Here is a 115,343-nt window from a genome sequence, read left to right on the forward strand (position 1 = left end):
CATTAAAACGTTGGCGCTTTGTTTTGTTCAGTTTTCAAAGAGCAATCTTTTTTACTCATCGCTCATAAGCGACTTTATAAGTCTATCATTTCATAATAAGAAAAGTCAACAACTTTTTAATTATGCTTGACTGACTTAGTTATTATAGCTGGAATAATATTTAAATACAAGGGAAAAGTAATAATTCCCTTATTTAACAGTAATGTAAGTATGGAATCCAGGACTTTGACGGATTTTTTTATCAAAAAAACACTAAGTTCATATAATAGCACTTAGTGTTCAGTATCAAATTATTTCTATGCTAATGAAAATTAAGCAATAATTTCATCAATATACAATTCTCGTTTTTTCTCTAAATGAAGAATTTCATTTGTTTCCATAACTTTTACCAATGGCCTTGTAGGTGAATTTGTTTCAATGAATAAAATTTCCGCTGTAAAACCATTGGAAAGCCTTACTCTACTTCCAATGGAAAAACTTGCGATGCCGGACATCAGTGCTTTAAGGGCCGCTATATCAAACTTTCCAAAATCATCATGCAGAATCATTTCCAATACCTTAAACGGTGAATGTTTCTTTCGATATATCCTTTCGGAAGTCAACGCGTGGTATACATCAGCTATGGCTACGATATTCGCAAATGGGTGAGGCTGCTGCCCTTTTCTTCCGGACGGGTAGCCACTTCCATCAAGCCGTTCATGATGCTGGAATACCGCAAATTTAACTCCCTCTTTCAAAAACGAACTATTTTGAAGCATTTTAAGGCCATGAATAGGGTGCTTTTTAATCTCTTCAAACTCGCTAAAAGTAAGAACCGTTTTCTTTTCAAGAATTTTTGGGGAAACTTTGGACATGCCGCAATCGCATAAACAGCCCCCCATAGCAACTTGCAATATATCTCCCGTCCCATAGTTAAGTTTTTTTGCAATAAAACCGCTCAATAACGCTACAGATACGGCATGGTGGAAGAAATACTCTTCCTTTGTTGAGTAATGATGTAACTGGAAAATATCGGCAGGATTTTCAAAAGCTTTGTTTAATAACGGGAGAACAATCTCTCGCACCTTGGTTGTGTCAACCGGACTGCCCGCTTGCCAGCTTTTAAATAGTTTTTTATAACTTTGTACAGCATTTAAATATTGGGTGTTGAAGGCAGTTTCTGTAGCTGCTGCTTCCGCTTCTTCATCTATGACTTCAGCAGGTATAAAGGTCCTGCCATCAATAAGTGTTTTTTCAACGCTGACTTCTATTACTAGAAATGCATGCAAAACCTCCAGTAAATCGTTATTTAATACAGTTTTCTTTGTCATTATTGGACGATTAGTTACACTGTACACGTCTTTCGCCAAGATACATCCTTCTTGTAAATATTGTGTTTTAACCCGCAAACAGTTCACCTCTGTAACAGTCAAATTAATACTACTTTGTTACTATATTACTTGATTATTTTTGTGAAGACTAGAAAAAAAACGGAGCTATATAGATAAAAAACGGCCCTGTACAAAGACAGGACCTCTAACAATAACCATGACAAACTTCTTATTCTTCCTCATTAATTTCTTCATCGGTTTCTTCCACAGCTTCTTCAGCTATTTCTTCAGTCAGCTTTTCTTCGGAACCCTCCGCAGAGTCTTCGGAAGGTAGTCCTTCCATCCCTCCAGTGAGTTCTTCTTCTTTTTCTTCTTCGCGTTCCAGAATTGCAACAGTTGAAACAAATTCATTTTCAGAAGCTTCTAGTCGGATCAGCTTAACACCCTGTGTATTCCGGCCGGTTCGGGAAATATATTCTGTCGCTGTCCGGATTACAACACCCCCGGCTGTCATCAGCATTAAATCTTCTTCCCCTGTTACCGTTTTAACAGCAACAACTGGACCATTCTTTTCAGTTACATTACAAGTAATCAAGCCAGTTCCACCGCGGCTTTGCATGCGGTATTCGGAAGCTGGGGTACGTTTTCCGTAACCATGTTTTGTAACGATTAGCACTTCAGCATCTTCTTCTAAAATTTCCATACCTACAACTTCATCTTCTTTGCGAAGTCGAATCCCTTTAACACCAGCTGCTGTCCTTCCCATTGTTCGGACATCAGTTTCCGGGAATCGAATCATCATACCATTCTTAGTACCGATGATAATATCTTTCTCACCATTTGTCAGGCGCACAGAAATCAGTTCATCTTCTTCATGCAAACTTAAAGCGATTAGACCGTTGTTGCGGATGTTGCCAAAGGATGAAAGTGGGGAACGCTTTGAAATTCCCTGCTTTGTCGTAAAGAATAGGAACCAGTCGTCTGCGAAATCCCGGACTGGAATAATGGCATTAACCCATTCCCCTTTTTCCACTTCCAGAAGGTTAATAAGCGGAAGTCCTTTGGCTGTACGGCCGTATTCCGGAATCTCGTAGCCTTTCGAACGATACACCTTCCCTTTGTTAGTGAAGAAAAGAAGGGTATCATGGGTTGAAGTTGTCAATAGATGCTCAACAAAGTCATCCTCATTTGTCCCCATTCCTTGTATCCCTCTGCCTCCGCGCTTCTGGCTGCGGTAAGTGGATACAGGAAGCCTCTTTATATAGCCGTTGTGCGTTAATGAAACAACAATGTTCTCAACCGGTATAAGATCTTCATCTTCTATATTTTCGAGACCGGTTACGACTATTTCGGTTCTCCGTGTATCATTAAAACGTTCTTTTATCTCAGCCAACTCTTCACGGATGATTTCCAAAACCTTTTCTTCATCCGCTAAAATGGCTCTTAGCTCAGCAATCAATGTCATTAAAGATTGGTACTCTTCTTCAATCTTTTCACGCTCCAACCCTGTCAAGCGCTGTAATCGCATATCAAGGATGGCCTGTGCCTGCTTCTCTGAAAGCGAGAATTGGGTCATTAAACCTTCCCTTGCGATATCGGTCGTTTGTGAGCTTCGAATTAATCGGATGACTTCATCAAGGTGATCAAGAGCAATTCGCAACCCTTCTAAAATATGGGCTCTCGCTTCAGCCTTGCGAAGCTCGAACTCAGTTCTGCGGCGTATAACTACCTGCTGATGAGCTAAATAATACTGCAGGCATTGTTTTAAGTTCAGAACCTTCGGCTGGCCGTCAACCAATGCCAGCAGATTGATTCCGAAGCTTGTTTGCATCGCAGTTTGTTTATAAAGGTTATTTAATAGTACATTCGCATTAGCATCCCGTCTTACTTCAATCACAATCCGCATCCCGTTGCGGTCTGACTCATCGCGAAGGTCGGTAATTCCATCAATCCTTTTGTCTCGGACTAGCTCGGCGATTTTTTCAATTAACCTTGCTTTATTTACCTGGTAAGGCAATTCATTAACAATAATAACCTGTTTGCCATTCGATTTCTCCTCAATCTCAACCTTGGCACGAATCGTGATGGAGCCTCTTCCTGTTTCATATGCTTTTCTGATCCCGCTTCTTCCAAGGATCAATCCGGCTGTAGGAAAATCAGGACCGGGAATAATCTCCATTAATTCCGCAATGGAAATGTCTTCATTCTTGCTTATTGCTAATACTCCATCGATTACTTCTCCTAATTGGTGAGGCGGAATGTTTGTTGCCATACCCACAGCAATCCCGGAGGACCCATTCACTAACAGGTTAGGAAAGCGGGCCGGCATTACGATTGGTTCTTTTTCGGAACCGTCATAATTTTCTTTATAGTCGATTGTGTCCTTATTAATGTCGCGAAGCAATTCCATCGCAATTTTGGACATCCTGGCTTCTGTATAACGCATCGCTGCGGCTGCATCACCATCAACAGAGCCAAAGTTTCCATGTCCATCAACAAGCATATAGCGATAGTTAAAGTCTTGGGCCATACGAACCATTGTTTCATATACAGCTGAATCGCCATGAGGATGGTATTTACCGATTACTTCTCCTACAATACGGGCAGATTTCTTATAAGCCTTGTCCGCTGTCATCCCTAAATCGTTCATTGCATAAAGAATCCTGCGGTGTACAGGCTTCAGTCCATCCCTAACATCCGGCAAAGCACGAGAAACAATTACACTCATCGCGTAATCCAGGAATGAGGTCCGCATCTCTTGGCTAATGTTAATTTCCTGCACATTTGATCTTTCTGTTTCTGACATGGAGCCAACCTCCTTCGAGAAGTTTTAAAACTTCCGATAATTTATAACATGAAAACGGGAAGCCCCGGCAAATGGACCATAGACTTCGTCTTTGGCACATCCCGTACGCCTCCTGCTCCTAAGAAAAACGCAAAAGCAAACTCCTGACAAAGTTCGCCTGCAAATGCAATAAGATTCTCAAACAACCTTTGTACTCGATCATCATCTGCACTGGGACGTCCACTAAACCTGCTAGTTTGCGGTGTGAGATGAGTCACTGCAGCAGCTTTCCTTTCTTATTTGTCATGGTAATTTTCCTGTGAAAATAGTTGCTGAGCGCTAGAGGTATCTATTTATAAAGTTAAAAAGATAAAATCTCTAATTTTAGATATCCAGGTTTTTTACATAAAGGGCATTGTCTTCAATGAAATTACGACGAGGTTCTACTTTGTCACCCATCAGAATTTCAAATGTTTCATCCGCTTCAATGGCGTCCTTCAGGCTGACCTGGAGCAGTGTCCGGGTTGATGGATCCATTGTGGTTTCCCAAAGCTGTCCAGGATTCATTTCCCCAAGCCCTTTATAACGCTGAATCCCCGGCTTTGGCTGAATCGGCAGCTCAGCCATAATAGTATCCAGTTGGCGGTCATTGTAGGCATATTCCACTCGTTTTCCCTGCTGAACCTTGTAAAGAGGCGGCTGAGCAATGTAGATATAACCGTGTTCAATAATTTTTCTCATATAACGATAGAAGAATGTCAGCATGAGTGTTCGAATATGAGCACCATCCACATCTGCATCCGTCATGATAATTATTTTATGGTATCTTGCCTTGGAAATGTCAAAATCTTCGCCGATACCTGTCCCAAGAGCTGTAATGATGGCCCGGATTTCATTATTGGATAAAATTTTATCTAAACGCGCCTTTTCGACGTTAATAATTTTACCGCGTAATGGCAAAATCGCCTGGAAATGTCGGTCACGGCCTTGTTTAGCAGAACCGCCCGCTGAATCTCCCTCAACAATATACAATTCGCTGATGGAAGGATCCTTGGATGAGCAGTCAGCCAATTTTCCTGGGAGACTGGAAACTTCCAATGCACTTTTCCTTCGAGTCAATTCACGGGCCTTCTTCGCTGCAAGTCGAGCCCTAGCGGCCATTAAACCCTTATCGACAATTTTTCTTGCGACCGACGGATTTTCGAGCATGAATTGATCTAACTTTTCCGCAAGAACAGAATCCGTTACTGTCCTGACTTCCGAATTGCCCAGCTTCGTTTTCGTCTGTCCCTCGAATTGTGGGTCAGGATGCTTAACTGAAATAATCGCTGTTAAACCTTCACGAACGTCCTCACCTGAAAGGTTGGCATCGGCTTCCTTGAATATCCCATTTTTTCTGGCATAATCATTGATAACCCTCGTAAGAGCCGTCTTAAAGCCTGACTCATGTGTTCCGCCTTCATATGTGTGAATATTATTGGCGAATGAGTATAAATTAGAGGTATAGCTCTCATTGTATTGCATAGCAATCTCAACCGTAATGCCATCCCTGTCGCCGCCCATATAAATCGGTTCTTCATGGAGGACTTCCTTGGACCTGTTCAAATGCTCCACATACGAACGGATACCGCCTTCATAGTAATATTCTTTTGTTTTGCCTTCAGGCCGCTTATCTTCAATCGCAATCTTGAGACCTTTGTTTAGGAAAGCAAGTTCCCGTAAGCGGGAAGCTAGTGTATCGAAATCATAAACCAATGTTTCAGTGAAAATTTCTCCGTCAGGAACGAAGTGAACAGTCGTCCCCGTCCGATCAGTGTCACCGACGACTTTTAAATCTTCCTTAGGGACACCGCGGTTAAATTGCTGATAATATATATTGCCATCACGGTGGACAAATACTTCCAGCACGGTCGAAAGGGCGTTAACGACAGATGCGCCTACCCCATGCAGACCGCCTGAAACTTTGTATCCGCCGCCGCCGAATTTTCCTCCTGCATGCAATACAGTCATAATAACCTCTACCGCAGGGCGTCCCATTTTTTCATGGATTCCGACAGGAATACCGCGCCCATTATCAACAACAGTAATGCTGTTATCCTCTTCGATCACTACTCGGATTTCATCACAAAAACCTGCCAAAGCTTCATCAATACTATTATCTACAATTTCCCATACTAAATGGTGCAGACCCTTAGCCGATGTTGAACCGATATACATTCCTGGACGTTTACGGACAGCCTCCAAACCTTCAAGGACCTGAATATTATTTTCATCATAAGATGGTGTTTGAACATCTTTTTGATCCATCGCCATTCCTAATCACCTACACTTTTCTCTGCTTATCGTTCTTTTATTTATTTTTAAGGTGCGGCTCACCTGTTTGTTTGCCTTATTTTCTTTCTATCTCTTATTAATCAAACAATATGGTCTTTTTTTGAGAGCGTTTCTTTAATGTGCCGGAAGACAGAGGCGAATAATAAATATGCTTGTCTGTAATGACAACAGATTTTATCGAACCTTTAGCAAGATTCAATGAAACTTGCTCTCTTTGCTTTAAAAAATCCTCCGTAATCGAAGATTGGTCAAAAAGCTGTTTATCTAAAATTGCGATTATGTCATCAGTCTTTATAAGGATGTCCTCACCAACATGAAGATACATGGAACCACTCCGTTATTTCAGCTTTTTCAAACTTCCCTGTTCCACCTCGAAAGTGGAAGCTTCTTTCAGTGTTTGATGGTCAATCCCTTCCACAGAGGTTGTTGTTACAAAGGTTTGTACTTTACCTTGAATGGTATTGAGCAAATGGGATTGGCGATAATCATCCAATTCTGATAAAACATCATCAAGCAGCAGGATAGGATATTCACCGATCTCTGAATGTATAAGTTCTATTTCAGCCAGTTTAAGTGATAGTGCGGTTGTACGCTGCTGTCCCTGTGAACCAAAGGTTTGAACATCTCTCCCATTAACAAAAAAAGTGAGATCATCCCGGTGAGGCCCAATTAAGGTGACACCTCTTTCGATCTCTCTATTTCTCACCTTTACGAACTTTTCTTGAAATATATCTTCCATTTTCGACATATCCATGCGTTCTGATACATCCAGGGAAGGCTTATATTCAATTTTCAGGGTTTCGAGACCCCTTGATATACCTGAATGAATAGGTTCAGCCCACTCTTGGAGAAGACTGAGGAACTGAAACCTTTTTTCAACAATTTTTACAGCGTAACCAACCATCTGTTCAGTTAAAACATCCAGCATTGTTGTGTCACTTTGTTTTCGTGTTTGAAGAAGCTTTAATAAGTGATTCCGTTGTTGAAGTATTTTATGATATTGGCTCATATCATGAAGATACACAGGAGAAACCTGGCCGATTTCCATATCTATGAACCTGCGCCTGACCTGTGGACTGCCCTTCACTAAGTGAAGATCTTCAGGGGCAAACATGACGACATTCATATTGCCGACATACTGACTTAGCTTGCGCTGCTCTATATGATTAAACTTCGCCTTTTTACCTTTTTTGGATATCGTAAGCTCCAAAGGGATAGACGTGTTTCTTTTTTTTACCCTTCCCTCTATTTTAGCATATTCCTGATCCCAGCGAATAAGATCTTTATCATTTGAGGTCCGGTGCGATTTTGCCAGGGCCAGCACATAGATTGATTCCATCACGTTAGTCTTGCCCTGGGCATTTTCTCCGAGAATTACATTCACTTTGTTCTCGAAAAAAACTTCGAGATCCTGATAGTTCCTGTAATTTTTCAGTTTTATCGTTTCAATATACATAATCGTTTGTTTTCCTTTGCTTAGCCCGTAATCAGGAAACTCCCTGTATTGGGAATTTCAACCCGGTCACCTGCTCTCAGTTTTCTGCCCCTGCGTGTATCAAGTTCTCCATTAATAAAAACTTCATGCTCACTTAAAAACCATTTAGCCATTCCGCCGCTTTGAATTACATCAGCAACCTTTAAAAATTGGCCAAGCGTTATATATTCGGTACTGATTTGAATTTCATTCATCCGTTCTTCACTACTTTCTTCAGGTAGTCTCTAATATATTATTTTACTAAATTTCAGTAAATTACACAAAGTATAGTCCGAATGTATAGGATATGGAAATAAAAGGAGAATTACACCTGACCAATAAATTAAAGAAATCTGAGTTGTCTGTTGAAAATGTTTTTTTTATAGCACAAAAGCTGCCAGGGAGAGAAACTGGCAGCTCATATAAGTATGGGTTTATACATGCAGCGGCTTAATAAGTCCGGACTGGAAGAATCAATTGAAGCATGCTATTGTCATGCAGCGAGCGAATTACGAAAGGTCGCATAGCACCAGTGAAATTAATTGTAATATCAGTACCTTCCAAAGCTTTTAAGGCTTCCATAACATATTTAGCACTGAACGAAATTTTTAGTTCTTCCCCATCAATTGACTGAGCCTGGATTTCCTCGACTACCTTACCAACTTCAGGAGTGTTAGAAGAAATTTCAATTACTTTTCCTTCAAGCGTCGATAGCTTGACAACATTATTGCGGCTTTCTCTCGCAAGCAAAGAAGCCCGGTCAATCGCTTGCAAAAATTCTTTTGTATGGACAGTCACATCAGTTTTGCTTTCTGCTGGAATCAGCCTTGATGTATCCGGATAGTTACCTTCAAGCAGCCTTGAAAAGAATAATAAATTCTTTGCCTTGAATAAAACTTGATTGTCAGTAATAACAATTGAAATTGGTTCATTATTATCATCAAGAATCTTGCTTAACTCATTTAAGCTCTTCCCTGGAATTACGACATTATATTCTCCCTTAACTTCCGTTTCAATTTTCGCCTTCCGCATTGCCAGACGATGGCTATCTGTTGCAATACAGGTTAATTCATCGCCTTCCACCTTCAAGTTTACACCTGTCAAGATAGGGCGTGTTTCTGAGGCGGACACTGCAAATACGGTTTGTCTGATTAGGGTTTTCAAAAGATCAGTAGGAAGTTTAAATGAATTTTCTTCCTCAACCTGGGGAAGATGCGGATATTCCTCGGCATCCAGTCCATTTAAATTAAACTCTGCCTTCCCTGATCGGATAATCGTTTGAAAATTTACCAGTACTTCTATTTCTACCGTATTTAGCGGCAGTTTTTTAACAATTTCACTGAAAAAGCGTGCATTTAGGACAATCTTACCTGTATCTTTAATTTCTACGATTTCATTGCCTTCTTCTTCAGCTGGTATGAAAGACTCAATTGAAATGTCTGAATCACTTCCAGTTAGTGTTACTCCATCTCTGGTAACATCTAATTTTATTCCGGTTAGAATTGGTATAGTCGTTCTGGAAGTAACTGCCTTTAAAACGTCCTGCACGCTTTGGACCAATCGGTCGCGCTGGATGGTGAATTTCATTTGATAATCCTCCAATGTGGTATATTTCAATTTTTAACTGCGTATATTAATTATTTTTTAAAAAATATAGTAATAGTAGTAATAGGGCCTGTTGATTTGTGGATAACTCATGAAAAAGCAAGGAAAAACAGTCTATCCACATGTGGACAGACTGTGAGTAAGTCAATGAGAGTTATTCACATAATTCACGTGATCAAACTATACGCGCAACCGGTCCTGGATTTCCTTAACCTGCCTTTGCAGTAAAGAATCTGTCTGCATCAGCTTTGAAATTTTTTCATGGGCATGGATTACGGTTGTATGGTCTCTTCCGCCAAATTCATCACCTATTTTGGGCAAAGAGGAATCTGTTAACTCCCGGGAAAGATACATAGCAATCTGCCTTGGGAATGCAACCGACTTTGTCCGTTTCTTCGCTTTGAAATCCTCCAGCTTTACGCTATAGTGCTCGCCTACTGTTTTCTGAATTTCAAGAATGGTAATAATTCTAGGCTTCGAGCTTGGAATTATATCCTTTAATGCCTCTGCTGCAAGATCCGCATTGATATCTTTATTAATCAATGAAGAATAGGCCACTACCCGAATTAATGCACCCTCCAGCTCACGGATATTGGAATCGATCTGATTTGCAATGTAAAGCATAACTTCATTTGGAATATCCAAACCTTCCGCTTTTGCCTTTTTACGCAAAATAGCAATTCTTGTTTCAAGATCGGGGGGAGTAATATCGGTTATTAAACCCCATTCAAAACGGGACCTGAGCCTGTCCTCAAGTGTCGGAATTTCCTTTGGAGGCCGATCACTGGAAATAACAATTTGCTTGCTTTCTTCATGAAGTGTATTAAAGGTATGGAAAAATTCTTCCTGCGTTTGTTCTTTTCCAGCCAGGAATTGAATATCATCTATCAGCAAAACATCAACACTTCGATACTTATTGCGAAAGTCAACCGCTTTATTGTCACGGATTGAATTGATAAACTCATTAGTAAACTTTTCCGAAGACAAATAAACAACCTTTGCCGAAGGATTATGCTCTATAACATAGTGGCCAATTGCATGCATTAAGTGAGTTTTTCCCAATCCAACTCCCCCATAGATAAACAGGGGATTATAAGCCTTTGCCGGTGCCTCAGCAACAGCAAGGGAAGCTGCATGGGCAAAGCGGTTACCCGAACCAATAACGAATGTATCGAATGTGTATTTTGGATTAAGCATATGTTGAGGCAGCTCGGTATGATCATCTTCCCGCCCTTTTGGCTTTTTAACTGGCGCCTGATAATCAAAATCTTCTTCTCCCTGGTTTGGAGGAATGATAAATTTTACTTCAAGCTCTTCACCTGTCAGCTCCAGGAGGATGTCTGCTATCAAGTGTGAATACCTTTCTTCCAGCCAATCGCGCGCAAACTCATTCGGTGCCGCTACCGTTAGCGTATCACCCTGCAACATATGGGCTTTAGTTGCCTTCATCCAAGTATCAAAGCTAGGCTTGCTAATTTTTTTCTCTATCTTTTTTAGCGTTTGGTTCCATAAAGCAGCAATATTTTCCATACTTGCCCTCCTTTCAGCGAGGAAATCCTATAAAAAAACAAAATAAAAAACACGAAAAACCCCGCGAAACGAACGGATAAGTTCTTCCTCATAGAGACATTCACTGTGATTTTATAGAAAAATAGTTTCAAAAAGGAAAATGTATAACTTTTGTACAACCAAAAAACAGGTAATACGGGTAAATGTAATTTTTATTCATTTGCATGAATGTGGAAAAATATATAATAAAGAAAGAAAACGGGTTTTCGACAATATCCACTATATGTGGACAAATCCATACACACGGTCTGAATATTCTATCCACAAGTTATTCACAATCTGTGGATAAAATGATTTTGGGGATAAAGTTATTCAGGGTGAAAACACAAATATAATATCAGATATTTAGAGAGGTTGCAATGGATTTTTGAGTTTATCCACAAGACTAAGTGGCTATGGGGAAAAACTTTTCCACAGCCCTGATTGTGTGAAAAACCTGTGAATTATGTCTGTGGATAGTAGAAAAATGTCGAAAAGATGTCCACAATGCTTTTAGGAAGATGAAAATGCTTCTAAAGGAAATTGAGATTGACCAGAAATGATCGATCCACTCTGGATTAGAGATTTCTTTATGAAGTTGACTGCTAAAATACCTTTCAAACTAAGTAACCAGGAAAATGGAATATGAATTTGACTTAAACCATGTTAGAATGGAGAAACCGTTTGTTTTGAATGAAGGAAAAATGAAAACAGGCGGAGAAAAATAGAATACGGTTAATATGAAAATAAAGAGCAGTTGACAATTTTGTACTGCCGTCTATATAATTAGTAAGACTGTCTTTAACTGTTATTCTCTTGGGAGGTGTCATATAATGAAAAGAACGTATCAACCAAATAAACGTAAGCACAGTAAAGTTCACGGTTTCCGCGCTCGTATGAGCACGAAGAACGGACGCAGAGTACTAGCAGCCCGTCGCCGTAAAGGAAGAAAAGTATTATCTGCCTAGGCCACTGAATTCTCTCAGTGGTCTTTTTTCTCATAGCAAGAAAGGCCAACGGCTAAAATCACCGCTTCCTCACAAAGCTGTCGCTTTGTTTCGCGGGATGAACCGCTCCGGAGCATTCCTTGTTCTGTGCGTCGGGGCTTTATTTTACGCAGTAAAAAAGTTGCTGGGCGCTGCAGCAGACATCTCTATATGAAAACATGAAATGCAGGTGTATCCAATGAAGAAAAAGTTAAGGATCAAAAAGAATGATGAATTTCAATTGGTTTTTCAAAAAGGGAAATCCTTCGCAAATAGGCAATTCGTTATTTATATCCTTGACAAGCCTGAACAAGATCACTTCCGAATTGGTCTTTCTGTCAGCAAGAAAATTGGAAATGCGGTTATGCGTAACCAAATCAAACGATACATAAGGCAAGCATTCCTCGAATTAATGGATGATGTGAAAATTGGAAGGGATTTAATTATCATCGCCAGAAAGCCTGTGGCGGAAATGGATTTTTTTCAGGTGAAAAACAGTCTGATCCACGTTTTAAAATTAGCGAAAGCATTGCGTTATAACGCAAAATTCCAAAATCCCCGACAAAAATAGTTTTTCTTCGTTTATGGTCCAAAAGAATCTGCATTGTAAGAAAAAAGATGGTACAATACAAAATGGGTATAAATAGCTTTTTTTATTTCTATATTGTAGTAATAGTGAGTTGCTGTTAGAAAGTACTTAAACTTTTGTAAAAAAGGGACAAGTCTACATATTTAAGATAACGTTTGCTATTGGGAGGAAATTACGCTTGAAGAAAAGAATATTTCTTATAGTTGCGATTGTTTCGATGATGGTTCTTTTGGCGGGCTGTACAGAGGTTAATAAACCAATCACCTCAGAAAGCACAGGTTTCTGGAATGAATACATTGTCTATCCATTATCGCTATTGATCGTAAAAGTTTCAGAGCTTCTAGGCGGAAGCTTTGGGCTTGGGATTATTGCCGTAACGATCCTTATTCGTTTAGCGATACTTCCGCTTATGATTAAACAAACGAAAAGCTCAAAGGCGATGCAGGCATTACAGCCTGAAATGGTAAAGCTCAGGGAAAAATACAGCTCAAAGGACGCAGCAACACAGCAGAAGCTTCAGCAGGAAACAATGAAATTGTTCCAGACGCACGGAGTCAATCCACTAGCCGGCTGTTTTCCATTACTGGTACAAATGCCGATTTTAATTGGATTTTACCATGCAATTAGCCGTACAGGGGAAATTGCAAATCATAATTTCCTTTGGTTTGACCTTGGCGCACCTGATCCGATTTATGCTTTGCCGATTATCGCTGGTATTACCACTTTCATTCAGCAGAAAATGATGATGACAGGCACTGATATGAATCCGCAGATGGCTGCCCAAATGAAAATGATGCTTTATGTCATGCCAGTTATGATTGTGGTTTTTGCAATTAATTTCCCTGCAGCACTTTCTTTATATTGGGTAGTCGGAAATATCTTTATGATTGTTCAAACTTACTTTATTAAAGGGCCGGACCTGAAGAAAGCAGCTGCCGGCAATGCGGGAGGAGCCAAAAAGTGAAACAGATAACTGCTACCGGACATTCTGTCGAAGAAGCAGTAGGATCAGCTTTAGCTCAGTTAAATACAACAAGAGACCGCGTAGAAATAGAAATACTTGATGAAGGAAAAAAAGGATTTTTAGGATTGTTTGGTGCAAGACAGGCTGCTGTCAAGGTGGTTATGCCTCTTGATCCTGTTGAAGAAGCTCGTAATTTTCTGAAGAATGTCAGCGAAAAGATGGGTGTGGCAGCAGAGATTGTTATAACAAGAGAAGGAAAGAATGTCACATTTCAGCTGTCAGGTAACAAGATTGCTCTTTTAATTGGAAAACGTGGACAAACTCTGAATTCTCTTCAATATTTGACGCAGCTTGTAGCAAACCGCTACTCAAAACAGTACCTAAATGTTGTGGTTGATGCGGAAGATTACCGGAAACGCCGGAATGAGACGCTCATCCAGCTGGCTGAAAGAATGGCTCATAAAGCACTTCGAACTGGAAGAGAAGTAGCACTTGATCCAATGCCTTCATATGAGCGGAAAGTAATTCATACTGCACTTATGAATTTTACAAAAATCAAAACTTCTTCAAATGGCTCAGAGCCATATCGCCACTTGGTAATCATACCGGAAAAACAATATAAGTAGTTGTTAAAGCCTTGCCTTGCAATTAATTGCCGGCAGGGCTTTTTGTTTTTTAATTTTGGCTATGATAAAGCTCATTGTTAATATGGGCACTTTGTTGATGTCTAGCTGCAGCGCCCAGCAGCTTTTTTTACAGCTTAAAATAAAGCCTCGACGCACAGGACGTTTCTTGTGCAAGGGCGCTTTCGCTTTTCTATATTGGAGGGGAATGTGCGAGACTCCTCGAAAATGCATCCGCATTTTCTCGTGCGGTTGTATATTCGGGGAAGCCAATTTAGCGTTTTGCGGGAAAAGCGAGTACCTGGAGCGGAAATCAAGAGGCAAGTTTAACAGGGCCAAAACTTTAAGAAATTCGTTCATTCTAAAAGAAATCACCAATAAGAACTGCATCTGGATAGCTTATGTGCTCTGCTTTTGAATATAGGATGAAACAGGCTTGGTTAGTTGTTATTCACATGTGGATAAGTTAAAATGAAAGGTACTGAAGAAAAAGATTTGTGGATAACTCTTAATCTGCGGAGATTATCTCTTTAATAGGGAAAAATACTATGGTATTGTAATGGTTTAGGTGGAAAATGCCAATTAGGGAATGAAGATATAAATAGATCCAATTATTGAAAGAGGTGAAAAAATTGGAATTAGATACAATCGCAGCAATTTCCACTCCAATGGGAGAAGGAGCGATTGCAATCGTGCGTCTAAGCGGAGATAAGGCAATAGACATCGCCGATAAAATTTATAAAGGCTCCAAAAGTTTAAAGCAGGTAGATTCGCATACGATTCATTATGGTCATTTGACTAACCCGACGACTGGTGAAACGGTTGAGGAAGTGATGGTTTCTGTAATGAAAGGGCCCAAAACCTTTACACGTGAAGACGTCGTTGAGATTAACTGTCATGGCGGTTTGGTTTCAGTTAACCGGGTCCTTCAGCTTGTATTGAGTAATGGGGCAAAACTTGCCGAGCCAGGGGAATTCACTAAGCGGGCGTTCCTGAATGGCAGGATCGATCTTTCACAGGCGGAGGCGGTTATGGATTTAATCCGTGCTAAAACAGATCGGGCAATGAATGTTGCTCTGGGCCAGATGGAAGGGCGCCTGTCACGCCTAATTCGAAAGCTGCGCCAGGAAATATTAGAAACTCTGGCACATGTGGAAGTTAATATAGATTATCCCGAATACGATGATGTAGAAGAAATGACTCATAAGATGTTTATAGAAAAAGCAGCTTCTGTTAAAAAGGAGCTGGAACATTTACTGCAAACCTCTCAGCAAGGGAAAATATTGCGGGAAGGATTGTCCACTGTAATTATTGGGCGTCCGAACGTAGGAAAATCCTCGCTGTTAAATAGCCTTGTCCATGAAAATAAAGCCATTGTTACAGACATTCCAGGTACGACGCGAGATGTAATTGAAGAATACGTAAACGTTCGGGGAGTTCCATTGAGACTGCTTGATACAGCCGGAATCCGTGAAACTGAAGACATCGTTGAGCGGATTGGGGTTGAACGTTCCCGAGCTGTATTAAGAGAAGCGGACTTAATATTGCTTGTATTGAATTATTCCGATGAGCTGACAGATGAAGATCTGAATTTGTTTAAGGCAGTTGAAGGAATGGATGTAATCGTAATCGTTAATAAGACCGATTTGCCAAGGAAAATTGACCTTGAACGTGTTCGGGAAGCAGCGAAGCAGCATAAAGTAGTTACGACTTCCCTTCTTGAAGATCAGGGTGTGGACGATCTTGAAGAGGCCATTTCTTCTTTATTCTTTGCCGGATCACTGGAAGCGGGAGACATGACTTATGTATCTAATTCTAGGCATATTGCGCTGCTTGGTCAGGCTAAGCAGGCTATCGAGGATGCCATTGATGCGATTGAGATGGGGACACCAATTGATTTAGTTCAAATTGATTTTACTAGGGCATGGGAGCTGCTTGGTGAAATCATTGGAGATAGTGTGCATGAAAGTCTGATTGATCAGTTATTCTCCCAATTCTGTTTAGGTAAATAAAACTGTTTTAATATAATTTTCAAAGGAGGAAACTACAATGCAATATGATGCCGGAAGCTATGATGTTATTGTTGTCGGGGCCGGCCATGCGGGCGTTGAGGCCGGTCTTGCGGCAGCACGTTTAGGCGCAAAGACACTGATGTTAACTATCAATCTGGATATGGTCGCATTTATGCCCTGCAACCCTTCTGTAGGCGGACCTGCTAAGGGGATTGTGGTCAGGGAAATTGATGCTTTGGGCGGGGAAATGGGTAAAAATATTGATAAAACCCATATTCAAATGAGAATGCTGAACACCGGGAAAGGGCCGGCTGTACGTGCTCTCCGTGCCCAGGCTGATAAATTTTTGTACCAGCAGGAAATGAAAAAGACAATTGAGGATGAAGAAAACCTGACTCTAATGCAGGGTCTTGTTGAACGGCTGATTGTGGAAGATGGTGTTTGTAAGGGGGTTATAACTAAGACAGGAGCGGCCTATACTGCAAAAACTGTTGTTATTACAACCGGAACGTTTTTACGCGGGGAAATTATACTTGGCGAACTTAAATATTCTAGCGGTCCAAATAACCAACAGCCATCCATTAAACTTTCAGAGCACTTGGAAGAGTTAGGTTTTGACCTGGTACGGTTTAAAACAGGTACACCTCCCCGAGTGCACAGCCAAACTATTGATTACAGTAAAACGGAGATTCAGCCTGGTGATGATGTACCACGTGCTTTCTCATATGAAACGACTAAATTCATAACTGACCAGCTGCCGTGCTGGTTAACTTATACAAGTCTTGAAACACATCAAATCATTGATGAAAACCTTCATCGCTCACCGATGTATTCAGGAATGATTAAAGGAACTGGCCCGCGTTATTGTCCATCAATTGAAGACAAGGTCGTTAGATTTAATGATAAGCCTCGCCATCAAATCTTCCTTGAGCCTGAGGGGCGAAACACTCATGAGGTATATGTGCAGGGTCTTTCAACAAGCCTTCCGGAGGATGTTCAACGCCGTATTCTTGCATCTATTCCCGGTCTGGAAAATGTACAAATGATGCGTGCAGGATACGCGATTGAATATGATGCAGTGGTGCCGACCCAGTTATGGCCAACCCTGGAAACGAAAAGAGTGAAAAACCTATACACTGCGGGTCAGATTAACGGAACATCCGGCTATGAAGAAGCTGCAGGGCAAGGGCTTATGGCTGGAATAAATGCCGGTTTGAATGCTCTCGAAAAAGAAGAGCTGATTTTGAGCCGTTCGGATGCTTACATTGGGGTTCTGATTGATGACCTGGTTACAAAGGGAACAAATGAACCTTACCGTTTATTGACTTCACGTGCAGAATACCGCTTGCTGCTTCGCCACGATAATGCCGATCTCCGCCTGACTGAGTTTGGGTATAATATCGGTTTGATTAAAGAGGGCCGCTTCAATGCGTTCGTTGCTAAAAAAGAAGCTGTTGAAAGAGAAAAAGCAAGGCTTCAATCAATTTTCATAAAGCCAACACCGCAGGTTCAGGAAATTGTGACACAAAATGGCGGTTCCGAACTCAAGGACGGAATTAGGGCATCCGATTTGTTAAAGCGTCCTGAAATGAGCTATGAACATATCGAACTGTTGGTTCCGAGCGATGAAAAACTTGATTCGGAAGTTACGGAACAGGTGGAAATACAGATTAAATATGAAGGTTATATTGAAAAATCACTTCAGCAGGTCGAACGGCTGAAAAAAATGGAGAACAAAAGGATACCAGAAAATATTGACTACGATGCGATTACAGGGCTAGCCTCTGAAGCGCGTCAAAAACTAAAGGAAGTGCGCCCGTTATCAATGGCTCAGGCTTCCAGAATTTCTGGAGTCAATCCGGCTGATGTTTCCATCCTGCTTGTCTATTTAGAGCAAGGAAAGATCGCAAGAGTATCCAATAGCTAAAGTTTGGCACTAATTTTGGGGTTCCGAAGCTGATTCGGAATTTCTTCGGAACCCTTATACATAGTTTCAAAAGACAAGACAATAATGTAGTGAGTATTCACCGTAAAGGGCTGATACCTAATGGAAATAGAACAATTTACAAAATCGCTTCAGGAGAGGGGAATAACCCTATCTTCCGAACAACTGCGGCAATTTGAACTATATTATCAAATATTGGTCGAATGGAATGGAAAAATGAATTTAACGGCTATCACTGATAAAGAGGAAGTATATTTAAAACATTTTTACGACTCGATCAGTGCTGCCTTTTATTTTGATTTTAGTAAAAGTTATAGTATTTGTGACGTGGGGGCAGGGGCTGGGTTCCCAAGCATTCCGTTAAAAATTTGCCATCCTCACCTAAAGATATCGATAGTAGATTCTTTAAATAAGCGGATTTCATTTTTGCAGCATCTCGCTGATTCACTTTGCCTTAAGAACGTAACCTTTTATCATGACCGGGCAGAAACGTTTGGACAGAAACCGGAACATCGTGAAGCCTATGATATCGTAATGGCAAGAGCAGTTGCCCGTATGTCAGTGTTAAGTGAATTATGTCTTCCATTGGTTAAGCAGGGGGGGACCTTCATAGCTATGAAGGCAGCAAGCGCGGAAGACGAGATGAGAGCGGGAAACAAGGCTGTTGCTACCCTGGGCGGACAAATAGAAGATGTATATTCCTTTACTCTTCCTATTGAAGAAAGCGAAAGGAATATTATTACTGTTCAAAAAGTGAAACCAACCCCGAAAAAATATCCAAGAAAACCTGGTACACCAAATAAAATGCCTTTAGAATAAGAAAAGAGAGATTATGAAAGATATCGAAGGTTTTTGACGAATGCAGATGGGATTAGATTGTTAATTTTGTCTGCTTCTAGGAGGAACCTGTCGCTTCTATAGAGAATATGTATTATGGGGAGTTTCTTAAAGGTGGTGTAGGAAGAATGAAGCATCCTTTTTCGCGTTTTTTCGGGTTAGGCGAAAAAGAAGAACAACAGCCAATCGAATTGGAAAAGCCAAGCAATAATGAAGAAATAAAGCATATTCCGATTGCAGATATTGTACCAAACCGGTATCAGCCAAGAACTGTTTTTAATGAAGATAAAATAGCAGAATTAGCTCAGACAATCCATACGCATGGAATCATCCAGCCAATTGTCGTAAGAGAATTCCAACAGGGGAAATTTGAGATTATTGCCGGTGAACGCAGGTTTAGAGCCATGCAAAAGCTTGGCTGGGATAATGCGCCTGTTCTCGTAAAGGACTTTAATGATACGGAAACCGCTTCTGTGGCGCTTATAGAAAACCTTCAGCGTGAGGAGCTGTCACCAATTGAAGAAGCACTGGCGTACGGTAAGCTCTTGGAGCTTCATAGCCTTACCCAGGAAGCGCTGGCCCAAAGGCTTGGTATTGGCCAATCAACCGTGGCCAATAAGCTCCGGCTGCTTAAGCTTCCTCAACAGGTACAGGATGCCTTGCTCTCAAAACAAATTTCCGAGAGGCATGCACGCTCATTAATTCCGTTAAAGCACCCTGAAATGCAGGTAAAGCTGCTGGAGGAAGTCATTGAAAAAAATCTGAATGTCAAACAAACCGAAGAACGTGTTGTTAAGATGCTCACTAAATCGGATCAAATGCCCAAGCCAAAGAGGAAGGCCTTCAGCAAAGATATGAGAATCGCAGTAAATACAATACGCCAATCTTTGACAATGGTATCTGATAACGGAATAAATCTGGATTCAGAAGAACAGGAATTTGAGGAGTACTACCAATTCACTATTAAAATTCCAAAGAAGAAATCTTAAACTTCTTCATTATCCGGCAGCCTGGCAATCATTTTCAGATGCCAGGCCTTTTTGTCTGGCTATGTTACAGCTCATTGTTGATTTGACACTTTGTTGATGTCTAGATGGAGCGCCGAGCCCCTCGAATGGTGTGACCAAGAGCCGTCACAACCCTTTGTTGCGATCAAGTGCCATCGCAACCTTGGTCATAAGTCAATCACTTCGGAAGGCAAAAAGCGCCTTCTGTCAGCACTTGTCTTATGTTTGTCAGGGATGATCAGGGAGCTTGACGCATTTCCATCCATTTTCTCGTGCAGTGTTTATCCGGGGAATCCAACTCACCATCCTGCGGGAAAAACGGGTCAAGGGAGATCCCACAGGCGCAAGCGCCGAGGAGGCTCCCGAACCGCCCGCGGAAAGCGAGTACCTGTAGCGGAAATCAAGATGCAAGTTTAATAGAGCCTTTTGTTTAAAAAATTACTCTCATCTGCATACATGGATTTCCATGCTATTCCAATCAGCCATTAACCCCCATTTAGCATCCATTCCTCCTAAAAAATCTACTAAGTATCTTGCTGAAAAAGCTGGCCTTTTTCAATTTTGTGACCTCTTTGTACTATCGCCTCCTTAATAATGGTGCCATAGAAGAAAAAGATGTGGATATAAAGGTTTGTTTTTTTATTTGTTTGTTCAAAAACAATATGAATGGTTCTTTTTCATGATAAAATAGATAGGATAATTACTAGTTTATAGTAAACTTATAGAAGCGCTTTTTTATATGGCAAACAACAGCAGTGTCCTTCCTATCCGTCGTCCGCTCTTAAAAGGATGAGCTTAAAGAAGGGTGTGCCTGCAGGATTTTTATTGTTTTGAAGGTAGGTGGCTTCGTGGGAAAAATAATCGCCATTGCAAATCAAAAGGGCGGGGTTGGCAAAACCACAACCTCTGTAAATTTAGGTGCTTGCTTGGCATACATAGGCAAAAAAGTATTAATGGTAGATATAGATCCCCAGGGGAATGCGACAAGCGGAGCTGGCATTGAAAAAGCCGATGTTGAACAATGCATTTACGATGTACTGGTAGATGACGTCGCGGCACGGGAAGTAATTAAGCCTACAAAGGTAGAAAACCTGTATGCTATTCCCGCGACGATTCAGCTCGCAGGGGCGGAAATAGAATTGGTTCCGACAATTTCTAGGGAAGTTCGCTTGAAAAGGGCTTTGGATGAAGTAAAAAACGAATATGACTACATCCTTATCGATTGTCCTCCTTCTTTGGGGCTGCTTACTATTAATTCATTGACAGCAGCAGATGCCGTTTTAATTCCAGTGCAATGTGAATATTACGCGTTAGAGGGATTAAGCCAGCTGTTAAATACAGTACGCATTGTCCAAAAGCATTTAAATAATGACCTGAAAATTGAAGGGGTTCTATTAACAATGCTTGATGCCCGTACCAATTTGGGAATACAGGTTATTGAAGAAGTAAAAAAATATTTTCAGGATAAAGTTTATAAGACAATTATTCCAAGAAACGTCCGTTTAAGCGAAGCACCAAGCCATGGGGAACCGATAATCATTTATGATCCTAAATCAAGAGGAGCGGAAGTTTATCTAGATTTAGCAAAGGAAGTGGTGTCAAATGGCTAAAGGCCTTGGAAAAGGAATTAATGCATTGTTTAACAATCTGGAAGCTGGAAAAGAGGATTCAGTTCAGGAAATCAATATTAAGCAACTTCGGCCAAATCCTTATCAGCCAAGGAAAATTTTTCAAGATGATGCTATTGAAGAGCTTAAGCAATCGATTCAGGAACATGGCATCCTGCAGCCAATAATTGCAAGAAAAAGTATTAAAGGCTATGAAATAGTAGTGGGAGAACGCCGTTTCAGGGCTGCTAAGGCAGCTGGATTAAAGGATGTTCCTGTAGTCGTTAGGGAGCTTAATGAGCAGCAGATGATGGAACTTGCTGTGCTGGAAAATCTTCAGCGAGAGGATTTAAATCCTATTGAAGAAGCAGCTGCTTATCAGACTCTGTTGGAGAAGCTAAAAGTTACCCAGGAACAGCTTGCCAAACGCCTTGGGAAAAGCAGGCCTCATATTGCTAACCATATCCGTTTGCTTTCACTTTCAGACGATATTCAAAATTACATTTCAGAAGGCAAAATTTCTATGGGACACGGGCGTGCTCTGCTTGGTTTAAAAAAGAAGGATCAAATTCCAGCGGTAGTAGAAAAAATTCTGAAGGATGGACTGAATGTAAGACAGCTTGAGCAATACATTCAACAGCTGAATCAAAATGTTCCACGTGGAACTCCGGAAAAAAAGCCAAAAAAGGATATTTTTATTCAGGAACGTGAAAATAGTCTTCGGGAGCGATTTGGCACGACTGTTGTTATTAAGCAAAGCAAGAAAAAGGGAAAGATTGAAATTGAATATTATTCAAAAGAAGATTTAGAGCGGATTTTAGAAATGCTTGAAAACGATCAAACTTCTTAAACCATGTCTATTATGGATCATGGTTTATTTTTTAAGGATAAAAATATTTACCTATATTAAACAGGGAATACGAGTTCCTTCTGAAAAAGAATGTTGCTTTAAAATAGAAATCACTTCAAGAAGGTGCAAATGGAATGGTTTTGTTAGGTACTTTAGTGAACGGGGCCTGTATTATTGCAGGAACTTTGCTCGGCAAGGTTTTTCATCGAATTCCCCAGAAAACAAAGGATACGGTAATGTACGGAATTGGGCTGTCGGTTATAGTGCTTGGCCTGCAAATGGGCTTTAAAAGCCAGCAGTTTTTAATTGTCATTTTAAGCCTTGTGTTTGGGGCAGTACTAGGTGAGTGGATTGATCTGGATTCGAAACTCAACTCGCTTGGGAATTGGCTTGAGCGAAAGCTGGGGGCAAATGAAGCTAATCCTGTTTCCCAGGGATTTGTTACGGCAACGTTAATTTTTGTGATAGGGGCAATGGCTATTATTGGGGCACTTGACAGCGGCATTCGAAATGACCATGACGTGTTATATACAAAGGCAATTATCGATGGATTCACCTCCATCATTCTAGCGACAACTTTAGGGATTGGAGTCCTTTTTTCCGCTGTTCCTGTCATGCTTTATCAGGGGGCGATCGCTATCTTTGCAACAAAAATCGATAAATGGGTACCCCAGGAATTAATGGATTTTTTCATAACTGAGATGACTTCCACAGGCGGGGTCATGATTTTTGCTATTGGGCTAAATTTGATCGGCCTGACAAAGATCAGGGTTGCTAATTTACTTCCTGGCATTTTGGTCACAGGGGTGCTTGTATCGATTTTCTATTATTTTAATATCGAGCTGTAAAGCTGGTTTGTCTCACAGAAGCACGAAAAAACCTTGTAAACTGAACAAGGTTTTACGGTGTTTTTTCCTGGTCGTAAGCCCAGTTCAAATGTGAAAAAGTACGTTTTCGATGGTAGTGGGTGCTGGCAAAATAAATTCCATTTGCAATGGTTTTTGCCATTTTCAAGACCAGATTTAGCCGGGTATTTTGAAGAACCATGAATTCCATGAAACCGCTCACGTTCACGATGCCGGTAATATGGGCTTCTCCTACTTCAGGAAGCTCCTTATTTACTCCAGCCCCTGGCTTGACAGGTCCTTCTCCCACCTGGACAACTCCTACACTTTTCAGTCTGCCTAGACAGGCATCAACCCCAATGATAAAAGGGTTATCGTGCTTTTCGTTTATTTCATTCAGCTTTTCCTGGAGGTTTACTGCATGAATAGGATCTTCCAGTGTTCCATACACATGGAAGTGGGAAGAGATTTTTTCGTGCAATAAAGTTCCAACCAATGGGCCAAGAGAGTCCCCGGTCGAACGGTCTGTTCCGATGCATACAATTACAACAGGCTGAAGATGGCCAGCAGGAAGCAATGAAATCAAACCCTGGGATATTTTTCTTGATGCATCGACATCTTCATACAGAATCCGGTTTACTTTTTCTTTGTCCTCAAAAAAGCGGGGTCTCAGGTTCATTGTTTCCACTCCTCTGTAATAGTACTATAAGTATACGGATAAATAGGGGAATGTATACATACAGCGTGGTAATAGATTTGAAGCTGCTCATTTTCTATTTAAATAATGGGGGAGACGAAGATCGTTGGACTTGTCAACCAGCACATAATCTTTTATAGTACTTAGCAAATAAGATTACAGTTATGAACTAAGGATAAGTAATCGGTTTTCCGGGAATTCTTCTCTTCGGCTGATTTAGAGTTACTCAGTAAGCAAGCCTGGAATAGAGAGTCTTATTTAAAAACCACTACCGATGGAAGTTTTATATATAGTGGAATAAATCCATTTTCATAATGGTTATACCTATATACCCAAAGTATTTCGTGTGAAAAACCACATCTCATAAAAATGCAGTGAAAGAAGGTAACGTTTTTGGGGTATTCAGAAAGGTTCTTTCAGGGATTCACAGAAAAAATAACAAATGAAGAAACATGGCTTACTTTTGGAGAAGCTGTCTTTAAGATTATTATTATTTTGATTCTTTCAGGTATCGTTATAAGGTTGGGGAAATCAGCAATCCGGAAATTCTTCCTGGTAAGGTCGCGAAGCCCGCTAAGAATTTCCGAGCGCAGAGAGGCGACTCTTTCAAAGCTCCTGCAAAATGTACTGACATATGTTGTTTTTTTTATATCTTTAATGATGATTCTTCAGGCAATGACTATTGATGTAAAGGCACTTCTTGCAGGTGCGGGGATCGTTGGCCTTGCTGTTGGTTTCGGTGCACAGAGCCTAGTGAAGGATGTTATTACTGGATTTTTCATCATATTGGAGGATCAGTTCTCAGTCGGGGATTATATCCGTATTGGCCAATTTGAAGGAGATGTAATGGAAATTGGGCTGCGGACAACAAAGATTAAAAGCTTCACAGGAGAACTTCATGTGATTCCAAATGGAAATATTATGGAAGTTACTAATTTTTCTATTCATAATAGTGTAGCGGTTGTGGATATCAGCATTGCCTATGATGGCAATATTGAATTGGCCGAAACCGTTATCAGGGACCTTCTTCAAAAACTTCCCGCTGACTATGAAGATCTGGTGAAGCCTCCTGAATTGCTGGGAGTACAGAATATTGGCCCGGCAGAAGTGGTTATGCGTGTTGTTGCAGAAACAAAACCGATGCGTCACTTTTTTATTGGGAGGGTCCTGAGAAGAGAAATTAAAGAATGTCTCGATGAACATGGCATTGAAATTCCAGTACCGCGCATGGTCATGTATAACCGCTCAGAAGCGAATGGAAAACAAAACAAACTAAATCAGCCTGAGTAAAGGAGGACAAGAGCTTGGAAGGAAAGGAATTTGGGATAAATGACGTTGTAGAAATGAAAAAGCAGCATCCATGCGGAATTAATCGATGGAAAATTATTCGCCTAGGCATGGACATCCGCATTAAATGTGAAGGGTGCGGACATAGCGTGATGCTGCCTAGACGGGAATTTACAAGAAAAATGAAAAAGGTGATTGAGAAGCATGAGGAATAGCATGCTTCTTTTTATATACAGAATGTTTTTCAAAAAACGTATATAATAGAATGATAGTTTTTTTATAAAGAGATGGGAGATGTACCATAAATGGCGCAGATAGCAAAATCCTCCTGTCCGTTGAATTGCTGGGACTGCTGCGGCTTTTCTGTCTCTATTGAGGATGGAAAGATTACAAGTATCGATGGTGATAAAGACCATCCCATTACCCAGGGAAAAATTTGCGGACGAGGCAGAACATTAGTGGATAAAACAAATTCGTCTAAACGCCTCCTTTACCCATTAAAACGTGTGGACGGAAAATTTCTAAGGGTTTCGTGGCAACAGGCATTAGATGAAATTGCAGCTAAAATGGCTGAATTAAAATATAAGTACGGCTCATCATCAATCTTGCATAGCCATGATTATGCAAACAGCGGTTTACTAAAGAATCTTGACCAGCGGTTTTTTAATTGCTTTGGCGGTGTAACCGAAGTAACTGGAAGCATTTGCTGGGGGTCAGGCATTGAGGCTCAAAAATGGGATTTTGGCAATTCACATAGCCATGCCCCGGAAGATTTGTTAAATAGCCGCCATATAGTAATCTGGGGACGGAATGTAGCGAGAACCAATCTTCACTTATTTCAGCGTCTTCAACAAGCAAAGAAAAAAGGGATACCGATTACGGTTATAGACCCAATTTATAATGCTACTGCAAAAATTGCTAATCAACATTTCTCTATAAAACCTGGAATGGATGGGCTGCTAGCAGCGGGTGTAATCAAAGAAATCGTGGAGCAAGGATTGCAGGATAGCCAGTTTATTCAAAACCATTCAGCTGGATTTGAAGATTTACAGTCCCTAATAGAATCCATTTCATTTGAAGAAATTTGTGAAAAAGCTGAAGTTTCAAGGGAAATCATTACTTATTTGGCACAGGTATATGCGGGCGGGCCTGTTTCCACTTTTATAGGACTTGGCATGCAGCGCTACAGCAACGGCGGAAATACCATCCGTTTAATTGATGCACTAGTGGCGATTAGCGGCAATATCGGGATTCCGGGCGGAGGAGCTAATTTCGGAAAGCTTCAGGTTGGCCAATCCTTTGACATCGGAGCATTAGCGTTGCCAGAAAGGAAAAAGGAAAGCCGTCAATTTACAATGATGAAACAAGCGGAAGGGATTTTGAATGCTAAAAATCCAGGGATCAAAATGGTCTTTGTAACCTGCGGCAATCCAGCCTTGCAGGTGCCTGATTCCAATCACGTAGAAAAGGCGTTCCGATCGGCTGAAACGGTCGTTGTTATTGATCATTTTTTAACCGACACAGCTCTTCTGGCTGATTATGTGCTTCCATCTACCACAGTTTTTGAAGAAGAAGATATCTATTATTCATCAATGGATCATCATTATGTAAATTATGGACCGAAGCTAGTGGACGCGCCAGGAGAAACAAAATCGGATCTATGGGTTTGGACGGAGCTCGCTGAAAGGTTAGGGTTCGGGGAAGCTTTCCATTTTACCCGCCAGGAATTCATTGCTATGGGGCTAAAGCCTTTAGCGTCATTAGGGATTACCTATGAATCACTAAAGGAAGCTAACCATAAAGAACTTCCTGTGAAAAAGGTGCCATGGCAAAACAAACAATTTCAAACGCCAAGCGGCAAATATGAATTTACATCCCAGCTTGGCCAAATAAAGGGATATGAAAGTAAGCTTGCTTTAACATTGCCAGCTGAATCAAAATGGACAAATCCATATCAGGCTAAAAAGTATCCTTATTCCTTGCTAACTATCCATCCGCTTAGGTCAAATCATTCTCAGCATTACGACTTAATTCAAGGGCTTGGCAGGCTCAAGGTTGAAATCAGCCCGGATCTTTCTGAGAATCTGCAAATTTCGGAGGGAGATCTTGTCCGGGTTTGGAATGAGCGGGGGGAAGTCAATGGGTTCGCCGCTGTAATGAAAGCAGCTCACCCAGGGACAATTAATATTGATGAGGGAATCTGGAAAAAGTTTGGCGGAAGCATTAACGTCCTGACATCTGATCGGGAATCTGATAACGGAATGGGCAGCACGGTTTATGATTGCTTGGTCAATATCGAAAAGATTACGCAGTTGTGATAATTACCATATCGCCCCAGATGCTTGTATTTTTTACATTCAATCTCTATAATTGTGAAAGGTTCATAGAAACTCGAAATGGTACCGTCCTATAGTATAAAAGTAGGGCTTTTAAACAATAGATTGCCGAATTTCAAGAGGAGTGAAAGTAAAAATGGCTTTAACAGCAGGTATTGTCGGTTTGCCGAATGTCGGGAAGTCGACTTTGTTTAATGCAATTACCCAGGCTGGCGCTGAGTCCGCCAACTATCCATTCTGTACGATCGACCCGAATGTAGGAATTGTTGAAGTTCCCGACCATCGTTTGCAAAAGCTGACAGAACTAGTTCAGCCAAAAAAAACGGTTCCAACTGCCTTTGAGTTTACCGATATTGCCGGTATCGTTAAAGGAGCTAGCCAGGGAGAAGGTCTTGGAAACAAGTTCTTATCTCATATTCGCCAAGTTGATGCAATTTGCCAGGTTGTTCGCTGTTTTGCTGATGAAAATATCACTCATGTCTCCGGAAAAGTAGATCCAATCGATGATATTGAAGTCATAAATCTCGAACTGATTCTTGCTGACCTGGAATCTGTTAATAAGCGTATTGAACGCGTTGGAAAAATGGCCAAGCAAAAAGACAAGGATGCCATGTTCGAACATGAAGTGCTTGTAGCTATAAAGGAAGCGCTGGAAAGTGAGAAGCCAGCACGCACCGTAGAAGTTTCCGATGAGCAGCAACGGATTGTTAAAGGTTTGCATTTGCTGACAGCGAAGCCGATGTTATATGTAGCAAATGTTAGTGAAGATGAGGTCGCTAATGCAGACGATAATGAATATGTTCAAAAAGTCCGTGAGTACGCGGCTAACGAAAACGCTGAAGTAATTGTTATTTGTGCAAAAATCGAAGAAGAAATTGCTGAGCTTGAAGGAGAAGAAAAAGAAATGTTCTTATCCGAGCTCGGCATTGAAGAGTCCGGATTGGATCAATTAATCCGAGCTTCTTATAGCTTACTTGGCCTGGCAACGTATTTTACAGCAGGAGTTCAGGAAGTTCGTGCCTGGACATTCAGACGCGGTATTAAAGCACCACAATGTGCAGGAATTATTCACTCTGACTTTGAGCGCGGCTTTATCCGAGCAGAAACTGTTGCTTATGATGATCTGTTGGCTGCCGGAAGCCATACTGCTGCAAAAGAAGCAGGAAAAGTCCGTTTAGAAGGTAAAGACTATGTTGTTCAAGACGGAGATGTTATCCATTTCCGCTTTAATGTATAAGAAAAGCGGAAGCGCCCTGGTCAGTCCCGACAAGCATAAGACAAGCACTGACAGAAGGCGCTTTTTGCCTTCCGAAGTGATTGGCTTATGACCTCGAGGGGCTGGGCGCTGAAGCTGGACATAAAGAAAAGCGGAAGCGCCCTGGCAGAGGAAGAACGGCTAAAGGTCGCCACTAGCACATCCTGTGCGTCGGGGCTTTATTTTTCTGCGAAAAAAAGTTATTTTAATCTTGTAAAGAAAAACGCTCTGCAGAAATTTTTCTGCAGAGATTTTTATTGATATATTTTCTTTTTATAGAATCACACTTTTAGTCTGGATTTCGCAGCTGCCCTATGTTGCAGATCTTTTGCTTTAAAAGAAATGCCTGAATCTCATTGCAATGTCCAGAAAGCTATGATATAATTTCGTATTGTGAGTAATTAAGATAATTGCTCCTTGCCCCAATGGGGCCGCTTAGACCAAAAGGAGGTGACAGTGATGAGAAAATACGAAGTTATGTATATCATCCGTCCAAACATTGAGGAAGACGCAAAGAAAGCTCTAGTTGAGCGTTTCAACACAATTCTTTCTGATAATGGCGCGGAAGTTAACGAATCAAAAGAATGGGGTAAACGCCGTCTTGCTTACGAAATCAATGATTTCCGTGACGGTTACTACATGCTTTTAAAAGTTAACGCTGAGGCTGCTGCGGTTCAAGAATTCGACCGTCTTGCAAAAATTAACGAAGACATTATCCGTCATATCGTAGTTAAAGAAGAAGAATAATTCCATATAAATAAAAAATTCCGAAATTGTTTCACATGAAACAACCTTTGGAAGGGAGTTGATTCTGATGATGAATCGCGTTATTTTGGTAGGGCGCTTAACAAAGGATCCTGAATTGCGATACACACCAAATGGAGTGCCTGTTGCCACGTTTACTTTAGCTGTAAACCGTGCGTTTACGAATCAGCAGGGAGAGCGGGAAGCAGACTTTATCAATTGTGTTGTTTGGCGTAAACCGGCAGAGAATGTTGCCAACTACTTGAAAAAAGGAAGTTTGGCCGGCGTGGATGGACGAGTCCAGACACGCAACTATGAAGGACAAGACGGCAAACGTGTGTATGTGACAGAGATTCTGGCTGAAAGCGTTCAGTTCCTTGAGCCGAGAAGCAGTTCTGCAGGTGAAAGAAATGAAGGCGGTCCTTATGGAAATCAGCCGCAGCGTAATAATGATTTTTCATATGGACAACAGAATCAGAATCAACGAAACAACAACAACTATACTCGTGTAGATGATGATCCATTTGCTAATGACGGTAAAACTATCGACATTTCAGATGACGATTTGCCATTCTAACGACGAAATAAGGCCTTGAATATATGATAATTAAAGAAGGAGGGAAATTGACATGGCAGGAGGACGTAAAGGCGGACGTGCTAAACGTCGTAAGGTGTGTTACTTCACATCTAACGGAATCACTAAGATTGATTACAAGGATGTTGATCTTCTTAAGAAGTTCATCTCTGAGCGTGGTAAAATTTTGCCGCGCCGTGTAACTGGAACAAGTGCAAAATACCAACGCAAATTGACGATTGCAATTAAACGCTCTCGTACAATGGCATTACTACCATACGTATCTGGTGAGTAATAAATAACAAAGAAGCGGGAACTCATTCCTGCTTCTTTTTTTATTGCTATTAGAAATTATAAAATTTTCGAGTTGTAAATAACAAAAGCAGTGGGTCTATCTCGTGTTCCAGCACCCAGCTACTTTTTTTACGGTGTAAAATAAAGCACCGACGCACAGGACGTGCTACTGCAGCACCACCACAGAGCAAGATAGGCTTCGAGCCATATATCGCATGAAACAAGATAAAAGCTTTGTGAGGAAGAGGAGAACTTAGCCTTAGTTCCTCTAACCAGGGCGATTCCGCCTTTGTTCTATCCAGGTTCTTCTTCTAAATAGAAAACACAGACTTCGTGAGTCACCTGATAAACGCTCTGATGAAATATTCCGCGAAAAAAAGCACAAACCGAATGGCTCGTGCTTTTTTTCGTCCCACATAGAGCGGGATTCAGGGGGAATTTACTAAATCGCAGTGAAAGAATCTAGCGCTGAGTATATCGGTTCAGTGCCGTCGTTCCTATCACCCGATCAGCAAACCTTCCATTCAAGGCATCCAATACGGACCTTGAAGTCGCTGTTAAACAATTCATTGCTTACCAGTCCCTTCTGTACTGTATTGTTAACCCTTGGACCATCTATTTACCCCCCATATTAAGTAATAAAACCTTTTACTCATATTTTTACGGGGATTAAAGTTATCTTATTTTGTTCTCCTGTGATAAGATAGTAACCAAAAAAAGCGGGTCACAAATGCATTGAAAGAGAGCGGTAAGTTTGAAAGATAAGGGTAATAATAGGTAGAATGTATATAGGTCCTTTCTGTTACCTTAAAATTTTGAGGGTTTTAACCTAGCCGTATTAATGGGCTTTCATTTTATAGATAATAGCTTGTTTTTCGGGCAGGGATATGAAGAATCAGAAAAAAATTAGCATCCTTGGGCGAGTGCCTGGTGCGGAGGACAGGGAACGATTTTTTAGTGATGAACTCGTTGCTTCACAGCCTTTGGTTATCCTTTTTTTATTGATGTCCCTCCTGATATTATCCGCAGCTCGTCCGAGAGTAAAAAGATTCACAGATGAAAGGCTTCCGCGGTTTTTTGTAAAAGAACTTAGATTCCCTGGCAGCTTTTTATGGTATTATTTAATTGTAATGATTATTTCTTTTTATTCTAGGACTGCTGAAGCTGGCAGCCTTTATACTGTGCTGTCATTTTTCTTGTTTGTACTGCAATTTTTTGTTGCTTCAGGGATTTTCTTTCACGGACAATAATGGGTGGCTAAATGCAGCGCCAATGCTGGCGGTTGCTTTATCGTTCGTCCTTCCAGGGTACTATCGATAATCAGGATTTTTGGGAATTATAAACCGTGGATTCCCAAGCAGGAGCAAATGCAGAGAAGATAGCTGGCTTATAGCCGGACATTACTTTTAACAGGCGCTTTAGGAGCTGAAAATATGCCATCTTACTTAAAGAATCAGTCGATTAGGTATCCGTTATTCGGATTGCTTGGTATTGTGATGCTCTTGCTGATCGTACTGGCTTATCATCAATGGCTGATAGCACTTTTAGGCCTTATAGTCATATCGATATTGTTTTATTTCACTTTTTCGATTGATATAAAAAAGCGCCGTGAAACGGAAGAATATATTTCGACACTCTCCTACCGGCTCAAAAAGGTTGGCGAGGAAGCCCTCCTTGAAATGCCAATTGGTATCATGTTAATCAATGACGATTTGTATATTGAGTGGACTAATCCGTTTATGGCATCTTGTTTTGATGAAGATTCGCTTGTTGGCAGATCCCTCTATGATGTAGCCGACTCAATTGTTCCTTTTATCAAACAAGAAATGGAAAACGAAACGGTAACACTGCAGGAAAGAAAATTTCGTGTCATCCATAAGAAGGAAGAAAGACTTTTATATTTCTTTGATGTAACCGAGCAGGCAGAAATAGAAAAAATGTATGAAGCGGAACGGACAGTTATCTCAACCATTTTTCTTGATAATTATGATGACCTTACACAAGGTATGGATGATCAAAGGAAGAGCAGTATCAATAGCCTTGTCACGTCCTTGCTTGATAAGTGGGCAAAGGAAAATGGTGTCTTCTTAAAAAGAACTTCATCTGAACGGTTTATTGCTATTTATAATGAACAAATTTTGACTCAGCTTGAAAGGTCCAAGTTTTCCATTTTAGATGAGATACGTGACGCAACGGCTAAACAAAATGTTCCGCTGACATTGAGCATTGGGGTAGGATCAGGTGTTTACTCTTTGCCTGAGCTGGGCCAGCTTGCACAATCAAGCCTTGATCTTGCACTTGGCCGCGGCGGTGACCAGGTAGCGATTAAGTTAACCAACGGGAAAGTGAAATTCTATGGCGGAAAGACAAACCCGATTGAGAAGCGTACAAGGGTTCGTGCCCGGGTCATTTCCCATGCAATAAAGGATATTGTCCTTGATAGCGACAAAGTTATTGTTATGGGCCATAAGTTTCCTGATATGGATGCAATTGGTTCCGCTATTGGTATTGCAAAGGTTGCTCAGCTGAATAATCGGGAAGCGTTTATAGTTGTTAATTTTGCGGAAATTGACATGAGTGTTCAGAGGCTTATGGCAGAAATCCGCAACAAACCTGAATTATATGCACGCTTCATCACTCCGGAAGAAGCCTACGACATGATAACGGATGAAACTCTTCTTGTTGTTGTAGACACCCATAGACCGTCAATGGTTATTGATGAAAGATTGTTAAATAGAATTGACAAGGTGGTAGTCATCGACCATCATCGGCGTGGAGAAGAATTTATTGATCAGCCGCTGCTTGTTTATATGGAGCCTTATGCATCCTCGACAGCTGAGCTGGTCACGGAGCTGCTGGAATACCAGCCAAAACGCAGCAAGGTGGATATGCTGGAAGCAACCGCACTGCTCGCTGGGATCATTGTCGATACAAAGAGCTTTACACTTCGGACCGGTTCCCGTACGTTTGATGCGGCTTCCTATTTGCGGGCCCAGGGAGCCGACACTGTTCTGGTTCAGAAATTCCTGAAGGAGGATGTTGATACGTATATCAGGCGCTCCAAGCTGATTGAAACGGTATCCTTTTATCGGAAGGGCATTGCTATTGCAAAAGGCGGACCTGACCAAATCAATAATCAGGTGCTGATTGCCCAGGCTGCCGATACGCTTTTGACCATGGACGGGGTAGCAGCTTCCTTTGCAATTTCCAAGCGTGACGAGAATATGATTGGAATCAGCGCAAGGTCCCTTGGCGACGTTAATGTCCAGATTATTATGGAAAGCCTCGGCGGAGGCGGCCATCTCACTAATGCGGCCACACAGCTTACAGACATTTCTGTTGATGAAGCAGAACTGCGTTTAATCGAAGCTATAGATGAATATTTAGAAGGGGGAAAAACAGAATGAAGGTAATCTTTCTGAAAGATGTTAAAGGAAAAGGAAAAAAAGGGGAAGTTAAAAATGTGGCTGACGGCTATGCTCATAATTTCCTTATTAAGCAAGGCCTTGCTGTTGAGGCATCCAATTCAAGCATGAAAACACTGGAAGCACAGCAAAACAAAGAACAGAAAATAGCAGAGCAGGAGCTTCAACAAGCAAAGGAGCTTAAGGAAAACCTTGATAAGCTAACTGTTGAATTGAGCGCAAAAGCAGGTGAAGGCGGCCGCCTGTTCGGTTCGATTACTACAAAACAAGTGGCTGAAGAGCTGCAAAAAACATATGGTATTAAAATCGATAAGCGTAAAATGGAGCTGCCAGAAGGCATCCGTTCTCTTGGCCACACAAAAATTCCTGTAAAGCTTCATCAGGAAGTAACAGCAACACTAACTGTTCATGTAAAAGAAATTAACTAATTTTTGATATTTTTATCTGGCCGTAAAGTTGGTAGAATAGATAGTAAGCCAAAAAAATGTGATAGAACCTGATTGGTTCCATCACATTTTTTCTGTTAGCGTTATTTTTGATTATGAGTATTAGAGATAACTAGACTGTAAAGAAATTCCTCGCAAAGGAGGTTACTATATGAATGAATTGTTTCAAGATCGTTTGCCTCCACAGAATATTGAGGCTGAGCAAGCGGTTTTAGGTGCTATTTTTCTCGAGCCTTCTTCTTTGATTCAAGCCTCCGAGGCATTGATTCCAGAGGACTTTTATAGATCCGCCCACCAAAAGATTTTTAACGTGATGCTAAAGCTCAGCGATAACGGGAAGGCCGTCGATTTGATTACGGTCACCGAAGAGCTGGCTGCATCCAAAACTCTTGAGGAAGTTGGCGGGATTTCGTATTTGACTGAGCTTGCCGGATCTGTGCCGACCGCTGCCAATATCGAATATTATGTGAAAATTGTAGAAGAAAAATCGCTGCTGCGTAGATTGATCCGCACTGCCACTACGATTGCGCAGGATGGATATAGCAGGGAAGATGAAGTAGATGGCCTGCTGAGCGAGGCTGAAAAAAATATTATGGAAGTCGCCAACCGGAAAAATGCAGGTGCCTTTCAAAATATTAAGGATGTCTTAGTCAGGACATATGACAATATTGAAGTTCTCACAAACCGCAAGGGAGACGTTACAGGTATCCCGACAGGGTTTGCTGAGCTTGACCGGATGACGGCTGGTTTCCAGAGGAACGACCTAATTATTGTTGCTGCCCGTCCTTCTGTAGGTAAAACAGCCTTTGCCCTAAATATTGCTCAGAATGTTGCCACAAAAACGGAAGAGAATGTAGCGATATTCAGTTTGGAGATGGGGGCAGAACAGCTTGTCATGCGTATGCTTTGCGCTGAAGGCAATATCAACGCCCAAAACCTTCGGACAGGCTCATTGACTGATGAGGATTGGCGCAAGCTAACAATGGCAATGGGAAGCCTCTCAAACGCGGGTATCTATATTGATGATACCCCGGGAGTGCGAATTGGCGATATCCGCTCAAAATGCCGCCGGCTGAAGCAGGAGCAAGGCCTTGGCATGATTCTGATAGATTATTTGCAGCTGATACAAGGGAATGGACGCTCCGGAGAAAACCGCCAGCAGGAGGTTTCGGAGATTTCCCGTTCACTTAAAGCACTGGCAAGGGAGCTGCAGGTTCCCGTAATAGCCCTTTCCCAGCTTTCCCGTGGAGTGGAACAGCGGCAGGATAAGCGGCCAATGATGTCAGATATCCGTGAATCAGGAAGTATTGAGCAGGATGCTGATATTGTTGCCTTCCTTTATCGTGATGATTACTATGATAAGGAATCGGAAAACAAAAATATCATTGAAATCATTATTGCAAAACAGCGTAACGGCCCGGTAGGCACCGTTTCACTTGCCTTTGTAAAAGAGTATAATAAATTCGTAAATCTGGAGCGGCGGTTTGATGATGCCGGAGTACCGCCTGGGGCTTAAAACAAAACAATGACTACATCCTGTCAGTTTTTTACTGACGGGATATTTTTTTGTCCGGCAGAAAGGCAGCATCCGTTTCTGGGAAAGCGTTAATGCTATGATTATTTTATATAAAGTAAGGGATTACTATTGAGTGTACTTTCTTTATTTTTTATACGAACGAAATATTAATATTAAATAAAAATGTTCGGATATTTATTGACATACCCCTAGTTTTCTTGTTAAGCTTAATCTGTTTGTATGAGAACCGGTGATAATCCGGTAAAACGTGAACCTTTGGAGGTGCTTTGGAATGTCTTCAGTCGTAGTTGTTGGAACACAATGGGGAGATGAAGGGAAAGGCAAGATCACCGATTTTTTATCAGAAAACGCAGAAGCGATCGCACGTTATCAAGGCGGAAACAACGCAGGGCATACCATTAAGTTTGACGGAGTTACTTATAAGCTTCACTTGATTCCATCTGGAATTTTCTATAGCGACAAAATTTGTGTAATCGGAAATGGGATGGTAGTAGATCCGAAAGCGCTTATAAAAGAGCTTGAGTATTTACATAACCACGGGGTATCAACCGATAATCTAAGAATAAGCAACCGTGCGCATGTTATCCTTCCTTACCACTTAAAGCTGGATGAGGTAGAAGAAGAGCGCAAGGGTGCTAACAAGATTGGAACAACAAAAAAGGGAATCGGCCCGGCATATATGGATAAAGCAGCACGTATGGGTATCCGGATGGCGGATTTGCTCGACCGTGAAATTTTTGAAGAAAAACTTTCAAGAAATCTTGAAGAAAAGAACCGATTATTGGAGCGCTTTTATGAAACGGAAGGCTTTACAATCGAGGAAATCCTTGACGAGTATTATCAATATGGCCAGCAGGTCAAAAAATACGTCTGTGATACTTCTGTTGTTCTCAACGATGCTCTTGATGAAGGCCGCCGTGTCCTGTTTGAAGGTGCACAGGGTGTAATGCTTGATATCGACCAGGGAACATATCCGTTCGTTACATCTTCCAACCCAGTGGCCGGTGGAGTGACAATCGGTTCTGGAGTAGGTCCTACAAAGATTAACCACGTAGTTGGAGTATGTAAGGCCTATACAACACGTGTTGGTGATGGACCATTCCCTACTGAGCTGGATAATGAAATTGGCCATCAAATCCGTGAAGTCGGACGTGAATATGGTACAACGACTGGCCGCCCGCGCCGTGTCGGCTGGTTTGATTCTGTTGTAGTCCGCCATGCACGCCGCGTCAGTGGAATTACGGACCTTTCTTTAAACTCCATTGATGTATTGACAGGAATTGAAACATTAAAAATCTGTGTGGCTTACCGCTATAAAGGGGAAGTTATCGAAGAGTTTCCTGCCAGCTTGAAGGTTCTTGCGGAATGTGAACCTGTATTTGAAGAGCTGCCGGGCTGGAGTGAGGATATTACTGGCTGTAAATCTCTTGATGAACTGCCTGCGAATGCCCGCCACTATCTGGAGCGAGTTTCACAGCTTACTGGCGTGCCTCTTTCCATTTTCTCAGTGGGTCCTGACCGCGCCCAGACGAACGTTGTCAGAAGCCCTTGGCGCCAAGTATAACAATAAATAGATTAAATCACCCTGCCATGGTACATATGGCAGGGCATTTTTAGTTTTTAAAAAGGTACATCGGGTTAAAACTATAAGGATTTGAGAAAATGAAACCTTATGTCAGATATTTCGTATAATAAGAGACAAAATAAGAAATCGAGGTAGTTATATGAACAGGCCTGTTTTGGAGTATCGCCTTTTAAAGGCTACAGAGGATTACACAGCACTATACCATTACGAGCATATTGAACTGGAGCAAATAGCGGCACGGCGAGAGTGTGAGTTTTTTGTAAAAGAAGGTGTAACTTACAAACAGGTATCATCAGCCAAAGAACAGAAATTGTATATCATATATGTAAAAATTCACGAGGAAAGTCCTCGGGAACCTGTTGATCCGGCTGGAATCGGAACAATGAAGCTAGAAGTAAGGGAGTTGGATGCGATAAGAAATCATCCGGTGATTGATTCCTTTTACCTCGATAATCATATGCAGGTTCTAGGGGTTATTGGCTGCACCTTTCATTATTTCCAAGGGAAGGAATGGGAAAGAGATTCAGCCGAAATTGACGAGGACCGCAGGGTATATGTGCTATATGTTTCACCGACCGGCTTAACTATTTAAGGCAGGAGGTAAGAAAAATTGAAAAAAACGAAAAAAATGATGAGCGGTGTGGCCGCTACGCTTTTGGCTGTGTCGATGACTGGCTGCGGCAATGATGATGAAGCCCGTCCAGCGGAACCAACAGGCGAGGATTGCAACGACTGGGATTGGGATAAGGAATCGGAAAGCTATTATTGTGATGACAGGAGTTCCAGCCACTTTGGCATGTTCTGGTTTGCTGGCGGATGGTTTGCTTCACGGTCGGCCTTAATGAATTCAAGCAGCTATAAATCTTACAAAGGAACGGATAACTCAGGAAATAGCTATAAATCAGGAATTGGCAGCGGCTCAAGAGGCGGTTTTGGAGGCTAGATGGATACACATGTGAAAAAAAGGCAAGAGGTTTATAGGCATATTCCTGCATTCTGGCCTGATTTATACGGGATGGAATATGCCTTGCTTGATATTAAAACAGAATCAAAGCAGCGGATTTTGTCACTGAGAGAAGCTGCGCAAAAAGCAGGGGCTATTTTTAATAAGACGGCAGGATTGCTGCGCCAGCTTGAAGATGAGACACTATTGGAGCTTGGATACCCAAACGAAAGCTTACCTTTCCTTAAGCTTAAGAGTCTGCCGACAGAGAGTGTCATTGCCCGCCTGGATTTAGTCTGGACCGAATATGGGTGGAAAGTGCTCGAACTGAATGCTGATACGCCTACCTTCATAAAGGAAACGTTTTTTGTAAATGAGTTTATATGCCGTTATTTTCAAAAAATAAATCCGAACAAAGGGCTGCAGCATGAAATGGCGGAAGCGATCCAGAAAGCTATTTTTACTGCTTTGAATTCAAAGGGAGCTTCCGGTAATCCGGTCATTGTGTTTACCTCACATGAAGATCACGAGGAGGATCGCCTTACAGCTTTATTTCTGCTGGAATTGAGCGGGCTTAAAGCGAATTACATTCCGCTTAGTCTGCTGCGGGTTGTGGGTGAGGATGTAATAGTTAATGGAGAAATTACGGTGCCTAAGGGTTTATATACCCCGGAAGGCCACAAAATTGATCTGCTTTACCGTCAGACATACCCAATAGAGCATCTGGTTGAGGATGAAGATCCGGAAACGAAGGACAAAGTGGGACTGTTGCTGCTCCAGCTGGTGAAGGATGGCTGCTTGGCTATGATAAATCCCCTTTCTGCTTTTCTGCTGCAATCTAAGGCTATCATGGCGCTTATATGGGGGCTCCATGAAGAACGGAACACCTTTTTTACTGAAGAAGAGCATCATGAAATTGACTCTTTTTTTCTTCCTACTTATTTAGATAAGGATTATTTTTTGGAACAAGGTATTAAATTTGTCAAAAAGCCATCATTTGGACGAGAAGGCGATACAGTAGAAATCTATGATGAAAATGGCTGCATAAAACAGGAGGACGCCCATAAAACGTATTCAGGCTCACTTCCGGTATTTCAGCAGTTTGTTCCTCTTCCAATTCACAAAATAACCACAGTGGATGGACAAAAGAGTGCCCATATTATGTACGGCTGTTTTTTGATAAATGGAAAGGCAAGTGCGGTCGGTATTCGCGCAGGAGGCCAGATTACGGACAATGCGTCCTATTTCTTGCCTGTTGCCATTGATGACAATGAGGAGGATTTATAGTATGAAGGACATTTTTTCCATGGATGCATTTCTTAGCTTTTTAGCGCATACAGGAACTGGCTTTGCACTTATTATTTTAGGGCTGATAGCCTTTGCTCTCACCACACGGTTTTCAGAAAGAAAACTGATCACTGAAGGGAATCTTGCGGTCGCCCTTAAGCTTTGGGGAAAAGCAATCGGGCTTGCCATTATCATCTACACAGTGTGGTCAGGCAGCACAAGCTTGATGGACGCCTTTATTTGGGGGCTTATCGGAATCGTCGTGCAAGTAGTAGCCTACCTCATCATTGAATTTATACTGACGCCAAAGGTAAACTTAGCAAATGAAGTGGAAAAAGGAAACGTTGCGATAGGATTCAGCCTGTTTTCAGCAGCTATCGTAGTGGGCATTGTCGTAGCTGCCAGCTTGACATATTAAGAAGTAAACAGAAAGAGGGTGTAAGGCATGAAACGTTTCAGGGAAAAGCGAAAGAAGAAGAAACAATCGGGTACTTACACTTTTTGGGAAGGTGTACTGGATTCTTTTCTATTCATACCGGAGATGATTTTTTGGATGTTTCGAGGGGTCTGGCTGCTCATTCGGAGCATCATAAGAGTAATATTTGACTCAACACCTTAAAAGAGGAAGGCAAGCCGGGATTCTAGCTTGCCTTCCTCTTTTGGGAAAGTATCTATGAATATTGGCTAGCTATAGCGGTTTTACATTTTACTTACAATGAGGAGGAGCATAAAAGGAGTTAAGAGAAAATATTGAGATTTAAGTGAAAAACAAGCTTAAATATGCGAAACACTGGGTACAGGATGGTAGATTAGCTTAAAAAAGAAAAGAATAAAAAACTTTTAATAATTCTATTGCTTTTACTATTCTTTATATGGTAATATAAAAAACGTCGTCAAGAAACAATAAATTTTCTTACATAGATAGACATCAGCTCAGTAGGCAGAGATGAGCAAAGCTTTCATGAAAAAACTGCGAATTGCCGGAGTTTACATCAAAAAAAGAGGTAAACGGAGCGGCTAATAGCACACCGGAATAAATTACTATAAAGAGCCATTAGCTCAGTCGGTAGAGCATCTGACTTTTAATCAGAGGGTCGAAGGTTCGAGTCCTTCATGGCTCACCATTACTCTTTATTTATGGCCCCTTGGTCAAGCGGTTAAGACACCGCCCTTTCACGGCGGTAACACGGGTTCGAATCCCGTAGGGGTCATTAGAAAAGCAGAAGTGCCTCGTTCAGCCCTGGCAAGCATAAGACGAGCAGCTGTTAGGGGAACGGTTTTCTCCCCGTCAGCTGATTAGCTTATGACCTCGAAGGGCTAGGCACTGTAGCTGGACATAAACAATATTGAAACGGTCCCGTGGTGTAGCGGTTAACATGCCTGCCTGTCACGCAGGAGATCGCGGGTTCGATTCCCGTCGGGACCGCCATAAATTTATACATATACCATTATTTTATCGAAGATAAAAGGTTTGGGATAAGCGGGAGATTCGAGGAATTGAGTCTAAGGACCGAAGGCTAAGGTCGCAACATCCTGTTGCAACGCATTCATGACCTACATTGTGTAGGCCTCCGGAGCGTATTTTACATACGTGAGGATGTAAGTGAGGGAAGCTGACAAAGAAGGTCGAAGCTTAGCGTAATCCGAAAAATACATATGGCTCGGTAAGCTCAGTCGGTAGAGCAATGAGCAAAACATCTTGAATTATCTGCTTGTTGTACCCAACGAGCAGCTACTTGATTTACCTCCCCGAGTTGGGGACAAAGGACTAAGCCAATAAAGGTTAAGCCAAATTAAATTAAATATGGCTCGGTAGCTCAGTCGGTAGAGCAAAGGACTGAAAATCCTTGTGTCGGCGGTTCGATTCCGTCCCGAGCCATCCTTACAAAAAACATCTGTTTTCAGGTGTTTTTTTGTTTGCTTTTTATTCTCACTTTTGGCAGTTCAAAGTACTCATTTTCAAATATCTGCTATTTTAATAGTCGTGTAAAAAGGTGAATTAGTGTATATAAAATGTTAAAGTATAGTAGGGGCCTTGGTAATTCACTATATTACTTATTTAACTATTTTACCAATTATAGATGTCTAGCTTCAGCGCCCAGACCGACGCATAGGACGAGCCAGCCCTTAGCCGATGTTCCTCTGCCAGGGCGCTTGCGCTTTTAGAAGGTGTCTTAGCTTTTATTTCTATACATAAATAGAAATTTGCTGAAAAGTTGATATAAACAAAGGAGAACGGGTATGGAAAAGAAAATCCTTGTTGTTGATGATGAAAAACCGATTGCAGATATATTACAATTTAATTTAAAAAAAGAAGGCTTTGATGTGTATTGTGCCTATGATGGCAATGAGGCGGTTAAAATGGTAGATGAGGTTCAGCCTGATTTAATCCTGCTTGATATCATGCTGCCGATGCGCGATGGTATGGAAGTATGCCGGGAAGTCCGGAAGAAATATGAAATTCCAATTATCATGCTAACGGCAAAGGATTCAGAAATCGATAAGGTGCTGGGTCTTGAGCTGGGAGCGGATGATTATGTAACAAAGCCGTTCAGTACCAGGGAATTGATCGCCCGGGTTAAGTCGAATTTACGCCGCCAGCAGGCAATTGCAAGTCAGACTGTTGATGAAGATGAATCGAAAGAAATTGAAATCGGGTCTCTGGTCATCCATCCGGATGCTTATGTAGTATCAAAGCGCGGTGTAACAATTGAATTAACTCACCGGGAATTTGAACTGCTTCATTACTTAGCTAAGCATATTGGACAAGTAATGACCAGGGAACATTTATTGCAAACTGTCTGGGGATATGATTATTTTGGAGATGTCCGAACCGTTGACGTTACGGTTAGACGGCTTCGTGAAAAAATAGAAGACAATCCTAGTCATCCTGGCTGGATTGTAACAAGAAGAGGGGTAGGTTATTACCTTCGCAACCCTGAACAGGAGTAAGATGCATGAAAAAAGTAAGCTTTTTTCGTTCCATTCATTTAAAATTTGTCCTGATTTATGTTTTGCTGATACTAGTGGCCATGCAGATTATCGGTGTGTATTTTGTTCAGCAGCTAGAAGAACGCCTGCTTGAAAATTTCCGAAATTCTATAAAAGGGCAAATTAACTTGATTGTTTACAGCCTGGAAGAGGAAATGTCCAAGTCCAGGGATGTAGAGGGTGCGCCTACTGTTGAAGAGGATATTAAGCCTATTTTGTCGGATTTTTATGCTCCGGATGTTTCGGAAATCCGAGTCATTGATTCCACTAGCCGGATCATCGGCACATCGAACTCAGACCAGGGAATTGTCGGAAAGAGAACAACTGAAATTCTAATTAAACGGACGCTTGTCGTCGGTGAAGAAGATAGCCGGATGCTGGTGGATCCGCATAATGGCCGACGAATCTGGGTGCTTTCCACACCTATCGTTTCAAAAGGCGATGTAATCGGTGCTGTCTATATGATCGCTGAAATCGAAAACGTTTTTAAGGAAATGCGGGAGATCAATGGTATTTTCGCTACAGGAACGGGGATAGCCATGAGCATTACCGCTGTGCTAGGTATATTGCTTGCCCAGACGATTACAAGGCCTATGTCCGATATGAGGAAGCAAGCCCTGGCAATGTCCAAGGGGAATTTTTCGAGAAAAGTTAAGGTTTATGGAAATGATGAGATTGGTCAGCTTGCCGTAACGTTTAATAATTTAACCAGGAAGCTCCAGGAAGCCCACGCCACTACTGAAGGTGAACGGAGAAAGCTATCTTCCGTATTGAGCTACATGACGGATGGAGTAATTGCCACAGACCGGAGGGGACGCGTAATCCTTATAAATGAACCGGCTGCAAAATTACTGGATGTTTCACGTGAAACGGTTCTTAGTCAGCCAATCGTTTCCGTACTTGAACTGGATAATGACTATACTTTTGATGATTTACTTCAGCAGCAGGAATCACTGATTCTGGACTATAGTTCAGAAAAAGGGCCTTATATTTTGCGGGCGAATTTTTCGGTAATCCAGAAGGAAACTGGATTTGTAAACGGCTTGATTACCGTTCTGCATGATATTACCGAGCAGGAAAAGATCGACGAGGAGCGGCGGGAGTTTGTTGCGAACGTTTCCCATGAGCTTAGGACTCCGCTTACAACTATGCGAAGTTATCTTGAAGCGCTTGCCGATGGAGCCTGGAAAGATGAAAGCTTGGCTCCAAATTTCCTGAACGTTACTCAGAATGAAACAGAGCGGATGATCCGCCTTGTCAATGATTTGCTGCGACTTTCAAAGCTCGATAGCAAGGATTACCGATTAAGTAAGAATTGGATTAATTTAACCGAGTTTTTCAATCATATTATTGATCGATTTGAAATGACAAAGGCAGAGCACATCACGTTTGACCGTAATATTCCTAAGAGCCCCATTTATGTTGATATTGATGAAGATAAGATTACCCAAGTACTCTACAATATTATTTCTAATGCGATAAAATATTCTCCTGAAGGCGGACAAATAGCGTTCCGTGTTAAGGAAAATAATGAAATTGTTGAAATAAGCATTAGCGACCAAGGAGTAGGAATTCCAAAAAACAACCTGGATAAAATTTTTGAGCGTTTCTATCGCGTTGATAAGGCAAGGTCTAGGAATTTGGGCGGAACAGGCTTGGGTTTGGCAATTGCCAAGGAAATGGTGGAGGCCCATAACGGGAAAATTTGGGCTGAAAGTGAAGAAGGAAAGGGAACAACCATTTTTTTTACACTGCCATCGGAACAAGAACAAGAGGATGATTGGTCATGAGAATTGAAGGGGTAAAAAATATAATTCTGACCGTCTTAGTCGCAACAAGTATCCTGTTAACCTGGAATATCTGGACCTACCAGCCTGATTTAAAACAAGCTGAACAGAATGAATATATTCAAGAAATAAATATTAGAGCCAAACAGGATATAAAAAATATTATTCAGCCTTCTCAAATCCTTTATCATAAAGAAATGAAGCACTTTGTGTCGCTGGATGATAAAGAAATCAATCGTGTCATGGATGGGCTGTTTAAGTGGAAGCTTGTTGATTTCCAGGACATCTCCCATAAAATTGATCATAAAAACTTTACTGCTTTTGTCCATAAGAACGGAAATGCAGAAATAAAATTTCCTGACCCAGTGCCATTGCGGCTTTATAAAAATTTGCTGGACCTGGAGGAAAAAGAAGTACCTAATGGCAATTTTGACCGAATTGTTTTTAATGCGGCAAATATTAAGGGCGAACAGTCCAGTCTTTATTTTATTTCTTATCATTCCCGGAGGATCTATGAAAGTAAGGTGAATTCATCAAACCTTTCAAACTTCCAAAAGTATTTTTTTAATAATGCCAAGCGGTTTCCAGAATACGAAGGATATGAAATAACTCCGCTCAGGACAGTTTTTCTCCCGAAGGAAAATGCAAATCTGAGTACTTATCAATACATTCCTGAAATGCTTGACACAAATAAGTTTAAAGATGCTCTGTTTAGTGATCCTAGCCGGGTAAAAAGAGAAGTTGTTTCGCGTGGACAGCAGTTTACTGACGGTTCAAGCTTAATGAATGTGTATGATGAATATGTAATGATTGATTATGTCAATCTGGAAAGAAGGAATCCTGTCTCGATAAATTCAGATGAATTGCTTCAGCGCAGCATCAATTTTATTAATGACCATGCAGGCTGGGATGACAATTTTAAATTTGCGGGATTAAGTGAAGCAGAGCAAAGGGTTAGCTACCGGTTATTTATGCAGGGTTATCCTGTTTTTAACGAAATGGGCATGGCTGAAATTGTCCAGGTATGGGGCAGTAATCGGATTTATCGGTATACAAGGCCATTTTTCTCCATAGATAGCCCGCTGCCATCCGGTACATCTGAAGTAACAGACCTGCCGTCTGCAAAAATCGCAATCAGAAAATTAGATGAAATGAATTTGGAAATGGATGCCTTTGAGGATATTACAATCGGCTATAAGCTTTCAAGAGACTCAAGGGAATCGAGACTTATACTGCTTGAGCCAGCCTGGTACTACCGCTATGGCGGTAACTGGGGGCCGATACCTTTTAATTCACCCTCCGGGAAAAAACGGTTGGGAGGGCAAGAGTAAATGGAATGGAGTAAAACTAAATCAATCTTTATAATTGTATTTCTTGTCCTTAATATTTTTCTATTGTTTCAGTACATGGAAAAAAGAAACTCCAATAAATACGAATATATTCCTGAAACATCTCTTGAAGAAGACCTCACGGAAAATGACATTACTTATGGAAAGCTGCCTGACAATGTAAAAGAGGAAAAGTATGTAACAGCAAAAAGTAAAACCTTTACAAAAGATGATGTGCAAAAATTAAAGGGTCAGGGAGCAGCCATTACGGGAGAGACTTTATTAGTTTCAATCCTGGAAAAACCTTTTAAAATTGATGAGGACTTTAAAAGTGAACAGCTCGATAAATACATTAAGGATACGGTTTTATTTGGTGAAGATTATCGGTTCTGGGCATTCGATGAGGAACAAAACACAATTATTTATTATCAAGAGTATCAAAAGAAAATGTTTTATAACAACGCCAACGCGGAGCTAAGGCTCCATGTAAATTCAAACAGGGAAATAGAGTCATATGAACAGACCTATCTTGAGAATATAGAAACCTTTAATGATCCAGTGGAAATCCTTCCACCCCTTCAGGCCATTGAAATATTGTTTACAAATGATGATTTAAAAGCAAAAAGCGATATCACCAAGGTAGAGCTTGGTTATTACACATATGTCCAAACAGCCTCACATGTTCTCGCACCTACATGGCGCATTGTGGTGGATAATAAAAAAAATCTGTTTGTTAATGCCTTTGAAGGCCAAATCATTGAAATGAGTCCGGAAGAAAAAAAATTGGAGTGATAAACATGCATTTTAGTGTTCTCGCTAGCGGGAGTACGGGAAATGCCTTTTATGTTGAAACGGAAGACCAGGCAATTCTAATTGATGCTGGTCTAAGCGGAAAGCAAATGGAAGCCTTATTCAAAGGCATCAACCGTGATATTTCCAAGCTATCAGGCATCCTTGTCACACATGAACACAGCGACCATATTAAAGGATTGGGCGTTCTTGCACGAAAATATAAACTGCCTATTTACGCGAATGAAAAAACATGGAAAGCAATGGAGCATCTTATTGGCGAGGTGCCTCTAGAGCAGAAGTTCGTGTTTGGCATGGAAACGGTCCAATCTTTTGGCAATTTGGATATAGAATCTTTTGGAGTATCCCACGATGCTGCAGAACCGATGTTTTATGTGTTCCACCATAATGGTAAAAAACTTGTCCAGATCACGGATACAGGCTATGTCAGCGATCGGATGAAAGCCATCATTAAGAACGCGGATGCCTATATTTTTGAGAGTAACCATGATGTTTCCATGCTAAGAATGGGTCGCTATCCATGGAATGTGAAGCGTCGCATCCTCAGTGATGTGGGACATGTTTCCAATGAAGATGCGGCGATCGCCATGAGTGAAGTGGCAGGCGATAACACGAAACGGATTTATCTTGCTCATTTAAGCGCCGACAATAACATGAAGGATCTTGCCAAAATGTCTGTTACCCAAACGCTGCAGACGAAAGGTATTATCGTGGGAGAGCAATTCTCCCTGTATGATACGGATCCAAAAACACCAACCCAGCTGGTTTCAATTTAAAAATGAACGGGAATGAAGTCATAGAGACTCTCATTCCTTTTTTTTATGCAATCCTTTATGGACAATTTTAAAAACCCTCATTTACTGGCTAATACAGCTATAAAATGGTTATCCTGATAGGATAAAATACCTTCCAGGCATGCCAATTTTGAGTACATATTTTTCGAAATTTGGAAAGTCCTGAGTATAATTAGAGTAGAGAACAAACAATAATTTGTGCAATTATTTTAGAGAGAGAGGATTGAATAGGCTTGGGCTATTACGATCAGGATTATCCTTCACAAAACAGGCGTCAAAAAGGAAATAGAGGCGGATATTTTCTTGCAGCTCTCACAGGAGTTATTATTGGAGCATTACTTGTAATGGTTGCCTTCCCAAGGTTGGGCTTTGGGAATAATGGCTTAAAAGGCGGTGTTACGGAAGAGCAGAATGAAGGAAATACAGAACGTGTTCAACAGAATGTAGAGCTGGATGTGACAAGTGCTGTAACTGAGGCCGCGGACAAAGCCGGTGATGCGGTTGTAGGCATAACGAATATCCAGCAGGGAAACTTCTGGCAGCAGGGTGGAGAAGCAGGAACTGGTTCAGGTGTATTATATGAAAAGGTAAATGGAAAAGCTTATATTGCAACAAATCACCACGTCGTTGAAGGAGCCAATGAGCTGGAGGTTACGCTGCCTGATGGCAAAAAACTTCCTGCGACTTTAAAAGGCAGTGATGTTTGGACAGATCTGGCTGTAATTGAAGTGGATGCTAAAGAAATCGGTACTGTTGCCGAATTCGGAAAATCAGCAGCATTAAAGCCAGGTGAGCCCGTGATTGCTATTGGTAATCCACTGGGACTTCAATTTTCTGGTTCCGTTACTCAGGGAATTATCTCTGGGGTGGAGAGGACAATTGAAATTGATATTGATCAGGATGGCATAGTGGACTGGAACGCAGAGGTTATTCAAACAGATGCCGCCATCAATCCAGGAAACAGCGGTGGTGCTCTAGTAAACCTTAGAGGTCAAGTAATCGGTATCAATTCAATGAAAATTGCACAGAGTGCGGTTGAGGGAATTGGGCTGTCCATTCCGATTGACACAGCCATTCCGATAATAGAAGATTTGGAAAAGTACGGGGAAGTAAAACGACCATATATGGGAGTGGAACTTGCAGGTGTAGAAGAAATCTCGCAATACCATCAGAGGAATACCCTTAAACTTCCAGCAAAAATTACTTCAGGAGTAGCCATCACATCAGTTAGACCAAATTCCCCAGCGGCTAGAGCTGGATTAAAGGAATTTGATGTTATAGTTGAAATGGATGGCGAGGAAATAACAGATATCGTAGGATTGCGAAGGCATTTATATAACAGGAAGGATATCGGCGATGAGCTGAAGATTAAATATTATCGAGGCGGTAAGGTCGATGAGGTTACAATGACATTGACCGGGGAAACCTTCTAAGTAAATTTGAAAACAGCAGGAACGTGATGAAGATATCACTTTCCTGCTGTTTTATTTTTGCAGAAAGGGTAAAATGTAAAATGGCCGAATATAAGACCAGCATGCGTTTCTTTTCTTGTGGATAAGAGTAAAAAAACCTAAAAATACAGAAACTGTGGATAAGATGAAGTTATGGAAGAAAACGTTGTATTTTGTCGAAAGTAAGGAGGAATAGAGAAATGATTTACTGCTGCAAGGAACATGTCGAATTAGCCTTGGATGTAGTCGTGGACGAGCATGAGATGGCTCCGGTTTTGACAGAAATACCAGAGGAAAAACAGTTATCAACACCCTGTGAATATTGTCGAAACACGGCGATATATATGGTAGGGAACTAATATTCGCATACTATATGTGGATAGAAAATGTGGATATGTGGATAAGTGTTGTTGATAACTTGTTTGTAAATTGTTTGTAAAGTGAGGATAAGTTGTGAATATCACAATTGTAACGGTTGGCAAGCTTAAAGAAAAATATCTGAAACAAGGAATAGATGAGTACCTAAAACGTCTTTCAGGTTATGCTAGAGTGGAAATCATTGAAGTAGCCGATGAAAAAGCACCTGACACTTTAGGTGAAGTAGAAATGCTCCAGATTAAAGATAAAGAAGGAGAGCGGATCCTAAGCAAAATAAGCCCCGATGCGCATGTTATCGCATTAGCGATAGAAGGCAAGCTAAAAACTTCAGAGGAACTTGCCGAAGGATTAGATCGCCTTGCAACTTATGGAAAAAGCAAAGTGGCCTTTGTAATTGGGGGATCACTGGGATTGAGCAAGGAAGTCATGATACGGGCGAACGAGACATTGTCCTTTTCAAAAATGACTTTTCCACACCAGTTGATGAGGCTAATTTTGGTTGAGCAAGTGTATCGGGCGTTTAGGATCAATAGGGGAGAACCGTATCATAAGTAAATGCGATTTTTCGATGAAATAATGAAGCACCAGTCCTGTTTAGGCTTGGTGCTACTTTTGATTAAGGTTTCTTTGCGGTATTGCGTAACATCTATCTGTCATAAGACATTCCCTGGCTTTTGAATCTGAATTTATCCCGGAATCAGTTTCAGTTGCTGTACCTCGTGTTGCCTTAGCTGGTGATTTCCAATTTGAGTTTGTATTTCGTTATGATTATGTTCGTCTGCATGAGGCAATTGAACCAGGTGAGCGTCATTGATGACAGTAATGGGCCTCGTCTATCTTCATGTTCCAGGAAGTGGCAGTGCCAGATATAATTACCCTTAAAGTCTTTCCAGTGCATGATGACTGAAGTTACATAACCGACATCTGAAGTAGCTGAAATTTATAACGAAAAAGTAGGTATGATCAATACCTCATTTTAGGATATCACGGTGAATCCGTACAATAAATAGATGCATTTTTTTCACTATTTTTCTTAAATCAAAATAAGTACATAAAGTATTTTAGGTAATAGATTTAAGTTGAAATCCAATAAGGTGGGAGTACGTGACTTCCCACCTTCCATTCTTTTGTCTGCCAATACTCAAAGTAATTCTAATTTTTGTTAGATCGCAAACCTTGCGCAAAATTGGAAAAATGCGGATTATATAGTGAGCCTTTAATCAGTAAAATGGTATTTTGATCCAGTAATTCTTCAAGCATTTCACGAACTCCTTCAAATGAGTCGTCATACATGTAAACCTTACCACCAAAATTTAATCTTATTGCCTCTTTTCCAATCTCTCGAGCTTTTTCGCCAATAGTTATTAAAACATCAAGTTTTGTTTCTATTATCAATTCAGCTACTTGGCGATGAACCTCATCAGCAAATTCTCCAAGGGCCATCATATCTCCAAGTAGGGCAACATTCTTTTTCCCTTTACCAATGGAATGAAGAACCTGAAGGGCTGAGTTTAACGAAGTAGGGTTTGTATTCCAAGTATCGTCCAAAATTGTACAATCGTTCAGACCACTCATTAATTCCAAATGTCTTGTGAAATTCTTAAATGTGGACAACCGTTTGATGCTTGTCTCAACCCCTACTCCCAGTTCATAACAAGCACTAATCGCTCCCAGTGCATTATAGACTTGGTGATCCCCATAACCAGGGACAAATGCATGATACTGCCGGCCCTGGTGATTTAAAACAAAGGTCATTCCCATTTCTGCATAATGAATCTCAGTCGCCTGAAAAGGAGATGAGGAAGAGACACTATAGTAGACTACACGTCCTTTAAATTCATCTAATGCGATCTTTTTAATATTTTCATCATCACCATTTAGTATAAGTGTTCCATTTTTTCGCAGTCCTTTAACAAGTTCAGCTTTTGCCTGAATATATCCCTCGAGAGACCCACATGTATCAAGATGGTCAATGCCAATATTGGTGAAGACCCCTATAGTCGGTTCCAAGTATCTGCAATGGCGCGTAAGGTGGCCGGGGTGTGTTATGGCCGTTTCAAATACCGCAGCTTGTGTACTTTCATCAATGTTTTGAAGATATCCAAATGACCAGACAGGAAGATTCCAATTTCCATCGGTTGCTTGTACGATTCGATCAACCCTTAAAATATGTTTAATCATTTCTTTTATTGTAGTTTTCCCACATGTACCCGTAACAGCTATTACTGGAATATCAAACAGACTGCGATAATATTGGACAAATTTCCAGTAGCTTTCCATAACATGGTTTACCTTAATAAATGTAATCCCCTCAATGGGTACTATTTGATCAGCGGGCAAATCAGTAACGACAGCACAGGGCTGAAAATTCTTCAGATTATGCCAATTTATGTTTCTTTCTGAAAAAATAAGCGTATGGGACCACTTTAACCTATGAAGTCCGTATAAGATAGCATGGCTAACCTGCCAATTAACTGGGCCTTCAATAAATTCCCCATGAACTATTTGATTGATCTCATTGATTGTGAGTGGTTTCAATGTAAAGATCCCCCTATATTTACGAATTACAATACTTTATGCTCATTGGGAAATCCGGTTTGGACATTAACAATATGAAATCGCCTTTAGGGCCTTAAGAAACAAAGTTTTCCTCAATTAAAGAAAATCACTTTTGGTAACCAAAGGCATAGGATATCTAGGAGAAAGTTACCAACTTCTAATTTTTAAGGTGATAAAATGAATCCATTAGAATTAGTTTTAGATAAAGAACTTACTCTTCAGATATTAGAATTGAATAATATTCCGGCAATTCGTGTGATTGAAATTAACAGCATTGCTTTAAGATTTCCTATTGTTGGGCGCTTCCATGGCCATCATGGGGGAACCGACCTGCAAGTCATACAAAATCTTGATCAGGCAAAAGAAGGAGGCTTTGATTATTTCACCCACTTATACAGCATTGAAAGGGAGTACAGGGTGGAAGTGAATGAACTAGAAATAACTAAAGTGGAAGAAGGGATCCCAAACGAGCTTGCCTTGCAAGAAATTCCGGTTCGAACAGAACAATTTGGCTGGAAGTGGCGGCACTCTTCCCTCCCAAGTGAATGGGAGGAACTGGTTGTCCGTGCACTGTATGTGACAGGAAGATCAACCGGCAGTGTAAAAATTGGAAAAACAATGAAGGGATCCCCACTAATAATTGATATCAATATATCAGGTACCACTCCTGTACAACAGGTATTTCAGGGTATTGGTGAAGATTTTAAGATTGGCCTGGATGTAGAATTCATGCTGTGCCATGAAGGGAATCTTGTGCCAGCTTCAGACTTTTTCCAAGTTGATGGTGATGTAGGCTGTGATAGCCGCCAATTGGAGGGGGACAGTAATGAATATCCTCTAGCTGAATTACGGGTAGCACCATCAGAAAATCCATTGGAAGTTTTTGAGAATTTAAAAGAATGTCTTGCTCAGGCATCAAATCGGGTCCCTTATCTGAATATCCAATTTCGGTCTGGAAGTATGCCATTTTCAGGGTATCAATGTGGGGGGCATATTCATTTCAGTATACCCTTGTCGGTTCCTCTTTTAAGAGCTTTGGACCATTATCTAGCCATCCCTATATTTCTGATTGATGATACACGTACTTTTAAAAGAAGAGCTAGAACAAAGCACGGAGGTCTTGGAAGATATCGGTTAAAACCCTATGGATTTGAATTTTTGGCGTTAGGTTCTTGGATTGTTGAACCTGCAATCACCAATGCTGTTCTTTATCTAGCTAAAGTAGTGGGCAGTCATTATCCCGAATTATCCAGTCATCAATTGTTTGATCCATACTTTCAAAGAGCCTACTATCGTGGAAATAAATACTATTTGCGATATTTATGGGGCCAATTACTGACTCCTCTTATGCGGACTGCTGGATTTCAGCGCTATCAAGGTGAGATCCAGCCACTGCTTGACTACATTGATCAAGAAATACAATGGGCAGTACATGATGATATTCGTAAAAATTGGGGAATTCCAGTGGCAGCAACTCAATATAGACAAGGATCTGTTCTAAAAATAACAAAAGAACTGCGAAAAAAGCATCAACTTAACGAGGGTGATGAAGTGATGCTCCAAGCTGGAAAATTAATCGTTCCTGCTTCCGTTCGGGCCCATCCTTTTGCATTTCGCAAGCAGGACCCAATCCTTCTTTCAGAGGAACTTAGAAGGCAGCTTAGATTGCCGATGGACTTTACTCCACATCTGATGAAACAATCAAATACTCTTTCACTTGGACCAGTGATTGGCATATTGGCAAAGCGGCCCTTCGGCAGACATGAGGAAGCCTATTTTCATTTATTGATAAGAAGAGGAAGGGAAAAAAATTATCTTGTTTATATCTTTGAACCTGATGATATCGACTGGAAACAGCAACTAATTCGCGGCACTTACTTTATTGGGGGCGAATCCAAAACAGAATATTTACCTTTTCCTCATGTGGTTTATGATCGCTATTTTTCCTCTTCTGACGAAGCGCATCGTATTAACCAGGTTTATGAAGAATTAATGTCTAACTCCATTAAATTTGTAAACCCGCCAGCCTTATTTAACTTGACAGTTGATAATTGGAAATACCACCAATTCCTTTCTGAACACTTGTTGGAATATCTTCCTGAAAGCAAATTCGTGGACGACATAGCCGTTGTAAAGGAAATGATCGACAAGTTTGGAGATATCATAGTTAAATCTGTGACTGGAGTAACTGATAAGGATTTCATCCGTTTGATTCAAACACCTAAAGGTATTCGCTGGATAGATGAATATAAACGAGAGGAAAAGATAGTCTCTCTACCGGAACTTCAGAATGATATACATGGGTTAATGATAAAAAAGGACCATATCATTCAAGAAACGATTCAACAAAAGCAATACGAGGGGTCACATTTTAAAATTAGAGTAACTTTTCAAAAAAACAGTAAACAGGTTTGGTTTTATACAGGAATGGTAGCAATGTTATCCAAAGGAATTATTACTGGAAGTAGTGAAGTAATTCGCTCTAGTATAGTTCTTAATAATCTGTATCTTGATGAGGAAAAGCGTTACCAGATTAAACAAACCATTATAATGATTGGAAAACAAATTGCGTTGTGTTTGGAGGATAAGGTTGGGAAAATTGGGGAATTTGCATTTGATATTATGATTGATAGGTTTGACCAAATCAAGATTATTGATATCAATTCAAAAGCTGATAACCTGTTCTCTTTAACTAGGGCCTATCGATTACGAAATATGGCAGCATATCGTTTATTAAACTATGCAACTGTACTTGCTGGATTTGATCCCCAAATCAATTCTTCACAAAAATAAAGTCGAACTTGAATACTGTTTTGATTGTTTTTTTATTTAATTCCTTTTTACCAATGCCATGTTTATGGTGTGTTGTTTAATCCTTATCTAGTAGTTTGCATTTTGTATATAGTTTACTAAACATAATTGGGGATGATGACTATGCAAATTCTGGGGGTAATTATTAAAGGTTTTTACTCCGGTTCAAGCAAACCCCGCTTGCATCGGAATTATCAATTGCTAGCAGAAATCGGAGAAGAAAGAGTAGTCTTCTTTCATCTTGAAGAAGTCGACTATGAGGAAAAGACAGTTCCTGGTTATATATATTCCCGTAAATATGGTTGGCATGTGCAAAAGTGCCCTTTGCCAAGAGTTGCAATAAGTGGTGTATTGAACAGAGATGAAGAATACTATAAAAATTTACGCAAACTCAGGAAAATAGTGACAGTAGTCAATCCAGTTATTTTAAATAAATGGGGAATCTGGAAATTATTCCTCAGATGGAAACCCCTTCTGCCCTATCTTATTGATACTACACCACTTACCGATTTATCACTTATTCCTGAATGGTTAAAAAACTGTCAGACTGTATTTTTGAAGCCCGTGAGAGGATCGCAAGGAAAGGGTATGTATCGAGTAAGGTCAACATCTAATAGTCTTTTTATTGTAGATGGTGATATACAAGAAACCTCTATGGACCAGACAGAGTTATTTTTATTTTTAACGGAGAATATGAAGAAAGATGACTACATCCTGCAAAAGGGAATCTCGCTTTTTGAAGTCAATGGAAGAAAGTTGGATATCCGAGTTTATCTCCAACGTGATGGAAACAAGAATTGGCAGGCGATTTCAACAGTTCCCAAATTTGGTAAAAATGGGGGAGTTTTCACTCATATTGCACGGGGCGCTGAGGTTATGACAATGAATTGGCTAAATCATTTTGGAAAAAACCTTGAAATTCAAATTCCTCCAACATCACTTATTGAGGAGGTGGCTATCCACTCTGCAGAGGCGATAACTCCGAGTTTTCCGGACCTTGCTTTCTTGGGAATCGATATAGCCCTTGACTCGGAAGGGAAATTATGGGTATTAGATTTAAATCCTATTCCAACCCGAAAAACGTTAAATAAGGAACAGAAACGTATTAAGTACAAACTTCTGTTGGACTTTGCTAAAACCTATTATATAGATTAGGTGTTAGAAGAAATTAGATTATTGTTTCAATGAAAGCCCCAGCTTTATATATGATTATAAAAATATAAACTAAACAAGTAAACATTAAAACTGCCGGTTCAAATAGTGCGGTGAACCCGTACCATAAATAAGTGCGATTTTTCGAAGAAGTTATGAAGCACCAGATCTGTATAGGGTTGGTGCTACTTTTGGTTAGTTATAAGCTCGCCATTTATTTGAAGTATTTTCGAAGTAAAAGGCGAAAAAAAGCGTATTTTACTCGTACAGACTCTTTTAGAGCGAACACGGCATAATCTGTAGGGACGGGAAGACCTTAGAGCTCCACAAGGGGGAAGAGAACACCAGACGCAGCATACTTAATCAATGCAAGTAAATAAGCAGGCAGCATCTATTTGGGAGTTGAATGTCAAAATAGTCATCATGAAAAGGAGTATATTATGTATAATTATTATTCTAGGACTATTATGAATCAACCCAGTATTGTTTCGTTTGCACGAGGTGATGTAACTGGGGATAAAGTAATTGATAATGTTTATTTAACCGGCATAATGACTCCAGCTAGTCCATTTATACAAAATATTACCCTGCTCGTTCAAGATGGAAGAACTGGCGAGATTAAAAGTGTTCCACTTCGTGAAAATGCAGGCTATAATCCTGCTTTATTCTTGGGGGATTTTACCGGGAATGGAGTAGCTGATATTTTAATAAGTATTGCTACTGGTGGTAGTGGTGGAATCATGTACCATTATATTTATTCCTTTTTGGAAAATACAGCACAGTTGATATTTGATTTTAATCCATATAATGACAAGTACCAATATAAGGTTACTTACCATGACAATTTCAAAGTTGAAGTTGTCAGCAAAATCAATAATAAAAAGTACATCATAGACATATCAACAAAAGATGCTCAGTATTTAAATGAAATATATGATGAAAACGGCAAATTGAAAAGTCCTATTACTGGTTTTGTTAATCCTTTAAGCGGCCTATATCCTGTAGACTTTGATTTAAATAAGGTTTATGAGCTATTGGCATATCAAAAAATTGCAGGAAGATATAATGCAGATTCTTTAGGGTATATTTTGAATACTTTAGGATGGTTGGATAATCGATTTGTTTTGCAAAATCAGAATGTAGCTATTTTCGGATATGAGGATAACGAGGCATAAATTCGGAGAGATAGAGTTATTATATAGTAATTATACAAATTAAAATAAAAACCTCACTTATATATAACACGGTGAACCGTATCATAAGTAATAAATTTTAGCTTAGAAGTCACGTGCTGAGAAAATTTTTTATGTAGAGCCTGATAGCATGTTCGGTAATGCGCTTTTTCATCTAAAACAGCAAAGAAAATGCAGAAAAAGAATTTAACTTGAGTGCATGGAAAAAGACGATTGGGATTTAAAATCGTCTTTTTATTATGTTTAAGTGCAATTTTGGACTTACAAGATGCACCCTTTCACGTTTTTACCTAACCTCAATTATCTTTAATATGGTGAACACAGTGAATGACACTTCTGTTTTTCGGCATACTACCAATGTAGAAATTCAATACATGGAGGGTGAATAAGAATGGATAATCAAAAATTAGCTGCCCATGAATCTTTAGACTTGCATGAAGTCATTAATTTTAAAACACTTTGTGTAGCGAAGTCTAAATTAATGCAAGGGTTAGTTTTTGATAACGATCTTAGAGCATTAATGCAAAAAGATGTTGATCAATCGATAAAAGCGCTTGGAGAGTTACAAAAAATTTATGAACGAGCACCTTTTGAAGCTCCTGTTCCTGAAAGTCGCCCAACACCAATAGTAAATTGAAAGGAAGGAAAAGACATTGAACAATGACCATTTAGATCCAATAAACTCGTTAAATGTACCGGAGCTAGCAGATACCACCTTTGCCATGGATTTTCTCCTTCGTGCAAAAGAGGGGGTTCGAAATATTGCTGTGGCATTAACGGAGTCCGCATCGCCTGATGTGAGGGCCCTTTTGCGGAACCAGCTGCTGCAGGGGATTGCCATGCATCAAGAAATTACAGAACTTATGGTTAGTAAAAAATGGTTCCATCCATATGAACTAAGTGAACAGTATCAACTAGATCAGCTCTCTGCGAAGAATACGATCATGATTGGCAACATGAATTTATTCCCCGCTGACATGAACCGAAAAGGGATCTTTGATCGGACACCTGATGAACATAAATAAAGGAGGCTTCATTGCATGAAGGCGGTAACGTATCAAGGTATTAAAAATGTTGAGGTTAAGGAAGTTGAAGATCCAAAGATTCAAAAGCCTGATGATATGATTATTAGAGTAACCAGTACCGCTATCTGTGGATCCGATTTACATTTGATACATGGTATGATTCCTAATTTGCAGGAAAACTATGTTATTGGTCATGAACCAATGGGCATTGTAGAAGAGGTTGGACCAGATGTTACTAAGGTAAAAAAGGGAGATCGGGTCATTATTCCATTTAATATTGCATGCGGTGAATGCTTTTTCTGTAAAAACCATTTGGAGAGCCAATGTGATAATTCTAATGATAATGGCGATATGGGAGCTTATTTCGGATATTCAGGTACGACTGGTGGTTACCCAGGCGGGCAAGCAGAATATTTGAGAGTGCCTTTTGCCAATTTCACTCATTTCAAAATTCCAGAGACCTGTGAAGAACCGGATGAAAAGCTAACTGTTATTGCTGATGCAATGACTACCGCATTTTGGACTGTTGACAATGCGGGGGTAAAGGATGGAGATACAGTTATTGTCCTTGGCTGCGGTCCAGTCGGGCTTTTCGCGCAAAAATTCTGCTGGTTAAAAGGGGCAAAGCGTGTTATTGCGGTAGATTATATTGACTATCGTTTGCAGCACGCCAAACGCACGAATAACGTAGAAATTGTTAATTTTGAAAAATTTGAACATCCAGGAGAGCATCTGAAAGAAATGACAAAGGGCGGTGCTGATGTTGTCATTGACGCGGTTGGCATGGATGGTAAAATGACGGATTTAGAGTTCCTTGCGAGCGGATTAAAACTTCACAGCGGAGCATTTGGTCCATTTATCATGGCTACACAGGCCGTTCGAAAAGGTGGAACCATCCAAGTTACAGGCGTTTATGGCGGAAAATATAATGGGTTCCCAATGGGTGACATTATGAATCGTAATGTTACCATCCGCACTGGACAAGCCCCTGTTATTCACTATATGCCTTATATGTTTGAATTAGTTTCAACAGGTAAAATTGATCCAGGGGATGTGGTAAGTCATGTACTTCCACTTAGTGAAGCCAAGCGTGGCTATGAAATCTTTGATACAAGAACGGATAATTGTATCAAAGTCGTATTGAAACCATAAGAAAAGGAGGTTTTAACATATGAATTACGCCTTACATGAAGTTCTTGAGGTCCATGAAATGGCTGCATTTAAAACCACTTGTTTGACTAAGTCCAAAACTATGAAAGCTCTAGTTTCGGATCAGAAGTTAAAAGATATTATGCAGCAGGACATTGATGTATCTACTAGACAGTTACAGGAATTTACTTCTATATTATCCAATGCAAGGCATTAATTAGGAGATGAATAACATGAATCCGATAATTCAAAACATAACTGGCATGAATGCACTATCTGATCAAGTAGTTGCCATGGATTTGTTGATTTCAGCTAAAAGTGGAGTCAGAAATTATGCAATGGCAGTTACAGAATCAGGAACGCCTGAAGTTAAAGAGATTCTAACACGTCACTTGGTAGAAGCTCTTGATATGCATGAACAAATTTCTAGTTATATGGTAGAAAAGGGATGGTACCATGCTTGGGACACGAATGAACAGATCAATTTAGATTTAAATAATATTAATACAGCATTGAACTTACCTTCTCTATAAAAAAATGTTAGGACTTTACTACTTAAATAAAAATGGACACATATATGGTAAAAAGCTGGATGAGTTAAAGACGATACTTTAAGGATCATGTCATTGTGATCATAGATAGCAGTCTACCCCACAACTTTGAATGATGTCATCCAGCAGGGAAAAAGGGGCGGGAAACGCCCCTTTTTTCAATCCTTGTCCAGCAAAGGGCGATTTTGCAAGCTATAAAGCCAAGTCTAAAAAGTGTTTCAATTCAAATATAAAGAAACATAAATAATTATTCATTATTTAAGGACTTGATGGTCACGGCCTCTTTACGCGGTAAGGGTCGCAGAAGTTTTGTTGCCTGTTGACCCACCGTTGCTTAAGCAGTTATCGCTGCAAACTGGTATGTTTTTATTGAATAGAGGGATTAATTAAGGATTAAACCCAGAAGTAATACATTTAAATGTTCTGACCAAGTAAATAAATTTTGATCTAAAGTAAGCTAACTTAAATGATCTGATTCTTTTAACTAGGGCTGCGCCTGAATAGAATTAGCATCAAACCTCCAGATCCTCCCTTTCGTCTCAACTTCAAATATCTAATCCTGACTCTCCAATAGGTTTATTTAAAAAGAACATAATTACTGAATTCTTCTATTTAGAGGATTTTTCTTCATTACTAGAGTGCAGTTCTCATCCTAATCGAACGTAAGTCGTTGGACATCCTTTGCCGGCTGCTAAAGTTATTGTCCATTTTTTTCAATGTTTTTATCTTGGTTTATTCGAAAATCAGCTCTTCTTACTTTATATTTAATCAGTCAGATCCCTTGCTGAGCTCAATATGTTTGTTCTTGTGAGTAACGTTTCTAAATTCTTATATTTAACATGTTTCTTTCTTTATTGCAAAAATACATATTGTTCGATTTGTGACCCTGTAAATTTCCGAGCCACCTGCAATATTTTTTGGTATTCATTCAAATTATTTTTTTTGTAAAACTTATTTACTTTATACTTACAAAATTGCCACAAATGCTTAAAGTTTTCCAGTTAAACTGTTTCTAGAAAAGAGAAATGAGGAGGAATAATAAATTTATGGAAAATCTAGAAGCAAAAAGTGGCATGAACCGACGGGACTTTTTAAAAGCGGGGGGAATGGGCACGCTTGCACTTACACTTGGATCAACTGGAGTATTGACACTCGGTTCAAAAGCATTCGCGGATACTGCCAATAATCCAACAAGCGGTTTTGGAGGGTATGGTCCTTTGGTTCCGGATCCGAATGAAATTCTCGATCTTCCTAAAGGTTTCCATTACAAAATTATCTCTGAAGAGGGCGGTCAGCTGACAAGCGGCGGAAAAATTCCTGGAGCCTTTGATGGAATGGCAGCTTTCGAAGGACCTAAAAATACGACCATTCTTGTTCGCAATCATGAATTGGGTACAAGTGCAGCAAATCCGGTGGTTGGGACCAAGCCTTATGATGTAACTTCTCTTGGTGGTACAACTGCTCTAATTGTAGGTCCAAATCGAAATGTCATCAAAGAATATGTAACTTCTTCAGGCACAATTCGAAATTGTGCAGGAGGAGCGACACCTTGGGGTACTTGGCTGACTTGCGAAGAAACCCGGTCCGAGACACACGGTTATGTGTTTGAAGTGGATCCGCGGCAGCCGGAGAACGAAATGTCTAGAACCCCAATAAAAGAAATGGGGCGCTTTTCTCACGAAGCCTGTGCAATCGACCCAGCGACAGGATATGTATATTTAACGGAGGATGCAAGTCCAAGCTACCTTTACCGGTTCATTCCAAATGACGTCAGCCAAAAGCCGGGTGCGTTACATAAAGGCGGCAAGCTTTATGCAGCTGCAATTGGAGAGATAGATGATGTAGCAGCCAGTACATTTAAAACAGGACAGAAATTCGGGATTGTATGGAAGGAGTTGGACCCTCATTTTTGCCGTGAGGATGCTGCTAAACATGGCTGCATTCAGTTTAAAAAACTGGAGGGAGCGTTCTTTCAGGCCGGTGTCTTCTGGTTTGATGACAGCTCTGCCGGCGAAAAAAATCTTGGGCGCATTTATCGCTATGTTCCCTCCACCAACACATTGGAGCTTTTCTATGAGGCAACAGATGCAAAAGACATGGAATCCCCGGATAATATCTGCATGACTCCGTGGGGTGACCTTTGGTTCGTTGAAGATGGAGCAGGTAAGGACAGACTGATGGGGATTACCCCAGAAGGCAAAATTTATCCTTTTGCCTCCAATCATCTCAGTGATTCTGAAATGGCAGGGCCTACCTTCTCGCCTGACGGAAAAACGCTATTTGTTAATATTCAAAGCCCGGGTAAAACCTTTGCCATCTGGGGTCCTTTCCAGCGCAGAAACTCTGCACGCGCACGAGAAATGTCCTTTGCAGCCCCTTCAAAACACTTTGCACCACAAGTTTCAGACAAGCTCGTTGAGTTTGCTGAGCGTCAGGGCATGTCTATTCTCGAAGCTGCAGCATTTGTGCGCCACGGACTGGAGATTTAACATTATATAAAAACCCATGAAAAGATGTAAACCGCCCCAGTTTGGTTTACATCTATTCTTTTTTAGAAGGTAAAATATATTCGACTGTATTGGTAAAAAAATAAATTGGATGTTTTATCCAATTTAGCTAGCTAGATTGACAGACTAGTAATAAAGTTGTAGACTGTTAAAGTAAAATTTAATAAGACCTCACTTTTAAATAGTGAGGTAGAGGCGCGATATTTAACAGTCTTTAGTGGAGCTTGAGAAGCGGGGATACTAAGGAGAAGGAAATGTCGCCGAAGCAGGGAATATTCTCAGTATTGCTTGCTGGGTCTGCAGTTAAGAACTGCAGGACTGTCTCAATAAGCTTCCCGGTTTATTGAGTTGTGCTATCTCATTTGGGAAAGAGAGGACTTAAGGGCAACTATGCATAATACGACCTGAGTTTTTCTCAGGTCGTTTTTTGTCTGCATAAATATTTAAGAAAAAACAGGAGGAGAAAACGCATGAGAAAAAAGGCAACACTATTTTTCGTATTGCTGCTTTCAGCTATTGTTCTTTTAGCTGGATGCGGAACTAATAATAAGTCAGATTCTGGATCATCAGATAAGGATACATTTAAGGTAGGTCTTGAAGCTGGGTATGCGCCATTCAACTGGACTCAAAAGGATGATTCCAATGGTGGTGTGAAAATAGAAGGTACTGCAGAATATGCGGGTGGTTATGATGTAGAAATTGCTAAGAAAATTGCCGATGGTTTAGGTAAAGAATTAGTGATTGTCAAAACTGAATGGGATGGCCTTGTCCCAGCCCTGACTTCAGGTAAAATTGATGCAATTGTTGCAGGGATGTCACCAACAGCAGAGCGGAAAGAAACAATTGATTTTTCGGAAAACTACTATAAGTCAAATCTCGTTATGGTGGTTAAAAAAGGCGGAAAATATGACGGGGCAACTTCCATCCAAGACTTCAAAGGAGCCAAAATCACGGCTCAATTAAACACCTTCCACTATTCTGTGATTGATCAAATTAAAGGTGTATCCAAAAAGACAGCAATGGATAATTTCCCATCGATGAGGGTTGCTCTTGAATCAGGAACCATTGATGGATACGTTTCAGAACGTCCTGAAGGTGTTAGTGCTTCAGCTGCAAACGAAAATTTTGCAATGGTCGAATTTAAAGATGGATTTAAAACATCAGAAGAAGATACGGCAATCGCTGTTGGGCTTGAAAAAGGCAGTAAATCAACAGAAAAAATTAATAAAATATTAAAAGGCATCTCAGAGGAAGAACGTACTAAAATTATGGATGCCGCTATTAAAAATCAACCAGCAGCAAAATAAAGAATAATTAAAACCGGCTGTATTTGTATGCAGTCGGTTTTATGATGATTTAAAGGGGGAGAAAAATGAGCTTAGAGTGGATTGTGAAGATCATTTCAGAAAACTGGCCTATGTTCCTTCGCGGGGCAGGTATGACGCTTTATATTGCTCTAATTGGAACTGTCCTGGGTGCAGTAATTGGTTTGATGGCAGGGGTTATACGTACGATTCCTATGCCAGAACGCGGATTAAAAAAGGCTATTCTTAAAGTGACTAATGTCATTCTTTCTATTTATATCGAGTTTTTCCGCGGAACACCAATGATTGTTCAGGCTATGGTCATTTATTATGGTTCGGCCTTGGCATTTAATATAGACATGAATGTTTTATTAGCGGCAGTCATTGTCGTTTCTATTAATACAGGAGCTTACATGGCGGAAATAGTCCGCGGCGGGATTGTTTCAATTGATAAAGGGCAATTTGAAGCTGCACAAGCAATAGGAATGAATCATTTTCAAACGATGGTGAATGTAGTCCTGCCACAAGTTATTCGAAACATTTTACCAGCAACCGGCAACCAATTCGTTATCAATATCAAGGATACATCCGTCCTTAATGTCATTTCAGTATCGGAATTATATTTCTTAACAAAATCAGTTGCAGGAAACAACTTTAGATATTTCGAGTCATTCTTTGTCGCATGTATGCTTTATTTTGTCATGACTTTTATCGTAACAAGAATTCTGCTTTATTTTGAGAGAAGATTAGAAGGTCCAGATAATTACACGATGCTTAGTGATGTAAAACAAGCAGACGTGCCAGCGAAATAAATGAAAGTAAGGAGGAGAGAACATGGAACAAGTCATTGATATTCAACATTTAAATAAATCCTTTGGTACACATGAAGTGTTAAAGGATATTAATTTTTCAGTGAACAAAGGAGAAGTAGTCAGTATCATTGGTTCCTCGGGATCTGGTAAATCAACTCTTCTTCGTTGTATCAATCTTTTAGAAAAACCAAGCGGCGGCCAAATTATTTATAATGGTGAAAATATTCTGGATGACTTGCATGATATTCCTGCCTATCGCAGAAAGTTAGGGATGGTTTTTCAACAATTCAACTTATTTAATAATCACAATGTGCTTAACAATTGTGTGGTAGGACAAATCAAAGTATTAAATCGTTCCAAGGACGAAGCTGAAAAAATAGCGATGAAATATTTAAAAATTGTAGGAATGGATAAATACATTAACGCTAAGCCAAAACAATTATCAGGTGGTCAGAAACAGCGTGTGGCCATTGCGAGAGCACTTTCGATGGAACCGGATGTCATGTTATTTGATGAACCAACATCTGCCCTTGACCCGGAAATGGTCGGAGAAGTACTGAAAGTAATGAAAGAACTTGCTGAATCAGGTCTTACGATGTTAATCGTAACGCATGAAATGGAGTTCGCAAAGGAAGTATCTGATCGTGTCGTATTTATGGATAAGGGAGTCATTGCAGAGGAAGGAAGTCCGGAGCAAATCTTCAACAATCCAAAACAAGATCGTACAAGGGAATTTTTAAAACGCACTTTAAAGCAATCCTAATCCATAAAGGAAAAAAAGAAATGGATTGATAAGGATGAATAACCTCAACCATGTTAAGGATATATTTGGTAACATAATTTATCATTGACAATTAGTAAATCTACTGTAATAATAGTGTTAATTAAATACTGGTACCTTTAATTCAGTCCCGTGAGGCTGACAAGGACAGCGGAAATTTATTGGATAAGTGGGGGCATCTTTGCCCGTATTTATCCAATCTTAAAGAGGCTTCCTGTCAGTAATGGCAGGAAGCCTCTTTTAATTTCTCTGTAAGGTATGCCTATTCGGTACCAGTTTTAGATTTATCTAAAACAGGAGGAATTATGATGGAACAGAAAAAGGTAGATTTAGATTTTTCTTTGCAGGCAGTGCCGAAAGCGCATCGAAACGGGTTTTGGAGAATGCTTGTGGTTATGCTTGGATTTACTTTCTTTTCAGCAAGCATGCTGTCAGGCGGAACCTTGGGCTTGGGGTTATCCATGCATCAATTTATCTTAGTAGTAGTAGCAGGCAATTTAATTCTTGGTGTTTATACAGGCTCTCTTGCCTATATCGCTGCAAAAACCGGTCTTTCCACACATTTATTGACTCGTTATGCATTTGGAGAAAAGGGTTCTTATTTATCCTCTTTCCTGCTAAGTGCGACTCAAGTAGGATGGTTTGGTGTTGGCGTGGCCATGTTTGCGGTTCCGGTTCAAAAGGTGACAGGCATTGATACGTATGCACTGGTTGCTGTTTCAGGATTATTAATGACAGGAACAGCATTTTTTGGAATGAAAGCTTTGGCAATCCTAAGTTTTGTTGCAATCCCATTAATTATCGCACTAGGAGGATATTCAGCTCTTGAGGCAGTTAATACTCTTGGAGGATTCCAGGCTCTTATGCAGCATCAGCCAACAGAAACTATTAGTCTGGCTGCTGCCCTAACAATCTGTGTCGGATCTTTTATTAGCGGGGGAACATTAACACCAGACTTTACACGATTCGCAAATACAAAAAGGAACGGTGTCATTACAACAGTCATTGCATTTTTCATTGGAAACTCCTTAATGTTTTTCTTTGGAGCGATCGGTGCCATCTCAACAGGACAGTCTGATATTTCAGAAGTAATGTTTTTACAAGGATTAATCATCCCGGCAATTATTGTTCTTGGACTAAATATCTGGACTACAAATGATAATGCCATTTATGCTTCTGGCTTAGGAATCTCAAACATAACAAAAATTAAAAAGAGCAAGGTTGTTATCTTTAATGGAATTATTGGAACAATATTGGCAATGTGGCTGTACAACAACTTTGTAGGTTTCCTTACATTACTGGGAGCAGCACTTCCTCCAATCGGCGCGATTATTATGGCAGATTTCTTCATCCTTAACCGAGGGAAATATAAAGATTTTGAGAATATGAAATTTAAAGCAGTAAACTGGAATGCCTTGATTGCATGGGCGGCCGGAGCAGCATCAGCCCAATTTTTACCTGGAATCCCGCCGTTAAATGGACTTCTTGGTGCGGCACTGGTTTATGTTGTACTTTCCCTTGCAGTGAAAAAAGCAGTAGAATCAAAATCAGCGATTAAAGTAGAAAAGGTGACTGAAGCATGATTATTAAAAATGCCAAGCTTAGGAATAAGGATGGACTTTGGCAAATCCTTATCGAAGCAGGAAAAATAGAAAAAATTGCACAAACGGTAGAAAATAGCAGCGATCAACAAGTTATTGATGTTCAAGGAAGTTTAGTTCTTCCGCCATTTGTTGAACCGCATATTCATTTAGATTCTACCTTAACAGCTGGTGAACCAAACTGGAATGAAAGCGGAACATTATTTGAAGGGATTCAAAGATGGGCGGAAAGAAAAGAATTCCTGACGATCGAGGATGTTAAGACAAGAGCTAAAACGGCGTTAAAATGGCAAATTGCCCAGGGAATCCAACATGTTCGGACTCACGTTGATGTAACGGACCCAACATTAACTGCTTTAAAAGCAATGTTAGAAGTAAAAGAAGAGATGTCACGTTTTGTGAATTTACAAATTGTTGGATTCCCTCAGGACGGTATTCTCTCTTATCCTAATGGGCCAGAATTGTTAGAAGAATCACTCAGAATGGGAGTGGACGTTGTCGGCGGAATCCCCCATTATGAATTTACAAGAGAATATGGAGTGGATTCACTAAAAACAGTGTTTCAACTTGCAGAAAAATATGACAGATTGGTTGATATTCACTGTGATGAAATCGATGATGAGCAATCCCGTTTTGTTGAGGTGGTTGCAGCGGAAGCATATCGTCTAGGCATGGGAGAACGTGTGACGGCAAGCCATACAACTGCGATGGCTTCTTATAATGATGCCTATACTTCCAAGCTGTTTAGATTATTAAAATTATCTAACATTAACTTCGTGGCTAATCCATTAGTTAATATTCATCTTCAGGGCCGTTTTGACACATACCCAAAACGGAGAGGAATTACCCGTGTCAAGGAATTACAGGAAGCTGGTATGAATGTATGCTTTGGCCATGATGACATTTTTGATCCATGGTATCCGCTGGGAACAGGAAATATGCTGCAAGTATTGCATATGGGGATTCATGTAACGCAATTAATGGGCTATGAGCAAATCATCAATTCGATCGATTTTATTACAAAAAATAGTGCAAAAACGCTGCACATTGAAGATATCTACGGAATTGAGGAAGGGAAACAGGCCAACCTAATCGTTCTAGAAGCTGAAAATGAATATGAGGCCATTCGGAAACAAGCTTCCGTCCTTTACTCGATCCGAAATGGAGAAATCATCGCGGAAACCAAGCCAAAAGAAACAACAATAACGCTTGGCGGGTCACCTGAGAAAGTCACTTTTAATAAATAATATGCTATGCAAAAACCTGAAGCGCCAGCGAGATGCTTCAGGTTTTTCCGCTTTAGTCTGATCTAATTTTTGTATATAGAGTGATTGAGTTAGCTAATGATCTCCTGAAAATAACAGGATATGATAACCGAAGAATCGTTGTATGCGGAATCATCCTGATGCAAGTGAAATGGATAGATTAGTCCGCTTAGTATTTACTTATATAAAAACACCTTTAAATTATCTTTCGCATTAAGGGTAGCGAGCAAAACATTTTTAACCTCTATTTGATATAAACGTTCTAATCGGGTGGTAACCCAAGCTTCGTCTCGTTTAGTTTGTTGTAACTCCTCATAATTAATTTTCCCTTCTTTAATAATCGTTCTTGGCAAATCGAAAGGCTCTGTTTCCATCTGGAGGATAGCTGGTGTAATTGGTTCATATTTTGGATCTAGAAAGAAAGAAATTCTACCGTCTGCTTCCCAAACTGCCAAGGCTACTGTCTTCACATCTTTTACTGCTTTTTCTCTTAATTCCTCCAATAGCACATCGAGGGATATTCTTGCTTTTTTTAATCCTTTATAAAGGATTTCTCCATTTTGAACAATCGTTATTGGCGGATGTGTAACTTGCCTTCGAAACCATGGCCATTTTAGGATCATAAAAATTCCCGCAAGATATAAGCAAACTAATACAGTGGTCGTAATAACAGAACCTTTTAGCCCAAGTTGTTCGTCAGATAACGGATGGGCAATAATGTTTCCAATAACCAAAGCTATAACGAAATCAAGCAGTCTTAATTGGGAAATGGCCCGCTGGCCTAAGACTTTAGCCACGATCACTAAAAAGATAAAAGCAACTACAGCTCGCAGAATCCACTCAAAGGCAGAAAGTGATTCCTGGCTTTGAAAAAAATCCACTAAGACACCACATCCTTCACTCCAAAGCTCTTACAGTTGTTCCCCATAAATACGGTTAAATCCAAAAACCACCCTTTTTACCAGAAGCTGTTTCTCTTCTTAGATATTTTTCCATTAAAACGTAAGGTCATTCTTTTTTTGGCTATTAAAACTACTCCATTATTTGTAAAAAACATCGGTCTCTATGTTCTTTTTTATTTTTTAAAATAAGTGAAATGAAAGTAATAAATGTAAAAAACCTATTGAAAACAAAGGGAGAATCCATTTTAAATGTTACGAATTAGTAAAGTCCTGTCATATTGCATAAAAACTGGTGTTTATGGTTATCAAGTCCTCGTTTAGTTAAATCGATTAAAGGTAAATACAAACTAAACCCGCATAATTAAGTTGTCACAGTAACCTCCTGAAAAATAAAAGTTTGAGAGGAGACAAGGACATGAGTGTTCAAAAAAGTACAGATAGTTCAAGCCTGGCAGAAGTGATTGACAGGATCCTCGACAAGGGAATTGTAATTGATGCATTCGTTAGGGTTTCGCTTGTGGGTATAGAAATACTTACCATTGAAGCTCGAGTGGTAATTGCAAGTGTCGATACATGGCTGCGATACGCCGAGGCGGTTGGATTATTAAGTGATGAAAGTCTTTCCAATAAGGAGCAAACTCACAGTCCGCAACTAAGTTACTAAAATTAACAGGTATAAAGTAAATCAATAATGAGGTGAGGGTATAAAATGCAAAGTCAAGAAGCAACTGAAAATAAGGCAGTAAACGAAAATGAGAAAGGAACTGAAAATAACGCAGTAGGCGAAAATAACGAAGGAACTAAGAATAAGGAAGAACGCAATCAAACTGAAAAAGGTATGCAATCACAAGAAAACAAGCAAGCTGACACCAAAAAACAAAACCAGGAAAAGAATTCAACTGAAAGCAGTTCAAATCAAGGAAACAATTCAACTGAACACAGCAGCCAAACGCAAGCGAAAAAGGAAGGTGGTTCTAATTATTCCATCAACCTGGCGATAGTCGGCGGCGTTGTGGGAGCTGGTATTGGATTGTTTGCCAATCGCGAAACCAGCAAAAAAGTTATTAGAAGTTTAAGTGAATCGGAATTTGTAAAAATTGCGGGCCAGGAATTTCGAAAAACGGCGCACGAAATTCTGGCTGGCCAAGCACAAAGCAGCGTTAAGCAATTAGCTTCTGGTTATCTCAGTAAAATTGAACAAAGCTTGCTCTCGCCGAAAAACAGCGGGTCAAACAACTCGGCTGGACAAGACCAGCCTTATGAAGAGATCAAGGAAGAGAATAAAAATTTAAATGAGCGGCTTCAAAAAATAGAAAAAATGCTGGGGGACTTGGTGGAATCCAAGTAATCCAATTTTTTAGGAAAAGCAAATGTAGCATTTTTAACTATTCGTACGTTTACGTTTTTCTTAACTATGAACCCAAAGGGGGATTAGATGGACAATCAAATAAAGAAAGCCTTTGGAAAAGTGGCGAAAGGTGCAATCGATCATGCTCCGGAGCCTATTAAAGAAAAAGTAAAAGAAGTTGTGGTCGACAAAGCGAAAGAGAAAATTGTCGAGCATGTTCAGGATAATGCACATGAATTCACTGAAAAACTAGAGCATGGAAGAGATAAATTCGCTGATAAAGTCCATGAAAAAGCTGGAGAAGCGAAGGAAAAAACCCAGAGTGTTTTACTCTCAGCCCGTGAAAAGCTGGGAAAAGTTGTAGAAGCAGGGGAAGAACTTCAAAAAAAGGTCTCTTCTAGAAATAAACATGACGATGACCAGAAAGTGAAGGGCGTTAAACATATTAAAGGCATTAGCAATATAAAAACGTCCAAGGATATTAGGGGTGCTACGAAAATCAAAAGCTATTGAAAATATCAAATCCTCATAATGACAGGAAGACTTTAAATTTTAAATGGAAAATGAAAGGAGAATGCAAAATGGCAGCAGTTCAGAAAAGCACAGATAGTTCAAGCTTGGCAGAGGTTATTGACCGAATTTTAGATAAAGGGATTGTAATCGATGCATTTGTTAGAGTCTCGGTAGTCGGAATTGAAATTTTAACAGTTGAAGCAAGGGTGGTTATTGCCAGTGTGGATACTTGGCTTCGTTACGCAGAGGCTGTTGGATTGCTCCGGGATGAAGTTGAGGAAAACGGGCTTCCGGAACAGTCAAATGAGAGAAGCAATGCCCGTTTTAGTATTTAGCAGGAAAAGAAGGCACAGCCAGGGTGCGGATAACCCTGGCCTGCCATGATGTAGCAGGAGGCCGCAATGGAGATTAAGAAGATTATAGGAAATGTTACTGATTTCTTCAATGAATTTGTAGCCCCAGTCCATAAAATAACATCGGTAGAAGAGAGCGATAACAATGGCTGGAAGCTGACTGTGGAGGTTATTGAGGAAAAGGATTATATGAAGAGGTATGCAAAAGATGAAATGCTTGGTGTTTATGATGTTTATCTAAATCAGGAAAAGGAAGTAACTTCTTATAAACGGCGGGATATCCGTTACAGAAGTTCTATTAAAAATGAAGGGTAGACGTGGGAGCAGGAGGTAATAAAGTGACAGTCTTAAAGAAACAGATAAACAAAAACTCAAGAGAAATTGTGCAAGATGAAAAAACAGAAGACTTACTTTCCCGCGCATTAAAATATTTGAAAGCTGGCTACCCTATTCATTTGACAGGTCCCTCGGGTACCGGAAAAACCTCTCTGGCCCTCGCTCTGGCAAAAAGAAGAAAAAGACCCGTCATGCTCATACACGGGAATCATGAATTAAACAATAAAGATTTAATTGGTGACTTTACCGGATATACGAGCAAAAAAGTTGTCGATAACTATGTTCGTTCTGTTTACAAAAGGGATGAAAGCGTTACTGAGACTTGGAGGGATGGGCGATTGCTAGAGGCAGTAAAGAATGGATACACACTTGTCTATGATGAGTTTACCCGTTCACAGCCAGCCGCAAATAATATCTTTTTATCCATCTTAGAAGAAGGAATCCTCCCCTTATACGGCACAAAATTGACTGAACCTTTTGTCCGTGTTCATCCTGAATTTTGCGTGATATTCACCAGCAATCCTGATGAATATGCAGGTGTCTATCAAACACAGGATGCCTTGCTGGATAGACTAATTACCATTTTTATTGATCATAAAGAACGTGAACATGAGGCTGCCATTGTATCAGCAAAAGCGGATCTTGAAATGAAATCTGCCATAGCCATTACAACCCTTGTCTCGGAGCTGCGCAAGGAATGCAAAGCTGACAGCGGACCGAGTCTGCGGGCATCCTTAATGATTGCGAGACTAGCTTCAGAAGAAAATATTCCAATAGACGGAACCAATTCAGCCTTCCAGCGTCTCTGTACTGATATTTTAGGCCATCAAGTGAGCCGCTGTATAGAATCGGATGAACCAACCAAAACAGCAGAAAAAATGATTTTACAAGCATGCATTAACATGAAGGTTACCTAAGGATAAAGGAGAGTTTTACTATGAGCAATGAAGAAACGATAGGCGTATACATTTTTTGCGGAATCCAGACAGAAACAGATGAAGATTTTGGCGAAATCGAAATCGAAGGTGAAAAGAAAGAACTGTTTACAATTCGGTATAAGGACGCCGCTATAGTAGCAGCTGAGGCTCCTATGAAGATCTATCACCCGAATAAAGACAACTTATTGATGCACCAAAATGCGGTTTCTCTTGTGATGAAAAAGAATCCGACTGTTATTCCTGTTAGTTTCGGAAATATTTTTCACTCAAAAGAAGATGTAGGTGTGCTGCTGGAAAACCTATATCCGCAATTTGAAAAACTTTTCCCTGCCATAAAAGGAAAGGTTGAACTTGGATTAAAGGTAATTGGTAAAAAAGAATGGCTTGAGTCTCAGGTGAGTGAGAATTCGAAGATTGAGAAAATGGCTAAAGCGGTCAAAGGGAAATCGGAAGCAGCCAGCTATTATGAAAGAATTCAATTAGGCGGCGTTGCTCAAAAACTCGTTACCTCTTTGAAGCAGGATGTAGAACAGGAATTATTTAATCCTTTAAAGGAGTTAGCGGAAGCTTCCAAATCCAATGATCCAATAGGCGAAAAAATGCTTTTAAATGCAGCTTTCCTTGTAGACCAGGATAATGAAACCGAGTTCGATCAGAAAGTAAATGAATTATATGAAAAATGGAAGGATAAGGTGGAGTTCAGCTATAGCGGACCCTGGGCGGCATATAACTTTGTGAACATCAGGTTAAAAGTTGAGGAAGCCTGATGATTCATAAACTTGTCTCTGCACCTATCAATCTGGTGATAAAAATCGGAGAAAAGATAAAAGAAGAGGCAGATAAAGAGCTGTACGACCTTCCTACCATTCAACAAAAGCTGATTCAGCTGCAAATGATGTTTGAGCTTGGCGATATTTCCGAAGAGGGTTATAAAGCGAAGGAAGAGGAATTAATAATTCGATATGAAGTAGCAAAACGAATGGAAATGGAGCAATGGGAACAGATGACAAAGAAGAAGTGAGGGCAGGTAAAGCATGGATGATCTAGTTTATTTATATGGTTTAATTCCAATGAAAGAAGCGGCTGAAACATCGATTCCAGCGGTAAAGGGCTTTGATGGCAAACGAGATTTATACACGATTCCTATCGGAAATATAACAGCTATTGTTTGTAATCTGGATTCTCAAGAATACTCGGAAGAGAGTATTAAAGAGCGCATTAATAATGATATGGAATGGCTTCAGGAAAAAGCCTTTCACCATCACGAAACGGTTATGAAGCTATCGAAAATTTTCACTATTATTCCATTAAAGTTTTGCACGTTATATAACAATCAAGGCAGTTTGGAAACGGCTGTGCAAACAAATGAAACAAAAATGCTTGCAGCTTTTGACTTAATAACCGGGAATGAAGAATGGAATTTAAAAATCTACAGTGATGATTCGTTATTAAAAAAACAAGTGAGCCAGAACAATCCCACAATAGAAGCAAAGAGAGCCGAAATTAGCCAACTGCCAAAAGGCAAACAATTCTTTGAAAAGAAAAAGCTAGATAAATTGGTTGATTCAGAGCTGGAAGAAGAGAAAAACAAAGTTAGTGAAAAAATTCATAAGCATTTAAAAGAGTTTGCCCTTAAAGGAAACGTAAAAAAAACGTGGAGTAATGATGTAACAGGAAGAAAGGATAATATGACCTGGAATAGTGTCTATCTAATATCCGAAACAAAAGTAGAGGAGTTTTTGGAACAAATCCAGCAATTTGAAAAGGATATGAAGGAAAAAGGTTGGCAGTTTGAGGCAACAGGACCATGGCCAGCCTACCACTTTTCCAGCCTTTCATAAGTGAGGGCGAGAATATGTCACTAAGGGAAACGATAGAAAACAAGGATATCGCATTAATAGATATTTTGGATGTCATCCTTGATAAGGGTGTTGCTATAAAAGCAGATTTAGTCATTTCCATTGCGGGCGTCGATTTAGTTTATTTAGATTTAAGACTACTAATTGCTTCTGTAGAATCTCTTGTTCAGGCTCAGCAGGGCAATCGTAAAGCTGTATCTTCAGAACAATTTGATAGACAGAGGGAGGAGCTAATTGATGCAACCGGCCAGCCAAACAAATGGAAAAATTAACTTGGATCCTGACAATGCAGAGCACGGATTAGCGCAGTTAGTTTTAACTGTCATTGAACTGCTGAGGCAAATTGTTGAACGGCACGCGATTAGACGTGTAGAAGGCGGGACTCTGACAGACGAGCAGATTGAAAATTTAGGTGAGGCGCTAGCGAATCTGGAAGAAAAAATGGAAGAACTGAAAGAAATTTTTGGCCTGGATGCTGAAGATTTGAATATTGATCTTGGTCCTTTAGGGAGCTTACTTTAATCCAAACAAAAGCAAGGAGGACTTTAGTTGGAACATTCCATGCAGTCCAGTACGATTGTAGACGTCCTGGAAAAAATCTTAGATAAAGGTGTAGTTATCGCAGGTGATATAACGGTAGGAATTGCGGATGTTGAACTGTTAACTATTAAAATACGACTGATTGTAGCTTCTATTGATAAAGCAAAGGAAATTGGAATGGACTGGTGGGAAACAGATCCATATTTAACTTCTAAAGCAAATGATAGCACTGTAAAGGCCCTGGAAGAAGAAAATAAGCGGCTGCAGGAAAGGCTTGAATCTCTTGAAAAGAGCATGTCCACAAACCGTTTAAATACAACCGACATTCACTATTAATTAGGAGGTTTATAACTTTGGAAAAAACAAAAGAAAGTGAAAATCAGACTGAGGAAACAAAAAACAATATTGGAGCAAATAGCAGCTCAATTAGGCGTTCAATTGCAGGGGGCTTATTTGGAGCTGCAGTTGGATATATCGCTACTCCCGAGAATGGAAAGAAAATTATGGAGAATATCAGTCCGGATAAACTGAAAAGTGCAGGATCAGGATTAGGCCAATCGGTTAAAGATAAGTCAGTGCAAGCAGTCGAATCTATTAAAAACTCTGCTGGAAAGATTTTTAATAAAAAAAATGATGTGGCAATAGAGGGTTATTCGAATGATAAAGAAAAATCGTCCGAAAATGAAACAAGCTTAGCAATGGGCACCGAAAATAAGGCGAAAAACAATGATCAGAAATCTCATCAAAAAAGCGGCAGCGTTAATGATCGATTAGATAGATTAGAAGAAATGCTCACGAGACTAATTGAAGAAAAAAATGGCGGGAGCGACAAGGAAGGTCTGACTAATGAGGATTCCACACAGGTGGCATCATCTAATTTGCAAAAAACTAAGAACAGTGAAGCAGACAAACATGGGGGCGAGAAAAGGGAACAATCTGAATCTAATGGCCAGTCTCACTCATATTTACAAAGCCCTGTAAATAATGAAAATCAACAATCACAAACTGATGGACAAAGCCAGAATGAAGGATCACAAGCTCAAACCAGCGGCCATGGAAATAGCGAGGTAACAGAAGCAAAAAAAGATCCCCAAGAGAACAATGAAGATGGATATTCAGAAACAAAAGGCAAAGGAGATAGTCAGGAATCGAGAGGCCAAACAGTCAATCAAGAGAACAGTCAAGCGGCACAATCTAAAACAGATATGGCTAGGAAAAACCCTGAATCTGATCGGAACAACAATGAGCAATCTACCAACAAGGATTACGAATCATTAAAAAAAGAAAATGAAAAACTCCAGGACCGTTTAGGCAATATCGAACAGCTTTTAACACAAATGCTTCAAGAAAAAGTTACAAGCCAAGTATCAGAATCTAATCAAAAAGATAAAAATTCAAATGACAAGAATTTCTCAGAGACTCACAAACAATTAGACACTGAGAAGGAAGATGATTCTCAAGAAGCTCAAAATAAAAGTCATACAGATAAAGAAAAACAAAACTCAGAAAAAGACGAAGAAAGAAACGAAGGATCTGGCGATGGGAAAGAGAATCAAGAGCAAAGAGAAGAAGTAAAAAATCAGTCTCAAACTCAAAATAACAGCCATGAGAAAGAGAAAGAAAAGAATCCTCTTAAAGATGATGAAGAAGCAAAAGGGTTTAGTGAAGAAAAAAGTAATGATAAAGAAAACAAAGATAATGAAGCTCCAGAAAATAGTGATGTAAAAAAACACCAAGAGAAAGAAAGTTCGAATAGTGGATCCGATAAAGCTAAACAAGATTCAGGTCAGAAAACATCAAAGTCTAAAATATCAGTTAAGGAAAAGGAGAATGTTATAAATGTTCTCTCTGATGAGGAGGTTGAGGAAACTTATCTAAAATTAAATGGATTAAGAAAGGAGACTTAAAGATGAGTATGGGTTCTGGCACGATGAAAGACAGCATTCTAGAGTTTTTTGTCCAGTCAGCGAATAAACATGATTTCTCATTAGATATTACTTTAAACGTAAAAGGTGCCGTCATTACCGGCACGATGATATCTGCTAAGGAATATTTCAATGCGCTAAGTGAAACATTTGAAGATGGGAATGACCTTTCTCAAATGTTAAGTGAACAGCTGGGACAGGCAGGAGAAGAAGCTCAAACCTATAAGTCTGAAGCCTATTTTATCCATATGAAAGATACTAAGGTATATTGCGGAGACAGTAAGCCTACACCATCAAAAGGGAAAATTCTCTGGAGGGGGAAACTAAGTGAAATAGATGGTTTCTTTTTAGGGAGGATTTTTGATAGCAGTGATAAAGAAACATAGATATTATTATTTGCTAACAAAAGTTGCCCATTTAGTGAACAGAAAGAGCAGCCAATCTTAAACAGGAATTGGCTGCTCAAATTTATTCATCACCTTTGATTTCTCGCAATGTTCTTATATTAATCTGTAAATTACTCAATAAACCTTATATTCCATGGTCCTTGAAGTTTATTTACTCCTCATACAAGGAATATAGGTAATACTAAATGAATCTTTTAGCAAACCGTACTATTAATCCAACCCCATAATAGCAGATAACAGGTCATAAAAGCTTAGGTATATCACGATTATTCAATGTGAGAAAAAATTTCTCCAACAAGATTTTCTTCAATAAATTGCTGTTAAGAAATCGTGTAACATTAGAATATTGCTAATGACCTATATTGTTTCACGTGAAACTTTGATTCATAAAAGTTTTCTGGTATTCACTAAATATAAAGTCTGGAGAATGCGCTGTACATCAAAATGGCTGAATTATGTCGTACTCTTGTTAAATACCAAACCTAAAAAAGTGCTTTAAAAGGAAGATCTAATTTGGATTTATTAATGACAGTATTATTATTGTTGGTCTGTTTATTAATCTCAAATATCATAAGCCATTACATCCCATTCATTCCTACAGCGTTAATTCAAATAACTTTTGGGATTTTTACTGCCCTTATAGTCAGGGATCTATCTTTTAAAATAGAAACAGAGTGGTTTTTGCTGCTATTTGTGGCACCCCTTTTATACAATGATGGAAGGCATTTTCCTCGTGAAGAATTGTGGAAAATGAAATCACCGATATTTGGCAATGCCATTGTTCTGGTGCTTTTAACAACCGTTGGTGGCGGATATTTTATTCATTGGATGATACCTGATATACCTCTGGCAGCAGCATTTGCTTTAGCGGCGATTTTATCCCCAACTGACCCCGTAGCTGTAAATGGGATTGCTACCCGGATACATATTCCTGACAAAGTATTAAATCTTGTTAAAGGTGAATCGCTAATAAATGATGCGTCTGGATTAGTTGCTTTTAATTATGCTGTAATAGCTGTTGTCACAGGGTATTTCTCACTGCAGGAAGCTATTTTTGACTTTACTTATAAGTTTTTAGCCGGCGTTGCACTGGGACTTATGCTAGGGTTGCTTATCATATGGGTACGTTCCATTTTGCGTAAACAAGGTATTTTTGATGTGACATTTCACTCTTTACTGCAAATTATGACACCGTTTATCATTTTCATCATTACTGAAGAGCTTTTACATGCATCTGGAGTTATTGCTGTGGTCGTGGCCGGTATTGCCCATTCATTGGTGAATAAAAGAACAGAGGTCTTGAGAGCAGAAGAGCAGGTTCTTACGGAAAATATATGGTCAATTGTTTTGTTTGTTTTAAACGGGATCGTATTCCTGTTATTAGGTTTAAATATTCCTTCTTCAATGAGAGAGTCTGTAGAAAACCCCAATATTGAAGATTGGCTCATGATTGGATATGTGATAGCCATCGGACTCATCATATTGGGCATTCGCTTTATCTGGACGTACTTCTTTTCTTATTATGAATATCGAAGAAAACAGGCTGCCGCACCAAACTTTAAAACAAGCTTAATAACCAGTTTAACAGGAGTCCGCGGTGCGGTTACAATGGCAGGTGTTCTTTCCATGCCGTACACAGTAATCGGCGGAAAGGACTTTCCGGAACGCTCATTAATCCTTTTTATTGCAGCGGGAGTCATCATGTTTACATTAATAATGGCCACAGTGTTTTTGCCGCTTTTAAGTAAAAGGAGATCTGTCGAGGGGAAAAAGCTAGATCAAATGGATGTTATAGAAGCAAAGAGGAGAATATTGCTGACAGCCATTAATAAAATAAAGGGAAAAGTAAATGTAGAAAATGAAGCAGCAGCCTATGAATTAATGGGTGAATATAAGGTTATGTTTCATCAAATTCAACCTGAACCAGCTTCGGCTGAACAGAGCGCAAGTGTGTATCAAAATAAGATAACCAAAATCCGGTTATTGGCATTAAAAGCAGAAAGAAGCTACCTTCTTAGTGTAATGGATAAAAACGTTATAGATGAAAAGATTTTTGCCGCTTTTGAAAAGTCCCTTGATCACCGAGAAGAGGCCCTTTCCAGCAGTTTGAGATCTAAAACCATAAATCTTTATGGAAAAGTACTAAGAGGATGGCACCGATTTAGGGTGTATCGAAAAGCTGATGAAACCAAATTAGCCAAATTAAATTTAGGCAAAGCTATTCAATTAAGAGCTATGAAGGCTGCCCTTGAATTTTTACAAAATTATGCTGAAACCTATGAAAGAGCAGATATTGTTAATGCAGTGATTTTAGACTATAAGCAAAGTATTGCCCGGTTAAAAACCCCTTCTGCACGTTATGAAAAAGGTGAAAAGCAAAAAGAAGAGCTGCGGCTTATGGTAATGGATAGTGTACGGACAGAAATTCATAAAATGTATGAATCCGGAGATATCAGCAGAGAACAAGTAAAGGAACTAAGAAGATTTATAAACCACATAGAAAGTATTACACTACACGAACATGCCTAGTAATCTGATCGAATTTTAAATTATTAGTACCGAACTTTTATCCTCCCACAGCCTTATATAGTGGCAAGGTTTCTCAACAGAGGCATTATGTCAAATTTTTTTGCAGCCGATGCCTGCATTTTTGAAATTTACCATTAAGATTTAATGAAAATCAGTCAATAACGGTTTTTAACAAAGAGACTTTTCAATTTGCAGAAAAGTCTCTTTTTCATGGAGAATTTTACCGAGACACTATATCTTATACAAAGTTGCAAACTAAAATAGAAACTTTTACACTAAAGAAGAATGAGAATAAAACAGTCAGGTGACTTACAATGGTAAAAACAATAGTAGAAAAGCTAAACTTAAAAAAATATAAAAAAACAGCGGTATTGAATTTACCGAAAGGTGCCAGTTATTTAGAAGAACTTACAGAGTATGATACAGAGCTATCCGATAGCACCTATGATTTAATATTTGCTTTTGTATTGGATATGAAATCTTTAACAGAGGTAGTTAACAAAGTTATTGAAAAAAAATATCTGCATAAGAATGGATATATATTTTTAGCTTATCCGAAAAAGGGGAATAAAGTGTATCCAACGTTTATTCATCGAGATGACTTATTAGCTGGGTTAGGAGCAGATGAAAATGGATATATTGGGACAAGCAATATAAAATTCGCGCGTATGGTTGGATTGGATGAAGTCTTCACGGTTGTCGGCCTAAAAGAAGAAGCTCCAAAGAAAAAACAGACCTCTTCTAAAGCAAGCCAATGTGTTGATGATTATATCGAGTTGATTCCCGAAGTGGAAAAAGACCTGCAGGATACTCCTGAACTGCTTTCTTTTTATAAATCACTTACCCCAGGCTATCGCAAAGATTGGGCTCGTTATGTTTATAGTGCAAAACAAGAGGAGACAAAAGCAAAACGCCGTAAGGAAATGAAAATGATCCTGGGAGCGGGGTACAAAAGTCGGGATCTGTACCGGAGAGATAATAGTTAAGTCTCGTTTTTGGAATAAAACGGAAACCCTTATTGATTTACAATGTAAATTAATGTAGTATAGGGATACTAATATGCGAAAAGGGTGACCAAAGGGCGATGATCTTTTAATCTGATTTAGAAAAACATTCGTTTAAGAATTAAGATACGAGTATTTTTTTCTGGATTGGATTAGTTTGCCTTTTGAGAACCAAAAAGAGTCATGAAGATGCCCATTGGGTGTGTTTTGTCTTCTTTTGTTATCAAAACCAAGCCTCCTGTCCAGGAAAAAGGAATAGGAGGCTTTTTGATGTCTGAAATAGCCAACAATCAAAAATTAGGAATGGGAGCATTGTTTCAAAATCAGGTAATAAGGACAATACTGCTGTCAGTCTTATTTCTTCAGATTGGGATATGGGTCAGAAACTATTCAATCCTGTTATATGTGATTGAAAAAACCAATGAAAACCCGGTTGCAGTATCCTTGATCTCCGTTGCTGAATTTGCTCCAATCTTTCTGTTTTCATTTATAGGGGGTACTTTTGCCGACAGGTGGCGCCCGAAAAGAACCATGGTATGGTGTGATATTCTAAGCGCGGTTTCTGTGTTAGTGGTACTTCTTACTTTATTTTTTGGCAGCTGGAAAATGATTTTCTTTGCAACACTTGTTTCTTCCATACTCTCACAGTTTTCGCAGCCAGCCGGAATGAAGCTATTTAAGCTTCATGTTCCTTCGGAGCTTATCCAGATGGGCATGTCGATGTACCAAACTGTATTCGCGCTTTTCATGATTTTAGGCCCTGTTCTTGGGACGTTTGTATATCAGCAATTTGGCATCTTGGCAGCTGTAGCCGTTATGGGGATTGCGTTTTTATGCTCTGCAGCTGTCCTGCTAATGCTGCCGGCAGACCCTGCACCAATTGTTGAAAAACCTAAAACAACATTGATGCAGGAAATGAAAGAAGGCTTTCGCTATGTTTGGAATAGCAGGCCGTTAACATTGCTGGGCTGGTGTTTCGCTGCAGCAGGGCTTGCCATCGGACTGACTCAGCCGCTCGGTGTATTTTTAATCACAGAAAGGCTGGGGCTTCCTAAAGAAGATTTACAATGGCTAATGGCAGCTTTCGGGATTGGCATGATTCTTGGTGGAGGAGTTACGGTGGCCATGTCGAAAAAAATGCTCCCGCAAATGCTATTGGCGATTGGATTTGCGGCAAGTGCCATCGGCTTCATTGGCATGGGCTTGTCAACCGTATTCTGGCTGACACTGACCGCTCAGTTTTTCTCCGGCTTGTTTATGCCTTGTATCCATATCGGAATTAATACGATGATTTTGCAAAATACCGAAGAAGCCTTCATAGGCAGAGTAAATGGAATACTGAGTCCGCTCTTTATGGGGGCAATGGTGATAACCATGTCAGCTGCGGGATGGCTGAAAATCCATCTTCCTATAGAATATATCTACGCAGCTTCAGCACTCCTCCTTATGGTTGGAATCTTGGCTCTGTGGCCGTTAATGAAAAAACAAGAAGGCCAACAGGGATCAAAGCAGGAAACATAAAAAAAAAAGGCGTACAGAAATCTGTCTGTACGTCTTTTTTTTATGGAAGGTTAGACACTATATACAATGAGCCAATGATTTACAAAATAAGAATAACCCTTTCCGACAGTTAAGGTTAATTCGTCAGCTGTTTTTTTCTCTATTGCTACTAATCTATCAAACCGAACCCGACGCATTCATACTCGCTGTTTCAGCCTTTTCTTTCTTTCCGTGCAGGAAATAGTAGAGTACCGTAGTTCCCACTGCCATTATCCCCATAATGATATACAACGTACTATAACCTGTTAATGGAATGATCAATCCAAGCAGATAAGGGCCGAAACCAAGTCCAGCGTCGAGAAAGATAAAAAATGTCGATGTAGCCAGCCCCATGCGGTGAGGAGGCGTCAGCTTCACAGCGATGGCCTGGGTAATTGACTGGATATTTCCAAAGCCTAGTCCAATAAGGGCACCGGCTATTAGAAATGTTACACCATGGCTTGCAGAGCTGAGAAGTACCATTCCGGCTCCAAGGATGATAAACGCCGGATACATAACGAAGTTCGCACCTCTTGTATCCATTATAGGCCCTGTAAATGGCCGTGAAACTAAAACAGCTGCAGCATATACGATAAAAAAGAAGCTTGCCGCATTAACCAGACCGATTTCTATAGCGTAAAAGTTAATAAATGATAGAACACTTGAGTAACAGAAAGCTCCAATCAGGGTAATAAAGGCGATAGGCAGTGCCTTTGGTTCCACAAAGCTGGAAAGCTTGAATCCTGTTTGGGCAGAAGATTCTGTGGGGACTTTCAACGGCGGCACATATAGGAAGAGTGCGGTTATCAAGCTTAAAATTCCAGTTGCAACACAGAAACTAAAAATTATTTGGAAGCTTGTATGTTGGCTCAAAAATAGCCCAATGAATGGCCCAACAGCTGTAGCAAGTGTAGAGCTCATGCTGTAGTAGCCGATTCCTTCTCCCCTTCTTGCAGGCGGAATAATTTGGGCAACAATCGTTCCGGTTGCTGTACTTGCAATCCCCAATGCAATACCATGTATTAATCGGGTAAAGAGCAAGAAGGGAAGGCCTAATTCTGCGAAGTACAAACAGGTCGTCAGAGTAAAGAAGCCTAATCCAATGTACAGCATCCTCTTCCGGCCGATCGTGTCAATAAGGCGGCCGATAAACAGCCTTCCAATCAGTGCTCCAATAATAAAAATCCCTGTGACAAGGCCTGCTTGGCTTGCAGAAGCATGGTATACCTCAACTGCATAGACAGCTATCATCACTACTAACAAATAAAAGACAAACGTTAAGAAAAAATTGACGGAGAAAACAATGATAAAATCCTTCGTCCATAGTTTAGGTCTGGTTAGATTCAATTTTTCTCTGCTCCCTATTTTAAAATATTCTTTCTAATGTCGTTCATGATCCGGATTACCTCTTGCTGTTCCTCTACAGAAATTCCTTTTAAAATCTCCTCTTCATACTGGTCAACCGTTACACGTACCTCTAAATATTTCGCTTTCCCAAGTTCGGTAAGCTGCATTCTTTTTTCGCGCCTGTCTTTTCCGGGAATATGCTCTACATAGCCCTGTTGTTCCAAACGGGTAATGGTTCTGGTGACAGTGGGTTTTTCCACACTCAGATAATTGGATATTTCAACATGAGTGGCAGATCCATTATTGAATAAGTAGTATAAAATGGACCATTGTGCACGATATAGATCATGCTTGCCGAGTTCTAAATTAAGCCGATTTTCAAACGGACGGTATAGCATGATAAACTGATGAAAAAATTTATGGAAAGTCTTTATTGGAAACACTCCTACCAATCAAAATAATTAACCAGAGTAATAGTTAGCGAGAATAACTATTTAAGTGTAGCAGACTTTATGGTTGTCTGTCGACTGCAGAAGGATACATTTTGCCAACGGCATTGTTCAGCACCCATAGAATAAGCACTGAATTTAGTAAACATATCAGTGGGGACATTTTGATTCGAACAAGCGTAAAAGATATTGACAGAAAACTCTAGTTTATGTTATTTAATTAGTGGGTTAGCACTCGAAAGGATAGAGTGCTAAAATATAAATGCATAGCAGATAAGATTTGAATATGAAAGGAGAAACTTCAATGGAAAAAAAGCAATTTCAGGCAGAGTCCAAACGGCTTTTGGAAATGATGATCAACTCCATTTATTCTCAAAAGGAGATTTTCTTAAGAGAATTAATTTCCAATGCAAGTGACGCGATTGATAAGATCTATTACAAGGCATTAACTGATGATACATTGGTTTTTGACAAAGACAGTTACTACATAAAAGTATCTGCTGACAAGGAAAATCGGACTTTAACAATCACGGACACCGGGATTGGGATGACAAAGGACGACCTTGAAAATAACCTTGGAATCATTGCGAAGAGTGGTTCTTTGGCATTTAAAAATGAAAATGAATTGAAGGATGGACATGATATCATCGGACAATTTGGTGTGGGCTTCTACTCAGCTTTCATGGTCGCAGATATTGTGACGGTTATTACCAAGCCGTTAGGCAGCGATACTGCATATAAATGGGAATCTACCGGTGCAGACGGATATTCGATTGAGCCTTTTGAAAAAGACACGGTAGGCACAGAGATTATCCTGAAAATTAAAGAGAATTCCGAAGACGAAAGCTATGATGAGTATTTTGAGGAGTATCGTCTAAAATCGATTATTAAAAAATACTCAGATTTCATCCGCTATCCAATTAAGATGGATGTAAAAGGAAGACGTCCTCAGGAAGGCAGCGAAAACGAATTCGAGGATTATCAGGAAGAACAAATCATTAATAGCATGGTTCCGATTTGGCGAAAGAATAAGAACGAACTGACAGCTGAGGATTACGATAATTTTTATCAGGAAAAGCATTACGGTTTTGACAAGCCGCTCAAGCACATTCACATCAGCGTTGATGGGGCTGTGAGGTATAATGCGGTACTGTACATTCCTGAAAAAATGCCTTTTGACTATTATTCAAAGGAATTCGAAAAAGGGCTGGAGCTGTACTCAAGTGGCGTACTGATCATGGATAAATGCTCAGAACTTCTTCCTGACTATTTTAGCTTTGTAAAAGGAATGGTCGACTCAGAGGACCTTTCGCTTAACATTTCACGTGAAATCTTACAGCATGATAAGCAACTGAAGCTGATAGCAAAGAACATAAACAAAAAAATAAAGAGCGAGCTCCAATCTTTGCTTAAGGATGAAAGAGAAAAGTATGAGGAATTCTACAAATCCTTTGGCAGGCAGTTAAAGTTTGGGGTGTATAGTGATTTCGGAGCGAATAAAGAAGTATTGCAGGACCTATTGATGTTCTACTCCTCCAAAGAGAAGAAGCTGGTTACATTGAGTGAGTATGTATCAAGAATGCCTGAAGAGCAAAAATATATTTATTATGCTTCCGGCGAAACAAATGAACGGATTGAAAAATTGCCGCAGACAGAGCTTGTATCTGAAAAAGGCTACGAAATCCTATACTTCACTGATGAAGTGGATGAATTCGCGATCAGAATGCTTATGACATATAAGGAAAAAGAATTTAAATCCGTTTCCAGCGGTGATTTAGGCATCGAAGCGGACGAAAACCAGGAAAAAACCGATTCAGCTGCCGATGAAAATAAAGATCTCCTTGACCACATGAAAAACACATTATCAGGAAAAGTGAAGGATGTAAGAGTATCAAAGAGATTGAGATCCCATCCAGTTTGCTTGGCTACTGATGGTGAAGTGACGATTGAAATGGAAAAAATCCTGAAAGCCATGCCAAACAGCCAAAACGTACAAGCAGAAAAGGTATTGGAAATTAACCCGAATCACGAGGTATTCAGTTCATTAAAAACGGCCTTTGAAAATGATAAAGATAAACTCAACCTATACACAAATCTGTTGTACAACCAGGCTTTGCTGATCGAAGGCCTGCCAATCCAGGATCCAGTTGAATTTACAAATGACATTTGTAAAGTAATGGTTTAAAGAAGAATTCGAGATAAACCAAGCGAAATTTGCTTGGTTTATCTTTTTTTATGGCCATTTTGAGGCGAGCAAATTGGTTTTTATTAAAGATTTAAAATGCCCTGGCTTTTTTCCAAAAATTATTGGACTATCGTCAACTTTTATGGCATTATTGTCAACTATTTCCGAAGAATTGGTAACTTGAACTAACAATTTTTTTGTTGGGAAGGGTGAACCAATTTTTATCGTCAACTTCGGGAAATTTATCGTCAACTTTCAAAAAATATCGGCGACTTTCAAATTTTATCGTCAACTTTGAAAATATATCGATTTCTCGACAAAATCCAACAAAATTCGTACATTGTTGTAGGGGTTTGGAGGCATTTTTTCATCAAAAAAAGCTAATGGCCTTCCGCTGAGGCAGGAAAAGCAGGCCTAATAATTCTTTGAAACGGGGTATAGATAAAGGTGCAAGGTATGGAAAGAGAAAGGAGCGTTAGACAGTGGAAACACAGGTGAGATCATTTTTTCTTAATGATGATGGAGAGATTCCAAATAACGAGCATTTTCCGGTTATTGTATATGAGGGTATTTTCAGTGATAACCCGAATGAGATTGAGGCTGCGTTCAACCGGCATAATTGGTTGGGCAGCTGGACAGGAGACATCTACGATTTTCACCATTATCACAGCAATGCACACGAGGTATTGGGTGTTAAGTCAGGACATGCAATTGTTCTCTTCGGTGGAGATGAGGGTGAAACGCTGGAGTTGAAGGCAGGGGATGTAATCGTGCTGCCAGCAGGAACGGGACACATGAAAATTGGCAGCAACCCGGATTTCGAGGTGGTTGGTGCTTATCCGGAAGGAAGAAGCCCAAATCTTATAAAGAGAGATCCTGGGGCAAGAGCCCAGGCTTTGCCAGAAATAAAAAATGTCCCTGTTCCCAATACAGATCCGGTCTATGGTGAGAGCGGCCCGCTGATTCAAAAATGGAAGAATAAATAATTGTTGATCAATGTTTAATCAGCAGGCTTTTTGTTCATATTGTGGTGGTTACTTGTTTAAAATAATTCTAATCTGGGTACGGGGATAAGGTGTAAATTTTTACATAATTCTCATACCAGGAGGGCCATCCATATGACCAATGAGCGTAAGATGAATAGCAACAGCAAACAGGAGCAGCTGGAGCAGTTTCGAGTCAATGATCAGGGCAAGAAAATGACAACGAATCAAGGGCTAAAGGTTTCGGAGGATGAGTTTTCTTTAAAGGCCGGTGAACGCGGCCCGACGTTAATGGAGGATTTTCATTTTCGGGAGAAGATGACGCATTTTGACCATGAAAGGATTCCTGAGCGTATCGTTCATGCCCGCGGTTTTGCAGCCCATGGTGAGTTTCAGGTGTATGAATCGATGAAGGAGTTTACGAAGGCGAAATTTTTGCAGGATCCTACAGTTAAGACGCCTGTTTTTGTCCGATTTTCAACCGTTGCCGGTTCGCGTGGGTCAGCTGAGACAGTACGGGATGTGCGCGGTTTTTCAACGAAGTTTTATACGGAAGAAGGTAACTATGATTTGGTTGGAAACAACATTCCTGTCTTTTTTATTCAGGATGCCATCAAATTCCCGGATCTAATTCACGCGGTGAAGCCTGAACCGCATAATGAAATGCCGCAGGCAGCCTCCGCCCACGATACGTTTTGGGATTTTGTGGCAAATAATCAGGAATCTGCCCATATGATTATGTGGCATCTGTCTGATCGTGCGATTCCCCGAAGTTTCCGCATGATGGAAGGATTCGGTGTGCACACATTCCGTTTTGTTAATGATCAAGGAAAAGCCCATTTTGTAAAACTTCATTGGAAGCCAGTGCTTGGTGTGCATTCTCTTGTATGGGATGAAGCCCAAAAAATAGCAGGGAAGGATCCTGATTTCCACCGCCGTGATTTGTGGGAGTCAATCGAAATGGGGAATTTCCCTGAATACGAATTAGGGGTCCAGCTTCTTGCCGAAGAGGATGAATTCAAGTTTGATTTTGATATACTTGATCCAACAAAAATTTGGCCTGAAGAAGATGTGCCGGTAAAGATCATAGGTAAAATGACATTGAATCGCAATGTTGACAATGTTTTTGCTGAAACGGAGCAAGTAGCCTTTCATCCGGGTCATGTGGTGCCAGGAATTGATTTTTCAAATGATCCGCTGCTGCAGGGCCGGCTTTTTTCCTATACTGATACCCAATTAATTCGCCTTGGCGGTCCGAATTTCCACGAATTGCCGATTAACCGTCCTGTTTGCCCATTCCATAACAATCAGCGTGATGGATATAGCCGTCAAACCATAAATGTTGGACAAGTAAGCTATCATAATAATTCCCTTGCTGCAAACACTCCGTCACCTGCGACTGAAGCAGAGGGCGGGTATGTGCATTACCAGGAAAAGATTGATGGCCGCAAAGTCCGTGCCCGCAGTGAAAGCTTTAAAGACCATTTCTCACAGGCAACGATGTTTTGGAATAGCATGAGCCAGCCTGAAAAAGAGCATATCATCCAGGCTTTCAATTTTGAACTTGGAAAAGTGAAGAGTAAATTGGTCCAGCAGCAAGTAGTAGATATGTTTGCAAACGTTAATCTTGAATTAGCCAGAACGGTTGCCGTTGCAATTGGTGCTGTCCCTCCGAATGCAGGCGGTTCGGACATTACAAAGTCATCACCGGCTGTTAGCCAGGAAAATACAAAGAAACTGCCGAATACAAGAAAAGTAGGTATCATCATTGGCGATGATTTTAACGGCGCTGAAGTAATGACTATACTGGCCGCTTTGCAAGCAGAAGGAGTTCAGCCGGAAATCGTAAGCGAAAAACTTGGGAAATTAAAAGCTTTGGATGGAACCGAGCTTGAGGTAAACCATACGTTTTTAACGGTCGATCCCGTCCTGTTCGATGCGATTTATGCAGTTGGCGGAACGGCAGAAAGTAAAAAGTTCTATAAGGATGCTGCTTATTTTATCCACGAAGCCTTTAATCATTATAAGCCGATCGGAGCTACCCATGAAGGTAAGCAATGGCTGGAAATGGAAAAGATGACAAACAGCCCTGGAGTAGTAGTAGGAGAAGATGTAAATGAGTTTGTTTCGGCTTTTGTTGAGGCGATTGCCGCTCATCGCCATTGGAGCCGACAAATAGTTTAATAGATGGGGAGAGATCCCCTGTCAATAAAAGAGGCAGATCCGCTATCAAAATGGGTCTGCTTCTTTTGCTTATTAATAGAATTTAATAGACAATATAACTTTTTAACAAGTACAGATGTGTCTAGCTCCAGCGCCCAGCCCCTCGAGGTCATAAGTCAATCGTTTCGGAAGGCAAAAAGCGCCTTCTATCAACGCTTGTCTTATGCTTGTCGGGGCTAACCAGGGCGCTTGCGCTTTTCTATGATGACTAGCTCCAGCGCCCAGCAACTTTTTTCCCGCAGGAAAATAAAGTAAATTGGCTTTGTATATGGTTTCAGTCGATATAAAGACTACAGTTTCTATATTCAGCAGGCTGTAAGGATAGAGGCACTCCTCCAAACGGATGAAAGAAATCATGCATCATTGTAGTTCTTTTTCATTTTTCAAAAGGGAAATGTCCATTTTGAAGAAAAACCCGATTTGCACTTTTAAAAAAACTTATTGACTTTCTAAAAAATATACTGTAAATTGTAGCAATATAACCAACCAATCGAATATTTTGATAACTCTTATCAAGAGTAGCGGAGGGACTGGCCCGATGAAGCTCGGCAACCGTTCATGTTTTAAAACATGGAAAGGTGCTAAATCCTGCAAAAACACATTGTGTTTTGAAAGATGAGAGAGGACGATACATATATTTTAACGTGCGCCTCTCTTCTTTCGGAAGGGAGGCTTTTTGGCTTTATATCAAAAAAAGAGGGTTGGAAAAAAGATCTAAAATTTTAGGGGGTATATTGCATGAAAAAGTTTGTATTGATACTATCTCTGATTTTACTAATTGGAGTATTAACTGCTTGTGGAAACAAAGAAGAAGCTTCATCAACTGGAGAAAAAAATGAAAACCAGTTAAGTGAAGAAAAACTTATGATTGGTGTTACTGCAGGTCCTCATGAACAGGTTGTTGAAAAGGTTAAAGAAGTAGCGGCCAAGGACGGTTTAGAAATTGAACTAAAGGTATTCAATGATTATGTTATGCCAAACACGGCACTTGAAGAGGGTGAGCTGGATATGAACAGCTATCAGCACAAGCCGTTTATGGACCAATTTAACAAAGACAAGAGCACACATTTAGCTGCTGTCGGCAAAACCATTTTAAATCCTATGGCCATTTATTCAAATGAATACAAGAGCCTGGAAGATATTCCAAAAGGGGCTAAGGTTGGACTGCCAAACGATCCGACAAACGGTACACGTTCACTTTATCTTTTTGAAGAAGCAGGGTTGATCAAGATTAAAGAAGACAAAAGGGAAACAGCCACGATTCTTGACTTAGCGGAAAACCCAAAGGAAATTGAGTTTATTGAACTGGAAGCAGCACAAATCCCTAAACAATTGACTGAATTGGACGCAGCTGCCATTAACACGAACTTTGCCATTGATGCCGGCTTAAGCCCGAAACAAGATGGAATCTTCCTGGAGCCAATTGAGTCACCATATGTAAACTGGTTAGTTGTTAGGGAAGAAAATAAGAACGATCCTGCTGTAAAAAAAGTTCTAAAAGCCTTCCATACAGACGAAGTAAAGGCATTTATTGAGGAAGAATTCAAAGGCTCTATCCTTCCAGGCTGGGAATAATATTCTGCCTGTGAAGCTTCATGATAAAACACAGTAAATAGAACCATATGGCATAGCACCATATGGTTCGACTCATTTGTAAAAATAAAAAGTATGACTTTTTAAAACTAGTATGAGGTCTCGCTCCAGCGCCCAGCAGTTTTTTTTCCGTAGGAAAATAAAGCCCCGGCGCACACACATGCTAGTGCCGTCATTGCCCCAGGACGCTTACGTATTTCTTGAAAGGAAGTGAACCCATGATTGTACTTGAAAATGTTTCAAAGGTGTTTGAAACGAAAAAGGGCAGGGTGGAAGCTGTTAAAGATGTCAACCTTCATGTGAAGAAGGGTGAGATACATGGTGTGATTGGATATAGTGGTGCAGGGAAAAGTACACTGATCCGTTGTGTTAATTTACTTGAGAAACCGACAACAGGAAAAGTTTTCATAAACGGAGAAGAAATTACTTCTTTGAACTCTGGAAAGCTGGCGGAGAAAAGAAAGCATATTGGAATGATTTTCCAAGGCTTCAATTTGCTGAAAACAGCAACTGTTTATGATAATATCGCTATTCCATTAAAACTGATTGGACTCAATAAAACCGAGGTTGAAAATCGTGTAAAAAAATATCTGGATATTGTAGGTCTTTCCGAAAAGGTAAATTCCTATCCAAGCCAGCTTTCCGGCGGGCAGAAACAGCGTGTGGCGATTGCGAGGGCCCTATCCCAGGAACCGGAAATCCTCTTAAGCGATGAAGCGACTAGTGCTCTGGATCCGGAAACAACTGATTCTATTCTTGATTTACTTTTAAAAATCAACATAGAGCTGGGAATCACGATTCTCTTGATTACCCACGAAATGAATGTAATCCAGAAAATATGTGATTACGTCTATGTGATGGAAAATGGCGACATTGTCGAACAAGGCTCTGCCATTGACTTATTTACAAAACCGGAACGGGAAACAACTAAGAAATTTTTGAACACGATTGCCCAGCGTAAACTTTCTCCATCGCTAATCAATCAATTACAAGGAACAGGCTCTGTTCTTAGGCTTACCTTCGTCGGCGAATCAACCGGACAGCCGCTGCTTGCGGCCGTAAGCAAGCAATTTGATGTCAGTCCTAATATTTTAACGGCAAATATCATTGAATTAAAGAATGGCATCGTGGGCAATATTGTCATCCATCTAGAGGGTGATCAAAAACACATCAGGGACTCCTTGCAATTTTTAAAAGAAAAAGGGGTCGGAGTCGAGGAATTGGAGGGATAAGCATTGGAAAGATATCAACAGTTTACCGAACAATGGCTTCCGATTATTGGAAAGGCAATGATAGAAACCTTTCAAATGGTTGGGATTTCGCTTCTCTTCTCGGTTATTATAGGCATTCCCCTTGGTATTTTGCTAGTTTTAACACGTCCGGGCCAAGCAATGGCGAACAAATGGATTTACCAGCTATTAAACTTGCTCATCAACATTATTCGCTCTGTACCATTTATCATTCTTTTATTTTTCATTCTTCCTTTTACAAAGCTGATTGTCGGCACCACAATTGGAGTCCAAGGGGTAATTGTGCCACTTGTGATTTATACAGCACCATATATTGCTAGACTGATGGAATCATCTCTGTTAGAGGTTGATAGTGGAGTACTTGAAGCGTACGAAGCAATGGGGATTCCTACAAGGCAGATCATCTGGCATGTCATGCTTCGTGAAGCAAGGCCGTCTATTATTCTTGGTTTAACGATTGCAACTGTCGGTTTGATTGGAGCTACGGCGATGGCAGGTCTGGTCGGTGCTGGGGGGCTTGGTGATTTGGCTTATCGCTTTGGCCATCTGCGCTATGAGGTTGATGTCATGTATGCGACCGTGTTAATCCTTATTATTTTGGTACAAAGCATCCAGTCGATTGGTAACAGGCTGTCAGCCCGGCTAAAAAAAGATTAAGGCAGGATTGCCCGGCAACTCACTGAAAATTCTTCGTTTTCAGCATCAGGTATCAAAAAGGTCATCGAGGCGGTTTTAGATGCTGCGAGGGAAGAAGATCAATATATTTGAAAATAGTTTTGATTCGCATAACTCATGATTATAGAGAAGGTATCCAATTATTTTAAATAAAATAAAAATTCGATTTTCGTGAAGGGTGGAAATGTAAGGCTATGAGTACAGCAAATGTGGATGCAATATTACAAAACATTGGCTCCGAAGAGTATTTTCCAATTTCCTACGAGGAGCTTGAACAAGGGGCAAAACAGAAAATGTCGGCAGGGGCTTTCGGTTATGTCCGTTCGGGTGCAGGCGGGGAAGAGACGCTCAGAAAAAACGAAGATTCTTTTAAAAAGCTTTCAATCGTGCCAAGGGTGTTAAGTGATGTTGCAGGATTGGACACAAGTATTAACTTGTTTGGACGAATATACCCCCATCCATTACTGCTTGCTCCTGTCGGCATGCTGAAGATGGCTGATGAGCAAGCCGATTTAGCGGTTGCCAAAGCAGCTGCTGAGCACCAGATTCCCGTCGTATTGAGTACAGTTGCCAGTTATTCAATGGAAGAGGTCGCCGCTGCCGCTAAGGGCCCAAAGTGGTTTCAGCTTTATTGGTCAAACAATGAAGAGGTTTCTTTCAGTATGGTGAAGCGGGCAGAGGAAGCCGGTTATGAAGCGATTGTGTTAACAGTTGATACTGTCATGATGGGCTGGCGACAAGAAGATATGCGCAACCGTTTTTCTCCATTAAAGCTCGGTTATGGAAAAGCGAATTATGAGACAGACCCTGTATTTTTAAACTCTCTTGGAAGCCAAGACTCGGATTCTATCATTCAAGGAATTCTTGATAATATTCATCATCCCGGACTAAATTGGAAGCATGTTGCAGAATTGAAAAAAAGGACTTCCCTGCCTCTTCTATTAAAGGGAATATTGCATCCCGAAGATGCAAAACTCGCCGTGGCAAATGGCATTGATGGGCTTATTGTTTCAAACCACGGAGGCAGGCAGCTTGACGGCGTGATCTCAGCAATTGATGCCCTCCCCCATGTTGTTGAATCAGTGAACGGCAGTGTGCCGGTACTGATTGACAGCGGGATCCGGCGAGGATCGGATGTTGTAAAGGCACTTGCCCTAGGCGCGGCGGCGGTGTTAATCGGACGTCCTTTCGTTTACGGATTAGCAGTCGGCGGGCAAAATGGCGTAGAAAAAGTGCTTGAGAACTTTATCCAGGAAACAAAGGTGTCAATATCGCTGTCTGGTGTTTCAAGCATCAAGGATCTTCCTAGCTTAAAAATCGTCCGGGCATAATCCAATTGGGGCGGCGCATTTGAATATATGAAACAAGCTTTAACAGGGATAAAGTCATTGACCGTCACAGGTTGTGGCTGGCCCGTACTGTATAATGGGTCCCGGTGATATGGGAGCAGATGAAGTAAGTTTGAAAAGTATCCAAACGGCGATGCTACAAGGACAATGGGTCCACAGATTCTTGTCAAACACAAGGGGATCGTCAAGTAAAAAGCGTCCATACGGAATTTATGCTGAGGGATTTGTTTCCATACTGTGTGGATTTTATAATGTTGACCGGGTTCACGTAAATAGCTCGGACGGCTGGGTCTTGTGAAAATAAAACACTGACGGTTTGTTCGGAATACCAAAAAGCTGGCCTGTTTCAGCAAATTTGGCCGGCCAGCTCTTGAAATTTATTTCCGTGAAATAGCGACCACGGATGGTCTCGGTATGTCTCCCCGAGGCCAGCGGCTGGTTGGGTTCCTCGGGTCTTCAGTTTCCTCCCCAGGATGCTGTACAGACAAGAATAGGGTTTGTTCACCCGGGGCAAACCATGGACCAGTCAATTCAGCTTGAACCGGGGCAGAAGCAAATTGCGTCGCCTTGCCGCGATTGGCTCCTGATGTAGGAATCATGAATAAGCCATTATTGCCGAAAGGTTTGTATGCTCCTGTATTTAATTTATCAGAAGAAATATCTGTGGTAACCCACAAATTACCTGCTGTATCAAAAGCAAGGTTATCAGGGCAAGCAAATCCGCTTTGAGGGCCGCCCGACGCAAAAATTTCATAAACAAATGTAGTACTTTCATGGTTATTGTTATCTTCAACAAGACGCACTATCTGGCCATAATAATTTCCATGTTTTGTATTATTTGTTAAGGCTATGAAGACCGAACCATCCACTGGATGAATCTCAATATCCTCCGGTCTGTCCATCGGGGTACCTTTGGCGAGCTTTGCAGCATCTCTTGTGTTAACAAGTATTTCAGCTTGGGAGCTATATTTCTCTCGCAAGGCAGGTGTTTTTTCTATATCCAGCGGTATCCATCTTCCGCTTCCAAAATCAGCAACATAAAGGGTTCCTTTTTCAAGGAGCTGGCTGTTTTGCTTTCCTGTATCACGCTGGTAAGTTCCGTCACTGACAAATTTATAGACACATTGATCGTTTGCATCATCACCGGAATAAACGACAACACGGCCGCTTTTGCCTACCGTCATTGCAGCGTTCTCATGTGCAAACCGGCCCAATGCTGTATGTTTCTTCGGAGTTGACTTAGGATCTAACGGGTCGATTTCAACAATCCAGCCGTAATGAGTGATATCCATAGGGTTTTCTGGAGTGGACCAATTTTTTACTGTGCCTTCATAATTTTCTTCACCGCTCAAGGCAGTATTCCATAACGTCTTTCCGCCAGAACAGTTGGCCAATGTTCCAATCACCTGTGTGGCGCCATTAACAGCCTCGCTTCCCCTGGCTGGTCCTGTTAAATTGATAGGTGTGTTGGCTGTAATCCGCCGATTATAGCGGGAATCTCTAACAATACTCCACTTTCCTTTATCTGTTTTTCTAATATAGATCACGGAACCGCCCACATTATACTTCTCAATTCGAATTTGTTCTGCGGTCCGTTGTCCCTCACCCATGTAACCTGAAACATACATCCCCAGATTGCCAATATACTCATGATTGACCCAGAGAACGCCTTCATTCGGATTATTTCCAAAATAACAGGTGAAATCGTTATTAAACCCGAACTTTTCACCATTCCCAATATCCTCGCCCCAGGTAGCGACAATGTCATATTGAAAACCTTGAGGAACGATCAATTGATCCCTTGTGGAAGGTCTGATCGCTCTGAACTGGTGAAATCTCTGGCGCTGCCTTTCAACATTTGGATACATATAATTTGATTGCCGGTATTCCGGCTGCTGATAAAATGTGCGGATGAATTGGTCCGCCGGCAATTGATTGATTGGGCTGTATGGCTGCACCGGCGGTTGATTGGCACGGCTATAGGCTTCCAAGGTTAGTTGATCACTTGTTTGGATGGATTGATCATACGGTTGTTGATTATAGAGCTGATTATTTTGATTTTGAGATAGGTAGTAGGATTGGTTGAACTGATTGATAGGCTGCTGATGGCTGAAATGGTTATTTGGCTGGACTGGATGCGGGTAGTTAGATTGGCTGTAAGGGGGCTGATAATCGTACTGAATATATTGATCCTCTGAAGCTTGTAATTTATCTTGTTTATTTTGACGTTCAGGAGGCAAATAATTGTACTGTTCTTCAGGATTATATCCGGACATTTCTGTTCACTTCCTATGTTCATGATGTGTAAAAAAAATCATACTCTTTAAGTATATGAATAGAGGATTAGAAATCAATTTGTACCATTATAAAATTTAAGTGTTGATTTTTCCAAATAGATGTAAAGAACACACATATTTCTTCAGAAACTTCAAGGTATTTGAGATTAAATCCACCATATACACATCAGGTGTACCCTTTACAGACTTTGAAACTTCGCGTAAGTAGCGTATTGTTTCAGCAAAATCCATGGCAATTGCACACGCAATTGCTGCGGTGCTGTTGGATCTGCTTTGTGCCTCTTCTAAGCAGTTGGCGCAGAAATTCTTGCATGGAGATTCGCCAGTCATACAGTAGGAGCTTCTGTAAAAAGGGTCTAACCTGTCATGACCGCACGAAGATTATGGGGAAAATTATCACTCCTCTTGAGTTTTTATTGTCAGGCTAAATATATGTACAGTGCTTTTCCACAATTCCACAAGTCGCTCCTGCCAAACAGTGAAGCAGTTTTGATTCTTCTATAAAAACAAAAAGTATAATTTACAAAAATATAAAATTACCATTACATAAGTTTAAACAAAGTTTTACACTTTCAAATTTACTTTTTTGATATAGTTATTGATAGGTTTCTATTAAATCTTATACCTATACGAAAGGTGAATGAATGATGGATAAAAGAAAGTATCGCAGTGTAAGGAATGTTTTATCAGCAGCACTAGCATTAACACTTTTTGGAGCTCCTTTCATTTCAACCCAAGATAGCACAGTACAGGCAGCGAAAACAGAAGCTGCTGATCATGATAAACATAAAAAAGCAAAGCAATCCCATAAAGAAAATATTCACGTACAATTGCTTGGTCTAAACGATTTACACGGTCAGCTTGATACTGATACAAAATTAGGTACAGCCCTTGCCGGAAGCATGGAATATACAGCTGCAGCAATCAGGCAGCGAGAAGCAACCAACCGGAATACACTTTTGGTACATGCCGGTGACATGCTTGGGGGGAGCCCGCTGATTTCTGCTCTGTTCCAGGACGAGCCGACTGTTGAAGTTATGGAAGCAATGGGCTTTGACGTAGGTACACTTGGCAACCACGAGTTTGATGAGGGAATTGCAGAATTGCAGCGAATGATCAACGGAGGAGACCACCCAAAAGGGACGGACGGCTATGATGGCATGAACTTCCCTGTTGTCGCAGCCAATGCCTTTGACAGTGCAACTGGACAACTGATTACAAAACCTTATACGATTAAAAAAGCCGGAAACAAGAAAATTGGTTTCATTGGTGTTGTTACACAAGAAACACCTAACATGATTGTCAGAAAAGGAAATGAAACACTGCAAATTACAGATGAAGCAGCCGCCATCAATAAATATACAAAAATATTGAAGAAAAAAGGCGTGGAGGCAATCGTTGTTCTTGCCCATAACCCGGCCTCCCAAAGTGGACCCTTAAATGCTTTTGATGCCTCAGAGATTGCTAATAAAGTAGATGATGAAGTGGATGTAATCTTTGCTGCCCATAATCACGTTAATGTTGATAAAGTAGTAGATAATAAATTAATCGTCCAGGCGTACTCATACGGTTCAGCATTCTCTGACGTTGACTTGGAACTTGATCCAAAAACAGGTGAAATCTTAAAGAAGGAAGCGGAAGTAGTTACGGTTTACCAAAAGGATTACACACCAGATCCAAAGGTTTCAGCAATCATTAAAAAGTATGAGGATTTAATAGCTCCCATTAAGGCGGAAGTTGTAGGCGAATCAAAAACTCTTTTACCGACCGGCTATCCTTCTGTAGCAGGTGAGAAGGGTGACACAGGTCTTGGTAACTTAATAGCAGACGGAATGAAAGCTGCAATGAATGCTGATTTTGCCTTAATGAATGGTGGAGGCGTCCGTGCCCAGCTTGATGCTGGTGAAGTCACATTTGGGGAGTTGTTCTCCATTCATCCGTTTGGCAATGTATTAAACAAAGTAAAGTTAAGCGGGGCTGATTTGGAAACTGTATTAAATAATCAAATTACCGATCGCGGCCTTGACTTTCATGTTGCTGGATTTAAGTATACGTACACTTTTGATTCTGCTGCGAAAACAGGAAAAGTTGCCGATATCTTTTTGCCAGATGGAAGCAAAATTGATAAAACGAAAGAGTATACAGTTGTAGTAAACAACTATATGTATGGCAATGTGAAATACGGCATTGCACCCCTTTCTGCTGAGGTAGAGGTCGGACCGGAGGATTTACAAGCGACTGTTAATTATGTGAAAACGTTAAATAAACCATTCGACTACAAAACAGAAGGTCGGATTACAAAAGTTCAATAGTCATTTAGTAAAGTTAAAAGCGGTTCAATATAGGGAATATCCCTACGGCTGAACCGCTTTTTTTAATTAGTATGGTTTGCTGCTTTTTCCGATATTTGAAGAGGTTTTTGTTGGCTTGTGAGGTAAACCCCGATAAACACAAGTATCCCGCCAATAATTTGGATAGAGGTGATGGTGCTCCCCACCAGCAAGCTAAGGATTGCCGTAAATACCGTAAGCAGATTGAGATAGACTGCTGCCCGGCTAGCCCCGATGTGGCGGAGCGATACATTCCAGAAAATGAATGATCCTACCGATGGGAAAATACCTATATAAAAGATCCCCATTATAGCCTGCTTGGAGAGCTGAAAATTCATATCTGTGGCTAATACAAATGGCAGCAGCATAATCAATGCAAGCAAAACGGATACCGCTGTTGCAGAAATGGGCGGGATGCCGTTCAGCTTTTTTCCGATAATGGAATAAAACGTCCACGCCAGGATCGCCAGGATCATGATCAAATCACCTTGATTATAATCAATCCCAAAAATTTGCTGCAGCTGCCCCTTCGTCAATACGAGAAGGACACCTATCAAAGATATAAACAATCCAGCACCGTTCTTTAGGGATATTTTCTCCTTTAGCATCAATGATGAAAAAAGGACAATCAAGGCTGGGTTTATGGAATTAACCAATGCTGCATTCATAGAGGTTGTAAATCTTAAAGCTTCATAGAGAAGAAAATTATAAGCTATTATACCTAAAATGGATAAGACCACAAGAATCTTCCATTGACGCCATACCTTTTTCCAATCAGGGCGCTCAATCCAATGGGCGAGAGGGAACAGCAGGAACACGGCAATCAGCCAACGGGAAAAAGTCAGCTGCAGAGGGGACATCTCCGCTATGACATATTTTCCAAACACATAATTGCCTGCCCAAAAAAGATTGGCCAGGATCAGAAATAACAGGACAAAGGATTTTTTCATAATTAGAATTTCGCCTCTTTTGGTCTAAACGAGATGTTTTCCATTAAATATATCAGACTTTCATCCAAGATGCCATCACTTCACCGCGCTAAATTAATACAACTTCTTTGAAAGTACACCCGTTACCGGTTTTATTCGTCAAATGCGATTCCAAAACCAACATTAACTTCAATTTTTTTTGTAAGAGAGCTATTGAATAAGGTTTTCTTTATATGTTGATTATTGCAAAATGTAATGGATTCATATAGAAAATATGTAACGGAGTTAAGATTGAATATACAGCGTAAGAAAAAATTATCATTGATATTCTATATATCAGGAAAAGGCATCCGTGATGGATGCCTTTCAATACATTTAGGTGTTACTCCTATGTGATAGATACTAATTTACTCCCACAGCCCCCATACTGAGACACTTCCTCCTTTAACGGGAAAGGTTGCGAATCCATCTTCTTCAATGGCAACTTTGTCTTCCCGGTTATGGGTGATGTCTGTCCATATTTCTCCGGCCCGTTCTTCACCTACAAACATTCTTTTTTCACCATCGTCTCCATTGGAAATAACAACCGCACAGCCGGAATACTCAATTTCCGGCACACCTTTGCGCACCCACCCGATGGTATTAGGATGGTCAAAGTAATCTTCTTGCTCCCCGTATGATTTGTGATAGCGGGCATAAAGCAGAGGATCAATGGCTTCTTTTTTTCCGTCAGCAGGCTCCGGACCCTTTATGCCAAAGTAGTCTCCGTAAAAGACACAAGGATACCCGTCTCTTCTAAGCAGGATCAGGGCATAGGCACTTTGCTTAAACCAATCCTGAATCCATGATTCCAATGCCTCATGGGGCTGAGAATCATGATTGTCCACAAACGTTACCGCATTGAGCGGATGGGATTGAACCAAAGTATCATGGAAAATGGTTGTAAGGTCAAACGCATTTCCTGCGTTTGATGCTTCATGTAATTTATAATGGAGTGCCACATCAAATAAATCAATATTGTAGTCTACTTTATCCAAAAATTCCTGGCATGCTGCGAGGTCCGGCTTCCAGAACTCACCTACAAAATAACATTCTCTTTCGCTGCAGTGCTGAAGCATTTCAGCAGTAAAACTTCTGATAAACTCATGATTAATATGCTTTATCGCATCTAAACGGTAACCGTCACATTGTAACGTATCACCAAGCCATTTGCCCCAAGCAATCATTTCCTTCTGCACGACAGGATTGTCATAGTCAATATTGGCGAACATTAAATAATCGTAATTTCCAAATTCATTATCTACATTTTCATTCCAGGATTTATTCTTTCCTTCTATCCGAAAAACTCCGGTTCTCTCCGTTTTAACATCATAATCGGTGCCGTTAAAATGCTCAAAGCTCCATTTGAAGGTAGAATATTTATCACCCCGATTAGGAAATGTGAATTTAGTCCAGCCCTCTATTTCAAATGGTTCTGAAATTTCTTTCGTCCGGTCTTGCTCGTCCACTTCAATCACCTGGAATACTTCCGTTTCATCAGCACCAGCCTTATGGTTCATCACCAAATCAACATAGACGCAAATTCCGTTCTCATGGCATGCTGAAATAGCATCATGCAATTCTTGTTTGGTCCCATATTTCGTGCGGACAGTGCCCTTTTGATCAAATTCGCCGAGATCATATAAATCATAGACACCATAGCCGTTATCTTCTCCTGATATAGCCTTGGTGACCGGCGGGATCCACACTGAATCGATACCCTGTCTCTTCAGCTCTGGAGCCAGTTCTTTCAATCGGTTCCAATGGCCTCCATCTGCGTCCACATGCCACTCGAAAAATTGCATCATTGTATGATTGCGTTCCAACTTCGCTTCCCCCTCGATTATTCAGCAGGTTATTTAAATATCTAACCTATTTACCCACGACTTAGAAACTGTGAACCACTTAACATAAATATTTTTATTAATGCTTACAGTCTATTTTTCTTGGCTGGAACAACCGGGATAAAAAATGAATCTATCCCAGAATAAAAAAGAATGCTTAATTCACCATTTCAGCACTCATTACTGAAATAGTATGGCCCGAGTTTCCACATGGCATTAACGATGGTTTTCAAACCTGTAGTCATAAATAAAAAAGGTGCCACCTGTTAAAAGTGGTACCTTTTGAGAATCCTCTGCATTTTTACCAGAAAAACGGAATGAAAGCCAATGCTGCAATAGCCCCCAGCGCGATTCCTGCACCAAAGCCCCAGCCCCAGCCCCAGCCGTATCCATAACCTCCATAGCTTCTTCCGAATGGGCGAAGATACACCCTATTTGAACTCACCCGGTCGATAATTCCCCGGTGCGTACGGCCGTCGTGCGTTCTGATTTCCACAGCTTTTCCAACTCCCCGGCTGCACATGCTGTAATAACGTGATGCTGACATGTTCACTTCACCTCCGATATTGAAACTTACTTTATGGTATGTCCAAAATTTTTGTTTGAATGGATGAATACCATAAGGAAAGAGTGGAAACAGCATATTGGGTCTGGAATTTTTTTGAAGGTTGGGTGATGTATCATTCCCAATCGTTTACACATAAGATAGACCATGCCAATTTTTAGAAGAGGAGCAATGCTATGACTAGCGCATATCAAGATGCTTTAGCATTTTACGAGATTGATGGTGCTCATCCAGGAGGAATGGCGCTTACAAAAAAGTTGCTTCAAAATGAGAAGATAAACAGCCATTCAAGAGTCCTGGATGCCGGATGTGGAACGGGCCAAACATCCTATTATCTCGCAAAAGCTTTTTCCTGTATTGTGTATGCTGTAGATAATCATCCCGATATGATTAAGACGGCCAAAAAGAAATTTTTAGATGAAGAGCTTTCCGTTAAAGTGTTTAAGGCAAATTTAGAGCGCCTTCCTTTTCCAGAGAATATGTTCGATTATGTCATTGCGGAATCATCCACCATCTTTACCCTCATTCCCAGAACGCTTCAGGAATATTACCGGGTGCTTAAACCCGGCGGTACGCTAATCAGTGTCGATATGGCTGCAGAACAGGCACTCAGTAAAAAGGAAAAAGCAGAAATTATAGACTTTTACCAGATGGGCGATGTTTTCACACAGCATGAATGGATGAACGCTTTAAAAATTGCCGGGTTTCGCTCTGTTGAAATGATAAAATCTAATTCCGTTTTTGGGGAAATGGAGGAAGGTGAATACGAAGAGCAAGCCAGTCCTGAGAAATCCGATCCGGATATGGATGAAGTGCTGGAAGCTCATCAAAAGTTAATCATCAGTTATGGAGATAAGCTGGGATACCGCGTATTTAGAGCAATAAAAAAATAAACAGGATTAGAAAGCCCGAAGCAGAGCGCTTCAGGCTTTTAATTTTAGGTTTTGTTAAAGCTCATTGTTGACACTTTGCCGATTAGTAAAAATAAAGCAGCTGTTTTCCCCGAGACAAATAAAGCCCCGACATGAAATCATATACTTCGGCAGCGATACATCACACGAAACAAAGCTTCAGCTTTGTGAGGATGTGCCGGGGTCGACGTTTGGCCACAGGACATTGCGACATTAACGGTTTTTCCTTTAAACAGGGCGCTTTCACTTTTCTTTAGACAAACTTAAGAAATTCTTAAGTTTTTTGCGAATTGGTTGTTAAGATTTGTTGTCTATTATGTAATTAATCCCAAAAAAAGAAGTGATATACTTCAGAAAGGAGTGTGATAAAGATGAGCAATTATAATGTATTGGTCGTTGATGATGAGAAGGAAATCCGCGATGCGATTGAAATATATTTAAAAAATGAAGGAATTACTGTGATTAAGGCTCAAGATGGCATTGAAGCTATCGAAATCTTGGATAGCCGGCAAATCCACCTTATTATCCTGGATGTTATGATGCCGCGGCTTGATGGTATTTCGACTACCTTTCGCATCCGTGAGCAAAAGAATATTCCAATCATTATCCTGAGTGCAAAAAGCGAGGATACAGACAAGATTCTCGGACTTCAAGTTGGTGCGGATGACTATGTAACAAAGCCGTTTAATCCGATGGAACTAATTGCCCGGGTAAAATCACAGCTTAGAAGATACGTAACCCTCGGTACATACGAAGGAATAAACAAGGTTATAGATTTAAATGGCCTTACTCTTGACCAATCAGCGAAGGAAGTGACAGCACACGAAGAAGTTGTGAAACTGACGCCAATCGAATATAAAATTGTCGAATTGCTGATGACCAATGCAGGCCGTGTATTTTCTATTAACGATATTTATGAACGAGTTTGGAAGGAACCTGGCTACAATGCCGAAAATACGGTGGCTGTGCATATCCGTAAAATCCGCGAAAAAATAGAAATCGATCCGAAAAATCCAAGATATTTAAAGGTGGTATGGGGAATTGGGTACAAAATGGAAAAGTAGTATTGCTCTTGTAGCTTGGGTCCTGCTAATTACATTTGGGCTAAGCGGGGTCGTCTGGGGGGTAACGGACGCCAATCGTTATTTGAAAAAGAACTACTTTCATACGGAGGAGTTTGAGGCAGAGCTGGATCAATTTATAAATTATTTATCCTTCTTTGAGTTAAGTGAAGTAACCAAAGATGACATAAAAAGAAAACTGACCGTAACAGCGAGTGAGATCGAGGAGCATCGAACCCGGTATGGAGATTTACCGGAACAAATCGCCAGTATTCAGGGTCAGTATGAGTCAAGGATACAAGAAGCGCAATACACTAAGAACGACGCAGTAGCCAAGGCATTAATCACAGAAAGGGATAAGAAGATAGAAGACATCTCCAATAATTTTTCCAGTGATGAATATGTGCGGGAAAAAGTTTTAAAAGAAAAGGAACAGGCAATTGAAAACTACTACAATGATCAGGAAAATAACCGTGCAGAGTTTTTAAGATATAAAGCTGCTTTTAAATATTATTTAAAAAATACTGAAACGGAAGATGTTTATACTAATCTAAATATTTCCGAAGATGAATCGATGGAAACCGTTAAGGATGAAGTAATGACAAAAAGTGATATGCTGTTTATCCGCAGCTATCCATCCGAAGGAACTGACTACCTATCCACAGAAGGACGCAACAGCTTCTTTGATTATGAGAATGAGTTCGCTATGCCATCTGTGAAACAAGATGCAAGATTGTTTGAAGGAGTAATTGCCATTCCAAAGTGGTCAGTAACGTCTTCCGCGTCAGTACTGGCAGGGTATCACACTTACCATAACAACCAACAAGTGTTCTTTATCTATACATTAACCGGCCTTGCTGCCCTTTTGATAAGCCTTTATTTATATAAAAGAATTTCAAAAGCACCATTTGTCACAGCTATGGAACTCGTAAGGCCATACTATAACCGGATTCCAATCGACGTAAGAACGATGTTATTGGGATTTACAGGCTTTATCACTCTTTTAGTGCTGGCAAACAGTAATTATATCTTTTATGATCTAAACTATTATGTTATAGATGATATTATTTCAGGCCTTTTTGTCCAAGCACTTTTTGTCTTATTGACCCTTATGCAGGGGATTTTATTGACTGAGCGATTTAAGGATTCTCCCAGGCTCCAGGAAGACTGGAAGAGGAGCTTTCTGCCGAGAGGATACAAGGCGGTTAAAGAAGCATTTGTAAACCGGAAGACTGGGACACAGACATTTTTATTATTGGCATTTGTATTTGTATCGGGAGTGGGGGTCACAGTGTCAGTGATACAGCCGGCTGTATTTGTTGTAACAATCCCCGTAATGATTTTTATCGGGATGCCGATTGTATTTATAATCTTCAAGCGCACAGGCTATTTTAATAAGATTGCCAGCACCACAAGTGAACTGGCACGAGGCCAATACCCTCAGGATTTGCCGGTAAAGGGAAGATCCGCTCTCGCTGAGCTTGCTGGAAATATTAATACACTAAAAACGGGCGTGAAGATCTCGCAAAAGGAACAAGCGAAAAGTGAGCGCTTAAAAACGGAGCTGATTTCTAATGTAAGCCATGATCTGCGAACACCATTAACCTCGATCATTACGTATACTGAACTATTAAAAACTCCTGATCTGCCAGAGGAAGACAGAAACTCTTATATTCAAATCATTGACCGGAAATCAAAACGGCTGAAGGTACTGATCGATGATTTATTTGAAGCCTCAAAAATGGCAAGCGGGAGTGTGGACCTAATAAAAGAAAGAGTTGATATTGTTCAGCTCTTGCAGCAGGCACTTGCTGAACATAATGAAACGATTAAGGAATCAACATTGCAATTCCGAGTGACAAATCCGGATAAGCCTGTCTACGCAATTGTCGATGGACAGAAGCTTTGGCGTATGTTTGATAACTTAATAGGCAATATTTTAAAGTATTCCTTGGAAAATACGAGGGTCTATATTTCACTTAAAGCAGAAAAAGATCAGGCCATAATAGCCTTTAAAAATGTCGCCAAATATGAAATTGGTGAAAACACAGATGAACTGTTTGAAAGGTTTAAGCGCGGTGATACGTCGAGGCATACCGAAGGCTCCGGGCTAGGGCTGGCGATAGCCAAATCAATCGCTGACCTGCATGGCGGGAGTCTCGATATTGAGGTCGATGCCGACTTGTTTAAAGTCATTGTAACCCTCGAAATTGTGGAAGCGTAATTCTGAGTTCGCAAAACCCGATTTATTTCTTGAGATAAACCGGGTTTTTTCTACAGGCGGCTTTTTGAAAATCGGCCGCTAAACTTTACTAACGTGAATATTTTGTATTCCTTGTCCTATTGCGATGGCCTTTCTGGCGGGCTTATCACTGGAAATGCTTTGGATTAACACGTCATCTGCCCGATTGTCCCCTCCGAAAACCTTAATGTCACTTCCTGCTGTAGTAAAATCCTTGATTTTAACATTGTTGAGCGTAACATTTCTGGCCCTGTATTGAATCGCAATCATTGGATTTCCTTTGTAATCATATTTCGGATCACCAATTAGAGTAAAATTATTGATGGCAACATTTTTATAGGCGGCTACAACCATGCAGCGCGGCGTAGATCCTGAATATAAATCTGTGAAAACGGGAGCAACCGCGACAATATTCGCCGCCCTGATATTAAAGGCAGTCTTAGATTCCGGGTCAGACATTTTATGGTGGCCAATATGTCGGAAATTATAGGAACGGTTGTCATTAACAGAAAGGTGTCCGGTGATATAAACGTTTGCTGCGGCTGAGGAATTATGGTGGGCCTTTACCTCCACCCCTCCGAAGCATCTGGCAGTTGAATTGTTCACAAGCCATATATTCCTGGAGCCGTCATCTACCTCTATCCCATTAGAGTTGGAAAACCCCTTTGCATGGGCCCGACCGCTTGGGTCACACATATGTGAATTTGAAATGATAATGTCATCACTATGGTGAGTCGTGATGCCATCATCGCCGAAGCCATAACCATTCAAATTGTCCAGCCACACATATTTGCTTCCTCCGCGTGCCCTGATGCCATCACCAGAATAATTATAGAGGGTGGAAGATATATCAAAGCAATGCAGACCCGGGTTGATCGCCTCCACATCCTTCACCCACCCATAGGTGACATTGGCAAAGGTCAAGCAGCTGGAATGATTGCCAAAGGTACTCGTTTTTTCGGCATTGCCCAGTCTCTCCACATTCCAATCCAGGCTCATACCCTGAACAAGTATGTTTCGGTTGCCTTTCCAATGATGCGCATTTGTGATCAGCCGCCTGCCTTTTGGAGCATCATTATGCAATTTTATAATGGTCTTTCCTTTTCCCTCGCCAATAAGGCATGTCCATGATGGCAGCCTGATCCCTTTTGTAATATAAACTCCTGCAGGAACAACTACCTTCACTTTGCCGCTCCCGAATGCCTTCCGAAAGGCTTCCGTATTGTCAGTGATCCCGTCTCCCACTCCCCCAAAGTCTTTCACATTCACTTCTCGCTTTGTTTTGCGGAATAAATCATCGTATTCTTGGTCTAATCGCCCTTTCCATTCAGGATATACATCCCCAGTGGCAGCAGTCGCCGGACCATCATCATCTTCTAAACTACAAAAAAGGCCGAATAATTTCTTTTTCAGCCTTCCGAAAATAGATGATGGTGAAATATCCGCCTGTTTTTGTTCTTCGAAAAAAGGGTTAACCTTGCTATTTTTGCTGAAAAGCTTGTCTCTTTCCAGAATGATTTCTCGTTCAGAACGTACGTCGCCAATTAATCCCGCTATTAACTTGCGGTTTCTTGCTGGGTTATGTTTTTTATCTAAATAGATCATTTTACGTCTTCACCTCAAGTTTTACATTGCTATAGAATAATATTCCCGCTTAACAGTAATGTAACCACAATAATTAGTAGCATGATTTTTAATATGTTTTTGCTTTAGTACAGTAAATGCTATACTACGTTACTAATTTATTGTTTAAAAGTGATATTTTTAAAGAGTTACAGCTGTACAATATGAACTATTTTGCAGAGTAAATTCTGCAAGTGTTTGCATCCCTTTCTATCCTTCCATGCCGACTTAATATATGGTTTTATGAAAATAGAAGACATTTTATTTGAATTTTAGAAATATATTTGGTTAGAACCAAAATACTATCTAGACGAAATAGAAATTATCAGGTAATATAATTTCAGAATATTAATTTTATTATCAATTTTTAGTTAGTAACAGGAGATGCATTGAAATAAAACAAGAGAAAATGGGGGTATTCAGTATGAAAAAGAAAAAGCTAGCAGGAATTTTTCTATCGCTATCATTAACTACAGGCCTATTGGCAGGCTGCGGTGGTGAGAAAAGCAGCGGTGGTTCATCGTCAGGCGGGGGCGGAGACACTATTAAAATTGGTGCCAACCTTGAGTTATCAGGCGGTGTGGCATCTTATGGCCAATCTATCGCACAAGGCTTGGAACTAGGTCTTAAAGAAATTAATAAAGAAGGAATTGACGGAAAGAAAATCGAGCTTGTTAAGTTCGATAACAAATCTGAAGCCTCTGAAGCAACAAACGGTGCAATTAAATTAGTAAACCAGGATAAAGTTGCTGCCATTGTCGGTGCTGCTACAAGTACAAATACACTGGCTCAGGTGCAGATTGTAACAGATAAGAAGATCCCGTTAATAACGCCAACAGGTACAAGCCCAGCTGTAACTATGGGTGAAAAGGGCGATAAGCTAAACGAATATATCTTCAGAACATGCTTTATCGACCCATTCCAGGGAACTGTTGCAGCAAACTTTGCAACACAGGAAAAGGGCTCTAAAACAGCTGCTATCTTCATCGACAGTGCAAGTGATTACTCCAAGGGACTTGCTAAGTCATTTAAAGAAGTCTATGAAAAAAATGGCGGAAAAGTTGTAGCTGAAGAGGCTTATGTTGCAAAGGATACAGATTTCCGTGCAACATTGACTCGCATCAAATCTGCTAAGCCAGATTTCGTTTTCCTTCCTGGTTATTATGAAGAAGTTGGTCTGATCGTGAAGCAGGCACGTGACCTCGGCCTTGATGTACCATTCATGGGCGGCGACGGCTGGGATTCTCCTAAGCTGATTGAAATCGCAGGCAACGATGCTTTAAACAACACTTTCATTACAAATCACTACTCTTCTGGTGATGAAGACAAGAAAATTCAGGACTTCGTAGCTGCGTTTAAGGCAGAGTACAAAAAAGATGCTCCAGATGCATTCCACGCACTTGGCTATGACACTGCATACTTCCTTGCAGATGCCATCAAGCGCGCTGGAAGCACTGACCCTGAAAAAATTCAAAAGGCCCTTGCTGAAACAAAGGATCTTTCATTAGTTTCCGGCCAGTTCACTCTTGACGAAAACCATGATCCGATAAAATCTGCGACCATTCTTGAATTCAAAGACGGAAAACAAGAATTTAACACAAAAATCAATCCATAAAAAAAGAGCTGAACCTCAGTCAGCTTCTAAACATCACAATTTTGATATTTCCAACACTTGAATAGGGGGCGTTGCCCCCTATTCATTGTTACAAAGAGAGGAAATACAGCAGCACTAAGGGGAGAGGCTAGAATGGAATTTGTACAACAGCTAGTAAACGGAATATCCCTCGGCAGTATATATGCCTTGATTGCACTAGGCTATACAATGGTTTATGGTATCGTCAAGCTTATAAACTTCGCCCATGGGGATGTATTTATGGTCGGGGCCTTCGTAGGTTTTTATGCTATTACAATTTTAGATATGTCATTTTTCCCAGCCTTAATTTTGGCTATGGTAGTGTGTGCACTATTCGGGATCCTGGTTGAACGGATCGCTTATAAACCGCTTAGAAATGCAACGCGCATCGCAGCGCTGATCACAGCAATTGGGGTATCACTTTTAATTGAATACGGCGTTATTTACTTCCGCGGCGCACAGCCGGAAGCTTACCCGGGAGATGTTCTTCCCACAAGCAGCATCGATATCTTTGGAGTTGCGATAAGCAGCCAGTCTTTATTCATTCTTACTATTTCAATAGTACTCATGGTGATTCTTCAATTTATCGTCCATAAGACCAAAATCGGAAAGGCAATGCGCGCAGTATCCTTTGATGCTGAAGCTGCCAGGCTTATGGGTATTAACGTTGATAATACGATTTCAGCAACATTTGCGATTGGATCTGCTTTAGCAGGTGCAGCGGGTGTTATCTTTGGAACTTACTATATTAAGATTGAACCGTTAATGGGGGTCCTTCCCGGATTGAAAGCGTTCGTTGCAGCCGTGCTTGGAGGAATTGGAATTATTCCAGGAGCAATGGTAGGAGGCCTGCTGCTCGGCTTGATTGAATCGCTTGTTAGCGCCTTCGGATACTCCTTATGGCGTGATGCAGTAGCCTTTGTTGTGCTAATTCTGATTTTGATTTTCCTTCCGTCCGGTTTGTTCGGGAAAAATAGAAGAGAAAAGGTATAGGGGAGGGAGCAAGTGATGACTAACATTAAAAATGCAAAAGGTTTTTGGCTCTCTATACTGCTAGCCATTGTTTTCTTTGTAGTGGTACAATTCCTGATTAACGGAGCACTAATAAATGATTTTTATATTAATACATTATTTTTTATTGGTATTAACATTATTCTAGCTGTCAGCCTGCATTTAATCATCGGTATTACTGGCCAGTTCTCCATTGGGCATGCCGGGTTTCTGGCAGTCGGTGCGTATGCATCCGCCATTATCTCTATGAAGCTGGAGCTTCCATTTGCTTTGGCGCTTGTTACAGGCGGTATTGTGGCTGCAGTTGCAGGTCTTATAATTGGGATTCCGAGCTTGCGGCTTAAAGGCGACTATCTTGCCATTGCGACACTTGGATTCGGAGAGATTGTCCGAATTATCTTCCTGAACATCGATTATGTCGGTGGGGCAAGCGGAATGCAGGTTTCCCACATGACAACCTGGCCGTGGATTTTTGTTTCTGTTTTGGTTACGATCATTGTAATTACTAACTTTACAAACTCAACACATGGAAGGGCGTGTATCTCTGTTCGTGAGGATGAGACGGCCGCTGATGCAATGGGGATTAATACGACCTATTATAAGGTGGTGGCTTTCGTTATTGGCTCATTTTTTGCAGGTATTGCGGGAGCGCTGTATGCCCACAACTTCTATATTATCCAGCCGTCTAACTTCGGCTTTTTGAAGTCATTTGATATTTTAATCTTTGTTGTGCTTGGCGGTCTTGGCAGCATGTCAGGTGCCGTAATTGCTGCAATCCTGCTGACGATCATTTCCACATTCCTGCAGGATTATCCCGAAACACGAATGATCATCTACAGCCTTGTGCTGATCGTAATGATGCTTTATCGTCCGCAGGGCCTTATGGGCACAAAGGAAATTACATCATTTTTCAAGAAACGCAAGAATGTTGAAGGGGGTCCTAAGGATGGAAACCACCACACCGTTGCTTAAAGTCGATCAAGTTGGAATCCAATTCGGCGGATTAAAGGCTGTGTCTGGAGTGAATGCAGAGCTGTTTCAGGGAGAACTGGTCGGCCTAATCGGTCCAAACGGGGCAGGAAAAACAACTTTTTTCAATCTGCTCACTGGCGTATATGTCCCTACAGAAGGACAAATCCTGCTGAATGGCGAAAAACTGAATAAACTGCCCCCTTTTAAAATAACAAGAAAGGGAATTAGCCGTACATTCCAGAATATCCGTCTTTTCAGTGAGCTTTCGGTTATCGACAATGTAAAGGTTGCCTACCATTCTCTTGCCAAACATACGGCTATCAGCTCAATTTTTAGACTGCCTGGCCATTTTTCCGGTGAACAGGTAATGGATGAAAAGGCTATTGAATTCCTAAAGATATTCAATCTGGATGGCTTTAAGGATGAGAAGGCGAAAAATCTTCCTTACGGCCAGCAGAGACGGTTGGAAATTGCGCGTGCCCTTGCCGCCAATCCAAGACTCCTGCTCCTTGATGAACCTGCAGCCGGGATGAACCCGCACGAAACAAAGGAATTGATGAATCTGATTGCCTTTATCCGTGAACGTTTCAGCCTGACTGTTTTGTTAATTGAACATGATATGCCGCTGGTAATGGGTGTCTGTGACAGAATTTATGTGCTTGACCACGGCCAGCTGATCGCACAGGGAACGCCTGAAGAAATAAGAAACAATCCAAAAGTCATCGAAGCGTATCTCGGCGAGGAGGTTTCATAATGCTAAAGGTAAAAAATGTAAATGTATTTTACGGAAATATCCAGGCAATCCGTGATGTTTCTCTTGAAGTCAATGAGGGTGAAATTGTCACGTTAATTGGAGCTAACGGAGCCGGTAAAAGTACATTGCTTAAGACGGTTTCAGGCCTATTGAAGCCTAAGCAAGGCCAAATAGTATATGAAGGAAAAACTATTAATGGGAAAGCGGCTCAAACCATTGTTAAACAAGGAATTTCCCATGTTCCTGAAGGACGCCGCATTTTTGCCAATATGTCAGTAGAAGAAAACCTGGAATTAGGGGCGTTTCTGCGAAAAGATAAAGCTGGCATTCGAGAGGATATGGAAAAAGTGTATGAACTGTTTCCCCGGCTGCTTGAACGGCTGAAGCAGCAAGCGGGAACCCTTTCAGGGGGAGAACAGCAAATGTTGGCTATGGGACGTGCTTTAATGGCACGCCCGCGATTGCTCCTGTTAGATGAACCATCGATGGGGCTGGCCCCGCTGCTTGTTAAAACCATCTTCCGCATTATTGAAGAAATCAACAAGACCGGCACCACCATTTTGCTTGTAGAACAAAACGCGAATTTGGCACTTTCCATTGCTCACCGTGCTTATGTTGTCGAAACCGGCAGAATCGTCCTGTCAGGCTCAGCAGAAGAGCTGACAGCCAGTGAACAGGTCAAGATGGCTTATCTTGGCGGCCATTAAAAAATATTTTCAAAAGACGGCATTGTCAGGTGTTTTACCTTTCAGTAACTCGCCCTGTCCCGGTTTCGGGATAGGGTCTTTGTCATTTTAGACTATGGTAAGAATATGGCAAACCAAATGAGTAGCTCCTACCGTATAGATACCCTTTTCGTGGAAAATTGTATATGATAGAAGCAGTTTTAATGATGGATGCAGGAGAGATGAATGTGGAGAGCATTTCACCGAAAAATAGGGACATTATTGAGGTTTGCTTATTAGCCGGAAAAATAATGCTGCAAAGCGGTGCAGAAACATATCGGGTGGAAGATACGATGTTCCGGATTGCGGCCTCCTATGGCATTCCCGAGTCACATAGCTTCGTTACACCAACCGGGATTATTTTTTCAATTGATGGCGATGACCCTTCCAAGTTGATTAGGATTTCTGAGCGGTCAACCGACTTGCAGAAGGTAACGGTCGTGAACAGCATTTCCCGGAGGATAAGCAGCGGTGAGCTGTCGGTCCAGCAAGCGCTGAATGAATTAAAAGAAGCTGAAAAGGCAGGAATGGCCTACTCAATCTGGGTTCGGATTGCGGCTGCTTCCATTTCCAGCGGCTGTTTTCTGATTATGTTTCAGGGGATGTGGAATGATTTTATTCCGGCGATGGTTGCTGGCGGGCTAGGGTTTTCCTGTTTACTGTATTTGCACGCCTTAGTTCAAATTAAATTCTTTGCTGAATTTTTATCATCATCTGTTATAGGTTTAGTTGCAATCTTATTTGTCTCTACTGGGATGGGCTTTGAATTAGATAAAATTATTATTGGGTCTGTAATGCCACTGGTTCCAGGCCTTCTTATTACCAATGCGATCCGGGATTTAATGGCTGGCCACCTGGTTTCCGGTATTTCGAAAGGCGCCGAGGCCTTCCTGACTGCCTTCGCTATAGGCACAGGGATAGCGGTTGTTTTTTCATTTTATTAAGTGAGAGGTACCAGATAGATGATAGCACAGCTTATAACTAGTTTTATTGCTTCTGCAGGGTTTGGCATCCTATTTAACACACCAAAAAAGTCGCTGCTTCAATGCGGGCTGAGCGGGATGATCGGCTGGGCATTTTATATTTTCCTGGCAGACAATTATGTCGACAGTGCTTTAGCGGCATTAATTGCATCCTTAGTGGTCGGGCTTGTTTCCCAGTACTTTGCAAAAAGATATAAAACACCTGTGATTATTTTCAGCGTTGCCGGAATCATTCCATTGGTTCCAGGAGGGCTCGCCTACGACGCAATGAGGAATTTTGTTGAGAATGACTATAATGTAGCGCTCCAGCTTGCGGCGAAAACATTTATTTTTTCAGGCGCGATTGCAATTGGTCTCGTATTCTCTGAGGTCATTAACCAAATTATCAGGAAATATAATTAAAAAATAACCGATTGGGGGCTGTGCTGTTAGTCAGCCTCTATCATTTAAAACCTTTTTCAATTGGTCTTTATGTATATGAAGGAGGCTTTGACATCCTTCGACATGGATATATTAAGGTCCATAATGGAATTGTCGCAAGACCAAGATAAAAGAATAATGGCTAATTTTTAGTCCTTTTTTTGTAGCATTTGAGAAAACTTATGCATAATTTTTCTCGAATCCTTTTATAGAGCTTTAAAAAGTTCATAACGTCCTAGCTTCGGAAAGTGTTGACAACTGATGTTATCTTGAATGATAACATATATCCAATACGGCTATTTTCAAAATTCACAAAATCAAGGAAACAGGTGTACGATTTGATCATCCTGCCGCTATTCATTAGGATCAAGTCTAATACGTTAGGAAAAGGAAAGCTGTCCATTTTTGAAATATAGTAAGGCAAGGAGGTGCGGGTGACAGCACCTCTTTTTCTATAGATCAAAATATATATTGTTTCTTATTTTTGGCATTGTTAAAGCTAATTATAATTTTTGCAGTTATGTTGATTGTAGCGGAGGGCGCGAGACTCCTGCGGGAAAAGCGAGTCAAGGGAGACCCCACAGGCGACATGGCGCCGAGGAGGCTCCCGGACCGCCCGCGGAAAGCGAGCGTCTGCAGCGGAAATCAACAGGCAAATTCAACAGATTCAAACTTTTAAAACAGTTTGACCTACAGATATGTTACAGTATTAGTGACTATCGCTGGAAAGGAGATTTATAAAATGACAAATAATACACTGCCGCCAAAGACTTGTTC

The 115,343-nt window shown here is 40.5% G+C and carries 105 protein-coding genes, 4 tRNA genes and 2 riboswitches (1 of these 111 running past the window's edge); of the genes, 89 read left to right on the forward strand and 20 right to left on the reverse strand.

Going from position 1 to position 115,343, the window contains the following annotated elements; all coding sequences use genetic code 11:
- Positions 1-311 precede the first annotated feature (311 nt).
- The 9 genes from D0469_RS15200 to dnaA all read right to left on the reverse strand — a co-directional run bounded on the left by D0469_RS15200 (position 312) and on the right by dnaA (position 11,038).
- Positions 312-1,349: an HD-GYP domain-containing protein gene (locus tag D0469_RS15200; protein ID WP_325048963.1), complete on the reverse strand. Its 1,038-nt coding sequence runs from the start codon at positions 1,347-1,349 to the stop codon at positions 312-314.
- Positions 1,350-1,539: 190 nt separating this feature from the next.
- A complete protein-coding gene (gene gyrA, locus D0469_RS15205) occupies positions 1,540-4,116 on the reverse strand; it encodes a DNA gyrase subunit A (RefSeq protein WP_117327580.1) in 2,577 nt (858 codons plus the stop codon).
- A gap of 41 nt (positions 4,117-4,157) precedes the next feature.
- Entirely contained in the window at positions 4,158-4,373 is a 216-nt protein-coding gene (locus D0469_RS15210; RefSeq protein WP_117327581.1) for a hypothetical protein, read from the reverse strand.
- Positions 4,374-4,479: 106 nt separating this feature from the next.
- On the reverse strand, positions 4,480-6,402 hold the full coding sequence (gyrB, locus tag D0469_RS15215; RefSeq protein ID WP_117327683.1) for a DNA topoisomerase (ATP-hydrolyzing) subunit B: 1,923 nt from the start codon (positions 6,400-6,402) through the stop codon (positions 4,480-4,482).
- Between the two features lie 103 nt (positions 6,403-6,505).
- Entirely contained in the window at positions 6,506-6,754 is a 249-nt protein-coding gene (gene remB, locus D0469_RS15220; RefSeq protein WP_117327582.1) for an extracellular matrix regulator RemB, read from the reverse strand.
- A gap of 12 nt (positions 6,755-6,766) precedes the next feature.
- Positions 6,767-7,885: a DNA replication/repair protein RecF gene (recF, locus tag D0469_RS15225; RefSeq protein ID WP_117327583.1), complete on the reverse strand. Its 1,119-nt coding sequence runs from the start codon at positions 7,883-7,885 to the stop codon at positions 6,767-6,769.
- Between the two features lie 20 nt (positions 7,886-7,905).
- Positions 7,906-8,118, reverse strand: a complete 213-nt coding sequence (gene yaaA / locus D0469_RS15230; protein WP_117327584.1) for a S4 domain-containing protein YaaA — start codon at positions 8,116-8,118, stop codon at positions 7,906-7,908.
- Between the two features lie 235 nt (positions 8,119-8,353).
- A complete protein-coding gene (gene dnaN, locus D0469_RS15235; protein ID WP_117327585.1) occupies positions 8,354-9,490 on the reverse strand; it encodes a DNA polymerase III subunit beta in 1,137 nt (378 codons plus the stop codon).
- A gap of 198 nt (positions 9,491-9,688) precedes the next feature.
- Entirely contained in the window at positions 9,689-11,038 is a 1,350-nt protein-coding gene (gene dnaA / locus D0469_RS15240; protein ID WP_117327586.1) for a chromosomal replication initiator protein DnaA, read from the reverse strand.
- Between the two features lie 851 nt (positions 11,039-11,889).
- Between dnaA and rpmH the strand changes: the two genes are divergently transcribed.
- From rpmH to jag, 4 genes are all read left to right on the forward strand, one after another.
- Complete coding sequence (rpmH, locus tag D0469_RS15245) at positions 11,890-12,024, forward strand: 50S ribosomal protein L34 (RefSeq protein ID WP_066109727.1); 135 nt, start codon at positions 11,890-11,892, stop codon at positions 12,022-12,024.
- Positions 12,025-12,241: 217 nt separating this feature from the next.
- Complete coding sequence (rnpA, locus tag D0469_RS15250) at positions 12,242-12,613, forward strand: ribonuclease P protein component (protein WP_117327587.1); 372 nt, start codon at positions 12,242-12,244, stop codon at positions 12,611-12,613.
- 196 nt (positions 12,614-12,809) lie between these two features.
- Positions 12,810-13,595, forward strand: a complete 786-nt coding sequence (gene spoIIIJ / locus D0469_RS15255; RefSeq protein WP_117327588.1) for a YidC family membrane integrase SpoIIIJ — start codon at positions 12,810-12,812, stop codon at positions 13,593-13,595.
- A complete protein-coding gene (jag, locus tag D0469_RS15260) occupies positions 13,592-14,221 on the forward strand; it encodes an RNA-binding cell elongation regulator Jag/EloR (protein ID WP_117327589.1) in 630 nt (209 codons plus the stop codon). Before spoIIIJ ends, jag begins: the two co-directional genes overlap by 4 nt.
- A 3-nt stretch (positions 14,222-14,224) precedes the next feature.
- On the opposite strand, the gene D0469_RS15265 is transcribed toward jag, so the two are convergent.
- Positions 14,225-14,578, reverse strand: coding sequence for a hypothetical protein (locus D0469_RS15265; protein ID WP_117327590.1), 354 nt, complete (start codon positions 14,576-14,578; stop codon positions 14,225-14,227).
- Between the two features lie 272 nt (positions 14,579-14,850).
- Here D0469_RS15265 and mnmE point away from each other — a divergent pair, with 272 nt between their 5' ends.
- From mnmE to D0469_RS15300, 7 genes are all read left to right on the forward strand, one after another.
- The gene (mnmE, locus tag D0469_RS15270) at positions 14,851-16,230 is read left to right on the forward strand and encodes a tRNA uridine-5-carboxymethylaminomethyl(34) synthesis GTPase MnmE (protein WP_117327591.1); all 1,380 of its coding nucleotides are present in this window, start codon (positions 14,851-14,853) and stop codon (positions 16,228-16,230) included.
- A gap of 37 nt (positions 16,231-16,267) precedes the next feature.
- Positions 16,268-18,157, forward strand: a complete 1,890-nt coding sequence (mnmG, locus tag D0469_RS15275; protein WP_117327592.1) for a tRNA uridine-5-carboxymethylaminomethyl(34) synthesis enzyme MnmG — start codon at positions 16,268-16,270, stop codon at positions 18,155-18,157.
- A 120-nt stretch (positions 18,158-18,277) separates the two neighbouring features.
- Positions 18,278-18,994, forward strand: coding sequence for a 16S rRNA (guanine(527)-N(7))-methyltransferase RsmG (gene rsmG, locus D0469_RS15280; RefSeq protein ID WP_117327593.1), 717 nt, complete (start codon positions 18,278-18,280; stop codon positions 18,992-18,994).
- Positions 18,995-19,140: 146 nt separating this feature from the next.
- Entirely contained in the window at positions 19,141-20,001 is an 861-nt protein-coding gene (gene noc / locus D0469_RS15285; RefSeq protein ID WP_117327684.1) for a nucleoid occlusion protein, read from the forward strand.
- An 866-nt stretch (positions 20,002-20,867) separates the two neighbouring features.
- Positions 20,868-21,629: a ParA family protein gene (locus D0469_RS15290; protein WP_117327594.1), complete on the forward strand. Its 762-nt coding sequence runs from the start codon at positions 20,868-20,870 to the stop codon at positions 21,627-21,629.
- On the forward strand, positions 21,622-22,476 hold the full coding sequence (locus D0469_RS15295) for a ParB/RepB/Spo0J family partition protein (RefSeq protein WP_117327595.1): 855 nt from the start codon (positions 21,622-21,624) through the stop codon (positions 22,474-22,476). The genes D0469_RS15290 and D0469_RS15295 overlap by 8 nt, the downstream gene beginning before the upstream one ends.
- A gap of 134 nt (positions 22,477-22,610) precedes the next feature.
- Complete coding sequence (locus D0469_RS15300; protein ID WP_117327596.1) at positions 22,611-23,324, forward strand: DUF554 domain-containing protein; 714 nt, start codon at positions 22,611-22,613, stop codon at positions 23,322-23,324.
- A gap of 52 nt (positions 23,325-23,376) precedes the next feature.
- Here the strand turns inward: D0469_RS15300 and yyaC are convergent, their stop codons facing one another.
- Positions 23,377-24,000: a spore protease YyaC gene (yyaC, locus tag D0469_RS15305; protein ID WP_117327597.1), complete on the reverse strand. Its 624-nt coding sequence runs from the start codon at positions 23,998-24,000 to the stop codon at positions 23,377-23,379.
- A gap of 411 nt (positions 24,001-24,411) precedes the next feature.
- On the opposite strand from yyaC, the gene D0469_RS15310 reads away from it, so the two are divergent.
- The 28 genes from D0469_RS15310 to rlmH all read left to right on the forward strand — a co-directional run bounded on the left by D0469_RS15310 (position 24,412) and on the right by rlmH (position 49,825).
- Positions 24,412-25,308, forward strand: coding sequence for a mechanosensitive ion channel family protein (locus D0469_RS15310; protein WP_117327598.1), 897 nt, complete (start codon positions 24,412-24,414; stop codon positions 25,306-25,308).
- A gap of 14 nt (positions 25,309-25,322) precedes the next feature.
- Positions 25,323-25,520 (forward strand): DUF951 domain-containing protein, encoded by a 198-nt coding sequence (locus tag D0469_RS15315; protein ID WP_117327599.1) that lies wholly within the window; start codon positions 25,323-25,325, stop codon positions 25,518-25,520.
- Between the two features lie 90 nt (positions 25,521-25,610).
- Positions 25,611-27,623 (forward strand): molybdopterin-dependent oxidoreductase, encoded by a 2,013-nt coding sequence (locus tag D0469_RS15320; protein ID WP_117327600.1) that lies wholly within the window; start codon positions 25,611-25,613, stop codon positions 27,621-27,623.
- 154 nt (positions 27,624-27,777) lie between these two features.
- Entirely contained in the window at positions 27,778-28,878 is a 1,101-nt protein-coding gene (gene ychF, locus D0469_RS15325) for a redox-regulated ATPase YchF (protein ID WP_117327601.1), read from the forward strand.
- Between the two features lie 477 nt (positions 28,879-29,355).
- On the forward strand, positions 29,356-29,643 hold the full coding sequence (gene rpsF / locus D0469_RS15335) for a 30S ribosomal protein S6 (RefSeq protein WP_117327603.1): 288 nt from the start codon (positions 29,356-29,358) through the stop codon (positions 29,641-29,643).
- 67 nt (positions 29,644-29,710) lie between these two features.
- Positions 29,711-30,217 carry a single-stranded DNA-binding protein gene (ssb, locus tag D0469_RS15340; RefSeq protein ID WP_117327604.1) on the forward strand — a complete coding sequence of 169 codons (507 nt, stop codon included), beginning with the start codon at positions 29,711-29,713 and terminating at the stop codon, positions 30,215-30,217.
- A gap of 52 nt (positions 30,218-30,269) precedes the next feature.
- Positions 30,270-30,509 (forward strand): 30S ribosomal protein S18, encoded by a 240-nt coding sequence (rpsR, locus tag D0469_RS15345; RefSeq protein ID WP_101596180.1) that lies wholly within the window; start codon positions 30,270-30,272, stop codon positions 30,507-30,509.
- A gap of 886 nt (positions 30,510-31,395) precedes the next feature.
- Positions 31,396-31,758: a DUF2232 domain-containing protein gene (locus D0469_RS15350; RefSeq protein ID WP_117327605.1), complete on the forward strand. Its 363-nt coding sequence runs from the start codon at positions 31,396-31,398 to the stop codon at positions 31,756-31,758.
- 183 nt (positions 31,759-31,941) lie between these two features.
- Positions 31,942-33,915: a DHH family phosphoesterase gene (locus tag D0469_RS15355; protein ID WP_117327606.1), complete on the forward strand. Its 1,974-nt coding sequence runs from the start codon at positions 31,942-31,944 to the stop codon at positions 33,913-33,915.
- Positions 33,912-34,361: a 50S ribosomal protein L9 gene (gene rplI / locus D0469_RS15360; protein ID WP_117327607.1), complete on the forward strand. Its 450-nt coding sequence runs from the start codon at positions 33,912-33,914 to the stop codon at positions 34,359-34,361. The genes D0469_RS15355 and rplI overlap by 4 nt, the downstream gene beginning before the upstream one ends.
- Before the next feature lie 169 nt (positions 34,362-34,530).
- Positions 34,531-35,895 carry a replicative DNA helicase gene (dnaB, locus tag D0469_RS15365; RefSeq protein WP_117327608.1) on the forward strand — a complete coding sequence of 455 codons (1,365 nt, stop codon included), beginning with the start codon at positions 34,531-34,533 and terminating at the stop codon, positions 35,893-35,895.
- A gap of 292 nt (positions 35,896-36,187) precedes the next feature.
- Positions 36,188-37,480: an adenylosuccinate synthase gene (locus tag D0469_RS15370; RefSeq protein ID WP_117327609.1), complete on the forward strand. Its 1,293-nt coding sequence runs from the start codon at positions 36,188-36,190 to the stop codon at positions 37,478-37,480.
- Between the two features lie 160 nt (positions 37,481-37,640).
- Positions 37,641-38,093 (forward strand): hypothetical protein, encoded by a 453-nt coding sequence (locus tag D0469_RS15375; protein ID WP_117327610.1) that lies wholly within the window; start codon positions 37,641-37,643, stop codon positions 38,091-38,093.
- A gap of 18 nt (positions 38,094-38,111) precedes the next feature.
- Entirely contained in the window at positions 38,112-38,444 is a 333-nt protein-coding gene (locus tag D0469_RS15380) for a hypothetical protein (RefSeq protein WP_117327611.1), read from the forward strand.
- Complete coding sequence (locus tag D0469_RS15385) at positions 38,445-39,731, forward strand: glutathionylspermidine synthase family protein (protein WP_117327612.1); 1,287 nt, start codon at positions 38,445-38,447, stop codon at positions 39,729-39,731.
- A 1-nt stretch (position 39,732) separates the two neighbouring features.
- Positions 39,733-40,149: a DUF350 domain-containing protein gene (locus D0469_RS15390; RefSeq protein ID WP_233523083.1), complete on the forward strand. Its 417-nt coding sequence runs from the start codon at positions 39,733-39,735 to the stop codon at positions 40,147-40,149.
- Between the two features lie 630 nt (positions 40,150-40,779).
- A tRNA-Lys gene (locus tag D0469_RS15395) sits at positions 40,780-40,855 on the forward strand.
- A 15-nt stretch (positions 40,856-40,870) separates the two neighbouring features.
- A tRNA-Glu gene (locus tag D0469_RS15400) sits at positions 40,871-40,942 on the forward strand.
- A gap of 142 nt (positions 40,943-41,084) precedes the next feature.
- Positions 41,085-41,160: transfer RNA gene (locus D0469_RS15405), tRNA-Asp, on the forward strand.
- A gap of 377 nt (positions 41,161-41,537) precedes the next feature.
- Positions 41,538-41,610, forward strand: a tRNA-Phe gene (locus D0469_RS15410).
- Between the two features lie 362 nt (positions 41,611-41,972).
- Positions 41,973-42,683 carry a response regulator YycF gene (gene yycF / locus D0469_RS15415; RefSeq protein ID WP_117327613.1) on the forward strand — a complete coding sequence of 237 codons (711 nt, stop codon included), beginning with the start codon at positions 41,973-41,975 and terminating at the stop codon, positions 42,681-42,683.
- A 5-nt stretch (positions 42,684-42,688) separates the two neighbouring features.
- Positions 42,689-44,512, forward strand: a complete 1,824-nt coding sequence (gene walK, locus D0469_RS15420; RefSeq protein WP_117327614.1) for a cell wall metabolism sensor histidine kinase WalK — start codon at positions 42,689-42,691, stop codon at positions 44,510-44,512.
- Positions 44,509-45,840 carry a YycH family regulatory protein gene (locus D0469_RS15425; RefSeq protein ID WP_117327615.1) on the forward strand — a complete coding sequence of 444 codons (1,332 nt, stop codon included), beginning with the start codon at positions 44,509-44,511 and terminating at the stop codon, positions 45,838-45,840. The genes walK and D0469_RS15425 overlap by 4 nt, the downstream gene beginning before the upstream one ends.
- A complete protein-coding gene (locus D0469_RS15430; RefSeq protein ID WP_117327616.1) occupies positions 45,841-46,629 on the forward strand; it encodes a two-component system regulatory protein YycI in 789 nt (262 codons plus the stop codon).
- Entirely contained in the window at positions 46,629-47,423 is a 795-nt protein-coding gene (locus tag D0469_RS15435; RefSeq protein WP_117327686.1) for an MBL fold metallo-hydrolase, read from the forward strand. Before D0469_RS15430 ends, D0469_RS15435 begins: the two co-directional genes overlap by 1 nt.
- Positions 47,424-47,674: 251 nt before the next feature.
- Positions 47,675-48,874, forward strand: coding sequence for a S1C family serine protease (locus tag D0469_RS15440; RefSeq protein WP_117327617.1), 1,200 nt, complete (start codon positions 47,675-47,677; stop codon positions 48,872-48,874).
- Positions 48,875-49,092: 218 nt separating this feature from the next.
- Positions 49,093-49,251, forward strand: coding sequence for a CxxH/CxxC protein (locus D0469_RS15445; protein WP_117327618.1), 159 nt, complete (start codon positions 49,093-49,095; stop codon positions 49,249-49,251).
- Between the two features lie 94 nt (positions 49,252-49,345).
- Positions 49,346-49,825 carry a 23S rRNA (pseudouridine(1915)-N(3))-methyltransferase RlmH gene (rlmH, locus tag D0469_RS15450; RefSeq protein WP_117327619.1) on the forward strand — a complete coding sequence of 160 codons (480 nt, stop codon included), beginning with the start codon at positions 49,346-49,348 and terminating at the stop codon, positions 49,823-49,825.
- A 597-nt stretch (positions 49,826-50,422) separates the two neighbouring features.
- Here the strand turns inward: rlmH and D0469_RS15455 are convergent.
- Positions 50,423-51,808 (reverse strand): UDP-N-acetylmuramoyl-tripeptide--D-alanyl-D-alanine ligase, encoded by a 1,386-nt coding sequence (locus D0469_RS15455; RefSeq protein ID WP_117327620.1) that lies wholly within the window; start codon positions 51,806-51,808, stop codon positions 50,423-50,425.
- 198 nt (positions 51,809-52,006) lie between these two features.
- On the opposite strand from D0469_RS15455, the gene D0469_RS15460 reads away from it, so the two are divergent.
- From D0469_RS15460 to D0469_RS15525, 14 genes are all read left to right on the forward strand, one after another.
- The gene (locus D0469_RS15460; protein WP_117327621.1) at positions 52,007-54,622 is read left to right on the forward strand and encodes a putative amidoligase domain-containing protein; all 2,616 of its coding nucleotides are present in this window, start codon (positions 52,007-52,009) and stop codon (positions 54,620-54,622) included.
- A gap of 141 nt (positions 54,623-54,763) precedes the next feature.
- The gene (locus tag D0469_RS15465) at positions 54,764-55,795 is read left to right on the forward strand and encodes a YheC/YheD family protein (protein ID WP_158553517.1); all 1,032 of its coding nucleotides are present in this window, start codon (positions 54,764-54,766) and stop codon (positions 55,793-55,795) included.
- A gap of 437 nt (positions 55,796-56,232) precedes the next feature.
- Positions 56,233-56,967 (forward strand): VCBS repeat-containing protein, encoded by a 735-nt coding sequence (locus tag D0469_RS15470; protein WP_117327623.1) that lies wholly within the window; start codon positions 56,233-56,235, stop codon positions 56,965-56,967.
- Between the two features lie 409 nt (positions 56,968-57,376).
- Entirely contained in the window at positions 57,377-57,622 is a 246-nt protein-coding gene (locus D0469_RS15475) for a spore gernimation protein GerQ (RefSeq protein WP_117327624.1), read from the forward strand.
- 16 nt (positions 57,623-57,638) lie between these two features.
- The gene (locus D0469_RS15480) at positions 57,639-58,010 is read left to right on the forward strand and encodes a spore coat protein (protein WP_117327625.1); all 372 of its coding nucleotides are present in this window, start codon (positions 57,639-57,641) and stop codon (positions 58,008-58,010) included.
- A 15-nt stretch (positions 58,011-58,025) separates the two neighbouring features.
- Positions 58,026-59,162: a zinc-dependent alcohol dehydrogenase gene (locus D0469_RS15485; protein ID WP_117327626.1), complete on the forward strand. Its 1,137-nt coding sequence runs from the start codon at positions 58,026-58,028 to the stop codon at positions 59,160-59,162.
- 19 nt (positions 59,163-59,181) lie between these two features.
- A complete protein-coding gene (locus D0469_RS15490; protein WP_117327627.1) occupies positions 59,182-59,376 on the forward strand; it encodes a hypothetical protein in 195 nt (64 codons plus the stop codon).
- A 16-nt stretch (positions 59,377-59,392) separates the two neighbouring features.
- On the forward strand, positions 59,393-59,692 hold the full coding sequence (locus D0469_RS15495; protein WP_117327628.1) for a spore coat protein: 300 nt from the start codon (positions 59,393-59,395) through the stop codon (positions 59,690-59,692).
- A gap of 1,064 nt (positions 59,693-60,756) precedes the next feature.
- Positions 60,757-62,199, forward strand: a complete 1,443-nt coding sequence (locus D0469_RS15500; protein ID WP_117327629.1) for an alkaline phosphatase PhoX — start codon at positions 60,757-60,759, stop codon at positions 62,197-62,199.
- 200 nt (positions 62,200-62,399) lie between these two features.
- A riboswitch (Lysine riboswitch) is annotated at positions 62,400-62,581 on the forward strand.
- Between the two features lie 106 nt (positions 62,582-62,687).
- Entirely contained in the window at positions 62,688-63,524 is an 837-nt protein-coding gene (locus tag D0469_RS15505; RefSeq protein WP_117327630.1) for a transporter substrate-binding domain-containing protein, read from the forward strand.
- A 65-nt stretch (positions 63,525-63,589) separates the two neighbouring features.
- On the forward strand, positions 63,590-64,333 hold the full coding sequence (locus D0469_RS15510) for an amino acid ABC transporter permease (RefSeq protein WP_117327631.1): 744 nt from the start codon (positions 63,590-63,592) through the stop codon (positions 64,331-64,333).
- Positions 64,334-64,355: 22 nt separating this feature from the next.
- A complete protein-coding gene (locus D0469_RS15515; protein WP_117327632.1) occupies positions 64,356-65,096 on the forward strand; it encodes an amino acid ABC transporter ATP-binding protein in 741 nt (246 codons plus the stop codon).
- A 326-nt stretch (positions 65,097-65,422) separates the two neighbouring features.
- Positions 65,423-66,697 (forward strand): cytosine permease, encoded by a 1,275-nt coding sequence (codB, locus tag D0469_RS15520; RefSeq protein WP_117327633.1) that lies wholly within the window; start codon positions 65,423-65,425, stop codon positions 66,695-66,697.
- Positions 66,694-67,962 carry a cytosine deaminase gene (locus tag D0469_RS15525; protein WP_117327634.1) on the forward strand — a complete coding sequence of 423 codons (1,269 nt, stop codon included), beginning with the start codon at positions 66,694-66,696 and terminating at the stop codon, positions 67,960-67,962. The genes codB and D0469_RS15525 overlap by 4 nt, the downstream gene beginning before the upstream one ends.
- 194 nt (positions 67,963-68,156) lie before the next feature.
- Here the strand turns inward: D0469_RS15525 and D0469_RS15530 are convergent, their stop codons facing one another.
- Complete coding sequence (locus D0469_RS15530) at positions 68,157-68,861, reverse strand: DUF421 domain-containing protein (protein ID WP_117327635.1); 705 nt, start codon at positions 68,859-68,861, stop codon at positions 68,157-68,159.
- Between the two features lie 436 nt (positions 68,862-69,297).
- Between D0469_RS15530 and gvpJ (D0469_RS15535) the strand changes: the two genes are divergently transcribed.
- The 17 genes from gvpJ (D0469_RS15535) (at position 69,298) to D0469_RS15615 (ending at position 82,155) form a co-directional block, all read left to right on the forward strand.
- Entirely contained in the window at positions 69,298-69,546 is a 249-nt protein-coding gene (gene gvpJ / locus D0469_RS15535) for a gas vesicle protein GvpJ (RefSeq protein ID WP_117327636.1), read from the forward strand.
- A gap of 45 nt (positions 69,547-69,591) precedes the next feature.
- Positions 69,592-70,230 carry a GvpT/GvpP family gas vesicle accessory protein gene (gvpT, locus tag D0469_RS21730; protein WP_233523084.1) on the forward strand — a complete coding sequence of 213 codons (639 nt, stop codon included), beginning with the start codon at positions 69,592-69,594 and terminating at the stop codon, positions 70,228-70,230.
- A gap of 87 nt (positions 70,231-70,317) precedes the next feature.
- Complete coding sequence (gene gvpQ / locus D0469_RS15545) at positions 70,318-70,743, forward strand: gas vesicle protein GvpQ (RefSeq protein WP_117327637.1); 426 nt, start codon at positions 70,318-70,320, stop codon at positions 70,741-70,743.
- 68 nt (positions 70,744-70,811) lie between these two features.
- Positions 70,812-71,078 (forward strand): gas vesicle protein GvpJ, encoded by a 267-nt coding sequence (gene gvpJ, locus D0469_RS15550; RefSeq protein WP_101596082.1) that lies wholly within the window; start codon positions 70,812-70,814, stop codon positions 71,076-71,078.
- A gap of 66 nt (positions 71,079-71,144) precedes the next feature.
- A complete protein-coding gene (gene gvpO, locus D0469_RS15555; RefSeq protein WP_117327638.1) occupies positions 71,145-71,411 on the forward strand; it encodes a gas vesicle protein GvpO in 267 nt (88 codons plus the stop codon).
- A 23-nt stretch (positions 71,412-71,434) separates the two neighbouring features.
- A complete protein-coding gene (gvpN, locus tag D0469_RS15560) occupies positions 71,435-72,349 on the forward strand; it encodes a gas vesicle protein GvpN (protein ID WP_117327639.1) in 915 nt (304 codons plus the stop codon).
- A 20-nt stretch (positions 72,350-72,369) separates the two neighbouring features.
- On the forward strand, positions 72,370-73,137 hold the full coding sequence (locus D0469_RS15565; protein ID WP_117327640.1) for a GvpL/GvpF family gas vesicle protein: 768 nt from the start codon (positions 72,370-72,372) through the stop codon (positions 73,135-73,137).
- The gene (locus D0469_RS15570) at positions 73,137-73,391 is read left to right on the forward strand and encodes a gas vesicle protein GvpG (RefSeq protein ID WP_117327641.1); all 255 of its coding nucleotides are present in this window, start codon (positions 73,137-73,139) and stop codon (positions 73,389-73,391) included. Before D0469_RS15565 ends, D0469_RS15570 begins: the two co-directional genes overlap by 1 nt.
- A gap of 13 nt (positions 73,392-73,404) precedes the next feature.
- Positions 73,405-74,211: a GvpL/GvpF family gas vesicle protein gene (locus D0469_RS15575; RefSeq protein ID WP_117327642.1), complete on the forward strand. Its 807-nt coding sequence runs from the start codon at positions 73,405-73,407 to the stop codon at positions 74,209-74,211.
- Between the two features lie 14 nt (positions 74,212-74,225).
- A complete protein-coding gene (locus tag D0469_RS15580; RefSeq protein ID WP_117327643.1) occupies positions 74,226-74,501 on the forward strand; it encodes a gas vesicle protein in 276 nt (91 codons plus the stop codon).
- Entirely contained in the window at positions 74,467-74,751 is a 285-nt protein-coding gene (locus D0469_RS15585; protein WP_101596065.1) for a gas vesicle protein K, read from the forward strand. Before D0469_RS15580 ends, D0469_RS15585 begins: the two co-directional genes overlap by 35 nt.
- 39 nt (positions 74,752-74,790) lie before the next feature.
- A complete protein-coding gene (gene gvpJ / locus D0469_RS15590) occupies positions 74,791-75,105 on the forward strand; it encodes a gas vesicle protein (protein ID WP_117327688.1) in 315 nt (104 codons plus the stop codon).
- Between the two features lie 17 nt (positions 75,106-75,122).
- Entirely contained in the window at positions 75,123-76,676 is a 1,554-nt protein-coding gene (gvpT, locus tag D0469_RS15595) for a YtxH domain-containing protein (RefSeq protein WP_117327644.1), read from the forward strand.
- A gap of 2 nt (positions 76,677-76,678) precedes the next feature.
- Positions 76,679-77,080: a gas vesicle accessory protein GvpU gene (gene gvpU / locus D0469_RS15600; RefSeq protein WP_117327645.1), complete on the forward strand. Its 402-nt coding sequence runs from the start codon at positions 76,679-76,681 to the stop codon at positions 77,078-77,080.
- A 534-nt stretch (positions 77,081-77,614) separates the two neighbouring features.
- Positions 77,615-79,630, forward strand: a complete 2,016-nt coding sequence (locus tag D0469_RS15605) for a Na+/H+ antiporter (protein WP_117327646.1) — start codon at positions 77,615-77,617, stop codon at positions 79,628-79,630.
- A gap of 314 nt (positions 79,631-79,944) precedes the next feature.
- Positions 79,945-80,616: a YdeI/OmpD-associated family protein gene (locus D0469_RS15610; protein WP_117327647.1), complete on the forward strand. Its 672-nt coding sequence runs from the start codon at positions 79,945-79,947 to the stop codon at positions 80,614-80,616.
- 288 nt (positions 80,617-80,904) lie between these two features.
- The gene (locus D0469_RS15615; protein ID WP_233523085.1) at positions 80,905-82,155 is read left to right on the forward strand and encodes an MFS transporter; all 1,251 of its coding nucleotides are present in this window, start codon (positions 80,905-80,907) and stop codon (positions 82,153-82,155) included.
- Between the two features lie 156 nt (positions 82,156-82,311).
- Here D0469_RS15615 and D0469_RS15620 read toward each other — a convergent pair whose 3' ends face one another.
- Positions 82,312-83,520, reverse strand: a complete 1,209-nt coding sequence (locus D0469_RS15620) for an MFS transporter (RefSeq protein WP_117327648.1) — start codon at positions 83,518-83,520, stop codon at positions 82,312-82,314.
- A 14-nt stretch (positions 83,521-83,534) separates the two neighbouring features.
- Positions 83,535-83,954 carry a MarR family winged helix-turn-helix transcriptional regulator gene (locus D0469_RS15625; protein WP_233523088.1) on the reverse strand — a complete coding sequence of 140 codons (420 nt, stop codon included), beginning with the start codon at positions 83,952-83,954 and terminating at the stop codon, positions 83,535-83,537.
- A gap of 319 nt (positions 83,955-84,273) precedes the next feature.
- Between D0469_RS15625 and htpG the strand changes: the two genes are divergently transcribed.
- From htpG to D0469_RS15660, 7 genes are all read left to right on the forward strand, one after another.
- On the forward strand, positions 84,274-86,154 hold the full coding sequence (gene htpG, locus D0469_RS15630; protein WP_117327649.1) for a molecular chaperone HtpG: 1,881 nt from the start codon (positions 84,274-84,276) through the stop codon (positions 86,152-86,154).
- A gap of 482 nt (positions 86,155-86,636) precedes the next feature.
- Entirely contained in the window at positions 86,637-87,140 is a 504-nt protein-coding gene (locus D0469_RS15635; protein WP_117327650.1) for a cupin domain-containing protein, read from the forward strand.
- Between the two features lie 132 nt (positions 87,141-87,272).
- Positions 87,273-89,321 (forward strand): catalase, encoded by a 2,049-nt coding sequence (locus tag D0469_RS15640; RefSeq protein ID WP_117327651.1) that lies wholly within the window; start codon positions 87,273-87,275, stop codon positions 89,319-89,321.
- Between the two features lie 545 nt (positions 89,322-89,866).
- Positions 89,867-89,982: riboswitch (SAM riboswitch) on the forward strand.
- A 116-nt stretch (positions 89,983-90,098) separates the two neighbouring features.
- Positions 90,099-90,935, forward strand: coding sequence for a MetQ/NlpA family ABC transporter substrate-binding protein (locus tag D0469_RS15645; protein WP_117327652.1), 837 nt, complete (start codon positions 90,099-90,101; stop codon positions 90,933-90,935).
- 236 nt (positions 90,936-91,171) lie between these two features.
- Positions 91,172-92,185: a methionine ABC transporter ATP-binding protein gene (locus tag D0469_RS15650; protein WP_117327653.1), complete on the forward strand. Its 1,014-nt coding sequence runs from the start codon at positions 91,172-91,174 to the stop codon at positions 92,183-92,185.
- Positions 92,186-92,242: 57 nt separating this feature from the next.
- Positions 92,243-92,860, forward strand: coding sequence for a methionine ABC transporter permease (locus D0469_RS15655; RefSeq protein ID WP_117327691.1), 618 nt, complete (start codon positions 92,243-92,245; stop codon positions 92,858-92,860).
- A 212-nt stretch (positions 92,861-93,072) separates the two neighbouring features.
- Entirely contained in the window at positions 93,073-94,209 is a 1,137-nt protein-coding gene (locus D0469_RS15660; RefSeq protein WP_117327654.1) for an alpha-hydroxy-acid oxidizing protein, read from the forward strand.
- A 395-nt stretch (positions 94,210-94,604) separates the two neighbouring features.
- Here D0469_RS15660 and D0469_RS15665 read toward each other — a convergent pair whose 3' ends face one another.
- Entirely contained in the window at positions 94,605-96,503 is a 1,899-nt protein-coding gene (locus tag D0469_RS15665) for a PhoX family protein (protein WP_117327655.1), read from the reverse strand.
- Positions 96,504-97,168: 665 nt separating this feature from the next.
- Here D0469_RS15665 and D0469_RS15670 point away from each other — a divergent pair.
- Entirely contained in the window at positions 97,169-98,836 is a 1,668-nt protein-coding gene (locus D0469_RS15670; protein WP_117327656.1) for a 5'-nucleotidase C-terminal domain-containing protein, read from the forward strand.
- Positions 98,837-98,898: 62 nt separating this feature from the next.
- Here D0469_RS15670 and D0469_RS15675 read toward each other — a convergent pair whose 3' ends face one another.
- The 3 genes from D0469_RS15675 to D0469_RS15685 all read right to left on the reverse strand — a co-directional run bounded on the left by D0469_RS15675 (position 98,899) and on the right by D0469_RS15685 (position 102,213).
- On the reverse strand, positions 98,899-99,804 hold the full coding sequence (locus tag D0469_RS15675) for a DMT family transporter (protein WP_117327657.1): 906 nt from the start codon (positions 99,802-99,804) through the stop codon (positions 98,899-98,901).
- Positions 99,805-100,190: 386 nt separating this feature from the next.
- Complete coding sequence (locus D0469_RS15680; protein WP_117327658.1) at positions 100,191-101,648, reverse strand: alpha-amylase; 1,458 nt, start codon at positions 101,646-101,648, stop codon at positions 100,191-100,193.
- 319 nt (positions 101,649-101,967) lie between these two features.
- Entirely contained in the window at positions 101,968-102,213 is a 246-nt protein-coding gene (locus D0469_RS15685; RefSeq protein ID WP_117327659.1) for an LSm family protein, read from the reverse strand.
- A gap of 194 nt (positions 102,214-102,407) precedes the next feature.
- Here D0469_RS15685 and D0469_RS15690 point away from each other — a divergent pair, with 194 nt between their 5' ends.
- The 3 genes from D0469_RS15690 to D0469_RS15700 all read left to right on the forward strand — a co-directional run bounded on the left by D0469_RS15690 (position 102,408) and on the right by D0469_RS15700 (position 106,427).
- Complete coding sequence (locus D0469_RS15690) at positions 102,408-103,124, forward strand: class I SAM-dependent methyltransferase (protein WP_117327660.1); 717 nt, start codon at positions 102,408-102,410, stop codon at positions 103,122-103,124.
- A gap of 389 nt (positions 103,125-103,513) precedes the next feature.
- Positions 103,514-104,206, forward strand: a complete 693-nt coding sequence (locus D0469_RS15695; protein WP_117327661.1) for a response regulator transcription factor — start codon at positions 103,514-103,516, stop codon at positions 104,204-104,206.
- The gene (locus D0469_RS15700; protein WP_117327662.1) at positions 104,184-106,427 is read left to right on the forward strand and encodes a HAMP domain-containing sensor histidine kinase; all 2,244 of its coding nucleotides are present in this window, start codon (positions 104,184-104,186) and stop codon (positions 106,425-106,427) included. Before D0469_RS15695 ends, D0469_RS15700 begins: the two co-directional genes overlap by 23 nt.
- Before the next feature lie 78 nt (positions 106,428-106,505).
- On the opposite strand, the gene D0469_RS15705 is transcribed toward D0469_RS15700, so the two are convergent.
- Complete coding sequence (locus D0469_RS15705; protein WP_117327663.1) at positions 106,506-108,050, reverse strand: glycosyl hydrolase family 28-related protein; 1,545 nt, start codon at positions 108,048-108,050, stop codon at positions 106,506-106,508.
- A gap of 442 nt (positions 108,051-108,492) precedes the next feature.
- Here D0469_RS15705 and D0469_RS15710 point away from each other — a divergent pair, with 442 nt between their 5' ends.
- The 8 genes from D0469_RS15710 to D0469_RS15750 all read left to right on the forward strand — a co-directional run.
- Positions 108,493-109,683, forward strand: a complete 1,191-nt coding sequence (locus D0469_RS15710) for an ABC transporter substrate-binding protein (protein ID WP_117327664.1) — start codon at positions 108,493-108,495, stop codon at positions 109,681-109,683.
- Between the two features lie 132 nt (positions 109,684-109,815).
- Positions 109,816-110,694 (forward strand): branched-chain amino acid ABC transporter permease, encoded by an 879-nt coding sequence (locus D0469_RS15715; protein ID WP_117327665.1) that lies wholly within the window; start codon positions 109,816-109,818, stop codon positions 110,692-110,694.
- A 15-nt stretch (positions 110,695-110,709) separates the two neighbouring features.
- Positions 110,710-111,684, forward strand: a complete 975-nt coding sequence (locus D0469_RS15720) for a branched-chain amino acid ABC transporter permease (protein ID WP_117327666.1) — start codon at positions 110,710-110,712, stop codon at positions 111,682-111,684.
- Positions 111,659-112,438 (forward strand): ABC transporter ATP-binding protein, encoded by a 780-nt coding sequence (locus D0469_RS15725; RefSeq protein WP_117327667.1) that lies wholly within the window; start codon positions 111,659-111,661, stop codon positions 112,436-112,438. Before D0469_RS15720 ends, D0469_RS15725 begins: the two co-directional genes overlap by 26 nt.
- Positions 112,438-113,145: an ABC transporter ATP-binding protein gene (locus tag D0469_RS15730; RefSeq protein WP_117327668.1), complete on the forward strand. Its 708-nt coding sequence runs from the start codon at positions 112,438-112,440 to the stop codon at positions 113,143-113,145. Before D0469_RS15725 ends, D0469_RS15730 begins: the two co-directional genes overlap by 1 nt.
- A 200-nt stretch (positions 113,146-113,345) precedes the next feature.
- A complete protein-coding gene (locus D0469_RS15735) occupies positions 113,346-114,107 on the forward strand; it encodes a threonine/serine exporter family protein (protein WP_117327692.1) in 762 nt (253 codons plus the stop codon).
- 18 nt (positions 114,108-114,125) lie between these two features.
- On the forward strand, positions 114,126-114,548 hold the full coding sequence (locus D0469_RS15740) for a threonine/serine exporter family protein (protein ID WP_117327669.1): 423 nt from the start codon (positions 114,126-114,128) through the stop codon (positions 114,546-114,548).
- Between the two features lie 760 nt (positions 114,549-115,308).
- Positions 115,309-115,343, forward strand: the 5' portion of a protein-coding gene (locus tag D0469_RS15750) for an ASCH domain-containing protein (protein WP_117327671.1). 304 nt of this gene lie beyond the right edge of the window; the window shows 35 of its 339 coding nt (coding positions 1-35); the start codon lies at positions 115,309-115,311; its stop codon lies beyond the right edge, outside the window.

Origin of the sequence: Peribacillus saganii, assembly GCF_003429095.1 — a bacterium.
GTDB classification, from domain to species: Bacteria; Bacillota; Bacilli; order Bacillales; family DSM-1321; genus Peribacillus; species Peribacillus saganii.

Coding starts and splice junctions, on each gene's coding strand:
- D0469_RS15495 (WP_117327628.1), top strand. CDS start 59,393: ATGAATCCGATAATTCAAAACATAACTGGCATGAATGCACTATCTGAT.
- gvpU (WP_117327645.1), top strand. CDS start 76,679: ATGAGTATGGGTTCTGGCACGATGAAAGACAGCATTCTAGAGTTTTTT.
- D0469_RS15570 (WP_117327641.1), top strand. CDS start 73,137: ATGATTCATAAACTTGTCTCTGCACCTATCAATCTGGTGATAAAAATC.
- D0469_RS15730 (WP_117327668.1), top strand. CDS start 112,438: ATGCTAAAGGTAAAAAATGTAAATGTATTTTACGGAAATATCCAGGCA.
- D0469_RS15735 (WP_117327692.1), top strand. CDS start 113,346: ATGAATGTGGAGAGCATTTCACCGAAAAATAGGGACATTATTGAGGTT.
- D0469_RS15525 (WP_117327634.1), top strand. CDS start 66,694: ATGATTATTAAAAATGCCAAGCTTAGGAATAAGGATGGACTTTGGCAA.
- D0469_RS15370 (WP_117327609.1), top strand. CDS start 36,188: ATGTCTTCAGTCGTAGTTGTTGGAACACAATGGGGAGATGAAGGGAAA.
- D0469_RS15580 (WP_117327643.1), top strand. CDS start 74,226: ATGTCACTAAGGGAAACGATAGAAAACAAGGATATCGCATTAATAGAT.
- gvpJ (WP_117327636.1), top strand. CDS start 69,298: ATGAGTGTTCAAAAAAGTACAGATAGTTCAAGCCTGGCAGAAGTGATT.
- D0469_RS15425 (WP_117327615.1), top strand. CDS start 44,509: ATGAGAATTGAAGGGGTAAAAAATATAATTCTGACCGTCTTAGTCGCA.
- rpmH (WP_066109727.1), top strand. CDS start 11,890: ATGAAAAGAACGTATCAACCAAATAAACGTAAGCACAGTAAAGTTCAC.
- D0469_RS15585 (WP_101596065.1), top strand. CDS start 74,467: ATGCAACCGGCCAGCCAAACAAATGGAAAAATTAACTTGGATCCTGAC.
- D0469_RS15710 (WP_117327664.1), top strand. CDS start 108,493: ATGAAAAAGAAAAAGCTAGCAGGAATTTTTCTATCGCTATCATTAACT.
- D0469_RS15475 (WP_117327624.1), top strand. CDS start 57,377: ATGGATAATCAAAAATTAGCTGCCCATGAATCTTTAGACTTGCATGAA.
- D0469_RS15670 (WP_117327656.1), top strand. CDS start 97,169: ATGATGGATAAAAGAAAGTATCGCAGTGTAAGGAATGTTTTATCAGCA.
- D0469_RS15655 (WP_117327691.1), top strand. CDS start 92,243: ATGATAGAAACCTTTCAAATGGTTGGGATTTCGCTTCTCTTCTCGGTT.
- mnmG (WP_117327592.1), top strand. CDS start 16,268: ATGCAATATGATGCCGGAAGCTATGATGTTATTGTTGTCGGGGCCGGC.
- D0469_RS15390 (WP_233523083.1), top strand. CDS start 39,733: ATGAAGGACATTTTTTCCATGGATGCATTTCTTAGCTTTTTAGCGCAT.
- D0469_RS15465 (WP_158553517.1), top strand. CDS start 54,764: ATGCAAATTCTGGGGGTAATTATTAAAGGTTTTTACTCCGGTTCAAGC.
- gvpO (WP_117327638.1), top strand. CDS start 71,145: ATGGAGATTAAGAAGATTATAGGAAATGTTACTGATTTCTTCAATGAA.
- D0469_RS15460 (WP_117327621.1), top strand. CDS start 52,007: ATGAATCCATTAGAATTAGTTTTAGATAAAGAACTTACTCTTCAGATA.
- gvpJ (WP_117327688.1), top strand. CDS start 74,791: ATGCAGTCCAGTACGATTGTAGACGTCCTGGAAAAAATCTTAGATAAA.
- D0469_RS15350 (WP_117327605.1), top strand. CDS start 31,396: ATGAAGAATCAGAAAAAAATTAGCATCCTTGGGCGAGTGCCTGGTGCG.
- gvpQ (WP_117327637.1), top strand. CDS start 70,318: ATGGACAATCAAATAAAGAAAGCCTTTGGAAAAGTGGCGAAAGGTGCA.
- rnpA (WP_117327587.1), top strand. CDS start 12,242: ATGAAGAAAAAGTTAAGGATCAAAAAGAATGATGAATTTCAATTGGTT.
- D0469_RS15675 (WP_117327657.1), bottom strand. CDS start 99,804: ATGAAAAAATCCTTTGTCCTGTTATTTCTGATCCTGGCCAATCTTTTT.
- yaaA (WP_117327584.1), bottom strand. CDS start 8,118: ATGAATGAAATTCAAATCAGTACCGAATATATAACGCTTGGCCAATTT.
- gvpT (WP_233523084.1), top strand. CDS start 69,592: ATGCAAAGTCAAGAAGCAACTGAAAATAAGGCAGTAAACGAAAATGAG.
- D0469_RS15510 (WP_117327631.1), top strand. CDS start 63,590: ATGAGCTTAGAGTGGATTGTGAAGATCATTTCAGAAAACTGGCCTATG.
- remB (WP_117327582.1), bottom strand. CDS start 6,754: ATGTATCTTCATGTTGGTGAGGACATCCTTATAAAGACTGATGACATA.
- recF (WP_117327583.1), bottom strand. CDS start 7,885: ATGTATATTGAAACGATAAAACTGAAAAATTACAGGAACTATCAGGAT.
- noc (WP_117327684.1), top strand. CDS start 19,141: ATGAAGCATCCTTTTTCGCGTTTTTTCGGGTTAGGCGAAAAAGAAGAA.
- walK (WP_117327614.1), top strand. CDS start 42,689: ATGAAAAAAGTAAGCTTTTTTCGTTCCATTCATTTAAAATTTGTCCTG.
- D0469_RS15575 (WP_117327642.1), top strand. CDS start 73,405: ATGGATGATCTAGTTTATTTATATGGTTTAATTCCAATGAAAGAAGCG.
- D0469_RS15650 (WP_117327653.1), top strand. CDS start 91,172: ATGATTGTACTTGAAAATGTTTCAAAGGTGTTTGAAACGAAAAAGGGC.
- dnaA (WP_117327586.1), bottom strand. CDS start 11,038: ATGGAAAATATTGCTGCTTTATGGAACCAAACGCTAAAAAAGATAGAG.
- ychF (WP_117327601.1), top strand. CDS start 27,778: ATGGCTTTAACAGCAGGTATTGTCGGTTTGCCGAATGTCGGGAAGTCG.
- D0469_RS15485 (WP_117327626.1), top strand. CDS start 58,026: ATGAAGGCGGTAACGTATCAAGGTATTAAAAATGTTGAGGTTAAGGAA.
- D0469_RS15685 (WP_117327659.1), bottom strand. CDS start 102,213: ATGTCAGCATCACGTTATTACAGCATGTGCAGCCGGGGAGTTGGAAAA.
- D0469_RS15665 (WP_117327655.1), bottom strand. CDS start 96,503: ATGTCCGGATATAATCCTGAAGAACAGTACAATTATTTGCCTCCTGAA.
- D0469_RS15715 (WP_117327665.1), top strand. CDS start 109,816: ATGGAATTTGTACAACAGCTAGTAAACGGAATATCCCTCGGCAGTATA.
- gyrB (WP_117327683.1), bottom strand. CDS start 6,402: ATGGATCAAAAAGATGTTCAAACACCATCTTATGATGAAAATAATATT.
- yyaC (WP_117327597.1), bottom strand. CDS start 24,000: ATGAACCTGAGACCCCGCTTTTTTGAGGACAAAGAAAAAGTAAACCGG.
- D0469_RS15515 (WP_117327632.1), top strand. CDS start 64,356: ATGGAACAAGTCATTGATATTCAACATTTAAATAAATCCTTTGGTACA.
- D0469_RS15695 (WP_117327661.1), top strand. CDS start 103,514: ATGAGCAATTATAATGTATTGGTCGTTGATGATGAGAAGGAAATCCGC.
- dnaN (WP_117327585.1), bottom strand. CDS start 9,490: ATGAAATTCACCATCCAGCGCGACCGATTGGTCCAAAGCGTGCAGGAC.
- D0469_RS15430 (WP_117327616.1), top strand. CDS start 45,841: ATGGAATGGAGTAAAACTAAATCAATCTTTATAATTGTATTTCTTGTC.
- D0469_RS15610 (WP_117327647.1), top strand. CDS start 79,945: ATGGTAAAAACAATAGTAGAAAAGCTAAACTTAAAAAAATATAAAAAA.
- D0469_RS15320 (WP_117327600.1), top strand. CDS start 25,611: ATGGCGCAGATAGCAAAATCCTCCTGTCCGTTGAATTGCTGGGACTGC.
- D0469_RS15705 (WP_117327663.1), bottom strand. CDS start 108,050: ATGATCTATTTAGATAAAAAACATAACCCAGCAAGAAACCGCAAGTTA.
- D0469_RS15265 (WP_117327590.1), bottom strand. CDS start 14,578: ATGAACGAATTTCTTAAAGTTTTGGCCCTGTTAAACTTGCCTCTTGAT.
- rpsF (WP_117327603.1), top strand. CDS start 29,356: ATGAGAAAATACGAAGTTATGTATATCATCCGTCCAAACATTGAGGAA.
- gvpJ (WP_101596082.1), top strand. CDS start 70,812: ATGGCAGCAGTTCAGAAAAGCACAGATAGTTCAAGCTTGGCAGAGGTT.
- rplI (WP_117327607.1), top strand. CDS start 33,912: ATGAAGGTAATCTTTCTGAAAGATGTTAAAGGAAAAGGAAAAAAAGGG.
- D0469_RS15615 (WP_233523085.1), top strand. CDS start 80,905: ATGTCTGAAATAGCCAACAATCAAAAATTAGGAATGGGAGCATTGTTT.
- dnaB (WP_117327608.1), top strand. CDS start 34,531: ATGAATGAATTGTTTCAAGATCGTTTGCCTCCACAGAATATTGAGGCT.
- D0469_RS15740 (WP_117327669.1), top strand. CDS start 114,126: ATGATAGCACAGCTTATAACTAGTTTTATTGCTTCTGCAGGGTTTGGC.
- D0469_RS15445 (WP_117327618.1), top strand. CDS start 49,093: ATGATTTACTGCTGCAAGGAACATGTCGAATTAGCCTTGGATGTAGTC.
- D0469_RS15565 (WP_117327640.1), top strand. CDS start 72,370: ATGAGCAATGAAGAAACGATAGGCGTATACATTTTTTGCGGAATCCAG.
- D0469_RS15720 (WP_117327666.1), top strand. CDS start 110,710: ATGACTAACATTAAAAATGCAAAAGGTTTTTGGCTCTCTATACTGCTA.
- D0469_RS15295 (WP_117327595.1), top strand. CDS start 21,622: ATGGCTAAAGGCCTTGGAAAAGGAATTAATGCATTGTTTAACAATCTG.
- D0469_RS15490 (WP_117327627.1), top strand. CDS start 59,182: ATGAATTACGCCTTACATGAAGTTCTTGAGGTCCATGAAATGGCTGCA.
- htpG (WP_117327649.1), top strand. CDS start 84,274: ATGGAAAAAAAGCAATTTCAGGCAGAGTCCAAACGGCTTTTGGAAATG.
- D0469_RS15725 (WP_117327667.1), top strand. CDS start 111,659: ATGGAAACCACCACACCGTTGCTTAAAGTCGATCAAGTTGGAATCCAA.
- D0469_RS15375 (WP_117327610.1), top strand. CDS start 37,641: ATGAACAGGCCTGTTTTGGAGTATCGCCTTTTAAAGGCTACAGAGGAT.
- codB (WP_117327633.1), top strand. CDS start 65,423: ATGGAACAGAAAAAGGTAGATTTAGATTTTTCTTTGCAGGCAGTGCCG.
- D0469_RS15355 (WP_117327606.1), top strand. CDS start 31,942: ATGCCATCTTACTTAAAGAATCAGTCGATTAGGTATCCGTTATTCGGA.
- D0469_RS15385 (WP_117327612.1), top strand. CDS start 38,445: ATGGATACACATGTGAAAAAAAGGCAAGAGGTTTATAGGCATATTCCT.
- D0469_RS15505 (WP_117327630.1), top strand. CDS start 62,688: ATGAGAAAAAAGGCAACACTATTTTTCGTATTGCTGCTTTCAGCTATT.
- rpsR (WP_101596180.1), top strand. CDS start 30,270: ATGGCAGGAGGACGTAAAGGCGGACGTGCTAAACGTCGTAAGGTGTGT.
- gyrA (WP_117327580.1), bottom strand. CDS start 4,116: ATGTCAGAAACAGAAAGATCAAATGTGCAGGAAATTAACATTAGCCAA.
- rsmG (WP_117327593.1), top strand. CDS start 18,278: ATGGAAATAGAACAATTTACAAAATCGCTTCAGGAGAGGGGAATAACC.
- D0469_RS15640 (WP_117327651.1), top strand. CDS start 87,273: ATGACCAATGAGCGTAAGATGAATAGCAACAGCAAACAGGAGCAGCTG.
- D0469_RS15690 (WP_117327660.1), top strand. CDS start 102,408: ATGACTAGCGCATATCAAGATGCTTTAGCATTTTACGAGATTGATGGT.
- D0469_RS15660 (WP_117327654.1), top strand. CDS start 93,073: ATGAGTACAGCAAATGTGGATGCAATATTACAAAACATTGGCTCCGAA.
- D0469_RS15645 (WP_117327652.1), top strand. CDS start 90,099: ATGAAAAAGTTTGTATTGATACTATCTCTGATTTTACTAATTGGAGTA.
- yycF (WP_117327613.1), top strand. CDS start 41,973: ATGGAAAAGAAAATCCTTGTTGTTGATGATGAAAAACCGATTGCAGAT.
- ssb (WP_117327604.1), top strand. CDS start 29,711: ATGATGAATCGCGTTATTTTGGTAGGGCGCTTAACAAAGGATCCTGAA.
- D0469_RS15500 (WP_117327629.1), top strand. CDS start 60,757: ATGGAAAATCTAGAAGCAAAAAGTGGCATGAACCGACGGGACTTTTTA.
- D0469_RS15300 (WP_117327596.1), top strand. CDS start 22,611: ATGGTTTTGTTAGGTACTTTAGTGAACGGGGCCTGTATTATTGCAGGA.
- D0469_RS15470 (WP_117327623.1), top strand. CDS start 56,233: ATGTATAATTATTATTCTAGGACTATTATGAATCAACCCAGTATTGTT.